Below are 91,885 nucleotides of genomic sequence, written 5' to 3'. Positions count from 1 at the left end.
CGCCCTCCGAACCCTCGCGACCCTCGGCTACGACGTCACCCTCACCCCCAGAACCGCGTGAAAGGTCACCATCCCTTTCCAAGTAGATCCACCGTCCGCAGGCGCGGGGTCTCGATACGTCCCCTGCGGCGGCTGCTCGACCAGCAGAGTGGGCCGACACTTCGGCAACAGCCGGACCAGCAGGCGAGGGCGTTCCCTGCGGGGGCGCTCTTCCATGCTGATCGAGTAGCCCGCTGCGCGGGCGTATCGAGATCCACCGTCCGCAGGCGCGCACTCTCGAGATCCACCATCCGGGGCCCCGCCGCCCCGCCCCGGTAGCCTGGACGCATGACCGACAGCCAGCACGTCCGCGCCCGTGAGAACACGTCCGGCCGCGACCTGACGTACCCGCCGCTGCCCGAGGCGCTCGTCGTCCCCGTCTACGACAACCACACGCACCTCGAGATCTCCGACGGCCTCGAGCCGCTCGACTACCGCGAGCAGCTCGACCGCGCCTCCACGGTCGGTGTCCGCGGCGTCGTGCAGGTCGGCACCGACGTCGAGACCAGCCGCTGGTCGGCCGAGCGCGCCGCCTCCGAGCCGCGCATGCTCGCCGCCGTCGCGATCCACCCCAACGAGGCGCCGGCGCTCGAGGAGCGCGGCGAGCTCGACGACGCCCTCGCCGTGATCGCCGAGCTGGCCACCCAGCCGCGCGTGCGCGCCGTCGGTGAGACCGGCCTCGACTTCTACCGCACCGGCGAGAGCGGCCGCGCCGCCCAGTTCCGCTCGTTCGAGGAGCACATCCGCATCGCGAAGGAGACCGGCACCGCGCTGCAGATCCACGACCGCGACGCGCACCGCGAGGTGATGGAGACCCTCCGCCGGGTCGGCGCCCCCGAGCGCACCGTCTTCCACTGCTTTTCCGGCGACGCCGAGATGGCGCGGATGTGCGCGGAGGAGGGCTGGTACCTCTCCTTCGCCGGCACCGTCTCGTTCAAGAACGCCGAGTCGCTGCGCGAGGCGCTGGTCGCCACTCCGCGGCACCTGATCCTCGTCGAGACCGACGCGCCGTACCTCACGCCGGAGCCGTTCCGCGGCCGCCCGAACGCGCCCTACCTGATCCCGCACACCCTCCGCTCGATGGCCGCGACGCTGGAGACCGACGTCGGCCACCTCGCCGCCACGATCGCCTCCAACACCGAGCAGGTCTACGGCGAGTGGGGCGGCGAGGTCGGCTCTGAGCCGTCGGAGCCGGTCGGGCAGCTGGCATGACCGGCCGGCACGCGGCGGAGGCGGCGGCCGAGGAGGTCGCGGTCCCGAAGCTGCTCGGACCCGCCGAGATCCGCGATCTCGCCCAGCTGCTCGACGTCACGCCGACGAAGAAGCTCGGCCAGAACTTCGTGCACGACGCCAACACCGTCCGCCGCATCGTCAAGCTCGCCCGCGTGGAGCGCGGCGAGAGCGTCGTCGAGATCGGCCCGGGCCTCGGCTCGCTCACCCTCGGCCTCCTCGAGGCCGGCGCCGGGGTCGTCGCCGTCGAGATCGACGGCCGGCTCGCGGAGCAGCTGCCCCGCACCGTCCAGCTGATGGCGCCCGCCGCCGACCTCACCGTGATCCGCGCGGACGCGATGAAGGTGCTCGAGCTGCCGGGCGAGCCCGTGCGGCTCGTCGCGAACCTCCCGTACAACATCTCGGTGCCGGTGCTGCTGCACTTCCTCGAGCACTTCCCGAGCATCCGCTCCGGCGTGGTGATGGTGCAGTCCGAGGTCGGCCTCCGCCTCGCGGCCGGCCCGGGCTCCAAGATCTACGGCGGCCCGAGCGTCAAGGCGTCCTGGTTCGGCTCGTTCACGACCGGCGGCACCGTGTCCCGGCAGATCTTCTGGCCGGTGCCCAACGTCGACAGCGTCCTCGTCTCGTTCGAGCGCGGCGAGGAGCCGGGCGACGAGACCCTGCGCCGCGCCGTCTTCGCGGTGGTCGACGCGGCGTTCGCGCAGCGGCGGAAGATGCTCCGCCAGTCGCTCGCCGCGCTCTTCGGCGACAGCACGGCCGCGATCGCCGCGCTCGAATCGGCCGGCGTGCCGCAGACGGCCCGCGGCGAGGAGCTCGACGTCGCGGCGTTCACCGCCCTCGGCCGGGCGCTCGACCCGGCGCGGGTGCCGGTGCGCGGCGGCGCGGTGCCGGCCGCCACGGGGGCTGAGGACGACGGCGAGAGCGCCGACGAGGATGCCGACGAGGCCGTCGACGAGAGCGCTCCCGCCGCGGACGAGCGCGGCTCCGCCACCCTGTAGCGTGGTCGCATGGCCCATCGCGCGACGACGTCGAACCGGGTCCACGCGCGAGCGCCAGGCAAGATCAACGTCTACCTGAAGGTCGGCGCCGTCCGCGAGGACGGCTACCACGAGCTCGCGACGGCGTTCCAGTCGCTGTCGCTCTATGAGGACGTCCGCGCGAGCGACGCCCCCGACTTCTCGGTCGAGTTCTCCGGCTCGATCGACACCCGCGGCCTCGCCGTCGACGGGTCGAACCTCGCGATCAAGGCGGCGCGGGCGCTCGCCCGGGCGACCGGCTACCGCGGCGGCGTGCACCTCGAGATCGAGAAGAACGTGCCGATCGCGGGCGGGATGGGCGGCGGCTCGGCCGACGCCGCCGCGACGCTGCTGGCCTGCGACGCGCTCTGGGGCACCGCCTGCACCCGCGAGCAGCTGCTCGGGATCGCCGCCGGGCTCGGCGCGGACGTCCCGTTCTCCTTCACCGGCGGCACCGCCATCGGCGTCGGCCGCGGCGACGAGCTGAGCCCCGCGCTCGCGAAGGGCCGCTTCGAGTGGGTGCTCGTGCTCTCGGAGCAGGGCCTGTCGACCCCCGAGGTCTACCGCGAGCTGGACCGCCACCGCGAGCGGCACCTGCACGACTTCCGGCCGATCTCCGCGACGCCGAGCATCGAGCCCAACGTGCTGCAGGCACTCCGGGCCGGCGACGCCGCGATGCTCGCCGATGCGATGCACAACGACCTCCAGGCGCCCGCCCTGCACCTGCAGCCCGGCCTCGCGCGGATCCTCGAGCGCGGCGAGGAGAGCGGCGCCCTCGGCGGCCTGGTCTCCGGCTCCGGCCCGACGGTCGCCTTCCTCCTGCCCGACGCCGACGCCGCGCTCGACCTGCAGCTCGAGCTGACGTCCGCCCGCCTGCGCGCCGTCCGCGTCTCCGGCCCGGTCCACGGCGCCCGCCTCCTCTCCACCTGAGGCATGCCGTCGGGGCATGCTGGTCGAGTAGCGGCGCAGCGGCCCACCCATGCTGGTCGAGTAGCCGCGGAGCGGCGTATCGAGACCCGCCCTGCTGGACACGGTGGATCTCGAGACGCCCTCTGCGGGGGCTGCTCGATCAGCATGTGCGGGGCACCGGCTTTCACCATGCTGGTCGAGTAGCCGCGGAGCGGCGTATCGAGACCCGCCCTGCTGGACACGGTGGATCTCGAGACGCCCTCTGCGGGGGCTGCTCGATCAGCATGTGCGGGGCACCGGCTTTCACCATGCTGGTCGAGTAGCCGCGCAGCGGCGTATCGAGACCTACCCGCCGTCCGCAGAGAACGCTCGATCTCGTGGCCTAGAGTGCCGCTCATGGCCCCCAGACGAGTAGCACTGTTCGCGATCCTCACCGGGCTCGTCTCGGCCGCCGTCACCCTCGCCACCGCCGAGCTCGTCGCCGTCTTCACGGGCGCCGGCGGCAGCCCTCTCGTCGCGGTCGGCGGCTTCGTGATCGACATCGTCCCGCCCGGCGTCAAGGACACGGTCATCGCCCTGTTCGGCACCGGGGACAAGCTCGTCCTCCTCGTCTCCCTCGGGATCGCGGTCGCCCTGCTCGCGATCGCCGCCGGGCTGCTCGAGTACCGCAAGACGCCGCTCGGCGTCCTGGTCCTCGCCGCCGTCGCGGGCCTCGGAGCCCTTGCGGCCGTCAGCCGGGAGGGCGCCTCCGGCATCGACGCCGCGCCGAGCGTCGTCGGCATGGTCGCCGGCGCGATGGTGCTGCGCGCCGCCTCCGCCCGCCTGCGCGCCTGGGACGAGGAGCCCGCCCAGGGCTCGACCGACCGCCGCTCCTTCCTCCGCCTGGTCGGCATCGCCGGCGCCGCCGCCGTCGTCGCGGGCGTGGGCGCGCGCGTCGTCACCGCCGCCGCCTCTGCCGTGACCGCGGTCCGCGAGGCCGTCGTCCTGCCGACCCCCGCCGCCACCGCCGCGCCGATCCCCGCGACCGGCGTCCTCGACAGCATCGAGGGCATCAGCTCCTACGTCACCTCGAACGACGACTTCTACCGGATCGACACCGCGCTCTCCGTGCCCAGCGTCGACCCGGCGGACTGGTCGCTGAAGATCACCGGCATGGTCGAGGAGGAGATCACCCTCACCTGGGACGAGCTCCTCGCCCTCCCGCTCGAGGAGCACCTCGTCACCCTCTCCTGCGTCTCGAACGAGGTCGGCGGCGACCTGATCGGCACCGCGCTCTGGCTCGGCTACCCGATCCGCGAGCTCCTCGCCCGTGCTCGCCCGACCGTCGGCGCCGACATGGTGCTCTCCCGCAGCATCGACGGCTTCACCGCCTCCAGCCCGCTCGAGGTGCTGACCGACGAGGGTCGCGCCAGCCTCCTCGCCGTCGGCATGAACGGCCAGCCGCTCCCGGTCGAGCACGGCTTCCCGGTGCGGATGGTCGTCCCGGGCCTCTACGGCTACGTCTCGGCGACAAAGTGGGTCACCGAGCTGAAGGTCACCACCTTCGAGGACGACGTCGCCTACTGGTCGACCCGCGGCTGGACCGAGCGCGGCCCGATCAAGGTCGAGTCCCGGATCGACGTCCCCCGCCAGGGCCAGGCCGTTCCGGCCGGCACGGTCGCGGTCGCGGGCGTCGCCTGGGCGCCGCACACCGGCATCTCGAAGGTCGAGGTCCAGATCGACGGCGGTGCCTGGCAGACCGCGCGCCTCGCCGAGGCCGTCACGGCCGACACCTGGATCCAGTGGGTCTACGAGTGGGACGCGATCGCCGGCGACCACGTCGTCCTGGTCCGCGCCACCGACTCGGAGGGCCTGGTGCAGACCCAGGACGAGGCGCCGCCCGCCCCCGACGGTGCGACCGGCTGGCACATGCGCACCGTGACGGTCGCCTGAGCGCACCGCGTCCGCCCGTGGGGATCCGCGGAGGCGGCCCCCGGTAAACTCGGCCCCTATGGCACATCTCCTGGGCGCTGAGTCGCTCCGCCTCGAGTACCCCACGCGGGTCATCTTCGACGACGTCTCCCTCGGCATCGAGGAGGGCGACCGCATCGGCATCGTCGGCCGGAACGGCGACGGCAAGTCCACCCTCCTCCGCCTGCTCGCCCAGCGCATCGAGCCGGACGGCGGCCGGGTCACCCACCGCCGCGGCGTCACGCTCGGCATGCTCGACCAGGCCGACACCGTCGACGAGGAGCTCACCGTCGCCCAGGCCGTCGTCGGCGGCCTCGAGGAGCACGAGTGGGCCGGGGACGCGCGCACCCGCGACGTCATCGCCGGCTTGCTGCGCGACGTCCCCTGGGACGGCGTCGTCGGCGCGCTCTCGGGCGGCCAGCGCCGCCGTGTCGCGCTGGCCAAGCTGCTCGTCGGCGACTGGGACGTCGTCTTCCTCGACGAGCCCACCAACCACCTCGACGTCGAGGGCATCGCCTGGCTCGCCGAGCACCTCAAGCGCCGCTGGGCCGCGACCTCGGGCGGCCTCGCGGTCGTCACCCACGACCGGTGGTTCCTCGACGAGATCTGCACCGCGACCTGGGAGGTGCACGACCGCCTGGTCGAGCCCTTCGAGGGCGGCTACGCGGCCTACATCCTGCAGCGCGTCGAGCGCGACCGGATGGCCTCGACCATGGAGTCGAAGCGGCAGAACCTGATGAAGAAGGAGCTGGCCTGGCTCCGCCGCGGCGCTCCGGCCCGCACCGCCAAGCCCAAGTTCCGCATCGACGCGGCGAACCAGCTGATCGAGAACGAGCCGCCCGTGCGCGACTCCGTCTCGCTGTCGCAGCTGGCCGTCTCGCGGCTCGGCAAGGACGTCGTCGACCTGCTCGACGTCACCGTCCGCTACGGCGAGCGGACCGTGCTCAATCGGATCGAGTGGCGGATCGCTCCCGGCGAGCGCACCGGCGTCCTCGGCGTGAACGGCGCCGGCAAGTCGACGCTCCTGGGTCTCGTGGCCGGCAGTGTGGAGCCGACCAGCGGCAAGGTCAAGCGCGGCACCACGGTCCGCGTCGCGATCCTCGACCAGCAGCTGCGCGAGCTGACCGAGGTGCAGCACCAGCCGGTCCGCGAGATCATCGCCGAGCAGCGCACCAGCTACTCGATCGGCGGCAAGGAGATGACGCCCGGGCAGCTGCTCGAGCGCCTCGGCTTCTCCAGCGCGCAGCTCTCGACGCCGGTGAAGGACCTCTCCGGTGGCCAGCGCCGCCGGCTGCAGCTGCTGCTGATCCTGCTCAGCGAGCCCAACGTGCTGATCCTCGACGAGCCCACCAACGACCTCGACACCGACATGCTCGCCGCGATCGAGGACCTGCTCGACTCCTGGCCGGGCACGCTCCTCGTCGTCTCGCACGACCGCTACCTGCTCGAGCGGGTCACCGACCAGCAGTACGCCGTGATGGACGGCGCGTTCCGCCACCTGCCCGGTGGTGTGGAGCAGTACCTCGACCTGCGCCGCGCGCTGGAGAAGGGCGCGCCCGCGGGCGGCTCGACGGGCGCATCCGCTCCGGCTCCGTCCGGTCTCGGCGGCGCCGAGCGGCGCACCGCCGAGAAGGAGGTGTCGGCGATCGACCGGCGCCTGCACAAGCTCACGCAGCTCTCCGCCGCGGTGCACGAGAAGATGGCCACCCACGACCCGGACGACTACGACGGCATCCTGGGCCTGAACGCGAAGCTGCGCGAGCACCAGGACGAGGCGGCCGGGCTCGAGCTGCGCTGGCTGGAGCTGTCGGAGCTGCTCGAGGGCTGAGCGCGGCGCAGAACATCAGCTGAGAAGGGGGTGCCTCCGCTGTGGGGGGAGGGACCCCCGTCTCAGCTGATGTTCTGCAGCGGAGTCAGCCGAAGTCGAGCGAGAGCTTGCGGAGCAGCTGCGCCAGCCGCTCCTGCTGCGCGTGCGTGAGGGCTCCGAGCAGCTCCTGCTCGGCGTCGACGAGCCGGGTGATCGCCGCGTCCACCCGGGACAGGCCCGACGGCGTCATCTGCACCAGCACGCCGCGGCCGTCGTTCGGATCGTCGAGGCGCTCGACGAGGTCGCGCTCGACCAGCCGGTCGATCCGGTTGGTCATCGTGCCGCTGGTGACCATCGTCGCCTGGAGCAGCTGCTTCGGGCTCATCCGGTAGGGCGCCCCTGCGCGGCGGAGGGCGGAGAGGACGTCGAACTCCCAGGTCTCGAGCTCCGAGCGGCCGAACGCGCTGCCGCGCGCCCGCTCCAGCTGCTTGGCGAGCCGGCGCATCCGGGAGAAGACCTGCAGGGGAGTGAAGTCGAGGTCGGGCCGCTCGCGCACCCAGGCGTCGACGATGCCGTCCACCTCGTCATTCGCGCTCACCCGTCCATTCTGGCGGGTGCGCGCCCCGGGAGTCGCCGGGAGCCGCTCGACGGGGACGCCACGGCGACGGCGGGTGCGGGCGGATGGCAGGATGGACGGCGCGCGAGAGCGCGGTCCGCCATGGTGTAACGGCAGCACGGCAGCCTTTGGAGCTGTCCGGTCCAGGTTCGAATCCTGGTGGCGGAGCTCGAGCACCGAGCACCGGTGCCGGACGGAGGAGCACGCGCACCATGGTCGACAGCACGCTCGCGGTGGTGATCCTGGCCGCTGGTCAGGGCACCCGGATGAAGTCCCGCACCCCCAAGGTCCTGCACCGCCTCGCCGGGCGCCCGCTGCTGGCGCACGTCCTCGACACGGCCGCCTCGCTCGACGCCGGCCACGTCGTCACCGTCGTCCGGCACGAGCGCGAGCGGGTCGCCGCCGCGGTCCTGGACCACACGCCCGCGGCCCTCGTCGTCGATCAGGACGAGGTGCCCGGCACCGGCCGTGCCGTGGAGCTCGGCCTCGCCGCACTGCCGGACGACTTCGACGGGACCGTCGTGGTGCTCAGCGCCGACGTCCCGCTGCTGGACGCCCCAACGCTGCGCCGCCTGGTCGACGAGCACCTCGCGGCGGCGAACGCCCTGACCATGCTCTCCTGCGTGCTCGAGGACCCGACCGGCTTCGGCCGGATCGTGCGCGGCGTCGACGGCGGCTTCGCCTCGATCGTGGAGCAGAAGGACGCGAGCGACGCCGAGCTCGCGCTCACCGAGACCAATGCCGGCGTCTACGCCTTCGAGGCCGCCGCCCTGCGCGCGGTGATCGGCGCCATCGGCACCGACAACGCGCAGCAGGAGAAGTACCTCACCGACGCCGCCGCCGCGCTGAAGGCCGCCGGCCGCGCCATCGAGGCCGTCCCCGTGCAGGACCGCTGGCTCGTCGCCGGCATCAACGACCGCGCCCAGCTCGCCGACGCCGCGCTCGAGCTGAACGCCCGCATCGTCCGCCGCTGGCAGCTCGAGGGCGTCACGATCCAGGACCCGGCCACCACCTGGATCGACGTCGACGCGGTCCTCTCACCCGACGTCGAGATCCTCCCCGGCACGCAGATCAAGGGGCCGACGGTCATCGCCTCCGGAGCGATCATCGGGCCGGACACGACGCTCGACTCCTGCGAGGTCGGCGAGGACGCGGTGATCAAGCGCTCGGACGCGACACTCGCGGTGATCGGCGCGCAGGCGCAGGTCGGCCCGTTCTCGTTCCTGCGCCCCGGCACCGTGCTCGGCGAGCGCGGCAAGATCGGCACCTACGTCGAGACCAAGAACGCGACGATCGGCGCCGGCTCGAAGGTGCCGCACCTCTCCTACGTCGGCGACGCGACGATCGGCGAGGAGTCGAACATCGGCGCCGGCTCGATCTTCGCCAACTACGACGGGGTGAACAAGGCGTCCTCCGTCGTGGGGTCGCACGTGCGCGCCGGGTCGCACAACGTCTTCGTCGCCCCCGTTAGAATCGGTGACGGAGCGTACACGGGCGCCGGCACGGTCATCCGCAAGGACATCCCCGCCGGAGCCCTCGGCATCACCGTCGCTCCGCAGCGCAACATGGCCGGATGGGTGCAGACCCATCGTCCGGGAACCGCGTCGGCCACCGCCGCCGAGGCCGCCCAGGCGTCGGAGCCCGAGGGCACCGACCGCGCGACCGGAGGAAGCGGAGCACAGTGACGGGCATCACCGCCAGCAACAAGAAGAGCCTGGTCCTGGTCTCGGGGAGGGCGCATCCGGCACTGGCGGAAGCGGTCGCCGACGAGCTGGGCACCGAGCTGGTCACCACCGAGGGGCGCACCTTCGCGAACGGCGAGCTCTACGTCCGCTACGGCGAGTCGGTCCGCGGCGGGGACGTCTTCGTCCTGCAGTCGCACACCTCGCCGATCAACGAGTGGCTCATGGAGCAGCTGATCATGGTCGACGCGCTCAAGCGCGCCTCGGCCAAGCGGATCACCGTGGTCGCGCCGTTCTACCCCTACGCGCGTCAGGACAAGAAGGGCCGCGGCCGCGAGCCGATCTCGGCCCGCCTGGTCGCCGACCTGTTCAAGGCCGCCGGCGCCGACCGCATCATGTCGGTCGACCTGCACGCCGCGCAGATCCAGGGCTTCTTCGACGGCCCCGTCGACCACCTCTTCGCGATGCCGGTGCTGCTCGAGCACTTCCGCGAGAAGCTCGACCCCTCGACCCTCACCGTCGTCTCGCCGGACATGGGCCGCGTCCGCGTCGCCGACATCTGGAGCGACAAGCTCGGCGTGCCGCTCGCGATCATCCACAAGCGCCGCGACCCCAAGGTCGCGAACCAGGTCTCGGTGCACGAGATCGTCGGAGAGGTCAGCGGCCGCGTCTGCCTCCTCGTCGACGACCTGATCGACACCGGCCGCACCATCGCCAAGGCCGCCGAGGCGCTCAAGGCCGCCGGCGCCATCGGCGTCGTCGTCGCCGCGACCCACGCCGTCTTCTCCGACCCGGCCCGCGAGCTGCTCAGCTCCGAGTTCATCGACTCGGTCGTCGTCACCGACACCCTGCCGCTGCCCGAGGAGAAGAAGTGGGACCGCCTGACGATCCTGCCGATCGCCCCGCTGCTCGCCCGCGCGATCCACGAGGTCTTCGACGACGGCTCCGTCACCTCCATGTTCGACGGCGACGCGTAGGCCGCGACCGGAGACGTCCGCGCTCCGCGCGCCACATGCTGGTCGAGTAGCCGCGGAGCGGCGTATCGAGACCCGCCGTCGCCCGCGGGGTGGTCTGCTGACCCGCGTCTGACGGTGGTGGATCTCGACACGCCCGCTGCGCGGGCTGCTCGATCAGCAGGGGCGTGCGCGGTCGGCGGCCTTCGGCTCGCTCGGGGGAGCGTCCGACGCCCTAGCATGAGTGAATGCGCATGCATGGTGATCAGACCCGGACGGGGGGTCTGCTGCGCGCCTCCGAGCTGTCGCGGGTGTCGATCGCCGTGGCCGCGCTCTTCCTGGTCTGGTCGCCCGCCGCGCACGAGGCCGGCTGGTGGCTGCTGCTCGGTCTCGGGCTCGCGGCGGCGATGGCCGTCGTCGGTGCAGTCGCCGACTCCGGCCGCGAGGTGCACGACGGACCGACGGGGGAGTGGCTCGGGCTCGCCGGCCGCGCCCTTGCGGCGTCCGCCCTCGCACTGACCGCCGCCGACTCGATCGTCGGCGCGAGCGCGCGCCCGGTCGCCGTGCTCCTGATCGTCGGCACCACCCTCTTCGTGCTCCGCGGCGGTGCCGTCCCGCCCGGACTCGCGCGCCTGCTCCTGGGGCTCGTGCTGCTCCTCCTGCTGGCGTCCGCCGTGATCGTCGCCCTCGCGGACCCGGTCGCGACCCCGTCGGAGACGGTGATCGGCGGTGCGGAGGGAGCCGGAACGGCGGCCGCCCTGCTGCTCGTCCTCTTCGCTCCCGCCTCGCCCGGCGAGACGCCGACGCTCGGCCGCTCGCTGCTCGGGATCGGCGTCACGACCCTCGTGGCGGCCGTGATCGGCGTCGGGCTGCTGATGCTCGTCGGTCCGCAGGAGCTCGCCGATGTCCCGGCCTCGCTCTCCGCGGTCGCCGCCGGGACCCCCGCCGCCGCCCTGGTCGGCATCGCCGCCGTGCTCGCCGCCCTCCTCGCGCTCGTCGCCCTGACCCGGCGCGACGCCTCGGCGCTCGTCCGGCTCGCGGACACGGGCGAGATCCCCGGGCCGTTCGCCCACCGCAACCGCCGCACGGGCGTGCCCGCGGCCGGTCAGCTCGCCGTCTGCCTGGTGTCGGTGCTCGCGGTGGTCGTCCTCGACGCCGACGCCCTGCTCGCGTTCGCGGTCGCGGCCTCGCTGATCGCGCTGATCCTGCGCCGGCTGGATCGCGGAGTCGCCGGCGCGCGCTGGCCCGCGATCGTCTCCGCGGCGGGCGCGCTCGTCCTCCTGCTCGCGCTGCCCTCGGCGACGGCCGCCGCGGTCGCCGTCCTGCTCGCGCTGCTGCTCATCGTCCGCGCCTTCCGGCGCTAGCGGCCCCTAGGCGAGCGCGGCGGTCTCGACCGGCCGGCTCGGCAGCTGCAGCGCGAGCGGATCCGCCCGCACCCGCCCGAGTCCCGAGCGGACCGCGCCGAGCGCCACCGCCTGATCGCCGAGCGTCGACGGCAGGATCTGCGGCGCCGGAGCGTGCACCTCGCCCACCAGGCGCTCGGAGACCGCCGCGAGCAGCGGGCCGGCCGAGGCGGCCAGCGCCCCACCGACGACGATCAGCGAGACGTCGAGCAGGTTGGCGACGGTCGCGGTGATGGCGGTGAGGCGGTCGATCAGCCGCGCGACGACGGCAGCGGCCAGCGGATCGCCCGCGTCGGCCGCGGCGAGCACCTCGGCGGCCCCGGGATGCGCCACTCCGTCGAGGAGCGACGCCGGCCGGCCTGCCACGGCCAGCGCCTCGCGGGCCCAGGTCCGCGCGAGGGCCGCGATGCCCTCCGCCGAGCCGACGCCCTCGACCAGGTCGAGATAGCGCATCTCGCCGGTGAGCCCCCGGGCGCCGCGCAGCAGCGAGCCGCCGAGCACGATCCCGCCGCCGAGCCGCTCGCCGGAGAGCAGCGCCAGGTAGTCGTCGCAGCCGATCGCCGCGCCGCGCCAGCCCTCGGCCAGCGCGGCGAGGTTCGCGTCGTTGTCGACCACCGGCGACCAGCCGCGGCCGGAGTAGTGGTCCACGAGCCCGGGGTTCATCGCGCCCCAGAAGCCGTTGTCGCCCGCGGGGGAGTGGCCGAGCGCGTCGACGGGGGCCGGGACGCCGAGGGTCAGCGCGAGGACCTCGTCGTCGGTCACGCCGGCGAGGAGGAGGGCGCGGTCGAGGACCCGGTCGATGTCGGCGACGCGGCGCTCGTGCGGGAGGTCCTCGACCCGCTCGTGATCGACGGGCTCGACGTGCCGCACGAGGGTCTCGCCGAGCAGGTCGGCGACGAAGACGCCGACGCTGTGCTGTCCGGCGTCGACGCCCACGATGACGCCCGCGCGGCGGCGGAGTGCGTACCGGCGCGCAGGCCGCCCCTTGACGTAGTCGCCGGCCGCGCGCTGGTTCTCCAGCTCCTCCAGCCAGCCGAGCTCGATCAGGTCGTCGCAGACGGCGATCACGGTGGAGCGGGTGAGGCCGGTGCGCTCGATCAGAGCGGAGGCGGTCACCGCCTCGCCGGTCCAGGCGCGCTCGAGCACGTCGAGCGCGCTGCGCCGGCGCTGGAACGAGCCGGTGCTCAGGGAGAGCCTGCTCTCGGACATCGCGTCCCCCTTCCCCTTGACGTCGGCCGGATCGGCTGCAACAGTACATCGCGTACTAGATTTATTACCTAGATTTAGTCACCGAAGCAACTTATCCGCAACCCGGGAGACGACGACGTGCCCCTCACCACCACCGCCCTCAGCCGGCGCACCCTGCTCACCGCGGCGGGTGCCGGCGCCGCCGCGCTCGGCCTCGCCGCCTGCGCCTCCCCCTCCGGTTCGGGCGGGGTCACCGAGATCACCTTCTTCCAGTCCAAGCCCGAGGTGATCGGCTACTTCGACGAGGTCATCGACCGCTTCCACGCCGCGCAGTCGCGGGTGCGGGTCGTGCACGACTTCTCCTCGAACCTCTCGGCGGGCTTCGTGCGCACCAATCCGCCGGACCTCGGCTGCCTGAACTACAACTTCGAGGTCGCGCGGTTCGTCGAGCGGGGCGCCCTGAGCGACCTGTCCGACATGGCCGAGGCGAAGCGGATCAACCCCGACCTGCAGCCGCTGATCGAGCAGACCGCGTCCTACCCGGGCCGCACCAGCGTGCTGCCCTACTCGCTGATGATGTCGGCGGTGCTCTACAACCGCGAGATCTTCGCCGCGCAGAACCTCGAGGTGCCGACCACCTGGACCGAGTTCCTCGCGGTCTGCGACGCGCTGACCGCGGCGGGCATCACCCCGATCTACGGCACCTACAAGGACCCGTGGACGGTCGCGCAGGGGCTGTTCGACTACTCCGTCGGCGGGACCGTCGACCTCGAGGCCTTCTTCTCGCAGCTGAAGGAGCAGGGCGCCGACGTCGGCCCCTCCTCGCCGGTCTCGTTCGAGAAGGACTTCGCCGCTCCCGTCGACCAGATGGTGCAGCTCGCCGGCTACGCGCAGCCGAACGCGGCCAGCCGTGCCTACGGCGACGGCAACCTGGCCTTCTCGAACGGCGAGGCGGCGATGTACTTCCAGGGCCCGTGGGCGCTGAGCGAGATCGCGAAGACCGCCCCGGACCTCTCGATCGGCGCCTTCCCGCTGCCGATGACGGACGATCCGGACGAGCGCCGCGTGCGGGTGAACGTCGACCTCGCGCTCTGGATCCCGGAGGCCTCGACCAAGAAGGCGGCGGCGCGCGAGTTCCTCTCCTTCCTGATGCAGCCGGAGATCATCGACGCCTACAACGCCGACAACAACGCCTTCGGCGTCACCACCGACGCCCCCGCCGTCACCCAGCCCACCCTCGTCGAGCTGCAGGAGTTCTACGACCGGGCGGCGTTCAGCCTCGGCGCCTCGCAGCTCGTGCCGCAGAACATCCCGCTGCAGAACTACGTCCAGGGCGTCGCCCTCGGCTCCGACCCCGCCGCGACGCTCCGCACGATCGACGCCGACTGGGCGCGCATCGCGTTCCGCTCCTAGACCTCCCCGACCACCTCTCAGAGACGAGACACCATGGCCCTCTCCGCCCCCGCCCGCCCGGAGGAGCGCACCATTGCGACTCCCCGCGCGGCCGTCGCCCCGCGCCGGAAGCCGCGCACCGACCGCACCTTCCTGCTCTACCTGCTCCCCGCGCTCGTGCTCTTCACGCTCGCGATCACCCTGCCCGCCCTGATGGGGATCTTCTTCAGCTTCACCGACTCGATCGGCTTCGGCGAGTGGAGCTTCATCGGGCTGACGAACTACGTCGCGCTGTTCTCCGACCCGGCGATCCTCGCCTCCTACGGCTTCACCGTGGGGCTCGCGCTGGTCACGGTGCTCGCGGTGAACGTGATCGCGTTCCTCCTGGCGATCGCGCTCACCTCGCAGATCCGCGGCAAGGTCGCGCTGCGGGCCGTGTTCGTGCTGCCGATGGTCGTCTCGGGCATCATCATCGCGTTCGTCTTCAACTTCCTCTTCTCCAACTCGCTGCCCGCCTTCGCGCAGTCGGTCGGAGCGACGCCGCTGGCCAGCAGCATCTTGGCGGATCCGAATCTGGCCTGGCTCGCGATCGTGATCGTGACGGCCTGGCAGGCCGTGCCTTCCGCGCTGCTGATCTACATCGCCGGCGTGCTCTCGATCCCCGGCGACGTCTACGAGGCCGCGTCGCTCGACGGCGCCTCCAGCTGGGGGCAGCTGCGCTCGATCACGCTGCCGCTCGTCGCGGGCTACGTCCTGATCAACCTCGTGATCGGCTTCAAGAACTTCCTCAACTCCTACGACATCATCGTCGGCCTGACGGACGGCGGCCCCGGGACCTCGACCCGCAGCGTCGCGATGACGATCTTCTCCGGCTTCACCAGCGGCGACTACGCCTACCAGATGGCCAACGCCACGATCTTCTTCCTCATCGCGCTCGTGATCGCGCTCGTACAGCTGCGCGTCTCGCGCGGAAAGGCGGCCTTCTGATGACCAGCCAGGTCCCCCTCGCCCCGTCCCTCCCCGGCACCCGCGCCGCCGTCGACGCCGACGCCCGTCGCGGGGGGAAGCGGCGGCGCTCGAGCCTCCTGCTCACCCTCGTCCTCGTGGTCTGCGCCCTCTCGGTGATCGGCCCGCTGTGGGTGACGCTGACGATGGCCTTCAAGACCGGCGCCCAGGCGGTGGACGGCAACGCCTTCTCGATCCCGCTGCCGTTCTCGGTCGACGGCTTCGTCCAGGCCTGGAACCTCACCGACTTCCCCCGCGGCTTCGCCGTCTCGGTCTTCGTCTCGGCGATCACGGTCGGCGGCACCATCGTCCTCTCAGCCCTCGCCGCGTTCGCGATCTCGCGCAACTGGAGCAAGCGCTTCTACCGCTGGTCGTTCTTCTACCTGCTCGCGGCGATGTTCCTGCCGTTCCCGGTGCTCGCGCTGTCGCAGGTCTCGCTCACCGGACTCGTCGGGCTCGACAACCCGCTCGGCGTCGCGATCCTGCACGTGATGTTCCAGCTGAGCTTCAGCGTGATGCTCTTCACCGCGTTCCTCCGCTCGCTGCCCGAGGAGCTCGAGGAGAGCGCCCGGCTCGACGGCGCGACCACCAACCAGGTCTTCTGGCGGCTCGTCTTCCCGCTGCTCGCCCCGATGAGCGCGACGGTCGGCATCTTCGCCTTCCTCGCCTCCTGGAACGACTTCATGATGCCGTCGCTGATCACCTCGGACCCGTCGCTGCAGACGCTCCCGGTGCTGCAGAAGATCTTCCAGACCCAGTTCAGCAACGACTACAACGTCGCTTTCGCCTCCTATCTGATGGCGATGGCCCCGGCGATCATCGTCTACCTGTTCACCCAGCGCTGGGTCATGTCCGGAGTCACTCAAGGCGCGATCAAGTAGGGCTCGCGGGCCTCGGGGCGGCCGTCTGCGGCGTTGTCGTCGGTCGCCGTAGCTCCGCTACGCCTCCCTCCTCCGCCTTGCAGCCGACCACCCCGAGACCCGCGGGCTCGACTCCGGGAGGCGAGGGTGCCGTGCTGCGCACGAGCCGGCCCCGAACATGCTGGTCGAGTAGCGCCGCAGGGGCGTATCGAGACCCGCCGTCACCGAGCGCTCGGCCGCGGCCGACGACGAACCACCAGACCAGACCACAGACCACGACGAACGGAAGGACACCCGTGACGGACACGGTACTCAGCAGGAGCGGCACGACCGAGGACGCCCAGTGGTGGCGGCAGGCGGCCGTCTACCAGATATACCCGCGGAGCTTCGCGGACGCGAACGGTGACGGGATCGGCGACCTCGCCGGCATCCTCGAGCGGATCCCGTACCTGCGGGAGCTCGGGATCGACGCGGTCTGGCTCAGCCCGTTCTACCCGTCCGCGCTGGCCGACGGCGGCTACGACGTGGCCGACTACCGGGACGTCGACCCGCGGATCGGCACGCTCGCCGAGTTCGACGAGATGACGGCCCGCCTGCACGAGAGCGGCATCCGCGTCATCGTCGACATCGTGCCCAACCACTCCTCCGACCTGCACCCGTGGTTCCAGGAGGCGCTCGCCGCCCCGAAGGGCTCGCCCGCCCGGGAACGCTACGTCTTCCGCGACGGCCGCGGCGAGGACGGCGCCCTGCCGCCGAGCGACTGGGAGTCCGTCTTCGGCGGCCCCGCCTGGGAGCCGGTCGGCGACGGCCAGTGGTACCTGCACCTCTTCGCGAAGGAGCAGCCCGACTGGAACTGGGCGAACCGCGAGATCCGCGACGACTTCCTCGAGACCCTCCGCTTCTGGTCCGACCGCGGCGTCGACGGCTTCCGGATCGACGTGGCGCACTCGCTGGTCAAGGACCTCACCGAGCCGCTCCCCGCCGCGGCGGAGATCGACGGCCAGCGGATCGACGGCAGCCACCCGTTCTGGGACCGCGACGAGGTGCACGAGGTCTACGCCGAGTGGCGCGCCCTCTTCGACTCCTACGATCCGCCGCGCACCGCCGTCGCGGAGGCCTGGGTCGACGCCTCCCGCCGCGCCCGCTACGCGAGCCCCGAGGGGCTCGGCCAGGCCTTCAACTTCGACCTGCTCGAGGCCGACCTCGACGCGGAGGAGTTCCGCCGGCTGATCACCTTCAACCTCGAACTGGCCGCGGAGTCGGGTTCGTCGACGACCTGGGTGCTCTCCAACCACGACGTCGTCCGGCACGCGACCCGCTACGGGCTCCCGCAGAAGGGCGCGGCCGAGACCGCCCCCGCGAAGCAGTGGCTGCTCAGCGGGGGAGCGGAGCCGGTGCTCGACCGCGCCCTGGGCCTCCGCCGGGCCCGCGCCGCGACCCTCCTGCTGCTGGCCCTGCCCGGCTCGGCCTACCTGTACCAGGGCGAGGAGCTCGGCCTGCACGAGGTGGCCGGCATCCCGGACGCCGACCGCCAGGACCCGACGTTCTTCCGCAGCGGCGGCACCGACGTCGGCCGCGACGGCTGCCGAGTCCCGCTGCCCTGGGAGGCGACCGGCGACTCCTTCGGCTTCGGCCCCGGTGGCGCGCACCTGCCCCAGCCCGCCTGCTTCGCCGACTCCTCCGTCGAAGCGGAGGAGCTCGCCGAGGACTCGACGCTCGCGCTCTACCGCAGCGCCCTCGCGCTCCGGCACGAGCTGCAGACCGACGAGAGCCTGGAGTGGCGGGACGCGCAGCCCGGCGTGCTGCACTTCGCGCGCCCGAACGGCTGGCACTCGGTGACCAACCTCGGCGAGGAGCCGGTCGAGCCCCCCGAGGGCGAGGTGCTGCTCGCGAGCGCGCCGCTCGAGGGGCGCCTGCTGCCGCCGGCGACGACGGTCTGGCTGCGCTGACCCGGCGACCCGTCGCTCCGCACGACGAAGGCGCCCCCGCCCGCGGGATCCGAGGATCCGACGGGCGGGGGCGCCTTCTGCGTGTGCACCCGTGGGTGCGTCCGCGGGTCAGTGCGTGGACGGGTCCTGCTCGACCTCGGAGCGGTCGCCCGACCACAGCGTGTGGAAGGTGCCCTCCTTGTCGACGCGCTGGTAGGTGTGCGCGCCGAAGAAGTCGCGCTGGCCCTGCACGAGGGCGGCGGGCAGGCGCTCGGAGGCGAGCGAGTCGTAGTACGACAGCGCGGCGCCGAAGCCGGGGATCGGCACGCCCGAGAGCGCGGCGGTGGAGACGATGCGGCGCCAGGCGGCCTCGCCGTTGGCGACGGCCTCGGCGAAGTACGGGTCCTCGAGCAGCGTCGTGATCTCCGCGTTCTCGGCGTAGGCGTCGACGATGCGGTTGAGGAACTGGGCGCGGATGATGCAGCCCGCGCGCCAGATCTTCGCGACGGCGCCCTTGTCGATCTCCCAGCCGTACTTCTCGGCGCCGGCGATGATCGCGTCGAAGCCCTGCGAGTAGGCGACGACCTTGGAGGCGTAGAGGGCGGCGCGGACGTCGTCCTCGAAGCCGTCGTAGAGGGCGACGGGCGTGGGGCGCGAGGTGACGCGCTTCTGCACGGCGGCGCGCTGCGCGGGCTTGGAGGAGACGGCGCGGGCGAAGACGGCCTCGGCGATGCCGCCGACGGGCACGCCCAGGTCGAGCGCGTTCTGCACGGTCCAGACTCCGGTGCCCTTGGAGCCGGCCTGATCGAGCACGATGTCGAGGAACGGCTTGCCGGTGTCGGCGTCGACCTGGCGGAGCACCTCCGCGGTGATCTCGATGAGGTACGACTCGAGGTCGCCCTTGTTCCAGGCGTCGAACACGTCGGCGATGGCGGCGGGCTCGTGGCCGCCGACGGTGCGGAGCAGGTCGTACGCCTCGGCGATGAGCTGCATGTCGGCGTACTCGATGCCGTTGTGGATCATCTTGACGAAGTGGCCGGCGCCGTCGGTGCCGATGTGGGTGACGCAGGGCTCGCCCTCGGCGACCGCGGCGATCGAGGCGAGGATCGGGCCGAGCGTCTTGTACGACTCGACCGAGCCGCCGGGCATGATCGACGGGCCCTTGAGCGCGCCCTCCTCGCCGCCGGAGATGCCGGTGCCGACGAAGTGGATGCCGGTCTCGCGGACGGCCTTCTCGCGGCGGATGGTGTCGGTGAACAGCGCGTTGCCGCCGTCGACGATGATGTCGCCGGGCTCGAACGCGGCGGTCAGCTGCTCGATCACGGCGTCGGTGCCGCGGCCGGCCTGGACCATGATGATCGCGGTGCGCGGGGTCTTCAGCGAGGCGGCGAAGGCCTCGATGGTCTCCGAGGCGACGAAGCCGGCCTCGGGGTGCTCGGTGATCAGCGTCTCGGTGCGCCCGTACGAGCGGTTGTAGACGGCGACGGTGTTGCCCTCGCGGCTGGCGAGGTTGCGGGCCAGGTTCGAGCCCATCACCGCCAGACCGACGACTCCGATGTTGGCTGTGGCGGTGGGCTGGTCAGACACGGTTCTCCTCGACGTACACGTTCAGGGTTGACGGATTCAGGCTAGCGCCGGGGTCGGGCGCGCAGCCGGGAGCGGCCGTGCACGGAGGTCCTCCCTCCGACGCACGGCCGTTCAGACCTCAGGCGCCGTGGCCCTCGGGGACGACCTCGGCGGGGATCGGCGGGCCGGGCGGGGTGCCGTCGCCGAACGGGCGGCCGCCGAGCTCCTCGCGGTGCGAGGGGACGAGCCAGCCGGACAGGTCCGGGCCCTTCGGCACGACGCCGGTCGGGTTGATGTCGTGCTGCACCTCGTAGTAGTGCGACTTGATGTGCGTGAAGTCGATCGTGTCGCCGAACCCCGGGGTCGCGAACAGGTCGCGGGCGTAGCCCCAGAGGGCCGGCATCGCCGAGAGCAGGTTCCGGTTGGCCTTGAAGTGGCTGTAGTAGACGGCGTCGAAGCGGGCGAGCGTCGTGAAGAGACGGACATCGGCCTCGGTGATCGTGTCGCCGACGAGGTAGCGCTGCGTGCTGAGCCGCTCCTCCAGCCAGTCGAGTCGCGCCCAGAGTGCGTCGTACGCCCGCTCGTACGACTTCTGCGAGCCCGCGAAGCCGCACTTGTAGACGCCGTTGTTGACGTCCTGGAAGACCAGCTCCGCGACCTCGTCGATCTCGTCGCGGTGCTCCTCCGGGTACAGATCGGGCGCGCCCTCGCGGTGGAACTCCGTCCACTCCCGCGAGAAGTCCAGCGTCATCACCGGGTAGTCGTTGGTGACGACCTGGCCGGTGGGGATGTCGACGATCGCTGGCACCGTGATACCGCGCGGGTAGTCGGGGAAGCGGGCGAGGAACGCGTCCTGCAGGCGCGGGATGCCGAGCACCGGGTCGACGCCGCCCGGGTCGAGATCGAAGGTCCAGCTGCGCTTGTCGTGCGTCGGTCCACAGATGCCCATCGACAGCGCGTCCTCGAGGCCGAGCAGGCGGCGGACGATCACGGCGCGGTTCGCCCACGGGCAGGCGCGCGAGACGACGAGCCGGTAGCGGCCCGCCTCGACCGGGTAGCCGTCGCGGCCGTCCGCGGTGATGCGGGTCGGGATGTAGTTGGTGTCGCGGTGGAAGCCGTTCTTCTCGACGTAGGAGCCGAAGTCGTCAGAAGTCATGCCCGCACGCTAGCCAGCCCGGCTGGGGGCGCGGTAGGGGCGCCCGCGGGTGGCGGCTCGGCCGCGCGGCCGGTAGGGTGGGCAGCTGAACTTCGGCGAGGGATGCCCCGTGCATCCGTGATCGACGCGGTGGAACCAGGTGGAGCTCCGGAAGGAGCGCCGCGGACCTTTCCTCACGCAGACACGCGTTCGAGTCGAAACCCCGTCCGCGGCCCCAGGCCGGGACCCGAGCAGGCGGCGCACGGCGCCGTCCAGGAGAACACCATGGCAGAACTCACCAACAAGGTCGTCGCCGAGGTCCGCACCTCGTTCGGCAAGGGAGCGGCCCGCAAGATCCGCGCCCAGAACAAGATCCCCGCGGTCCTCTACGGCCACGGCACCGAGCCCGTGCACGTCACGCTGCCCGGCCACCAGATCCTCCTGCTGACCCGCAAGGCGAACGCGATCCTCGAGCTCGACATCGAGGGCGTCGCCCAGACGTCGCTGGTCAAGGACATCCAGCGCGACCCGGTCCGCCAGATCATCGAGCACATCGACCTCGCGGTCATCCGTCTCGGCGAGAAGGTCTCGGTCGACATCCCCGTGCACGTCGAGGGCGAGGCCGCTCCCGGCACGCTCGTCTCCACCGAGGCGAACACGCTCTCGCTCGAGGTCGACGCCACGAAGATCCCGCAGAACGTCGTCGTCTCGGTCGAGGGACTCGAGGCCGGCACGCAGATCACCGCCGCCGACGTCACCCTCCCCGAGGGCGCGACGCTGCTCACCGACCCCGAGGCGCTCATCGTGAACGTCACCGAGGAGGTCGAGCAGGACCTGGGCGAGGAGGGCGAGCCCACCACGCCGGCCGAGCCCACCCAGCCCGCCGAGTAGTCGGAGCACCACCCGCACGAAGGGGCCCGCCGCGATCGCGAGCGGGCCCGTTCCGCGTCCGGGGGCTGCGCCCCGCGGAAGACGTCGCTGCTGAGCGCATCGAGAAGAGGGAACGAGATGGGCGAGACCTGGCTGGTCGTCGGACTGGGCAACCCGGGCGCGCAGTACGCGCGCAACCGGCACAACGTGGGGCAGATGGTGCTCGACGAGCTCGCGACCCGGATCGGCGGCTCGTTCCGCCGGCACAACCGCGCGAACGCCGTGGTCGCCGAGGGCTTCCTCCGCCCCGGCGGGCCGAAGCTGATCCTCGGCAAGCCGAACAGCTTCATGAACCTCTCCGGCGGCCCGACCGCGCAGCTGCTCGACTTCTACTCCCTCGCGCCCGAGCGCCTGATCGTCGTGCACGACGAGCTCGACATCCCCTTCGACACCCTGCGCCTCAAGAACGGCGGCGGCCACGGCGGCCACAACGGCATCCGCGACATCCTCGCCGCGACCGACGGCGCCGACTTCCTCCGCGTGCGCGTCGGCATCGGCCGCCCGCCCGGCCGCCAGCCCGCCGCCGACTTCGTCCTCAAGGACTTCGCGGGCCCCGAGCGCGAGAACCTGCCGATCCTGATCGCCGACGCCGCCGACGCCGTCGAGCTGATCGCCGACGCCGGCCTCCAGGCCGCCCAGCTGAAGGTCCACACGACCCCGTAGCGCGCCCTGCGCGGATCCCGATACGGGCCGCTGCGCGGCTCATGCCGGTCGAGCAGCCCAGCAGGAGCGTATCGAGACCCACCGTCCTCAGCACCGCGGATCTCGATACGCGCGCTCCGCGCCCTGCTCGATCAGCATGCTGTCGCGGATCATGCTGGTCGAGTAGCCCCGCAGGGGCGTATCGAGACCCATCATCCTCAGCGCGGTGGATCCGCCCGCGCTACCGTGGGCCGACCGACGCGAAGGAGCAGCCGTGAGCGAGTCGTTCTTCCGAGAGGTCGAGCCGCGTGCCTCCGACGAGGACGACCTCCTGCCGCCGTTCGAGCTGCCTGCCTGGACCGGCCCGCCGTGGCACCGCATCCCCGGGACGGTGCTGCTGGAGCACGAGCTCGGCCGCTCCGCGACGACGGTGATCTCGCTCGATCTCGCCCGCTGCTACGACGAGGGCGTGCTGCTGCGCCTGAGCGTCCGGATCGCCGACCCCGGCCGCCGCGCCCGCCAGCGCGTCTTCGAGTACCTCGAGCGCGCACACGGCCGCGGCCGGCTCGACGAGCGCTTCGCCCCCGACGGCCTGCGCTGGGGCGTGTCCTTCCCCGACGGCCGCACCGTGACCACGCAGGACGAGTCCCCGTTGGCCTCCACGGCCGACGTCTTCGAGGCGCTGGTCGACGGCCCCGTCCTCGAGGGCGACGGCCGCCCCGACGTGAATCGCGACACCTGGTCCCGCGACTTCTGGCTCTGGCCCCTCCCACCCCTCCCCACCCTCCGCCTCGCCGTCGAGTGGCCCGCCCGCGCCGTCCCCGAGACAGTCACCACCCTCCCCGCGTCCCCCTTCCACACCGCCGCCCACCGCACCCGCCCCCTCTTCCCCTCCGCCTGACCACCCCGCCGACCCGTCACGAACGGCTGCTCCAGCTCCCCTCGCTGGACCACCGACGACCGATCGATTCCGCCCCTCTCCCGAACGCCGAGTCGATCCGTCAGAAACGGTCGCCTCAACCCCTCCCGGACAACCACTCCCGACGGATCGAGCACGACGAGCACCCGGCAAGCCAGCCGACCCCGCCGAAGGCGAAATTCGAAATCGCGTGCCAAGCGATTTCGAAGAGCCGTACGCAGGACGCTCTGCGGAACGCACCCCGCGCCCGAGCCGACCGCGCCGCGCCGGGCAGGGACCGGCGCGGACCGACGTCCGACACCGGCCTCGGCCGGTGTCGGAGGTCGGCAGTAAACTCCTCCGGTGCCTCTCAACCGGATCATCTCGGCGCTCTCGCGCGCCTCCACGTTCGACGACGCTCTCGCGTTCGCGATCCGCGACGCCGATTTCTCCGTGGCCGACGGCCTCCGCGTCCCCCTGCTGGCGGGCCTCCTGGAGCGCCGCGCCGAGGCCGACCGTCCGCAGGCCGCGCTCGTCGTCACCGCGACCGGCCGCGACTCCGAGAACATCCGCGCGTCGCTCAGCTGCGTGCTGCCGGACGCCGAGGTCGTCGAGTTCCCGGCCTGGGAGACGCTGCCGCACGAGCGCCTCAGCCCGAGCGCCGAGATCGTCGGCCGCCGCCTCGACGCTCTGCGCCGGATGAAGACCTGGACCGGCGAGAAGCCGCTCGTCGTCGTCGCCTCGGTGCGCGCCGCGCTGCAGCCGGTCGCCGACAACCTCGCCGACATCGCGCCGATCCGCCTGGTCAAGGGCGGCCGCGGCTACGACCTCGGCCGGATCTCGTCCGAGCTGGTCGACCTCGCCTACTCCCGCGTCGACATGGTCACCCGGCGCGGCGAGTTCGCGGTCCGCGGCGGCATCCTCGACGTCTTCCCGGCCGTGGCCGAGCACCCGAGCCGCATCGACTTCTTCGGCGACGAGGTCGACTCCATCCGCGGCTTCTCCGTCGCCGACCAGCGCTCGCTGCCGGGGGAGGCCGACTCCGTCGTGCTGCCGCCGAGCCGCGAGCTGCTGCTCGTGCCGGCCGTCCGCCAGCGCGCCCGCGAGATGCTGCACGAGTTCCCGAGCCTCTCCGCGATGCTCGCGAAGATCGCCGAGGGCATCCCGGTGGAGGGCATGGAGTCGCTCGCGCCCGCGCTGCTGGAGCGCCTCGTCCCGATCTCGCACTACCTCCCGGCCGGCGCCGCCGTGGCCGTCCTCGCCCCGGAGCGGGTCGCCACCCGCGCGATCAGCCTCGCCGAGACGAATCGCGAGTTCCTCCAGGCCGCGTGGAGCGCCGCGACCGCCGGCGCCGAGGCCCCGATCGACCTGGCCTCCGGCGAGTTCATCTCGCTCGGCGCCCTCCGCGACGCCGTGAAGTTCAGCGCCCCCGGCGCCGAGACCCCCGACCACCCGTGGTGGACGATGAGCACCTTCCGCCAGGGTCCCGCCGCCGGCGAGGCCGAGGTGCTGCCGGAGGACCTCGGGATCGACGAGATCCTCGCCGTCCGCGTCGACGGCGAGCCCGTGCCCGGCTTCGGCGGCGCGGTCGAGGGCGCGCTCGCGCACGTGCGCGCCCGCCTGGCGGACGGCTGGAGCGTGGTGCTGACCGCCCCCGGCACCGGCACCGTCGAGCGCACCGACCAGGTGCTCGCCGAGCACGAGGTCGCCGCCCGCATCGTCCCCGATCTGCCCGCCGAGCTCGAGCCCGGCCTCACCTACGTGCTGCAGGCCAACGTCGACCACGGCTTCGAGGTCGACGGCGCCAAGGTCGCCCTGCTCACCGACACGGAGTTCTACGGCCGCACCGTCGGCTACGACTCGCGCGCCGTGAAGAAGCTCGCCTCGCGACGGAAGAACGTCGTCGATCCGCTGCAGCTCAGCCCCGGCGACTTCGTCGTGCACGCCACCCACGGCATCGGCCGCTTCGTCGAGCTCTCGCAGCGCGAGGTCTCCAGCGGCGGGCGCAACGCCGTGAAGACCCGGCGCGAGTACCTCGTCCTCGAGTACGCGCCCAGCAAGCGCGGCTTCCCGGGCGACAAGCTGCTGGTCCCGACCGACCAGCTCGACCTCCTCTCCCGCTACGTCGGCGGCGAGGCCCCCGCGCTGAGCAAGATGGGCGGCAGCGACTGGGCGCAGGCGAAGAGCAAGGCGCGCCGCGCGGTCCGCGACATCGCGGTCGAGCTGGTGAAGCTCTACTCCGCGCGGATGGCCTCGCGCGGGCACTCGTTCCCGCCGGACACCCCGTGGCAGCGCGAGCTGGAGGAGGCGTTCCCGTTCGCGGAGACGCCCGACCAGCTGACCGTGATCGACGAGGTCAAGGCAGACATGGAGCGGCCGATCCCGATGGACCGCCTGCTCTCCGGTGACGTGGGCTTCGGCAAGACCGAGGTCGCCGTGCGGGCCGCGTTCAAGGCCATCCAGGACGGCAAGCAGGTCGCGATGCTCGTGCCGACCACGCTGCTCGTGCGCCAGCACCTCGAGACCTTCCAGGAGCGCTTCGCCGGCTTCCCTGTGCACCTGCGCGCCCTCAGCCGCTTCCAGAGCGCGAAGGAGTCGAAGGAGACGATCGAGGGCCTCGCCGACGGCACCGTCGACATGGTCATCGCGACCCACCGCCTCCTCAGCGACAACATCGTCTTCAAGGACCTCGGCCTCCTCGTGATCGACGAGGAGCAGCGCTTCGGCGTCGAGCACAAGGAGAAGCTGAAGGCGCTGAAGAAGAACGTCGACATCCTCTCGATGAGTGCGACGCCCATCCCGCGCACGCTCGAGATGGCGGTCACCGGCATCCGCGAGATGTCGACGCTGGCGACGCCGCCGGAGGAGCGCCACCCGATCCTCACCTTCGTCGGCCCGTACTCGGAGAAGCAGGTCTCGGCCGCGATCCGGCGCGAGCTGCTGCGCGAGGGCCAGGTGTTCTTCGTGCACAACCGCGTCTCGACGATCAACCGCGTCGCCGCGCAGCTCGCCGAGCTGGTGCCGGAGGCGCGCATCGCCGTCGCGCACGGCAAGCTCAGCGAGTCGCAGCTCGAGCGGATCATCGTCGACTTCTGGGAGCGCAAGTTCGACGTGCTCGTCTCGACGACCATCGTCGAGACCGGCCTGGACATCCCGAACGCGAACACACTGATCGTCGACCGCGCGGACAAGTACGGCCTCTCGCAGCTGCACCAGCTGCGCGGTCGCGTCGGCCGTGGCCGCGAGCGCGCCTACGCCTACCTCCTCTACGACGAGATGAAGCCGCTGTCGGAGACCGCGCACGACCGCCTGCAGACGCTCGCCGCGAACTCCGACCTCGGCGGCGGCATGCAGATCGCGCTGAAGGACCTCGAGATCCGCGGCGCGGGCAACCTGCTCGGCGGCGAGCAGTCGGGCCACATCCAGGGCGTCGGCTTCGACCTCTACCTGCGGATGATCGGCGAGGCCGTCGACGGATTCCGCGGCGAGGTGGCGGAGGGGCAGACCGAGCTGCGGCTCGAGCTGCCGGTCGACGCGCGGATCCCGGAGGAGTACGTCGACAGCGAGCGCCTGCGCCTGGAGGCGTACCAGAAGCTGTCCGCGGCGACCTCGCCGACCGCGAAGGAGGGCAGCGTCGACCTCGTGGTCGAGGAGCTGACCGACCGCTACGGCGAGCTGCCCGAGGCGGTGGAGAACCTCGTCCTGGTCTCGCGGCTGCGGATGCGCGCCCAGCGCGCCGGCCTCAGCGACGTGGTCGCGATGGGCTCGAACGTCCGCGTCGCGCCCGCGCACCTCGCCGACTCGATCCAGGTGCGCTTGCGCCGGATGTACCCGACCGCGAAGTACCTGCAGCAGGCGAACGCCGTGGTCGTGCCGATGCCGGTGCACGACGGCGTCCCGCTCGGCGACCGCGCGCTGATCGACTGGGTCGCGAACCTGCTCGACGCGCTCTTCCCCGAGCCCGCCGCCGTCGCGAGCTGACCACCGGCACCCTCTCGATCGGGCGGCGCCACCGTTCCGGACGCCGCCCGACGACTCCGACCCCGACGACACCGACCCCCGACGACACCGACCCCGAACGAAGGACGATCATGACCGCCTCCGACGAGCACTCCGTCCCGCCGCGCATCCCCGGCCCCGACGAGCCGAGCATCCCCGAGCTCGAGGAGGACGAGACGATCGCCCCCCGCCCCGAGGAGGAGGCCGCCGACCTCGACCGCGCGACCCCCGACCTCGCCCCGCACCCCGAGGGCTAGCCCTCCCCGCGAGATGCCACTTGTGCACGCCTTTGACGGCGTGTCGCGTGCACAAGTGGCATCTCGCGGCAGGGGTCAGGACGCGAAGTGGGCGCGGACCTCGGCCTGCCAGCGGGTGCGGTCCTCGTCGGAGATGAAGGCGGCGTCGAAGGAGTTGAGCGCGAGGCGCTCCAGCTGGGCGTCGTCCATCCCGAGCTCCTCGACCAGAGCGCGGTAGTTCGCGTCGACGTAACCGCCGAAGTAGGGTGGGTCGTCGCTCGAGACGGTGACGATCAGGCCCGCGTCCAGCATCGCCGGCAGCGGGTGGTCCTTCATCGTGTCGACGGCGCGCAGCGCCACGTTCGAGAGCGGGCAGACCGTGATCGGCACGCCCTGCACGCGGAGCATCGCCACGACGGCGGGGTCCTCCATCGCGCGGATGCCGTGGTCGATCCGCTCCACCTTCAGCAGCTCGAGGGTCTCGGCGACCGTCTCCGGACCGCCCTCCTCGCCCGCGTGCGCCACAAGGTGCAGGCCCTCCGCCGCGGCCCGCGCATAGACGTCGATGAAGAGCTCCGGCCCGAAGCCGACCTCGTTCGAGTCGAGCCCGACCCCGATGATGTGCTCGCGGTAGGGGAGGATCGCGGTCAGCATCTCGTCCGCCGCGTCGGCGCCGAGGTCGCGCAGGAAGCACATGATCAGGTCGGTCGAGATGCCGTGCGTCTCCTCGCTCCGCCCGAGCGCACGGGTGAGCCCGGCCATCACGACGTCGAGCGGCACCCCGTTGCCCAGGTGCGTCTGCGGATCGAAGAAGATCTCCGCGCGGCGGACGTTGGCGAGCTTCGCGCGGTCGAGGTACCCGGTGGCCAGCTCGAAGAAGTCGCGCTCCGTCTTCAGGACCGTGAGGTTCGAGTAGTGCAGCTCCAGGAAGGACGCGAGGTCCTCGAAGGCGTAGCGCGCGCGCAGGGCGTCGAGATCCTCGGTCGGCAGCGCGATGCCGTTGCGGCGCGCCATCTCGACGATGTGCTCGGGCTCGATCGTGCCCTCGATGTGGATGTGCAGCTCGGCGCTCGGCGGCGCTCCGCGATCGAGGGCGGTGCCGGTGGCGGGAGGCGTGAGGGTCACGGTGGCGTTCCTGTTCCGGGCCGCGGTCGCGCCCCGCGGTCACCGTAGTCGGCGCGTGTTACGCGCCGATGACCGGCGGATGTGCGGCCCGCGACGACGCCCGCCCGACCGGCCGAGACCGCGCACCACCGCCGTCGCTCGCGCACCCGCTGAGAGGATGAGGTCATGCCGTTGCTCGCTCCCCGCCGCCGTCCCGCATCCGAGCCGGGCCCCGCGCCGATGGTCCGCCTGCGCGACGCGGCCGTGCGCGCGGGGGAGACGGAGCTGCTCGCGCCGCTCTCGCTCGAGGTCGAGCCCGGGGAGATCGTGGCGGTCACCGGTCCGAACGGCAGCGGCAAGACGACACTGCTGCGCTTGATCGCCGGGCTCACTCCGCCGACCGCCGGCACCGTCGAGGTCGCCGGGCGCGCCGTGGCGGAGCGCGACCGCGAGCACCGCCGCCGCGTGGCCGCCCTCGTCGGCACGCCGCCCTTCGAGCGCGACCTCACCCTCGAGGAGCATCTCGCGATGGTCGCCCTCTCCTGGGGAGCGACTCTCGCCGACTCTCGCAGGACCGCCCTCGCCGGTCTGCACGACCTCGGACTCGGTGCCCTCGCGCGCCGCTTCCCGCACGAGCTCTCCTCCGGGCAGACCCAGCTCCTCTCCCTCGCGCTCGTGCTCGCCCGGCCCGGCGAGGTGCTGCTGCTCGACGAGCCGGAGCAGCGGCTCGACGTCGATCGCGTGCCGCTCGTCATCGAGGTCCTCCGCGAGGCAGCCTGCGGGCGGGCGGTGCTGATCGCGACCCACAGCCCACTTCTGACGAGTGCGCTGGCCACCCGTGTCCTCGAGCTGGGCAGCCGATGAGGGCAGGCCGCGTCGGCGTCAGGCGCCTCCTGGTCGACGGCCCGAACGAGCGGGTTCGCGCCGTCCGCGCTCTGCACCGCTCCCGCGCCGCGGCCGAGCAGCGCGGTGGCGCCTACGCCGGCTACCTCGCGGCGATGACCCTCCTGGTCGTCGTCCTGCCTGCGCTTCGGGCCGTCGTCCTGCTCGCCGCGGAGCCCGATCCCGCCCTCGCCGCCCTCGACCCGATGACCGTCATCGGCCTCACCGCCGGGCTGCTCCTGCCCGCCGCCGTGCTGCTCGGCCGCGTGCGCGGTCCTGCGGTCGGCGCGCCGCACACCACCGCCGTGCTGCTCGCGACCGATGTGCCCCGCAGTCTCGTGCTGCGCCGGCCCGTCGCGGTCGCGGGGACGGCCACCGTGCTCGCGAGCTCCGCGGCCGCCCTGCTCAGCGCCTTCGCAGTGGGCGGTGCATCGCTCGTCGCCGTCAGTGCCGGAACCGCCTTCGGAGTCCTCCTCGCCGTCGCCTGGCTCGCCGGGCAGTGCCTCCCCGGGCGAGGACCGGTCCTGCTCACGGGAGTACTGGTCGCCGCAGCAGCGTTCCCGGCCGGTCCGGGTGCCCTCCTCGGCCGCGCGCTGACGACGGCCGACCCGTCGGCCCTGTCCGGCACCGCCGTGCTGACCGCTCTGGCCGCACTCGCGCTCTCCGTCGTCCCGCGCCTGCTCGACACGGTCCGCGGCGGCGTCGTGGTCGCGCAGTCGCAGCAGTGGCGGTCGGCCCGGAGCAGGGGAGCGATCGGCGAGGTCGCCGACGCCCTCGAGGGCTACCGCGCCCGGCCCGGCCGCTTCCGCCGTGTCGACGCCGTCCGCGTCGCCCCGTTCGCCCTCGCCGTGCCGCTCCGCGACGTGATCGGCGCGCTGCGCACGCCCGGCCGCTCCGTCGCCGGAGTGGCCGCGCTGGCCGCCGCGGGGCTGGCCCTCGCCGTCGCGGTCGTCGCGCCGCCCTCGCTCCTCGCTCTCCCTGCCGCGCTGGCCGGCGTCCTCGCCTACTGCGGCGCCGGGGTCTGGAGCGACGGCCTGCGCCACGCCGCAGCGACCGCGGGCCAGCCGACGCTGCTCGCGCCTGCGCCGTTCGAGCTGCTGCTGCTGCACGGGATCCTGCCGTTGATGCTCGCCGTGGGGATCGTCGTTGCGGCCTGCGCTCTCGCCGCCGGGCCCGCGTGGCCCGCCGTCGCCGTGGCGGTGGTCGCGGTGGCGGCCCGGGCGATGGACGCGGCCCGCGGCCCGCTCCCGCCCTCGCTGCTCGGGCCGATCCCGCTGCCGATCGGGGACGGGGCAGGCGCCGCGGTACTGCTGTGGAACCTCGCCGGCGTGCTGGTGACGGGCGTCGCTGCGGTGGGAGTCGCGTCGGCCCCGGGTCTGCTCGCGGCGGTCCCGGTCGTCGCGGCCGGCTGCCTCCTGATCGCCCGCCGGCGTCTCGCTCGCGCCTGAACCTTCCGGCCTCCGCCCGCGCGCGCGGATGCGAGGATGGCCGGGTGACCGCGCATCCCCGGCTCGACGAGCTCATCCGCACCGTCCACGTCCTCCGCGCCCCGGGCGGCTGCCCCTGGGACGCCGAGCAGACCCACGAGTCGCTCGTGCGCTACCTGATCGAGGAGTCGCACGAGCTGGTCGACGCGATCGAGGCCGGCGACCGGGCCGACCTGATCGAGGAGCTCGGCGACGTGCTCTACCAGGTTCTGTTCCACTCCGACCTCGCCGCCGACGGACCGGAGCCGTTCACCATCGAGGACGTCGCGGCGCACATGAACGCCAAGATGATCGGCCGTCACCCGCACGTCTTCGGCGACGCGACCGCGGAGACCGCCGACGACGTCATCGCCGTCTGGGACGAGCTGAAGAAGACCGAGAAGCCGCACCGCACCAGCGTCCTCGACGGGATCCCGCAGGGCATGCCCGCGTTGGCGCTGGCGGACAAGGTGATCGGCAAGGCGACGACGCTCGGCATCGTCGACGCGGGGGAGGGGCCGCTGCCGATCGAGTCGGAGGAGGACCTCGGCCCGCTGCTGCTCGCGATCGTCGCCTCGGCGCGGGCGCAGGGGCTCGACGCGGAGCGGGCGCTGCGCACGGCGACCCGCGACCTGCAGGACGAGATCCGCGCGGTGGAGCTGGAGCGCCGGGAGGGGTAGCTGTCGCCTCGAGTGCTGATGGCGGGGATCTCGATACGCCCGCTCCGCGGGCTACTCGATCAACAGGGGTGGCGGGCTCTGCACAGTGCGGCGAGATTCATGCTGGTCGAGCAGCCGCGGAGCGGCGTATCGAGACCCCACGTCTCCAGAACGGTGGATCTCGATACGCCCGCTGCGCGGGCTGCGCGATCAGCAGGAAGGCCGTCGGTCAGGCCACGCGGCGCCCGCGGGGCAGGCGGGCCGCCGGCGTCGCCGTGCGGCGGATCGCGCCGAGCAGCAGGCCGACCGCCAGCACCAGCTGCAGCGTCAGACCGACGAACCAGGACGGGACGGTGGAGTCGAAGACCTCCTCCGGAGTGCTCGGCCGCGTCGAGCCGGTGTAGCCGGAGCAGGAGAGCTCGACGACCGGCTCCGGCGCGATCTGCGCCTGCCGAACCAGCAGCGAGAGCCCGGTGAACAGGTCCTCCGGCGAGCCGTACTCGTCGAGCTGCGGCGGGACGGCATCGGCCAGCACCACGAACGGGTTCAGCGCGAGCAGCCCCCAGTAGTAGTCGGCCCGCGCCACCTGCGTCTCGTAGTCCGGTCCGCAGATCCCCTCCTCGTCGTCGACGAAGACGGTCTGCTGCTCCGTGGTCGTGACCGCCGTCAGCAGCCCGAACGCGATCAGCGACCCGACGCTCATCGCCGCGACCACCAGGTAGGTGGTGACGACCGACATCAGCGGCCGGTCGAGGATCCCGCTGAGACCCACTCCGATCGCCGCGACGACGCCCAGCTGCACCGCGAGCACGAGCACCGAGACCGACGCGGAGGCGAGCGACACCCCGCCGACCCCGACGGCGACGAGCAGGAACGGCACGGTGCTCGCGAGGAACGCCAGCGCCACCAGCCAGGCCGAGACGAACTTGCCGAGCACGAGCTGCGCCGTGGTCACGAGGGTGACCTGCGTCGTCGCGAGGGTCCCCGCGTCGCGGTCGCCGTTCACGGCCGTGCCGGAGAGCGCGGGCGTCACCAGGCTGCCCAGCAGCAGCACGAAGTAGACGAGGGTCGAGTAGAGGAAGCCGCCCACGACGGCGCCGCTGCCCGAGAAGACGCCGGTCGCGACGACCAGCAGTCCGGTGACCGCGCCGACCAGCAGGAAGAACAGCCCGAGCAGGACGAAGGACGAGGTCCCGCGCACCCGCTGCGCGAGCTCGAGGCGGAGCACGATGCCGACGCCCTGCAGGAACGGCAGCGGCCGGGCGGTGGTCTCGGTGCTCATCGGGCGTCCTCCTCGTTCTCGGTGCCCGGTTCCGCGGGCCGGCCAGGCCCCGCGGCACTCCCCGGCTCCCCGGCCGAGCGGGTCAGATCCGAGAAGGTGTGCTCCAGCTCGCCCACCGCGGGCGCGAAGCGGCTGACCGCGACCCCGGCCGACACCAGCCGCGAGAGCAGCTCGGCCGCCGCCGCGTCGTTGACGACCGGCACGAGCGCCGCCTCGCGCTCCACTCGGACCGGCACGCCCGTCAGCCGCTCGACGACCTCGGCGAGCTCCGCCCCCCGCGGCCGCACCGCGTCGATCCGCCAGGCGCGCAGCGCCCGCGACGCGCGCGCGACCGCCTCCTGCGAGGCCGTCACCCCGCCGTCGAGGTAGACCGCCGCGGTCGCCATCTCGTCGAGCTCGGAGAGCACGTGACTCGAGACCAGCACCGTGCGCCCCTCGCCGGCGAGCCGCAGCACCAGGTCGCGCAGCGCGATCCGCGCCCCGGGATCGAGCCCGGAGGCCGGCTCGTCGAGCACCAGCACCGACGGGTCGTGCACGAGCGCCCGGGCGAGGCTGAGCCGCTGCTTCTGGCCGCGCGAGAGCACCCGGGTCGGCCGGTCGCCGAACTCGACGAGATCCACGAGCCCGAGCAGCTCGTCCGCCCGGGCCTCGGCGTCCGGGCGCGGCAGCCCGTACAGCTGCCCGGTCGTCCGGAGGGTCTCCCGGCAGGTCAGGCTCGCCCAGGAGCCGAGGACGTCGGGCATCCAGCCGAGCGCGGCCCGCACGGCGGCGGGCTCCTCGACCGGGTCGTGCCCGGCGACGCGGAGCAGCCCGGCGTCGGGGCGCAGCAGCGTCGCGAGCAGCAGCATCAGCGTCGTCTTGCCCGCGCCGTTGGGCCCGATCAGCGCGGTGACCTCACCGGGCCGGGCCTCGAAGCTGGCGTCGCGCACGGCGTGCACCGGCCCGAACGCCCGCGACACCCCCTCCGCGACGATGCCGGCATCAGCGTGCGTGTCCATCGAGTCCCCCTCGTCGGTCCGCGGCGATCCCCCTGACCGCGCGAGCGCCGCGAGCCTAGCCGACACCCCCGACCGGCCGGACGCCCGCGGCGCGGAGGGCCGGAGAACACCGGTCGACGGTCTGGGAGAATCGCCGCATGGCTTCTGCGATCACCCCGCCCCGCGGCATGCGCGACTTCCTCCCGGCCGACAAGGCGAAGCGCGAGCACGCGCTCGGAGTGATCCGCCGGGTCTACGCGGCGCACGGCTTCGACGAGATCGAGACCCCGGTGGTCGAGGACTTCGAGCGCCTGCACTCCGGCCTCGGCGGCGACAACGAGAAGCTCGCCTTCAGCGTGCTGCGCCGCGGGCTCTCGCACGACGACCTCGCGGCGGCGGCCGCGACGGACGACGCCTCGGGGCTCGCCGACCTCGGCCTCCGCTTCGACCTCACCGTCCCGCTCGCCCGCTTCTACGCCAGCCACCGCGCCGAACTGCCGACCGTCTTCCGCTCCGTGCAGATCGCACCGGTCTGGCGCGCGGAGCGCCCGCAGAAGGGCCGCTACCGCCAGTTCGTCCAGTGCGACATCGACATCATCGGCGAGCCGGGGCAGCTCGCCGAGGTCGAGCTGATCACCGCGACGGCCGCCGCCCTCGACACCCTGGGCCTCCGCGACTGCACCATCCGGATCAACGACCGCCGGATCCTCACCGGCATCCTCGAGCACTGCGGCTTCGCCCCCGAGCGCTTCGGCCCCGCGCTGATCTCGATCGACAAGCTCGACAAGATCGGGGCGAGCGGAGTCGTCGCCGAGCTCGAGGCCGACGGTCCGGACGCCGCGGCCGTGCTCGGCGGCTACCTCGCCGGCATCGAGGCGGCCGTCGCCGCCGGGGGAGTGGCGCTCGAGCAGTCCGCGATCCTCGGAGTGCTGCCCGAGGGCATCGACCCGGAGGCGGTGCTCGCGCTCGAGACGCTCGCCCGGTCGCTGCGGTCGCTGCCGACCGGCGTCTCGCTCCGCTTCGACCCCACGCTCGTGCGCGGGATGGGCTACTACACCGGCACCATCTTCGAGATCGCGCACCCCTCCTCCGGCTCGTCCGTCGGCGGCGGCGGCCGTTACGACGGCATGATCGGGCGCTTCCTCGGCCAGGACGTGCCGGCCTGCGGCTTCTCGATCGGCTTCGAGCGGATCGTCGAGCTGATCGACGTGCCGCTGGACGAGCGGCCGGACGCGGTCGTCCTCGTGCACGAGCGGGACGCGGCTCCGGAGGTGCTGCTCGCGCTCAAGCAGGAGCTGATCGCCGCCGGCTCCCGCGTGCGCCTGGAGCGCCGCGCCAAGAACCTCACGCCGCTGCTCGACCGGGCCGCCGCCGCCGGATTCACGCGCTTCGCACTCGTGCCCCGCGACGCCGCAGCGGCTGCGGATCTCGCCTTCAAGCCGCTCGGCTGAGCTGAGAGCGGCCTCAGCCGATCCGCCGGGAGGGACGGGCGGAGCGGTCGGATCGTTGTCGGATCCGTGAGACCCTTAATACCCGCGAAATCTGCGGACACACCGGAGAAATCTCCCGAGGATAGCGTCGAGGCACCCCGATCGGCGCGGCTTGGCGCGCCCCGTGGGGCACCCGTCGCCACCCGCGCACCACAGCAGCTTCCACCGCCTTACCCGAGGAGTCCCCCTTGCCCCTGTCGCCCTTCCGCACCTCGCAGACCTTCGACCGCCGCAGCGTCCTGCGCATGGCCGGCGTCGCCGGTCTCGCCCTCGGCGGCGTCTCCGTCCTCGCCTCCTGCGCCTCCGACTCCTCCGGCGCCTCGGCCGAGGACGGCGGCGACCTCGGCACCCTGAAGGTCCAGCTCTCCTGGATCAAGAACGAGGAGTTCGCGGGCGAGTTCTTCGCCGACTCCAAGGGCTACTACACCGAGGCCGGCCTCTCCGGCGTCACGCTGACCGCGGGCCCCTCGACCGGCACCGCCGAGCTGCTGTCCGGCTCTGCCGACGTGGCGCTCAGCGACGCCGTCTCGGTCGGCACCGTCGTCGCCAACGAGAAGGCGCCGCTCAAGATCATCGGCGCGACCTACCAGAAGAACCCGTTCACGGTCCTCTCGATCGCGACCGCCGGCAACATCGCCACCCCCGCCGACCTCGCCGGCAAGAAGATCGGCGTCCAGGCGTCGAACACCTCGCTCTTCCAGGCGCTGCTGAAGGCGAACGGCCTCGCCGAGTCCGACGTCACCGTCGTCCCGGTCGAGTACGACCCCTCGGTCCTGATCAACGGCACCGTCGACGGCTTCATCGCCTACCTGACCAACGAGGCGATCACCGTCGCCGCCGAGGGCTACGAGGTCGTCAACCTGCCCTTCGCCGACAACGGCCTCCCGTTCGTCGCCGAGACCTTCACCGTCACCGACCAGGCCATCTCCGAGAAGCGCGAGGCGCTCAAGGCGTTCCTCGTCGCCGAGATCAAGGGCTGGACCGACGCGGTCAACGACCCGGAGGCCGGCGCGATGCTCGCCCTCGAGACCTACGGCAAGGACCTCGGCCTCGACGAGGAGTCCTCCAAGAAGGGCTCCACCATCCAGTCCGAGGAGCTCGTCGTCTCGGACGAGACCGTCGCGAACGGCCTCTTCACGATCTCGGACAGCCTCCAGGAGGAGACGCTCGCGTCGCTCTCGGGCGCCGGCATCGAGGTCGACGCCGCCGACCTCTTCGACATGAGCCTCCTCGCCGAGGTCTACGAGGAGAACCCCGACCTCGTCAAGTACGCCGCCTGACACCGGCTCTCGAACCAGCGCCACCACACATGCAGCACCACGGAGGGCACCACTCGTGACCGACACGACCGACGCCGGCACTCTGCGCGAGCAGGGTGCCGGCGGCACCGGCATCCAGATCCACGGCCTGTCGAAGACGTTCCGGATGGGCTCTCGCAGCGTCGCCGCGCTGCAGGACACCGATCTGCACACCGACCAGGGCAGCTTCCTCGCGCTCCTCGGCCCCTCGGGCTGCGGCAAGTCCACCATCCTGCGGATCCTCGCGGGGCTGGAGGAGCCCACCTCGGGCTCCATCCGGGTGGACGGCCGCACGCCCAAGGAGCTGCGCCGCGACAACAAGCTCGGCATCGCCTTCCAGGACCACGCGCTCCTGCCCTGGCGCAGCGTGATGTCGAACATCCGCCTCCCGTTCGAGATCGCGGGCAAGTCGGTGGACCAGTCCTACATCGACGAGCTGATCGACCTGGTGGGCCTGCGCGGCTTCGAGAAGGCCAAGCCGGCGCAGCTCTCCGGCGGCATGCGCCAGCGCGTCTCGATCGCCCGCTGCCTCATCCTCAAGCCCGAGGTGCTGCTGCTGGACGAGCCGTTCGGCGCGCTCGACGACATGACGCGGCAGAAGCTCAACCTCGAGCTGCTGCGGATCTGGACCGAGAAGCCGGCCACGACCCTCCTCGTCACCCACGGCATCTCGGAGGCGATCTTCCTCTCGGACCAGGTCGCCGTGATGAGCCCGCGGCCCGGCCGGGTCAAGGAGATCATCGAGATCGACCTGCCCCGCCCGCGCACGCCGGAGATGCAGCGCACCCCCGAGTTCCACGCCTACGTCGACCAGGCGTCCGAGCTGCTGTTCGGCGACGGCGGCGCGGCCGCCGACGACCACTGAGGCGCCCCGTGGCCACCCTGCTCCCCGCTCCCGTCCCGCCGACCGAGCGCCGCTCGCGCTCCCTCCCGCCCTGGGCCTCCGGGCTGATCGGCATCGTCGGCATCATCGCCGTCTGGTGGCTGATCGCCCTGGTCACCGCCCCCACCGGCGGCACGACCTACGCCCCGGTCCCCACGCCGATCCAGGTCGCGCAGACGATCGCCGAGGACGGGCCCGCGTTCTACTGGGCCAACTTCTCGGTGACGATCGGCGAGGCCGCGGTCGGCTACTTCTGGGGCAACCTCATCGCCCTGGTGCTCTCCGCGCTCGTCCTGATCGTGCCGTGGCTGGAGGGGATCGTCTCCCAGCTCGCGGTCGTCACCTACTGCGTGCCGATCGTCGCGATCGGGACGCTCGTGCTCCTCATCCTCGGCGGCTCCGACGCGCCGGGGCGGCCGAGCGACACCGCGATCTTCCTCGCCGGGCTCTCGGTCTTCTTCACCACCGTCGTCGGCAGCCTGCTCGGCCTCAAGGCGGCCGACAAGGCCTCCCTCGACGTCGTGACCGTCTACGGGGGCACGAAGTTCACCCAGCTCCGGAAGGTCCGCGCCATCGCGGCGCTGCCGAACATCCTCTCCGCGCTGCAGATCGCCGTTCCCGCGGCGTTCCTGGGCGCGATCCTGGGGGAGTACTTCGGCAAGATCGAGACCGGGGTCGGGCCGATCCTGGTCGCGGCGCAGGTCTCGCTGAACTCGCCGCGCGTCTGGGCGCTCTTCCTCCTCTGCGCCGCCGTCGCGCTGATCGGCTACGGCCTCGTCGGCCTGATCGGGCGCCTCGTCGCCCCGTGGTCCTCCGGAAAGCGAGCATGACATGACCTCCACGATCCCCGACCGCACCGAGCAGTCGAGCCCGACGCAGATCATCGCGGTCGACGAGCTCCGCCGTCAGCTGCGCAGCGCCGCCCTCGGCGCCACGCTGAAGAGCCTGCGCAAGAGCCTCCTGATCGCGCTGTCGACCGTCGCGATCGTCCTCGCGATCTGGATCGGCGTGATCCTCTTCAGCGGCGTCTCGCCGTACGTGATCAAGGGGCCGTGGGACGTCTGGGCGCACCTGGTCACCGACGAGTCGGCGGCCGAGAACCGCGCCGAGCTCGGCGGGCTCTTCGCCGTCACCATGGTCGACTCGTTCATCGGCTTCGCGGCCGGCCTGATCGTCGCGATCCTGGTCGCGATCCTCTTCCGGCTGTCCAAGGGCGTCGAGCACGCACTGATGCCGTTCGCGCTGCTGCTGCGCTCGGTCCCGCTGATCGCGATGACGCCGCTGATCATCCTGGTCTTCGGCCAGGGGACGGTCGCCTCGGTCGCCGTGGTCGGCGGCATCGTCGTGCTCTTCCCGGCGCTGGTCACGATCGCGTTCGGCCTCAACAACGCCTCACCGCAGATGCTCGACGTCGTCTCGGTCTACGGCGGCTCCACGCTCACGGCGATCCGCAAGGTCGCCATCCCCGGCGCGCTGCCGTCCCTCTTCGCGGCGATCCGCGTCTCCGTCCCCGGAGCGATCACCGGCGCGCTGCTGGCCGAGTGGCTCTCCACCGGCGACGGCATCGGCGGCGGCATCGCGGGCTGGACCGCGCAAGCCCGCTTCGACGACATCTGGTCGGCCGTCGTCCTCGTGACCGGCGTCTCGCTGATCCTCTACATGGTCGTCCAGGTCATCGAGACATTCGTCCTGTCCCGGATGTCCCTCTCCCTCTCCTGACGCACGACTGCTCCCCGCCGCGAGATGCCACTTGTGCACGCCCGACACGGCGTGTCGCGTGCACAAGTGGCATCTCGCGGGACGGGGGAGGATGGGGTCAGACGGTGACGATCGCGTCGATGCGGCGCGGGGACAGGAGGTCGCGGCCGCCGAGGCCGTCGAGCTCCATCACCACGGCGATGCCCTCGAGGGACCAGCCGGCGCGCTCGATCAGGCGGCAGCTCGCGTCGAGGGTGCCGCCGGTGGCGAGCACGTCGTCGACGAGCAGCAGGCGCGCGCCCTTCGGCACCGCGTCCTCGTGCACCTCGAGCTGCGTGCTGCCGTACTCGAGCGTGGCCTGCTCGCTCAGCACGGTCCGCGGCAGCTTGCCGGGCTTCCGGATCGTCACGACCCCGAGGCCCGCGGAGTAGGCGGCGGCCGCGGCGAGGAGGAAGCCGCGCGCCTCGACCCCGGCGATCGCGTCGATCCGGCCGCGATACGGCTCGATCAGCGCGTCGGCGACCGCGCGCAGCGCCTCGCCGTCGCCGAAGACCGGCGTGAGGTCGCGGAAGAGGATGCCGGGCTTCGGGAAGTCGGGGACGACCTCGGTGAGGCGCTCGACGAGGTCGGCGGCGGTGCTGGTCACGGGGTCCTCCGGTGGGGCGGGAGCGGATCGGCGGCCGTGCGGCGCGGCTGCCGTCAGGGCCCTGGGAGTCTACCGACGCCCCGCGGACGCCTCCCGTTCCGAGGCGGTCAGTAGACTCCTTCCCGACCGCTCCCGCCCTCCGGGAGCCCACCCGTCAAGAGGAGATAGTTGTGGCCCTTATCGAGGCAGTCGTCGCACGAGAAATTCTGGACTCCCGTGGCAACCCCACGGTCGAGGTCGAGGTCCTGCTCGAGGACGGCGCGTCCTCGCGAGCGGCCGTCCCCTCCGGTGCCTCCACCGGCGCCTTCGAGGCCTACGAGCTGCGCGACGGCGACGCCGAGCGCTACCTCGGCAAGGGCGTGCAGAAGGCCGTCGACGCCGTCATCGACGAGATCGGCCCGGCCATCGAGGGCTTCGACGCCACCGACCAGCGCCTCGTCGACGCCGAGCTGATCGAGCTCGACGGCACCGAGAACAAGTCGCGCCTGGGCGCGAACGCGATCCTCGGCGTCAGCCTCGCGGTCGCCAAGGCCGCCGCGCAGTCGGCCGACCTCGACCTCTTCCGCTACCTCGGCGGCCCGAACGCGCACACCCTGCCCGTCCCGCTGATGAACATCATCAACGGCGGCGCGCACGCCGACACCGGCGTCGACATCCAGGAGTTCATGGCCGTCCCGCTGGGCGCCGAGTCCTTCTCCGAGGGCCTGCGCTGGGGCGTCGAGATCTACCACGCGCTCAAGGCGCAGCTGAAGAAGGCCGGCTTCGCCACGGGCCTGGGCGACGAGGGCGGCTTCGCCCCCGACCTGCCCACCAACCGCGAGGCGCTCGACTTCATCCTCAAGGCCGTCGAGGCCGCCGGCTTCACCCCCGGCAAGGACATCGGCCTCGCGCTCGACGTCGCCTCCTCCGAGTTCTACGAGGACGGCAAGTACACCTTCGAGGGCAAGAAGCTCTCGGCCGAGGAGCTCTCCGCCTACTACGCCGACCTCGTCGCCAACTACCCGCTGGTCTCCATCGAGGACCCGCTGGACGAGGACGACTGGGCCGGCTGGACCCACCTCACCGCCGAGATCGGCGACAAGGTGCAGCTCGTCGGCGACGACCTCTACGTCACCAATCCGGTGCGCCTGGCCCGCGGCATCGCCGAGAAGGCCGGCAATTCGATCCTGGTCAAGGTGAACCAGATCGGCACGCTCACCGAGACGCTCGACGCGGTGGCCCTCGCCCAGCGCAGCGGCATGACCGCGATCCTCTCGCACCGCTCCGGCGAGACCGAGGACACCACCATCGCCGACCTCGCGGTCGCGGTGGACGGCGGCCAGATCAAGACCGGCGCCCCCGCGCGATCGGACCGCGTCGCGAAGTACAACCAGCTGCTGCGCATCGAGGAGATCCTGGGAGGCGCCGCGACGTACGCGGGTCGCTCCGCCTTCCCGCGCTTCACCGCGTAGTCTCTCCCCGCCGGAGCGGCCCCGGAGCCCAGCACCTCGGTGCTGGCACCGGGGCCGCTCCCGTTCCGCCCTCATCCGTTCCACCGCTCGAGGAGGCACCCGCCCATGGCTCGACCGCCCCGCCGGCCCTCCGCTCCCGGGAGCGCGCCCCGCCGCCCGGCCGCTGCCGAGACTCCGGACTCGCCCGCCTCGAAGCCCGCCGCGTCGAAGCCCGCCGCCGCGACGCCGAGCGCCTCGAAGCCGAGCGCCTCGAAGCCGTCCGCCTCGAAGAAGCCGGCGTCCAAGCCCGCCGGCTCGACGTCCGCCGCGTCGAAGCGCCCCGGCGCGAAGCCCGGCTCCTCGGCCCCGAAGTCCTCGCGCACCCCCCGCGCGAAGCAGCCTCCCGTCACGCCGTCCTCCGCCTGGGTCGCCGGCGTCCGCGGCTCCGGATTCACGCTGCTCGTGATGGGCATCATGATCCTGGCCGTCGTCGTCCTGGCGCCCAGCGTGAAGAACTTCGTCGAGCAGCGCGCCGAGATCGCCGAGCTGCAGCGCTCCGTCGACGCGGCGAAGACCCAGTCGCAGAACCTCGACGAGCAGCGCGTGCGCTGGTCCGACCCCGCCTTCATCCGCGCCCAGGCCCGCGAGCGCCTGTACTTCGTGATGCCGGGCGAGGTCAGCTACCTCGTCCTCGACGACATCGCCGTCGCGCAGCAGGCCGCGCAGCCGGCGTCGAACTCGGTGCAGAAGACCCCGAGCGACTGGGCGGGCTCGCTGCTCTCCTCGATCGCGGTCTCCGGCCTCGGCGACCCGACGACGGCGGAGCTCACCCCCACTCCCTGACCCCGGCCCCTCGCCCGGCCGCCGCCTACACTGGAGAGTTCCCTCCGGTCCCCGCGCCCCCTGGAGTCCTCCGTGACCACGCCCCCGTTCGACCCGCCCACCGAGCACGACATCGCCGTCGTCTCCGCCCAGCTGGGCCGCCCCGCCCGCGACGTGGTCGGCATCAGCGCGCGCTGCGTCTGCGGCAACCCGACGGTGGTCTCCACCAGCCCCCGGCTGAGCGACGGGACGCCGTTCCCCACCTTCTACTACCTCACCCACCCCGCCGCGACCGCCGCGATCTCGCAGCTCGAGGCGACGCAGGTCATGGTCGAGTACAACGCACTCCTGGCCGAGGACGAGGCGCTCCGCGACGCGCACGCGGCGGCCCACCGCGCCTTCCTCGCCGACCGCGAGAGCATCGCCGTCGTGCCCGAGATCGCGGGCATCTCCTCCGGCGGCATGCCGACCCGCGTGAAGTGCCTGCACGCCCTCGCGGGCCACGCGCTCGCCGCGGGCCCCGGAGTGAACCCGATCGGCGACCTCGCGCTGGCCCGCGCCGACTGGTCGCCCGAGCGCTGCGAGTGCCGGCCGCTCGAGGTCTGACCGACTCCGCGGACCGGCGGGTCGACGCGATTCGACGCGCGGTTCGCTAGGCTGATTCCCAGTCGGGGTCAGTGCTGCCACCCGCATCGAGAGCGGGCACTTCGCGAGTAGCAGGGTGTTCGCATTGTCCATCCCTCTGGAGTGTTCACCGTGCCCAAAATCCTGATCGTCGGAGGCGGCTACGCCGGCTTCTACACCGCGTGGAAGCTGGAGAAGTACCTCCGCGCCAACGAGGCCGAGGTCACGATCGTCGACCCGCTGCCCTACATGGCGTACCTGCCCTTCCTCCCCGAGGTCGCCGCCGGCTCCATCGAGCCGCGCCACGCGATCGTCTCGCTGCGCCGCCACCTCAAGAAGACCGCGATCCTCGCCGCGAAGGTCACCAAGATCGACCACGCGTCCAAGACCGCGACGATCACCCCCACGGTCGGCGAGCCCTACGAGTTCGTCTACGACCAGATCGTCGTCACCGCGGGCTCCGTCTCGCGCACCTTCCCGATCCCGGGCGTCGCCGACAACGCGATCGGCCTCAAGACGATCGAGGAGGCGACCGCGATCCGCGACCGCATCCTCACCAACTTCGACAAGGCCGCGACCCTGCCGGCCGGCCCCGAGCGCTCGCGCCTGCTGACGGTCACGGTCGTCGGCGGCGGCTTCGCCGGCATCGAGGTCTTCGCCGAGCTGCGCTCCTTCGCGAGCGCGCTGCTCAAGCGCTACCCCGAGATCGACTTCGAGGAGACGAAGTTCCACCTCGTCGAGGCGATGGGGCGGATCATGCCCGAGGTCGCGCTCGAGACGAGCCACTGGGTCCTGAAGAACCTCGACCAGCGCGGCGCCACCGTGCACCTCGACACGCAGCTGAAGTCCGCCGAGGGCGGCGTCATCGAGCTGTCGACGGGCGAGACCTTCGAGTCCGACCTGATCATCTGGACCGCCGGTGTCATGGCGAACCCGTCGATCAAGAACTCCGACCTCCCGATCGAGGAGCGCGGCCGTCTGCGCGTGCGCGCCGACCTCCGCGTCGGCCACGACGACGTCATCGTCGAGGGCGCCTGGGGCGCCGGCGACGTGTCGGCCGTCCCCGACCTCACCGGCGGCGGCGTCGGCGGCTTCTGCGTGCCGAACGCCCAGCACGCCGTCCGCCAGGGCAAGCTCATGGCGACCAACATCATCGCGGTCCTCCGCGGCGAGGCGCCCAAGGACTACTTCCACAAGAACGCGGGAGCGGTCGCCGGTCTCGGCATCGGCATCGGCGTCTTCCAGTCCGGCAAGATCGCGATCAAGGGCTTCCCGGCCTGGGTCATGCACCGCGGCTACCACGGTCTCGCCATGCCCTCGTGGGAGCGCAAGTTCCGCGTGGTCTGGGGCTGGTGGAACAACCTCTGGCTCGGCCGCGACATCGCGTCGATCGAGGCCCGCGAGTACCCGCGCGGCTCCTTCGAGACCTACGCGTCGCGCCCCCGTCCGGCCGCTCCGGCCGCCGAGTCGGCTCCGGCCGGCACCCCCGGCCCGGCCGGCGCGCCGGTGACCGTGGGCGGCGAGCCCGCCAAGGCCTGACAGCACCCTCGGGCGGCGTGTGAGTGATCACGCCGCCCGGTGGTCGCCCCCATAGCCCAATCGGCAGAGGCAGACGACTTAAAATCGTCTCAGTCTGGGTTCGAGTCCCAGTGGGGGCACTCTCTCCGCGGCTGTTACGCCGCGCGTGCGTGCGCGGCCTTCTCGAGCGCCGCAGCCGGCAGCGCCCCTTCGAGGCTCGCTTCGTCGAGCAGGGCCGCCTCGAGGGCGGCGGTGATCTCGCCGGGGGCGCACTCGGCGCAGAGGACGACGAGCTCCTCAGAGCTCAGACCCTCGGGGTCCTCGCCGCCGGAGCGGTCCAGGACGACGGCATCGGTTCCGCAGCTTCCGCATTCGATCATGCGGGTACCGTACGTCCGACCTCCGACATCGCCGCGATGCGCGGACGGTGAGTCGCGCGGGAGTGCGAGAGTTCCGATCCGGGCCATCCGGCCGTGTCCGTTCCTGTCAATCGCTACGCCGGCGCCCGCCCTCGCATAGAGTCGTCGCCGGGCGGTCCTCGCCCGGACGGAGCGCTCGCGCCGCCGTCCCGGGGGCGGGCGTCCCGGTGGCGCCTCGTGGCGTCTCCTTCTTCTCGTGCCCTCGGGCACTGTCATGCATCACCCGGCGACGGGTGGTCGGGAGGCCTCCATGGGGAAGCTGCTCTACGGAGCCTCGGGTGTCGAGATCGAGTTCGACGACCGCACGCTCACGCACGTCCAGATCGTCATCGCCAACAAGCTGCGCCGCCGCGAGAGCTTCTTCTTCTCCTGGCGCGACGACCCGGCGGTCGGCGACGGCCGCTCCAGCATCTGGCTCGACCCGTCGGTCCCGCTCTACTTCAAGTACTTCGGCGGCCGGGTGCCGTCGATCAACCGCACCTGGATCGACCTGCTGACGGTCTCCGCGAACTCCTCCGGCGGGCTGCAGCTCGTGCAGGAGCCGGACGCCGCTCCCACCCCGCCGCCGAAGGGTGAGCAGGGCGCGTGAAGCGCGACGTCTCCGCCCGGCTGACCCTCGACGTCGCGCGACCCGCGACGCTCGTCTTCTCGATCGCGGTCGCGGAGGCCTACGGCGCTCCGGAGCGGCTGTCCCTCGAGCTGGACGGGCGCGAGGTCGCCGCCCGCGAGGTGCTCGACCAGCACGGCACCCGCCTGCACGTCCTCGAGGCGGGCGTCGGACGCCTCGTCGTCGACTACACCGCGAGCGTCGACGGCGTGCTGGAGCCGCTGCCCGGCGAGGAGGTCGACCGCCTGCGCTACCTGCGGCCGAGCCGCTACGCCGAGTCGGACATCCTGTGGGCGACCGCGCGTGCCGAGTTCGCGGGCCTCGAGGGCGCCGCCCTGCTCGCCTCGGTCAGCTCCTGGGTCGGCACCCGGCTCGCCTACGTGACCGGCTCGAGCCTCCCCACCGACGGTGCGGAGCGGACGCTGCTCGCCCGCCGCGGGGTCTGCCGCGACTTCGCCCACCTCGTGGTGGCGCTGCTGCGCGCGCTCGACGTGCCGGCCCGGCTGGTCGCGGTCTACGCGCCGGGGCTCGCGCCGATGGACTTCCACGCGGTCGCCGAGGCCTGGATCGAGGGCTCCTGGCGGGTGGTCGACGCGACCACGCTGGCGCCGCGCTCGAGCCTGGTGCGGATCGCCACCGGCCGCGACGCGGCGGACACGGCGTTCCTCAGCGTCTACGACGGCATCGCGACGCTGACCGACATGACCGTCGGCGCCGTGGTCGACGTGCTGCCGGACGACGACGTGCGCGAGCTCGCCGCGATCGGCTGAGCCCGCACCCGGGCCACCGGGCTCGATACCGCCCCGGCGCTACTCGCCGACGTCGACGAAGCGCCGCCAGGCCCAGATCGACGTGCAGACGGCCGTGAAGGCGATCACGGCGAAGAGCGCCGGCCCGCCGCCGCCGTCGGTCGCCCAGGCGGCGATCGTCGGCGTGAGGAGCAGGAAGAGGACGGTGCTCGCCAGCAGCGTCAGCCCGAGCCAGAGCACGGGCGACCAGCGCAGGATGCTCTGCCCGGCCGGCCGGCCGACCGGGAAGAGCAGCACGACGCTCGAGCCGACCGAGAGCAGCGTCGTCGCGCTGAGGATCTCGGTGGTGAGGACGGCGGCGAAGGAGCCGTCGGCGGGGACGGCCGCGGAGGCTCCCCAGGCGACGGCGGCGAGGCCGAGCAGGGAGACGATCCGCACGGTCGCGAGCTTGGCGCGCGCCACGGCCGAGGCGCCCTCGGGCAGGACGAGCCCGATCACCACTCCGAAGAGGAAGGCCGGGTCGAGGCCCGCGAACCGCGAGAGCAGTGCGGCGCCGGCCACCAGCAGCAGCGCGCGGGGCGAGGCGACGATGCGGATGCCCGGCAGGCCGAGCCGGCGCCCGACCAGGGCGGGGACCCCTGCGGCGACGGCGTTCACCACGGCGACCGCGACGATCACCGCGATCAGCAGACGGAGGTACGCGGGCTGCCCGTCGATCCGGCCGGAGAGCAGCACGAGGCCGGCTGCGCAGCCGATCATGCCGACCACCATCGTCCGCGCGGAGACGGGCGCGGGGTCCGGCCTGTCGTCGTACTCCACGCTCGCGCGGTTGCGGCCGGTCAGGCGCCAGGTGCGCGGCTCGCGCGGCACCCGGCCGGCGACGGCCAGGCGGGCGGGGACGACGAGCAGGGCGAGGGAGGCGACCGCCAGCGCGAGCGAGCGCATCCAGTCGGCCATCGTGCCGATCGGAGCGCCGGAGGAGAGCGCCGTGGTCATCCCGGTGGCCGCGCTCCAGCCACCGGGCGCGGAGCCGCCGTCGGCGGGAGCGGGAGCGGGAGCGGTGGGGGGCGGGTCGCTCGGAGCGGCTCCCGGCGCCGGTGCAGCGGTGGCGCCGTCGGACGAGGCCGCCTCGGGCGCGGGCGCCGTCTGGCCCGGGCGCGCCGGGGAGGGCGTCGCGGTGCTTCCCGGCGTCGTCGGCCGAGCGGTGGGCGAGCCGGGCGCGGTGGTGGGCGTGCCGCCGCCGGGGGTCGCCGTGCTCGTGCCGGGAGCTGTCGCGGACGGAGTGGCGGAGGGCGTCGTGGTCGCCGCCGAGAAGGTGGCGTCGATCCACGGGCTGCGCGAGCTGTAGTTGCCGGCAGCGTCGCCGGCGATCGCCGACACGCGGTGCGCTCCGGCCGTCACCGTGCCGCCGGTGCAGCTCCAGGCGCCGCCGGTGATCGGCGCGTCGCAGGTGTTGACGAGGTCGACGTAGACGTAGACCCGCGTGCCCTCGGTGGCGGTGCCCGAGTAGACGGCGCCGGTGAGCGGCAGCGCGGCGCCCGGGCCGGGGGAGGCGAGGACCGGCGCGACCGGAGCCGCGGTGTCCACGACGAGCGAGACCGCCGCGCTGGCGGGCGAGACGGTGCTCCCGGCGAAGGAGGCGGACTGGGTCGCGGTCACCCGGTAGCTGCCGGGGGCGGGGGTGGGCGCGAGCTGGCAGAACCAGCGGCCCGCGCCGTCGGCGGTGGCGAGGCAGGAGGCGCCGCCGTCGGAGGTGACGGCGACGCTCGCTCCCGGGTAGGCGGTGCCGCTCACCGATCCGGCCGACGTCGCCGAGCCGTCGACCGACTCGATGACGGGAGCGCTGAGCACGGCGACCTCGGTGCGGGCCGAGGTGGTGCCGCCGGCGGCGAGGAGCTCGACGGCGGTCAGGCGGATCCGGCCGTCGTCGAGGTCGAGCAGGCAGCTCCAGGTGTCGTCGGCCTCGACGGTGGTGATGCAGAGCGGCTCGCTGCTGCCGGTGAGGCCGATCTGGATCTGATCGCCGGCCGTGCCGGTGCCGGTCGCGGTGACCGCGCCGCTCGGCAGCACGGTGCCGGAGGCCGGGGAGGTGATCGTGAGGGGCGCGGCGGCCAGCGCGCTCGGCGCGGTCAGGCCGGCTGCGGCGCCCAGCGCGACGAGCAGCACGAGCAGGAGGGCGGCCGGACGGCGGCGCGACGAACGGGGGGAGCGGCGGAGGCGACCCGTCGGCACGGCCGACGGACCCCTCGTCGCGGAACCCCCCGGAACAGACGCGGCGACACTCGGAATCACGGTGCGTCCATTGCACGGGGGCGCACGGGTGGTGTCAAGCGCGGCGCGCCCCCGTTGCCGGATGTACACCGAAGGGCGGATCGGCCTCCTCCGCCCGGGGGAGCGGCTGGTCGGAGCGGGAGAGCGCTTCCGCGACAATATACCCATCGACGAGTCGGAGGAAAGATGAGCGAGGACGCAGCACGCGGACGCGATCGGCAGCAGGTGCGCGCCGAGACCGCGCGCTTCGACGACCCGCGGGAGCTCGGGCGGCTGCTGCCTCCGGGACTGCGGATCGGACTCACGCAGAGCGCCTTCCAGACGGAGGGCTCGCTCGAGGCCGGCGGTCGCGGCCGCTCCGTCTGGGACGACTTCGCCCTGCGGCGCGGCACGATCGCCGAGGAGGCGACGCCCGAGTTCGCCACCGACTTCGTCCTGCGCTGGCGCGAGGACCTCGCCCTGCTCGTCGACCTCGGCGTCGACGAGCTGCGGCTCTCGATCTCCTGGACCCGGCTGCAGCCGGACGGCCGCGGACCGATCGACCGCGGCGGCCTCGGCTTCTACGACCGCCTCCTCGACGAGCTCGCCGGAGCCGGGCTGCGGATCGCGCTCACCCTGCAGCACCGCGACACCCCCTCCGCGCTCAGCGGGGGCTGGATGAACCGCGACACGGCCTTCCGCTTCGGCGACGTCGCCTTCGAGATCGGCTCGCGGCTCGGCGACCGGGTGGCGGACTGGATCACGCTGGATCAGCCGTCGACCGTGTTCCTCGAGGGCTACGCGCTGAAGAACCAGGCGCCGGGCACCGGGCGGCTGTTCAGCGCGCTGCCCGCGCTGCACCACCAGCTGCTCGGGCACGCGGTCGCGGTCGAGGCGCTCCGCTCCGCCGATCTCGCCGGGCGCATCGGGCTCGTCGACGCGCAGGCCGTGGTCGAGCCGGCGAGCGAGTCGGAGCGGGACGGCGCGTGGGCGGCGCTCGCCGACGTCCTGCAGAACCGGCTCGTCGCCGACGCCGTGCTCACCGGCGTCTATCCGTCGGGGCCGGAGGAGCTGCCGCCGTTCCTCGCGCCGCTCGCGGGGGTCGATCCGGTGGATCTCGCCCGCATCAGTGCCCCGCTCGACTTCTACGGGGTCGCGCCGCTGGCCCCGCAGCGGATCGCCGCCGGACGCGACCCGGCGCTGCCGACCGGGCCGGGTGCTCCGCCCGCTCTGCCGTTCCACGCCCGCCCGTGGCCGGAGCTCGACCGGACCGGTGACGGCTCGCCGTTCGCGCCGTGGGCGCCGGTGGCGGTGCTGCGGAGCCTCGTCGAGCGCTACGGCGACGCGCTGCCGCCGCTGGTGCTGACGGAGCTCGGCGCGAGCTATCCGGATCTGCCGGACCGGCAGGGCGCGATCGTCGACACGGAGCGGATCCGCTGGATCGGCGCGCACCTCGGGGCGCTCGCCGAGGCCGTGCACGAGGGCCTGCCGCTGGAGGCCGTTCAGCTGTGGACGCTGGTGGACGCCTTCGAGTGGCAGCACGGCTACACCCGGCCGCACGGGCTGGTGGCGCTGGACTCCCGCAGCCGCGATCGCGTGCCGAAGGCCTCGTTCGACTGGCTGCGGCGCGTGCTCGACGAGCGCTCCTGACGGCGACTGGCCGCGGGTCTCGATACGCCCCTCCGGGGCTACTCGACCAGCATGGGCCGCATGCTGATCGAGTAGCCCGCGGAGCGGGCGTATCGAGATCCACCACCGTCCGAAGCTGAGTCTGCAGACCCGCCCTGCTGGGGACGGTGGGTCTCGATACGCCCCTGCGGGGCTACTCGACCAGCATGAGTCGGGGCTGCTCGACCAGCATGGGCCGAGGCCGCTCGAGCAGAAGGGGGGGGCCGGTCCGGCGTGGGAGACTGCCGCGATGCGCAGCCTTCTCGCCCTCGCCTCGATCCTGCACGCCGAGCCCGCCGTGGTGCTCGCCGCGCTCGCCGACGTGCTCGCCGCCGACGACGGGCCGGCGTTCGCGCGCTCGGCGGACGGGCTCGAGCGGCGGCTGCCGGTCGTCGGCCTCGAGCAGTGGCGGGTGCTGGCGGACGAGGAGGGCTCGCGGGTCGAGTGCGAGCTGGTCGCGTCGGGAGCCTCGTCCGCACTTGCGGGGGTGCTGGCCCGACGCCGGATCCGGGACGCGCCGGAGCGCTTCCGCACCGTGGTCACCGCCGTCGCGGACGTCGTCGAGCCCCGAGCCTGAGTGCCCCCCGCACGGGGAATGCACGACCCCCGCGCGCTGTTGTCCTCGATAGCGGGGTGGGGCCCGAGTGCCTCGCCCATCGGATCGCTCGGAGGAGCTCGAGGCAGATGGCAGGAACAGGAATGAGCAAGGGACGGGGAGTGCGCGGCGCCGACGAGGAGATCGTCTACCGCCGTCACGCGAACGGACGCGGCATGGTCGCTCCGGGATCGCGCGTCTCCGCGTCGGCGTACGTCGAGACCGGCGCCTACGTCGAACCCGGCGCCACCGTCGGGGAGCGGGCGTGGATCGGCGCCGGCAGCTGGGTCGACCGCGACGCGATGATCGGGCACAGCGCCTTCATCGGCGCGAACGTCCACGTCGGCCCGGAGGCCATCATCGGCCCCGGTGCCCGCATCGGCAGCTACTCGCGGATCGGCGGCTCGGCCGTCGTCGCGACCGGCGCGCGGGTCGACCGCGACACGGTCATCACCCCGGGCAGCCGGTTCGGCACCGACGACGGCGTCCGCGAGATCGGCCGCCGCGCCGCGTAGGCCCGCACGACCCCACGACCCTGTTCCGCCCGACCTCGACGCTCCCAGAGCGGCACCGAGGCGGCGGAATAGGGTCGTTCCATGTTCGAACTCCATCACCTCAGCGCCCAGGAGCAGTGGGACTGGCTGCAGCGCGGCGAGATCACCCCGCTCGAGCTGACCGAGCACTACCTCGCCCGGATCGAGCGCTGGAACGGGGAGCTCGGCGCCTTCACCACCGTGACCGCGGACGCGGCGCGGGCCCGGGCGGCCGCGATCGACTCCGTGCCGCGCACCGCGCTGCTCTGGGGGCTGCCGAGCGGCGACAAGGACCTCTGGCGCCGGGCCGGTGTCCGGACCACCTTCGGCTCGCGGCTGCGCGAGTCCTTCGTCCCCGACGCCTCCGACGAGATCGTCCAGGTGCTCGACGCGGCGGGGGCGATCAGCCTCGGCAAGACGGCTGCGCCCGAGTTCGGCATGCCCTCCTACACCGAGAACCTCGTCGGACCGCCGACGGTCACGCCCTGGGACACCTCGCGCGGCGCGGGCGGGTCCAGCGGCGGCGCGGCGAGCGCGGTCGCGGCGGGTCTGCTCCCGTTCGCGCCGGGCTCCGACGGCGGCGGCTCGATCCGCATCCCCGCCGCCGCCTGCGGTCTGGTCGGTCTCAAGCCCTCCCGCGGCCGGGTGCCGGCGCTGTCCGGAGTGGGGGGAGTGGGCGGCCTCGTCGTCGCCGGTCCGCTGACGCGCTCGGTGGCGGACGCCGGGATGCTGCTGGAGGGGATGCTCGAGCGTCGCCGCGGCGTCGTCCCGCAGCGCACGGCGCTGACCGCGCCGGGGGACGGCGACGGCTCCTTCCTCGGTGCCGCCGTGCGCGGGGAGGGCCGGTTCCAGATCGGCGTGCTGACGGCCTCGCCGTGGGACGAGGAGTACGACATCGGGCTCGCTCCGGAGGCGCGCGCCGCTCTGGACGAGGGGATCGCCGCCCTGTCGGCGCTCGGCCACGGCCTGGACGACGCGGTGCTGCCGCCGTCCGCCGCCTACCCCGACGCGTTCCGGCTGCTCTGGCAGAGCGGGGCGTCGACGCTCCCCGTCGCAGGCGACGAGCTCGAACTGCTGGAGCCGCTCACGCAGTGGCTGGTGCGGGAGGGACGGAAGCGCTCGGCCCGCGAGATCGTGGAGGCGGCGGGGGTGCTGTCGGCCTATGAGCGCGCGGTGATCGCCGCCTTCTCGCCGTTCGACGCGGTCCTGACCCCGTCGATGACGATGACGCCGCGGCCGGTCGGCTGGTACGACGCCGAGGATCCGGAGCGCAACTTCGAGCAGCAGGTGCGCTACACGCCGTACACCTCGTTCGTGAACGTGAGCGGCCTGCCGGCGATCGCGCTGCCGCTGAGTGTCACGGCGGACGGCCTGCCGATGGGGATTCAGCTGATCGGGCGACCCGGCGGCGAGGCGGTGCTGCTGTCGATCGGCGCGCAGCTGGAGCGCCGGGCGCGCTGGCAGCGGCGGCACCCGCCGCAGTGGTGAGGCCCGGGGAGCCGGGCGCGGCCGACACCCGGCGAACGGGCAGCTCCGCACCCTTGGCCGGTCAGGTTAGGCATGCCTATACTTACTTCCGATGTGCATGTTCGAGGGACGAGGCGGCTCGGAGCCGGTCGACGTCAAGCAGTTCCTGATCGCGGGTGACGAGACCGTCGTGCCCTGGATCCAGAGCATGCTCGACGCGCTCCCCGCGAACGCCCGAGGCCAGGTCTTCGTCGAGGTCGACGACGCCCGCGGCCTGCCGCCGCTCTCGGCGCCCGGCCGCGTCTGCGTCACCTGGCTCGGCCGCTCGCAGCGCTCCGGCGCTCCCGGCACCGGTCTCGCCTGTGCGCGCGGCGTCGCGCTCGACCGCGCGGTGCGCGCCTGGATGGGCGAGATGTCCGTCGTCGACGGCGACTACCCGTGGGCGGACGACCGGCACGACTTCTGCGCCTGGATCGGCGGAGAGGGCGCCCTCGTCGCGGAGCTCGCCGCCGATGTCGACGCCCGCCTGCAGGTCTCCGCGGAGCACGCCGCTCGCTGAGAGCCACTCAGGATTAGGTAAGGCTTACCTTCTCTGCGAGACTGGACAGGTGCCTCCGCTGACCGAAGCCCCCGCCCGCCCGGCCTACCGGCCGTATCTCGCGACCGTCGCCCGCGCGACCCGGATCGCGCCGCACTTCATCCGGATCACGCTGACCGGTGACGATCTCGGCTCGGTCGGCTGCACCGGCCCGGACCAGCGGATCAAGCTGGTCGTGCCGACGCCGACCTCGAGCGCGCACGACTTCATGGCCTCGGTGGCGGACGAGAACGGGCCGGACGGCCTCGCTCCCGACTGGTACACCCGCTGGCGCGAGCTGCCGGACGCGCTGCGGAACCCGCTGCGCACCTACACGATCCGTGCGACCCGGCCCGAGCAGGCCGAGGTCGACGTCGACTTCGTCGCACACGGCGACACCGGCCCCGCCTCCGCGTGGGTCGAGTCGGCCCGCGTCGGCGCGCAGGTCGTCATCATCGCGCCCGACACCCGCTCGGAGCTGGCCGGCGGCGGCGTCGAGTGGCACCCGGGTGCGGCGACGACGCTCCTGATGGCGGGCGACGAGACCGCGGTCCCCGCGATCAGCGCGATCCTCGAGAGCCTCCCCGCCTCGGCGACGGGGGCCGCCTTTCTCGAGGTGCCGAGCGCGGCGGACGTCCTGCCGCTCCAGCACCCCGCCGGAGTCCGCGTGCACTGGCTCGTGCGCACCGGGACGACGCCGGGAGCGCAGCTCGGCGACTCCGTCCGCGGCTGGGCGACCCGATTCCTCACGGCGCATCACCGCGGGGTCGAGGTGTCCGACGTCGACGTCGACAGCGAGATCCTCTGGGAGGTGCCCGCGGAGCGCACCGACCCCGGCCTCTACGCCTGGATCGCCGGCGAGGCGGGCGCGATCAAGCTCATCCGCCGCTGCCTCGTCACCGAGCTCGGCGTCGACCGGACGCGCGTCGCCTTCATGGGCTACTGGCGGACGGGACGCTCCGAGGCCAACTAGCGCCGCGCCGAGTCCCCTCCGCCCTCAGAGTGCGGCGGGGACGCCGACCAGGCGGCTGGAGAGTGTCCAGAGGTCGCGGCCGAGCTGACGGTCGCGGGCCTGCGCCGCCACGGAGCCGCCGGCGCGGAGTCCGTCGAAGTAGCTGCCGCTCGCCGCGCCGACGTCGGGCTCGGACGCCAGCGTGATCAGCGGGACGGCGCCCGCCTCGGCGGAGATGCCCGGCGAGCCGCTCAGCGACAGCAGCGACATCAGCCGCGAGTCCGCGCCGAAGCCGGTCGCGACGACGCCCGGGTGGAACGAGTAGGCGTCGACGGCGGTCGGCAGCAGGCGCTCGGCCAGCTCGCGGACGAAGAGGATCGTGGCGAGCTTCGAGGTGCCGTAGGCGCGCCAGCCGCCCAGCCACGGCCCGCGCCGGCGGTCGAGGTCGTCGAGCGAGAGCCTCCCGATCCGATTGGCGGCGCTCGCGGTGGAGACCACGCGGGCACCGGGGCGCTCGCGCCCGGTCTCGATCAGGCGGGGGAGCAGGAGCCGCGTCAGCAGGAACGGGGCCAGGTGGTTGCTCTGAATCGTCCGCTCGTGGCCGTCGACCGTCTCGCCGCGGTGCGAGACGAGCCCGCCCGCGTTGTTCGCGAGCACGTCGATGCCGTCGTAGCGGGTGAGCAGCGCCGCGGCGAGGTCGCGGACGTCGTCGAGACGGTCGAAGTCGGCGACGAAGGGATCGCCGCCGATCTCCGCCGCGACCGCGCGGGTCCGCTCCGGGTTCCTGCCGACGACGGCCACCCGGGCGCCGGCCGAGGCCAGCGCGCCGGCGGCGACCCGTCCGATGCCGGAGCTCGCCCCGGTGAGGACGACGACGCGCCCCGTCTGATCAGCGACCACGGACGTAGCCGCCCTTCTCGAGGCCGGCCTCGATCTCGAAGCGGTTCCGCAGCGGGTCGCGGCCGGCGACGAAGTACATCAGCGGGAACCACATGCCGAAGGTGCGCCACTGCTCCTTGTGCACGGCCTCGTGCTCGAGCACGCGGTCGGAGACGTTGCTGTCCGTCAGGTAGCTCGTGCCGACGCAGGAGCCGCCGCGGCCGAAGGCCCAGGAGGGCAGGCCGGTGAAGACGACGAGCCCGTTGCGGCGCTCGATCGGGCCCGTGCTCCAGAGCGCGCCCCAGGCCAGCCCGACCGCGCAGGCGAAGAGGTAGCCGGGTCGGGTGATCGCCGGGTCGAGGGCGACGACCGCGACCGCGCGCCGCAGAGCGCTCACGCGCTGTCGCGCCCGTAGGTCTCGAGCAGGCGCAGCCAGACCTCGCTGATCGTCGGGTAGGAGGGGACCGCGTGCCAGAGGCGGGACAGCGGGACCTCGCCGACGACGGCGATCGTCGCGGAGTGCACGAGCTCGCCGACCTCCTTGCCGACGAAGGTGACGCCGAGCAGGACCTCGCGGTCCTCGTCGACGACCATCCGGGCGATGCCCTTGTAGCCGACGGCGGCGAGCGAGGCGCCGGCGACCGAGCCGATCTCGTAGTCGACGACCCGGGTGCGGTAGCCCGCCTTCTCGGCCGCGGCGGCGGTGAGGCCGACGGAGGCGACCTCGGGGTCGGTGAAGACGACCTGCGGCACGGCCTCGTGGTCGGCGGTGGCGACGTGGGCGCCCCAGGGCGCGTCCTTCACCTCGCCGCCGGTGCTGCGCGCGACGATGACGTCGCCGGCGGCGCGGGCCTGGTACTTGCCCTGGTGGGTGAGCAGCGCGCGGTGGTTGACGTCGCCGACTCCGTAGAGCCAGGGCGTGCCGGAGCCGACCGGGGAGCCGTCCTCGCCGAGCACGAGCATCGTGTCGTCGACCTTCAGAGAGTCGCCCGGCTCGAGGCCGACGACCTCGAGGCCGATGTCGCGGGTCTGCGGGGCGCGGCCGGTGGCGGCGAGGATCTCGTCGGCCTCGACGACGTCGCCGCCCTCGAGGGTCACTGCGACGGTGCCGTCGGCGCGGCGCTCGACGGACGCGGGGGAGCCGCCGATCCGCACGTCGACGCCGAGCTCGCGGAGGGCGTCGCCGACCAGCTCGCCGGCGAACGGCTCGAACGGGGCGAGCAGCCCGCTCCGGGCGAGCAGCGTGACGGTGGCGCCCATGCCGGCGTAGGCCGTCGCCATCTCGCAGGCGACGACGCCGCCGCCGATGACGACGAGGCGGTCGGGGACGATCTCGGCGCTGGTCGCCTCGCGGCTGGTCCACGGCGAGGCGGCGCGCAGCCCCGGGATGTCGGGGACGACGGCGCTGGTGCCGGTCGCGACGGCGACGGCGCTCCGGGCGTGCAGGACGCGGACGGAGCCGTCGGGGGCGGTGACGCTCACCTCGCGCACACCGCTGAGGCGGCCGTGGCCGCGGACGAGCTCGATGCCGGCGCCCTCGAGCCACTGGACCTGGCCGTGGTCGTCGAAGCCACTGGTGACGGAGTCGCGGTGCGCCAGGAGCGCGGCGATGTCGACACCGCCGGTCACGGCCTGCGCCGCTCCCGGGAGGTCGCGGGCGGCCCGGAGCGCCATCGGCGCGCGCAGCAGCGCCTTGGACGGCATGCAGGCCCAGTAGGAGCACTCGCCGCCGACCAGCTCGCTCTCGACGACGGCGGCGGTCAACCCGCCCTGCACGGCGCGGTCGGCGATGTTCTCGCCGACCGGCCCCGCGCCGATGACGATCAGATCGAAGGTGTCGGTCGCTGCGGTCTCGGACGCGGCGTCGGTGCTCGGCGTGGTCATGGTCTCTCCGGATCGTTCTCGGGGGCGGATCGCCCGTTCTGTCCTGGACTCCGGCGCCGTGCGGCCCGGAGGACGTTCTCAGTGCGCGGGCACGATCTCGGCGCGCCAGCCGTCGTAGCGGCCGCCCTCACGCTCGACGACCTCGATCACCTGGCGGAGGAAGGCGGTCGTCGCCTCCTCGTCCACCGCGGCGTGGTGGCTCGCGACCAGCACGAGGCGCAGCCGCAGGCGCGAGATCGCGATCTCGAAGCCGGAGGCGACGAGCGCCCGCCCGGCCCGGCGCGCCCTCGAGCGTCGGGAGAAGACGGCGAAGTGGTCGACCTCGCGCAGCTCCCAGACCTGGTCGCCGTAGCGCAGGCGGACCTCGAGCTGCTGGGCCGCGCGCTCGCGCTGGGTATCGAGGACGGACCGCAGCCGGGCCGCGGGATCGGCGGTGCCGGTGGTGGTCGGGACGGACGTGGTCACGGGTGCCTGCTCGCTCATCGGCCGGTGAACTCCGCTCGGGTGCGGGAGAGGAAGGCCTCCATGCCGATCCGCGCGTCGTCCGACGCGGCGAGGCGTGCCAGCTCGGCGGGCAGCGCAGCGGCGGCCTCGGCGTCGGAGGAGGCGACGGCGAGGCGGGCGCTCGCGAGCGCCGCCTGCACGGCGAGCGGAGCCTGCGCGGCGATCCGCTCGGCGATCGCTCGGGCCGCCTCGGCGACGGCGCCGTCGGGCACCACTTCCTGGACCAGGCCGATCCGGTGCGCCTCGCGGGCGTCGAACTCGTCACCGGTGAGGATCCAGCGCATCGCGTCGCCCCAGCCGGCCGCGCGCGGGAAGCGCAGCGTGGCACCGCCGAAGGGGAGTATGCCGCGCGCGACCTCGATCTGGCCGAAGCGGGTCGACTCCTCGGCGAGGACGACGTCGCTCGCGAGCGCCAGCTCGATGCCGAGGGTGAGGCAGGTGCCCTGCAGGCCGATCACGACGGGCTTGGCCACCGGGCGGGTGCGGATCGCCCACGGGTCGAGGCCGCCCTCCGGCACGAAGTCCAGACCGTCGCCGCCGAGCCGCGGGCCGATGTCGGCCAGGTCGAGGCCGGCCGTGAAGTGGGCGCCCTCGGCGAGGACGACGCCCGCGCGCAGCTCCGGATCGCGGTCCAGCTCACCGTAGGCGGCGGCCAGCTCGCGCAGCAGCCGGAAGTCGGCCGCGTTCCGCTTCTCGGGCCGGTCGAGGACGATCTCGAGCACGTGCTCGCGCCGTTCGGTGCGCACACGTCGCCGGTCGTCGCTCATCGGTCCTCCGCTCGGGTCGCGTCCGTCCATCTTGCCCGGTGCCGCCGACACCGGGTCGCGGCGGGGCGCCGATTCGGAGTCGCCGCTCAGGCCGACGAGGGCCCGGGCCGCGGAGTGCTCAGACGCCGCGGGTCGTCGCGCCGACCAGGCGGAGGATCGTCGGCAGGTCGTCGACCGCGGCGGTCGGCGAGGAGGGCGCGAAGGAGGTGAGGCCCGCGCCCGCGAGCGGGAACCGGGCCCGCAGCGCGGCGAGGCACTCGACCAGCCGCGAGACGGGGACGCCGAACGGCACGGGGTCGAAGAGACCGGCGACCTCGGCCGGGTCGAGGACGTCGAGGTCGATGTGCACGTAGACCGAGCCGGCACCGGTCGCCTCGACGGCGGCGACGAGCGCCTCCGGATCGAGCGCGTCGACGCCGAGGTGGGTGGCGCCGCGCTCGAGCAGTCCCTCGAGCTCGCCCGGGTCCGGGGCGCGGACGCCGGCGAGCACGACGTGCTCGTCCGCGATCCGGTCCGCGGCGGACGCGCTGAGCAGTCCGACGCCGCGGCCGAGGACGGCCGAGAGCACCATGCCGCAGAACGCGCCGCTCGGCGAGGTCTCCGGCGTGTTCGCATCGGGGTGCGCGTCGAGCCAGACCAGAGCGACCGGCTCGGAGGAGGAGCGGACCGCGTGCCCGATCGCCGCGAACTCCACGCCGCAGTCGCCGCCGATCGTCACGATCGGCCCGGGACGGCCGGCCAGCGCCTCGCGGACCCGCTCGGCGGTCACGGCGACGGACGCGTAGCGGCGGACTCCGGTGTCCTGCGCGTCGCCCGCTTCCGGCGGGACGTCGACGACGACCGTGGCGGAGGAGGGCAGATCGCCGCGGATCGCCTCGGCTCCGTCGACGAGGCGCATGGCCCGCGTCGAGGCGGACCCCTGCCACTGGGGGACGACGAGGAAGGAGGCCATGGCTCTCACTATGGCACGCAGCTCGCGGGGGCCGAGGCTCCGCCCGATCAGGCTGCGGGGAGCTCGCCGGGCACGCCCGCGAGCGGATCCGCGGACGGCGCCTCGGGACCGTCGAGGTCGAGCAGCGCCTCGTCCAGCGCGGAGCGGGCGCGGTCGTCGGCCGCCCTCGCCTGCTCGAGCGCTGCGGCGGGATCGGCCGCCGCGAGGTGCAGGGCGGCGTCCAGCTGGGCGCGGGTCTCCTCGGCGAGGATGCGCGGCGCGGCGGTGATCCGCTCGCCGTGCACGGCCGCCAGCAGGGCGACCGCGTCGGCCCCGAGCAGGGCGACCGTGCGCGCGCCCTCGACCAGGAGCAGCTGCCGCTCGGCCTGCGCCCGCGGCTCGCGGTAGCCCGCCACCACGGCGTCCAGCGCGGCGTCGGCCTCCAGCAGCAGGGCGAGCACGGCGGAGGGGTCGTGGCGGACGTCCGAGGAGCGCGCGTCGTCGGCGCTGAGCAGCAGGCCGGTCGCGGCGGCGCAGGCGGTCGCGACGTCGGCGGCGGAGGCGAGCTGCGCGGTGGTCCGGACGCCGGTCAGCGTGGCCGCGCGGTCGAGGTCGTCCCGCACCGAGCGCTCCACCGCGCTCAGCTGGGTCTCGGCGCGCTCCAGCAGCGCCGTCTGCGCCTCGACGGCGTCGAGCAGCGCAGCCGCGGCGGCGTCGTCGCGCTCTCCGGCCGCCTCGATCGCCTCGCGGAGGGGGCGCACCTGGCGCTCGGAGGTGGTGCCCGCGAGGACGGAGACATCGGCCCGGGAGCGGTGCAACCGCTCGGGGAGGGACGGGGGCGGCGAGGTCACCCCGTAATCGTACGGGGCCTGTGTTACCGACCGTGTCGTCGCGGCTCGACCCGCCGCGCGAGCCCGCCCAGGATGGAGGCATGCCAGGAACGCTCGCCATCGTCGAAGTCGCCTCGGCGCGCCCCGGACGCGACGAGTACCACGCCTACGTGCAGATGCTCAACGGCCGCATCCTGGGCCTCGCCCGCGAGCTCGGCTGGGAGGCGGAGCGCTTCGCCGCGGAGGACCTCGGCACCGCGCGGCTGCTCGAGCGGACCCTCGGCGCCGACGCGATCGTGCTGGCCGGCGGCGAGGACATCGCCCCCGAGCGCTACGGCGTCGCGCTCGGCTACACCGGCGAGGGCCCGCACGCGGAGCAGGCCGACGCCGCCCAGATCGCGCTGGTCCGCCGGGCGCTGACCCGCCGCACCCCGCTGCTCGGCATCTGCCGCGGACTCCAGATCGTCAACGTCGCCCTCGGCGGCACGCTCGTCCCGGACCTCGGCCCGGAGGCCGGGCACCTCAACGCCGACGCACCGGTGCACGAGCGCATGCACCGGCACGACGTGGTGCTCGCCGCGGACTCGACCCTCGGCGGCCTCTTCGGCGCGGAGGCGCTCGCCGTGCAGAGCGCCCACCACCAGGCGGTCGACGCCCTCGCCCCGGGCCTCCGGGTCGTCGCCCGAGCGGAGGACGGCGTCGTCGAGGCGCTCGAGCACCGCGAAGCGCCGATCGTCGGCGTGCAGTGGCACCCGGAGGACCCGGCGGCGCCGGCCGGGCAGCTCGCCGTCCTGCTCGAGGGGCTCGCCCGCGCCGTCGCCCGGCAGAACCCGGTCGAGGCCGTCGCCGCCTGAGCGACGCCGGACCCGACCCGGAGCCGTCCGGGTAGGGCCTCAGCCGGCGAGCCGCGCCATCCACGCCTCGATGTCGTCGGCGGAGCGGGGGATGCCGGCCGAGAGGTTCTCGGCGCCGTCGGCGGTCACGAGGACGTCGTCCTCGATCCGGACGCCGATGCCGCGCAGCTCCTCGGGGACGGTGAGGTCGTCGGGCTGGAAGTAGAGGCCCGGCTCGATCGTGAAGACCATGCCGGCCTCGACGATCCCGTCCAGGTACATCTCGCGGCGGGCCTTCGCGCAGTCGTGCACGTCGAGGCCCAGGTGGTGGCTGGTGCCGTGCACCATGTAGCGGCGGTGCTGCTGGTTGTCGGCCTCGAGCGCCTCCTCGGCGCTCACCGGCAGCAGTCCCCACTCCGCGGTGCGCCGGGCGATCACGGCCATGGCGGCGGCGTGCACCTCGCGGAAGCGGATGCCGGGCCGGACGATCGCGAACGCGGCGTCGGCCGCCTCCCGCACCGTCTCGTGCACGCGGCGCTGCGCCTCGGTGTAGCGGCCGTCGACGGGGAAGGTCCGGGTGATGTCGGCGGTGTAGTAGCTCTCCTGCTCCACGCCGGCGTCGAGGAGCACCAGGTCGCCGGGGCGCACCGGCCCGTCGTTGCGGGTCCAGTGCAGGATGCAGGCGTGCGCGCCGGCGGCGGCGATGGTGTCGTAGCCGACCGCGTTGCCGTCGGCGCGGGCGCGGCCGTTGAAGACGCCCTCGATCAGGCGCTCGCCGCGCTCGTGCCGGACGATGCGGGGCAGGTCGGCGAGGACGTCCTCGAAGCCGCGGGCGGTGGCGTCGACCGCGGCGCGCAGCTCGGCGATCTCGTACTCGTCCTTGACCAGGCGCAGCTCGGAGAGGTCGCGCTCGAGGGCGTCGCCCCGGGTCTCCGCGCCGGGCGACTGCGCGTTCACGCGCGCGGTGACCATGGGGTCCGCCTCGCGGAGGACCGCGACCGGCGCCTCGCCGGCGTCCAGGACGGCGTCGAGCTCCGCGATGCCCCGGGTCTCGAGTCCGAGGTCGGCCGCGACCTGCGCGAGGGAGGGCCGCGGGCCGATCCAGAACTCGCCGATCTCGGAGTTGGCGTAGAACTCGTCGGAGTCGCGTCCGGCGCGCTCGCGGAAGTAGAGCGTCGCGGTGTGGCCCTCGCCCGCGGGCTCGAGCACCAGGACGGCGCCGGGCTCCGAGTCCGAGCCCCAGCCGGTCAGCCAGGTGAAGGCGGAGTGTGCGCGGAAGGGGTAGTCGGTGTCGTTGGCGCGCTGCTTCAGCCGCCCGGCCGGCACGATCAGCCGGACGCCGGTGTGCAGGGCCGAGAGGCGCTCGCGGCGGCGCGCGGCGAAGGCGGCCTGCTCGCGCGGCTCGGGGAGAGCGTCCTCGCGCTCGGCCCAGCCGGACGCGATGAAGTCGCGGAACCGGTCGGAGCCGGGGGTCGTGGAGCGGTTCGTGGTCGCGCGCGGTGCGGGGGCGGCGGCGACGGTCTCCGGTGCGGCGGTGGTGGTCTGCTCGTCCGTGTTCGTCATCCCGCCATTCTCCTCCCTGCGCCTGACACGGCGACCGGGGGCAGGGTCAGGCGGCCGGGGCAGCGGTCAGGACGACTCCTTGACCATCCCGCGGACCGAGAGCTGCGCGATCACCGGGCGGTGGTCGCTGCCGGCGTCGTCCTGGTCGTTGAGCACGTCGAAGCCGGAGACGTCCCAGCGACCGGAGAACAGCACGTGGTCGATCGGGGCGGCGAGGGCCGGCGGGAGGCTCGTCGGCCAGCTGCCGACCGCCGCGGCGTTCGCGAGCCGGCCGGCGTCCGCGCAGCCGCCGAGGTCGGAGTCGCCGGGGAGAGCCGACCAGTGGTCGAGCGTGGAGTTGAGGTCGCCCAGGACGACGAGGTCCTCCTCGGCGGTGCAGAGGTCGGCGAGCCTGGCCAGGTCGCTGCGCCACTCGGTCACCTGTGCGGGCAGGGGAGCGGTGGTGTGCACGGCGGCGATCACCGGGCGGTCCGGGGTGTCGGGGCGCGCCACCAGAGACGCGCTGGTCGCGGTCGGCGTGCTCGCGGCGTCGACCGAGTAGCCGCCGAGGGTGGGCGAGAGGAGGAGGGCCGTGCCGTCGCTCGGACCGGAGCCCGCGACGAGGTGGAGGGTCATCGGCCGGCCGGCGGCGGCGAGCACGTCGACGACCTGCTGGGCGCGCTCCGGGGACACCTCGAGCAGCGCGACCGCGTCGGCGGCGTTCGCGTTCGCGAGCGCGGCGACCGTCTCGGCGGGGACGCCGTCGTGCAGGAGGTTCCAGCTCAGGACGCGCAGATCGCCGAGGCGGTGCGCGCGGGGCGGGGCGGAGTCGTCGCCGCGGACCGCCTGCAGGCCGCCGAGCACGAGCGCGAGGGCGACGCCGAGGGCGCCGAGGACGAGGGCGAGCCGGCGCACGGGCTCGACGAGCACCGCGACGACGACGAGGACGACGGCTCCGGCGACCGCGGCCAGGGCGGTGGCGGCGCGGAACGAGACCAGCTGCGCGAAGGGCGTCTGACCGGCGAGGCCGAAGAAGCCGGGTGCCGCGACCACCAGCAGCACGAGCGCCACTGCGAGCGCCACCGCGAACTTGACCAGTCGTGTCCCCATCCCGGCCCAGGCTAGGGCATCGGTCCCGGGGAGTCCGCAGGACGCGCGTCTACGATGGCCGGATGCATGTCCCCGGAGGCGGGTACGACCTCCACACCCACTCGCTCGTCTCCGACGGCACCGAGCCGCCCGAGGTGCTCGTCCGCGCGGCCGCCTCGGCAGGTCTCGACGGCGTCGCGCTGACCGACCACGACACCACCCGCGGCTGGGCGGCGGCGATCACGGCGGCCGAGGAGGCGGGCATCGATCTGCTCCCCGGGATGGAGCTCTCCTCGAGGGTCGGCTGGGCGAGCGTGCACGTGCTCGCGTACCTCCCCGATCCGGAGGACCCCGGCCTCGTGGCCGAGACCTCGCGGATCCGCTCGGAGCGCTCGCACCGCGCGCAGGCCATCGTCGCGGCGATCGCGGCCGACTACGACCTCACCTGGGACGACGTGCTGGCGCAGACCAGCCCCGGCACCACGATCGGGCGCCCGCACATCGCCGACGCCCTGGTCGCCCGCGGGCTCGCGACCGACCGCTCGGCGGCGTTCGCGGGGATCCTCGACTGGCGCGGGGGCTACTTCCAGCCGCACTACGCCCCGGATCCGGTCGAGGCGGTGCGGCTCGTGCGGGCCGCGGGCGGCGTGCCCGTGATCGCGCACCCCGCCACGAGCACCCGCGGCATCGCGATCGAGTCGATGCTGCCGGAGCTGGTCGACGCGGGGCTCTTCGGCCTCGAGGTCGAGCACCGGGAGAACACCGCCGCGGGCAAGCGGCGACTGCGCGAGCTGGCCTCGCGGTACTCCCTCGTCACCACAGGGTCGAGCGACTACCACGGCACCGGCAAGCCGAACCGGCTCGGCGAGAACACGACGGAGCGCGCGACCGTCGACGCGATCCGCGGGGCGGCGCGGGCGGGCTGAGCCGAGGCGTCGGCGCGGCGGGACGGGTCTCGATACGCCGCTGTGCGGCTACTCGACCAGCCTTCTCCTGCCGTTCGATCAGCCCGCGGAGCAGTCCTGCATCGACCGAGGAGCCCGCGGGGCGGACCTGCATGCCGACCGAGGAGCCCGCGGAGCGGTCCTGCATGCCGGCCGAGGAGCCCGCGGGGCGGACTTGCATGCTGATCGAGTAGCCCGCGGAGCGGGCGTATCGAGATCCACCGCTGTCAGAAGCTCGCGCTGCTGAAGGCCGCGTCTCGACGCGCTCCTGCGAGCTACTCGACCAGCATGCTTCTCCTGCCGATCGAGTAGCCCGCGGAGCGGGCGTATCGAGATCCGCGGCCGCTGAGACCTACGCCGAGCCGTCCGGGCGGGGGCTGCGGCGGCGCTGGCGGGTGCGGCGGCGGGGCTCGCTGTTGCCGTCGTGGTGCTCCTTGCTCTCGCTCGAGGGGGCCTGGCCGGTCTGCACCGGCTCGCCCTCGGTGGCGGCGGGAGCGGTCTCGGCGGCGTCACCGCGGCTGCGGCGGCGCGGCTCGCGGCCGCCCTCGCGAGGCTCGCGCTGACGGGGAGCGCGCTCGGGGCGGGCGTCCGCCTTCGCCTCGGCGGGGATCGGGGTCGGCTTCAGCCGGCCCTTCGTCCCGACGGGGATCGCCAGGTCCTCGTAGAGGTGCGGCGACGAGGAGTAGGTCTCGACCGGGTCGGGCTGGCCGAACTCGAGCGCGCGGTTGATGAGGGCCCACTTGTGCAGGTCCTCCCAGTCGACGAAGGTGACGGCGATGCCGGTCTTGCCGGCGCGGCCGGTGCGGCCGACGCGGTGCAGGTAGGTCTGGTCGTCGTCCGGGATCGTGTGGTTGATCACGTGGGTGACGTCGTTGACGTCGATGCCGCGGGCGGCGACGTCGGTCGCGATCAGGATGTCCTTCTTGCCGGCCTTGAACGCGGCCATCGCGCGCTCGCGCTGCTCCTGGTTGAGGTCGCCGTGCACGGCGGCGGCGTTGAAGCCCCGGTCGTTGAGCTCCTCGACGATGCGGGCGGCCGCGCGCTTGGTGCGGGTGAAGATGACGGTCTTGCCGCGGCCCTCGGCCTGCAGGATGCGGGCGATGACCTCGTCCTTGTCGAGCGAGTGCGCCCGGTAGACGATGTGCTTGATGTTCGCCTGCGTGATGCCCTCGTCGGGGTCCGTCGCGCGGATGTGGATCGGCTTGTTCATGAAGCGGCGGGCGAGGGCGACGATCGCGCCGGGCATCGTCGCCGAGAAGAGCATGGTGTGGCGGGTGGCCGGGGTCTGCGCGAAGAGCTTCTCGATGTCGGAGAGGAAGCCGAGGTCGAGCATCTTGTCGGCCTCGTCGAGGACCATCGTCTGCACGCTCGCGAGCGAGAGCAGGCGCTGACCGGCGAGGTCGAGCAGGCGGCCCGGTGTGCCGACGACGATCTGCGCGCCGGCCTTGAGCTGCTCGATCTGACCCTCGTAGGCCTTGCCGCCGTAGATCGAGACGATCTTGGTCGGCCGGTTCGAGGCGGCGAGCTCGATGTCCTCGGTGACCTGCACGGCCAGCTCACGGGTCGGCACCACGATCAGCGCCTTGACGCCGGGCTCGGGGTCGTTGCCGAGGGCCTGGATGAGGGGGAGGCCGAAGCCGAAGGTCTTGCCGGTGCCGGTCTTGGCCTGCCCGATGATGTCCTGCTTCTGCAGGGCCAGCGGGATGGTCTGCTCCTGGATGGGGAACGGCTCGAGGATGCCCTTGGCGGCGAGTGCGGCGACGATGTCGTCGTCGATGTTGAGGTCGGAGAAAGTCACGGAGTGAAGCGCCTGTCGTGTCGAACGGTCCACGCCCCTGTACGACTCGGGCGCAGGGTCACCGATCCAGCGCCGGTGACATCCCGGCGAGTCTACCGCCACGGGGGTCCTCGGGCCCGGAACCGCGGGCGGCGCGCGCTCTACACTGATCGGATGGCAGCCTGGTTCCGACGTCGACGTCCGCTCGGCGAAGCCCCCCGACTGACCCCGCGCGGAGAGTCGACGAGCAAGCGCGACCGCGTCGATCTGGCCGACCTGAGCCCCCAGCTGCTGCCCTACCTCGGTCAGGTGGCCTACTTGCAGCTCGCCGTCTTCGAGGCGCTGGCCCGCGGGGTGGCGGGCACGGACGACCTCGCCGACAAGGAGGCGATCTCGGCCGCCGCCGGCACCGCGCTGGCGAAGCACCACGCGGTCGTGGCCGAGCTGCGCCGGCGCGACGTCGAGCCGAGCGAGGCGATGGCGCCGTTCCGGCCGGCCATCGACACCTTCGAGCACCTCACCCGCGGCGCCGACCTGCACGAGACGCTGCTGTCGGCCTACATCACCGCCGGGCTGCTCGACGACTTCTTCATCCGGCTCACCGGCGGGCTGCCGAACGACGTCGGCCCGCGGATGGCGCAGACGCTCGGTGCCGACACCGGCGTCGACGGCCTGGTCGCGATCCTCCGCCGCGAGATCGCCGCGGACGAGCGCCTCGGCTCCCGGCTCGCGGTCTGGGGGCGCCGGCTGGTGGGCGACACGCTGCTCGTCGCGCGCTCGGCGCTGATGGGCTCGGGCAACCCCGACTCCGACGAGTCCCGGATCGAGCCGGTCTTCACCGAGCTCATCGCCTCGCACACCCGCCGGATGGACGCGCTCGGCCTGACGGCCTGAGGCCCCGGCGCGGCTGTCGAACGGGGTCCGTCGCCTCCGGCTCGCGTAATCACCTCCGGCTCGCGGGATTCGCCCGTTCCCGCGTGCCCGAGGGAGATCCGCGTGCCGGAGCTCGGCCTGTGCCGCGCCTCATGCTGGTCGAGTAGCCCCGGAGGGGCGTATCGAGACCCACGTCCTCCGGAGAGTGGGTTCTGCAGACCCGACTCCCTGCGGTGGTGGATCTCGATACGCCCGCTGCGCGGGCTACTCGATCAGCATGGAGGCGACCGCCGCTGGCCGGTCGATCAGTACGGAGGACGTGCGCCGCCGCTGCGTCAGTCGTCGATGAAGCCGGGGACGTGGGCCAGGGTGGCGACGGTGCGGGCGCGGCCCCACTCGACGTGGGCGTGGGCGACGGAGACGGCGAGCGGGGCGTCGCCGGAGGCGATCGCCTCCGCGAGCCGCACGTGCTCGTCGTGCCGGACGCCCGGCTCGGCCTGGATGTTGGCGATGTTGAGACGGTTGCTGCGCTCGTCGAGCGGCTGCATCGTGGTGATCAGGAGCCGGTTGCCCGCGATCGCCTCGATCGCGCCGTGGATGCGGCCGCTCTCGGAGTGGAAGCGCGCGAGGTCGCCGGCGGCGAGGGCGGCGCTCGCGTCGGCGACCACTGCGGTCAGGGCCGAGGCGTCGGCGCCGCGGGCCACCGCCTCCGCGGCCTTGCGGGCCACGAGCGGCTCCAGCGCCGAGCGGATGTCGTAGAGCTCCTCGACGTCGCGCCGCCGGACGATCGAGACGACGGCGGTGCTGCGCGGGCGCACCGTGACCAGGCCGGCCAGCTCGAGCCAGGGCAGCGCCTCGCGGATCGGGACGCGCGAGACGGCGAGCTCGGTGGCGAGATCGCGCTCGCGGATCGGCTCGCCCGCCGGCAGCCGGCCGTCGAGGATGCGCGCGCGCAGCTCCTCGTACACCCGCTGCGACATCGTCTGCGCGGGACTCTTCGTCGGCATCGGCGCTCCTGTCGGTCTACCCGTTCTCCGTCCTCGAAGGGTAGCGGGCGGGGCAGGAGAGACCCGTCGGCCCTTGTAACGCCGTCTTCATCTTCCGAAACACCCTGGCGCCGGATCGGATCTACCGTGATCGACGTGCCTCGGTATACCGAGCGCCTCCCTCGCCACTCCGCCGGAAGGACCCGCCCCATGAGCACCGTCACCAATCCGCCCCCCGCCACGACGATGGGCGACCGCATCGAGGCCGCCTACTCGCGCATCGGAGTCACGAGCGCCCACCTGGGCATCGTCGCGATGATCCTCTTCGGCGTCTTCTTCGACGCGATCGAGCAGAACACGGTCGGCGTCGCCGGCCCGATCCTCGCCGCCGACTGGGGACTCGCCGGCGCGCAGATCGGCCTGCTCAACACGGCGACCTTCACGGCGGTCGCGCTCGGCCGGGTCCTCGCCGGAGTGGTGATGGACCGGATCGGGCGGCGCACCCTCCTCGGCGCGAACCTGATGATCTTCGCCGTCGGCTCGCTGCTCTGCGCCTTCGCGCCCAGCTACGAGATCCTGGTCGCCGCGCGCTTCCTGGTCGGCCTCGGCCTCGGCGGCGAGATCGCGACGGCGGTCATCATGCTGGCCGAGTTCTTCTCCGCCAAGCACCGCGGCACCGCCGTCGGCCTGATCAACGTCGCCGCGGCCGGACTCGGCAACATGCTCGCCCCGCTCTTCGGCGTCATCGTCTTCTCGGTCTTCACCGGCGACGACCGCTGGCGCTGGCTCTTCGGGATCCTGGTGATCCCCGCCCTCGCGGTCGTGGTCTACCGGCGCGCGCTGCCCGAGACTCCCCGCTACCTGGCGGCCCGGGGCCGCGTCGCCGAGGCGAACACCGTGATCAACCGGCTCGCTCAGGGCCGGCTGCACCGCCCCGTGACCGACGAGGTGGACTACCTGGGCGGTGTCGCCGACCGACCCGTCACCGCCGTGAGCACCCCGCGCTGGACCGAGCTCTTCGGCCGCCGCCACCGCCGCACCACGATCGCCCTGGGCGTCGCGGTCTGCATGTCCTACGCCGCGCAGATCTCGATGCTCACCCTGATCCCGCTGATCCTCACCTCCCGCGGCTTCGACATCACCAGTGCGCTCTGGTATACCCTCGTGATGCAGTCGGGCTCCCTCGTCGGAGCGCTGGTCGCGGCGCTCGCCGCCCGCCGGCTGCCGCGCAAGCTCACGCTCACGGTCGCGGCCCTGCTCGGGATCGGCGCCGGTCTCGGCTTCGGCTTCCTCGGCACCACCGTCGCGCTGGTGCTCGTCTTCGGCTTCCTCTTCAACTTCTCGGTGATCGTGCTCAACACCACCATCTGGCTGTTCGCTCCGGAGCAGTACCCCACGCGCATCCGCGGCCTCGGCACCTCGGTGATCCTCGCCCTCGGCTCGCTCTCCGGCGGACTGTTCCCGCTCCTCGCCGGCGCCGTGCTCGACGCCTCGGGGGTCGGCGGGATGTTCGCCCTCCTCGCCGGGCTGTTCGCGATCTGCGCGATCGCCGTGCAGTTCCCGCGCGAGACCGTCGGCCGCCCGATGGCGGAGGACTGAGCGTGCAGCGCACGGTCGTCGTCGTGAATCCGAACACCTCGGTCGCGACCACCCGGCTCCTCGTCGCAGTCGCCCGCGACGCGGTGCGCGGGGAGGACGTCCGGGTCGTGGGGGAGACGGTGGCGCAGGGGCCCTCGATCATCACGACGCCCGCCGCTCTCTCCGCCGCGGCGGCGCACGTGGTGACCGCAGCTCGACGCGCGGTGCTGCTGCACGCGCCCGACGCGATCGTGGTCGCCGCGTTCGGCGATCCGGGTGCCGCCGAGGCGGCGGAGGCCACGGGGCTGCCGGTCGTGGGCATCGGAGCCGCGGCCGTGCGCGCCGCGAGCGCGGGCGGCCGGCGGTTCGCGATCGCGACGACGACCGGCCGGCTCGAGCCGGTGCTCCGGGCGCTCGTCGCGGACGCGGGGAGCCTCGGCGCCTATGCGGGCTGCTTCCTCACGGCGTCGCCGGCGGAGGAGCTCGAGGACCCGGACCGGCTGCACGGCGAGCTGCACGCCGCGGTGCTGCGGGCGCAGGCGGCCGGGGCGGAGGCGGTGATCATCGGCGGCGGGCCGCTCAGCGCGGCGGCCGAGCGGCTGGCCGCGGAGTTCGCCGGGGTGCTGCCGATCGTGGAGCCGATCCGCGCGGCGGTGGCGGAGGCGCTGGCCGCGACGACCCCGGTCGGGGCCCTGCCCGCCTGAGGCGGCGGACCCGGGGACGACGAAGGCGCGGGAGTCCAGGACTCCCGCGCCTTCGCGTGGTGGTGGGCGGCGCTCAGGGAGCGACGCGGTCCGGGGCGACCCGGCCGGCGAGCATCGCCTCGAGGGCGGCGTCGTCGCGGCGGGTGCGCGCCCGGCCGAGCGCGACGTCGGCCGTGAGGACCGCGACGGCCGCGAGACCGAGCGCGAGGATCCAGATCAGTCCGCCGTCCCAGGGCAGACCGGCCCAGGTCAGCGCGACCCAGACGACGGCGGCGACGACGCCGCCGAGCGCGGGGATCAGCACCGACCCGTGCAGGTGCCGGTGCGGCAGCCCGTAGCGGGCGGCGAGGCCCAGGAGGATCCCGCCGAGCGTGACGAAGAGGAGCTCCACGACGTGACCGTGCGGGAGGGGCTAGGCGACGAAGCCGACGCGGCGCGACTCCTCGGAGCCGACCTCGACGAAGGCGATGGTCTCGGTGGGGACGATGTAGATCTTGCCCTTCTCGTCGCGCAGGCGGAGGACCTTGGCGCCCGCCTCGAGCGCGGTGGTCACCGTCTTCTCGACCTCGGCCACGGACAGCGAGGACTCGAAGTTGAGCTCGCGCGGGGTGTTGACGATTCCGATACGGATTTCCACCAGCAGTGCCTTTCGGGAGGGGACGTGGCTGTCAGGATACGGGACCGCGCGGCGCGGCCGACGCCGGTTTCGCGCTGAGCGGACCCGGCTCGCGAGGGGCCGCCCGAGGGCGCGCGGCAGTGTCGGCGGTCTTCGTTAGCGTGGTCGCGTGAGCGCTCCTCGAACCCCGGCACCCGCCTCCGACGAGGCTCCCACTCGCGACGGCTCGGCCGGCGAGGGGCTCGTCCTCGACGCGTCGCAGCGCGCCGTCCTCGCCCTGCCGGACGGCCGCAGCGCCGCGGTGCTCGGCGCCCCCGGCTCGGGGAAGACGAGCACGATCGTCGAGCTCGTCGCCGAGCGCGTGCTCGAGCGCGGCTACGAGCCGGAGTCGATCGCCGTGCTCGCCGCCAGCCGCACGGCCGCGACGGCACTGCGCGACGTGCTCGCCCTGCGGCTCGGCGTCCCGACGCGGGGGCCGCTGGCGCGGACCGCCACTTCGCTGGCCTTCGAGGCCGTGACCGCCGCCGCCAAGGAGCTCGGGATCGACCGGCCGACCCTCCTCACCGGCGGCGAGCAGGACGTCATCCTCTCCGAGCTGCTCGAGGGGCACCTCGAGGAGGGCACCGGGCCGCGCTGGCCCGACGAGTTCAGCCCCGAGGTGCTGCGGCTGCGCACCTTCCGCACCGAGCTGCGCGAGTTCGGGATGCGGGCCACCGAGCACGGCCTCGACGCGGACGCGATCCGCCGGCTCGCCGTGGACGCGGACCGCGGCGAGTGGTCGGCCGCCGCCGCCGTGCTCGAGGAGTTCCGCGACGTCGTCGACTGGATGTCGCCGCAGGCGGGGACGAAGCTCGACGCCGCCGAGTTCGCGGCCTTCGCGGCCGAGACGATCCGCGACGGCGGCGGGGGCGAGCGGATCCGGGCGCTCCGCCTCGTCCTCGTCGACGACATGCAGGAGGCGAGCGAGTCGACGGTCGTGCTGCTGCGAGCCCTCGCCGCGCGCGGCGTCACCGTGCTCGCGTTCGGCGACCCGGACGTCGCGACGAGCGCCTACCGCGGCGCCGCCTCCGACACCCTGGGCCGCTTCGGCCCGGCGATCGGCGTGCGCGACGCCGAGACGCTGGTCCTCGGCCGGGTGCACCGGCACGGGGCGGCCTTGCGCGCCCTCGTCTCCGCGGCGACCCAGCGGATCGGGACCGCGGCGGCCGGGCGCCAGCGCGCGGCCGGGGCTCCCGCCGACGAGGAGGGGGCGCCCGCGCCGCTGCTGGTGCTGCACGCTCCGACGGCGGCGCGCGAGGCGGCGACGGTGGCGCGACTGCTGCGCGAGCGGCGGCTCCGCGACGACGTGCCGTGGCGCCGGATGGCCGTCGTCGTCCGCTCCGGCGCAGCTGTGCAGCCGCTGCTGAAGGCGCTCGCCGTCGCCGAGGTGCCCACACGCTCCGTGCTGGCCGGCCGTGCCCTGCGCGACGACCACGCCGCCCGGGCGCTGCTCGTGCTGATCGGCGTCGCAGTGGGCGAGCGTCCGCTGGACGCGGAGCTGGCGGCCGAGCTGCTGCTGGGCCCGTTCGGCGGGGTCGACCGGCTCGGCCTGCGACGGCTGCGGCTCGCTCTGCGGGCGGAGGAGCTCGCGGGCGGGGGCATCCGCGCGAGCGATCCGCTGCTGGTGGAGGCTCTGGAGGCACCGGGACGGTTCGCCACGATCGACTCCGGCCCGGCGCGCCAGGCCGAGCGCCTCGCCGTCACGATCGACCGGGTCCGCCGACTGCACGCCGAGCAGGGCTCGATCGAGGAGCTGCTCTGGTCGGCCTGGGAGTCGAGCCGCGTCGCGTCCTCCTGGCGCGAGCTGGCGCTCGGCACCGGTCTCACCGCGGCCGAGGCGAACCGCAACCTCGACGGCGTCGTCGCGCTCTTCAGCGCGGCGCGGCGCTTCGTCGAGCGGGCGCCCGGTCACTCGGCGATCGGCTTCGTCACCGAGATCCTCGAGGCGGAGGTGCCGGAGGACACGCTCGCGCCGCGCTCGGTCGAGGACGCGGTGCTGATCGGCACGCCCTCCTCCGTCGTCGGCCTCGAGTTCGACGTGGTCGTGGTCGCGCGGCTGCAGGACGGCGTCTGGCCGAACCTGCGCCAGCGCGGCTCGCTGCTCGACCCCGACGGGCTGATCCGGCACGCGCGCGGCGAGGGCGACCTGCCGCTCGACAGCCGGAAGGCCACCCTCGACGACGAGCTGCGGATGTTCGCGCTCGCCGCCTCCCGGGCCCGGCGCCAGGTCGTGCTCAGCGCCGTCGCGGGCGAGGACGAGACCCCGTCCCTCTTCTTCCGGCTCACGCCGCCCGGCGCGCCCCGGCTCGACGCGGCCTCGGCCGTGCCGCTGACCCTGCGCGGGGCGGTCGCGGGGCTCCGCCGGACCGCGACGACGCCGAACTCGGCCGAGGCGCCCGGTGCGATCCGCGGGCTGCGCGCACTCACGCTGGCCGAGGTGCCGGGGGCCGACCCGGCCTCCTGGTACGGCGTCCTCGAGTCGTCCACCACCGAGCCGCTCTTCGACCTCGACGACCCGGAGCGGCCCGTCTCGGTCTCGCCCAGCCGGCTCGAGGCGTTCGAGCGCTCGCCGCTCGACTGGTTCGTCGACGCCGTGTCGGGCTCGACCACGAGCACCGCGATGGGAGTCGGCACGCTCGTGCACTGGGTGCTCGAGAACGCGTCGAGCACGGAGCCGGAGGCGCTCTGGGCCGAGCTGGAGTCGCGCTGGCCCGAGCTGGTCTTCGAGTCGCCCTGGCTCGGCGAGCGGCAGCTGCGGGTGACCCGGCGCCTGGTCGAGGGCCTCGCCGCCTACCTCGCCGACTTCGAGCGCGGCGGCGGGGCGGTGCTCGGCCGCGAGCAGCAGTTCGAGATCGACGTGCCGCCCGCCCGGATCCGCGGCTCGATCGACCGGGTCGAGCGCGCGCCGGACGGCTCGGTCGTCATCGTCGACCTGAAGACCGGCCGGAGCACTCCGCGCCAGGCCGACATCGCCGAGCACGCGCAGCTCGGCAGCTACCAGCTCGCCGTCGCGAGCGGCGCGATCGAGGCGGCCGGCGCGGACGAGGGCGGCGGCGCGAAGCTGCTCTTCGTCGCGAAGGGCGTCCGCGGGTCGCTCTACCGCGAGGTGGTCCAGCCCCGCTTCGGCGAGGAGGAGCTCGAGGCGCTGCGCGAGCGGGTCCGCGCCGCCGCGCGGGGGATGGCCTCGGCCGGCTTCTCGGGGCTGCTCGACGCTGTCCCCTTCTCCCCGGGCGACGCGCTGCGGTACCGGATCCATGCGGTGCCGGAGGTCTCGGGGGACGGCCGGCTGGCGCTCGACGAGGTCGAGACGGACGAGGAGGAGACCGCGGCTCCCGAGGACTCGTCCCTGGACGCCGCCGACCCGGATCCCGCCGCCGACCCCGCTCCCGACTCCGCCGCGACCCCCGAGGAGGGACCCCGCCCGTGATCGACGCCCTGACCATCGCCGAGGCCCTCGACCTCCGCCCGCCCACCGTCGAGCAGCGCGCCGTCATCGAGGCGCCGCTCGCCCCGGCCCTCGTCGTCGCGGGCGCCGGCAGCGGCAAGACCGAGACGATGGCGAACCGCGTGCTCTGGCTGCTCGCCAACGGGCTCGCCGCTCCCTCCGAGGTCCTCGGCCTCACCTTCACCCGCAAGGCCGCCGCCGAGCTCGGCGAGCGGATCGGCCGCCGGATCGACCAGCTGGGGGCCGCGGGCCTGCTGCCGCTGCGCGAGGGCCAGACCGAGCCCGACCCGTTCGACGCCGCCACCGTCTCGACCTACAACGCCTTCGCGAACACGATCTTCCGCGACAACGCCGCGCTGATCGGGCGCGAGGGCGACGCGACCGTGCTCTCGGAGGCCTCCGCCTGGCACCTGGCGCGCGGGGTCGTCGCCGACACCGCCGACCCGCGCATCCTCGAGGTCGAGGCGAGCATCGACCGCCTGACCGACCTCACCGTCGCGCTCGCGCACGACCTCGCGGACAACCTCGCCGACCCGGCCGAGGTCGCGGGCTTCGCGGAGGACTTCCTCCGCCTCGGCGAGCTGCCCCGCGGCTCCAGCGGCTCCGGTCTCTACCGCGAGCTCGAGAAGGCGCTGCAGGCCGTCGGCGCGCTGCCGGTGCTGACGGCGCTCGCCGAGCGGTTCCAGGAGGCGAAGGCCGAGCGCGGCTTCGTCGAGTTCTCGGACCAGGTGGCGCTGGCGCTGCGGATCATCGAGCGCGTGCCGCGCGTCGTCGACGAGCACCGCGCCCGCTACCGGGTCGTGCTGCTCGACGAGTACCAGGACACCTCCGTGCTGCAGACCCGCCTGCTCGCCCGGCTCTTCGCCGAGCAGGGCGTGATGGCCGTGGGCGATCCGCACCAGTCGATCTACGGCTGGCGCGGCGCGAGCGCGGAGGGCCTCGGCCGCTTCGCCCTCGACTTCGGCTCCGCGGCCCGGTTCTCGCTGTCGACCAGCTGGCGGAACGGCCACGGCGTGCTGGCGGCGGCGAACGCCGTCGTCGCGCCGCTGACCGCGGGCAGCGCCGTCCCGGTCGACCGCCTCGCCGCCGGGCCGGGCGCCTCCGACCACGCCGTCGAGCTCACCTTCCCCGAGACGATCGAGGACGAGGCCGACGACGTCGCGCGCTGGTTCGCCGGCCGCCTCGCCGAGAACGCCGAGCGCGGGGAGGCGCCGCCGTCGGCCGCCGCGCTCTTCCGCGTCCGCGCGCACATGGACCGCTTCGCCGCCGCGCTCTCCCGGCACGGCGTCCGGTACCACATCCTCGGCATCGGCGGCCTGCTGCGGCAGCCCGAGATCGCCGACCTCGTCGCCGCGCTGACCGTGGTGGAGGACCCGGCGGCGGGCAGCGAGCTGGTCCGCCTCCTGGCCGGCGCGCGCTGGCGCCTCGGCGTCCGCGACCTGCGCGCGCTCCGCGATCTCGCCTCCTGGCTCGCCTCGCGCGACCACGCGCACCGGCTGCTGCCCGAGGAGGTGCGCGAGCGGATGCGCGCCTCCGTCACCGAGGGCGAGGGCGGCTCGATCATCGAGGCCCTCGACTTCATCGCCTCGCGACGCCCCGGCGAGGACGGCCGGCTCGACCACTCCGCGCTGTCCTCGTTCAGCGACGAGGGCCTGCGCCGCCTGCACGACGCCGGCACGCTCTTCGCGCGCCTCCGAGCCCGGGCGGGCCTCGACCTCCTCGACTTCGTCACGCTGGTCGAGCAGGAGCTCGGCCTCGACATCGAGGTGGAGGCCAACGAGTCGCGCAGCGACGGCCGCGCCAACCTCGAGGCGTTCCGCGAGGCGGTGTCCGGCTACCTGCAGACCGACGATCGCGGCGCGGGCACCGGCTCGTCGCTCCGCGGCTTCCTCCGCTGGCTCGTGCTGGCGGACAAGCGCGACGGCCTCGCGCCTCGGCCCGAGGACCCGGAGCCCGGCACCGTCCAGCTGCTGACGATCCACGGCTCGAAGGGCCTGGAGTGGGACCTGGTCGCCGTGCCGCGGATGGTCGACGGCGAGCTGCCCGGCACTCCGGTCGAGGGCTTCCGCGGCTGGGTGCGCCTCGGTGCGATGCCGTACGCCTTCCGCGGCGACGCCGCCGAGCTGCCGGACCTCGCCTGGCGCGGCTGCACGACGCAGAAGGAGGTCGTCGACGCGATCGCCGACTTCGGCGACACCCTGCGCGAGCGCAACGAGTCCGAGGAGCGCCGGCTCGCCTACGTCGCGGTCACCCGGGCCCGGCACCACCTGCTGCTGAGCGGGTCCTGGTGGGCCGGGCAGGCGAAGCCGCGCGGACCCGGCGTCTTCCTCCGCGATCTCGCCGAGGCGAGGACCCTCCCGGAGCTGCCGGTCGAGCCGTCGAACCTCGAGAACCCGCTCGAGCAGGCGCCGCGCACCTTCCACTGGCCGCACGACCCGCTCGGCGCCCGCGGCGACCGGGTGCGCGCGGCGGCCGAGCGCGTGCGCGTCGCCGAGCCGGCGCTGCTCGGCGCCCGCGGAGCGGACATCCGCCTGCTGCTCGCCGAGCGCGCCGTGCGCCTCGCGGGCGGCGAGCGCGTCGGCCTGCCGACCCGCATCCCGGCCTCGCGGTTCAAGGACATCGTCAGCACGCCCGCCGAGGTCGTCGCACAGCTGCGCCGGCCGATGCCCGAGCGGCCGTACCGGCAGACCCGGCTCGGCACGACGTTCCACTCCTGGGTGGAGAACCGCTTCGGCATCCAGGGCGAGGCGGAGTTGGTCGACACCTTCCCGGACGAGCTCGACGACGGCGGAGCGACCGCGGCCGGAGCGGAGGGCGAGCAGCTCGCCCGTCTGATCGAGACGTTCGAGCGCTCGGAGTGGGCCGACCGCCGCCCCGAGGCGGTCGAGATCGAGATCCACCTCCAGCTGGCCGGGCACGTCGTCGTCTGCAAGCTCGATGCGGTCTACCGGACGGAGGACGGCTTCCAGATCGTGGACTGGAAGACCGGACGCGCCCCGAAGGACGCGGCCGACCTCGAGCTCAAGCAGTTCCAGCTCGCGCTGTACCGCCTCGCCTACTCGCGCTGGAAGGGCGTGCCGCTGGAGAGCGTCGACGCGGTGTTCTACTTCGTCGCCGACGACCTCGTGCTGCGGCCCGAGCGCTTCTACTCGGAGCGCGAGCTCTCGGAGTCGCTCTCCTCGGCGACGGGGGCGAGCCCGCGGCCGTGAGCGGAGGAGCCGGTCCGCGCGCCGGGCGTGCGGTTCAGCAGCTCCTCGACCTCGGAGACCTCGAGCACCGGTCCGGTGTCGGTGGACAGCGGCGCGGACAGATCGCCGAGGACGCTGTCGACCAGGAGGTCGAGCATCCCGACCGCGTCGTCGACGATCGCCGAGTCCTCGGTCTCGGTGCCGTGCAGCAGCCAGCGGGCCAGCTCGAGCTCGGCGTAGAGCTGAGCGCGCTGGCGGAGGGTGCGGTCGACCGCGCCGGCGCGCATCCGCGAGTACGCGGCGAACGCCGTGCCGGCCCCCGGGGCGCTGAGCAGCCAGTGCAGATCGCGGGCCGGGTCGCCCACCCGCAGCGCCGCCCAGCCGAGCACGGCGCTGACGGAGTCGCCGGAGCGGAGGAAGGAGTCGGAGGTCATCGAGCCGTTCACGACCGTCGGGTCGAACTGCCAGAGCGCCTCGTCGGAGGAGGCCGACTCCCAGCGCGCGACGAGCGCGGCGGGCACGTGGCCGGTGTCGGCGGCGCGCTCGATGACGGCGACCGTCTCGTTGACGCTGTCGCGGGCCGAGGCGACGGGCAGCCCCGCCTCCTGCACGAAGGACGCCGGCAGCGAGTGGATCGCGCCGATCGCCCGCCCGACCGAGTCCGCGAGACCGCTGGAGGCCTCGACGTCGTCGATCAGCACGCGGTCGCCCTCGAGGTACTCGTAGACGACGCCGCGGGTGCCGTCGTACGGCGTCTGCCCGATGCTCTCCTGCAGATCGAACGGCAGGCGGCTGCGGATGCCGGCGGTGAGCGCGCGCAGGGCGACGAGGTCGCCGAGCTGCTCCTGCTCGGCCAGCGGCGAGGTCGGCACGCGCACCACCAGGCGGGCGCCGTCGCGCGTGGTCAGCAGGGCGGAGTCGAAGTCCCCGTGCGTCGAGTGCGTGAATTCGCGCGCGGTCCGGACGTCGAGGCCCTCGACGGCCGAAGTGGCCAGCGCGGCTAGAGTGAGATGGGATCTGGCCATGCTCACCAGGGTAGGTCGCCGGGCGCCCGACCGGCCGGTCGCCACGCGCTGACCAGCCGATGCCGTCGAGGAGCCGCGCTCCTCCCGGCCGCCGCCCGGCCCGCCACCTCCTCGGCCCCGCACCGGCCGTCCCCCCGGCACCGCTTCGAAATGAGCCCGCATGACCCCGTCGTTCTCCGACCGCCTCCCGCTCGCCCGCCAGGCGGTCGACCGGGACTACCTCGCCCGCGCGCGCGCCGACCTCTTCGACGAGCTCGACGCCGACCCGGCGACCCGGGTCGTCCTCCTGCGCGGCGACCGCGCCCTGGTCGACGGCGAGCGCCTCGCCCTGCGTCCCGCCGCCGACGTGCCGGCGGGCGCCCTCCGCCTCTACCTCGGCCGCACCACCGTCGACGCCGAGGGCGAGCCCGCGGGCACTCCCGTCGTCGCCGCCGTGCTCACGGACGAGCAGGCGAGCGCCCTCGAGCCCGACGACGCCGCCTGGGGCGCCCTGCGCACCCTCGCCGAGCACCTCAGCGACCGCGATGCCGGCCTCTTCACCGAGGCGCTCGCGATGGTCAACTGGCACGCCTCGCACGGCTTCTCGCCGCGCAACGGCGAGGCCACCGTGATCGAGCAGGGCGGCTGGGTCCGCCGCTCGCCCGCCGACGGCAGCCAGGTCTTCCCGCGCACCGACCCGGCGATCATCGTCTGCGTCCTCGACGCCGACGACCGCCTGCTGCTCGGCTCGAACGCGATGTGGGGCACCGGCCGCTTCTCGCTGCTGGCCGGCTTCGTCGAGCCGGGGGAGTCGCTCGAGGCGGCGGTCGTCCGCGAGATCTTCGAGGAGTCCGGGATGCGCGTCGTCGACCCGCAGTACCTCGGCTCGCAGCCCTGGCCGTTCCCCGCCTCGCTGATGATCGGCTTCACCGCCCGCCTCGCCGAGGACCAGGCCCCCGCCGACCTGCTCCCGGACGGCGAGGAGATCGTCGCCCTGCGCTGGTTCACCCGCCAGCAGCTGCACGACTCGCTCGAGTCGGTGCTGCTGCCCGGCCGCTCGTCGATCGCCCGCGCGATGATCGAGGACTGGTACGGGGGAGCGCTCGAGAACGGCCCCATCGTCGCGTGACCCTGCTCGACGGACTCGACGAGGGGCAGCGCGAGGCGGCGGAGGCGCTGCTCGGCCCGGTCTGCGTCCTGGCCGGCGCGGGCACCGGCAAGACGCGGACCATCACCCACCGGATCGCGCACGGCGTCGCGACCGGCGTCTACACGCCGGCCCGCGTGATGGCGCTGACCTTCACCAGCCGCTCGGCCGCCGAGCTGCGCTCCCGGCTCCGAGTCCTGGGGGCGGGCGGCGTCATGGCCCGGACGTTCCACGCCGCCGCGCTCTCGCAGCTCGGCTTCTTCTGGCCGCAGCTCGTCGGCGGCACGATGCCGCAGCTGCTCGACGGCAAGGCGCGGCTGCTCGGCCACGCGGCGGAGCGGCTCCGGCTGAAGCTGGACACCGCGACCCTGCGCGACCTCTCCGCCGAGATCGAGTGGCGGAAGGTGTCCGCGCTCTCGCTCGAGCAGTACGCGGTGGCCGCGCGGACCCGTGCGCTGCCCGGACGGCTCACCCTCGAGCAGACCGTCGCGATGGTCGACGAGTACGAGGGGCTGAAGGACCAGCGCCGGCAGATCGACTTCGAGGACGTCCTCCTGGTCACCGCGGGGATGCTCGAGTCCGAGCCGGCGATGGCGATGCAGGTCCGGGAGCAGTACCGCTTCTTCGTCGTCGACGAGTACCAGGACGTCAACCCGCTCCAGCAGCGGCTGCTCGAGCTCTGGCTCGGTGACCGCAGCGACCTCTGCGTCGTCGGCGACGCGAGCCAGACCATCTACTCCTTCGCCGGCGCCCGCGCCGACTACCTGCTCGACTTCGGCTCGCGCTGGCCGGCCGCGACGGTCGTCCGCCTCGAGGAGAACTACCGCTCGGCGCCGCCGATCGTGCAGACCGCGAACCGGCTGATGCGCGGCCGGCCCGGCGCCCTCGTGCTGCACTCCGTCGCGAGCGCCCCCGCCGCCGCCGAGAGCCCGGAGCCGGCGATCGACGCCTACCCCGACGACGTCGCGGAGGCCAGGGGAGTGGCGGCCCGCGTCGCCGCCGACATCGAGGCGGGCGTGCGCCCCTCCGCCATCGCGATCCTCTTCCGCACCAACTCGCAGTCCGCGATCCTCGAGCGCGCGCTGCACGAGCGCGGCGTCGCGGCGCACCTGCGCGGCGGCAAGCGCTTCTTCGACCTGCCGGAGGTGAAGCAGGCGGTGATGCAGCTGCGCGCGGCCTCGGTCTCCATCTCGGGCGAGCCGCTGTTCAAGTCGGTCAGCGACGTCCTCCGCTCGCTCGGCTGGAGCGCCGAGCCGCCGTCGGCACCGGGTGCCGTGCGCGAGCGCTGGGAGTCGCTGGACACGCTCGCCCGGCTGGTCGACGAGGCGCCCGCCGGCTGGAGCTTCAAGCAGTTCACCGACGACCTCCTCGCGCGCCAGCAGGTGCACCACGAGCCGGACCGCGCGGCCGTCACCCTGGCCACCTTCCACTCCGCCAAGGGCCTCGAGTGGGAGTCGGTGCACCTGATGGGCCTGACCGAGGGCCTGCTGCCGATCTCCTACGCGAGCGGCCTCGAGGCGATCGACGAGGAGCGCCGGCTGCTCTACGTCGGCATCACCCGCGCGCGTCAGCGGCTGCGGCTCTCCTGGTCGCAGTCCACCGTGGGCCGGGTCACGCGGCGGGAGCCGTCGCGCTTCCTCGCAGAGATCGGCACGCGCACCCGCGGTGCGGCTCCAGCCGCCGCTCGCTGAACGAGCCGGAGGCGTCGGAGTAGGTGCGCTCGACACTGCGCAGCCCGGTCCAGGCGGCGTGCAGCCGCCGGAGCGCCGCGTCGGCCGCCGCGACCGCGATCGCGGCACTGGAGAGGGCGGTGCGCGTCGAGGCGGTGGTGCCGAGGACCTGGATCACCAGCCGCGGCCACTCCGGGTCGAGGTCGATCCGGTCGCGGTAGGCGCAGTGCAGGCAGGGCCCGCCGCCCGGCTCGACGAGGGGGCCGATGCGGACCGCCTCGTCGCCGAAGACCACGGCCAGGTGGGGCACGTCGCTCGAGAGCCAGTGCGCGGCGCGCGCCGGAGCGACGGCGTAGTCGGCGACGAGCACCGCGAGAGCGGGCACCGCGTCCTCGCCGACCAGCTCGCAGCCCTCGCCGCGGAGCAGGCTGCGCAGGGCGTCGGCCGCCGAGCCGACGCCCTCGACGACCACCCGCGGCGGCGCGGGCGGATCCGGGTCGATGCTCCGCAGCAGCACCGGGCGCAGCGTGGCGAGCAGCTCGTCGACGCGCGCGTCCGAGGCGCCGGCGCGGGTCGCGATCAGCCGCGCCGTGCCCGCGCTGGTGCCCAGCCGCAGGGCGTGCACCAGCAGCTCCTCGGCGTAGCCGACGCCCTCCAGCACGACCCGCGGGTGGTCGAGTCCGACCTGCATCGCGGTCGCGGAGCGCCAGACCAGGGGGAAGCGGGGATCGAGCCGGAGGACCATCGGGAGATCATGGCCGAGAGCGGCCGGGCGGCGCGGGAGTTGTCCACAGGTCGTGGACCCCTCCCGCGCAGGGGTCAGACCGGTCGGTCGCCGGTGGGAGCGGTGCCGTCGTCGTCCGGACGGCCGCCGTCGGTGCCGGCCTCGGGCTGCTCGCCCTCCGGCGCCGCGGGCGTCGTCCCGTTCAGCAGCTCCTCGAGTGCGCGGTCCATCTCGTCGGGCTCCGGGGTCTCGCCGCGGGCCTCGGCGCTCAGGCGCGCGACGAGGGCTGTCGGGTCGTCGAGGTCGTCCGAGCCGGGCAGCACGTCGGGGTGCGACCAGAGCGCGTCGCGCGCCTCGGGACCGACCGCGTCGGTGACGGCCTGCCACATCGCGGCGGCCTCGCGGAGGCGGCGCGGCCGCAGCTCCAGGCCGACGAGGGTGGCGAAAGCCGACTCGGCGGGCCCGCCGGACGCGCGACGGCGGCGGACGGTCTCGGCGATCGCGCCGGCGCTGGGCAGGCGGGTGGTCGCCGCGGCGGTGACCACGTCCACCCAGCCCTCGATCAGGGCGAGCATCGTCTCGAGGCGGCCGTGCGCGGCGAGCTGCTCCTCGGTCTTCGGCGGGATCAGCGCGCCGGAGGTCATCGCGTCGCGCAGCTCCTCGGGGTTGGACGGATCGAAGTTCTCGGCCAGCTCCTCGAGGCGGGTGGTGTCGATCGTGATGCCCCGGGCGAAGTCGGTGATCTGCGAGATCAGGGCGAGCCGGACCCACTTGCCGTGCCGGAAGAGCCGCGCGTGGGCGAGCTCGCGCACCGCGAGGTAGATCTGCACCTGGTCGATCGGGATGTCGAGGCCCTCGCCGAACGCGGCGACGTTCTGCGGCAGGATCGCCGCGTCGTTCTCCTCGAGCAGCGGGATGCCGATGTCGCCGCCGGAGACGACCTCGGCGGCCAGCTGGCCGACCACCTGGCCGAGCTGGAGGGCGAAGAGGGTGCCGCCGATGCCGCGCATCATGTCCTCGGCGCCGGCGATCATCGCCTTCATCTCCTCCGGGGCCTGGTCGCGCATGACGCCGGTGAGCGCGTCGGAGATGCTGAGGGCGACCGGCTCGGCGAGCTGCGTCCAGACCGGCATGGTGAGCGTGATCCACTCGAGCCGGCTGATGGTGCGCGGCGGACGGCTCAGCTCGGAGACGTAGGCCACCTCGTCGAGCCAGAGCGCCGCGACGCCGAAGGCGCCGTCGAGCGGGGCGCGGACGGCGTCGGTCACCGGGACCGACTCGGCGCGCGCCAGCTGCTTCGCCTGCTCGAGCGCGAGCGACCAGTTGATCCCGCCGCCCGACTGCTGCATCGCGCTCTGCAGCTGCGAGAGCAGGTTCTGCAGAGCAACCGGGTCGTTCGGCAGACCGGCGGCGCCGGCGAGCTGGCTCGGGTCGATCGGGCCGTTCCCCGAGAGGAACTGCCGGAGCATGTCGCGGAACTCGTCCTCCGAGCCGCCGCCCGGTCGGTCCGCGTTGTCGCCTTCGGCCATTCGGGGAGCCCTCTCTCATCGCACGGAGCCGGCCTCTGCACACCCGGTTCGGGCGACGGATCGTGACACGACTCCCAGTCGTGCAAGCTACGTTAGCCCGAGCGTCCGGAGCCACGACGTGAAGTCGACCGCCCGGCCCCGACCCGCTTCCGCCCGCCGCGAACACGCCGGCGCCGCCGCCCCGCACGTCCCCAGAGAGGCCCCCGTTTGCTGTTCTCCGTCGACCCGCGCCCCTCCTCCCCGCGCGGCCGGCGCGCCTGGGTCGGGCCCGCGGTCCTCTTCTCCGGCGTCGCGCTCGTCGTCGGGCTCGGCGTCACCCCCGCCCCCTACGTGATCGAGCAGCCGGGCCCGGTCTTCGACACCCTCGGCACGAGCGGCGAGGACGTTCCGCTGATCTCCATCCCGGACGAGACGACCTATCCCACCGAGGGCACGCTCGACATGCTGACGGTCTCGGTGGTCGGCAACCCGCAGAGCCTGCCGACCTGGATCGAGGTCGCGAGCGCCTGGTTCGACCGCACCAAGGCCGTCGTACCCGTCGCGCAGATCTTCCCGCCGTCCTCGACGGTCGAGGAGCGGGACCAGGCGAACCAGGCCGAGATGACCGACTCGCAGCAGGAGGCGATCGCCGCGGCGCTCACGGAGCTCGGCTATCCGATCAACCAGCGTGTCTCGGTCGTGCAGATCCCGGACGACTCGCCCGCCGCCGGCGCGCTCGAGACCGGCGACGAGATCGTCGCCGTCGCGGGGGAGCCGGTCGCCGATGTGACCGCGCTCCGCGCCGCCGTCCAGGCCTCGGGCACCCAGCAGCCGGTCACCCTCACCGTCGAGCGCGGCGGGGCCGAGCAGGACGTGCAGGTCACCCCGGTCGACAACGACGGAGCGGCCGTGATCGGCATCGTCGCCGGTGCGGCCTTCGACTTCCCGTTCGAGGTCGACATCCAGCTGGACGACGTCGGCGGGCCGAGCGCCGGGATGATGTTCGCGCTCGGGATCATCGACAAGCTCACCGAGGGCGCGCTGAACGGCGGCGCCTCCGTCGCCGGGACCGGCACCATCGACGCCGCGGGCGAGGTCGGCGCGATCGGCGGCATCCGCCAGAAGATGTTCGGCGCGGTCGATGCGGGGGCGCAGTACTTCCTCGCGCCCGCCGACAACTGCAACGAGGTCGTCGGCCACGTGCCCGACGGCCTCCAGGTCTTCAGCGTCGCCACCCTCGACGACTCCCTCGCCGCCCTGAAGGGCGTCGCCGCGGGCGACACCGACGCCCTTCCGACCTGCGACGGCGCGACCCCCATCAACTGACGGGTCGGGTCTCGATACGCCCCTGCGGGGCTCCTCGACCAGCATGTGCGGCCACCGAGTCGCCGAACGACCGCGGCATGCTGATCGAGTAGCCCGCGCAGCGGGCGTATCGAGATCCACGGGTGCCAGGAGCAGCGGCCACCGCCCGCCCTGTCCGCTCAGGGCGGAGCGGCCGGGCCGCTCCCTGAGGGCGACGCTCAGGTCCCCTCGCTGGTCGTCGCCTACCATGGGGAGCCTCCCGTCACATCTCCACATCAAGAGGCTTATCCGTGAGTTCTGCAGCAACCGAAGCCCCGCCGCGCAAGAGACGGAGCGTTCTCGCCGTCACGGTCGTGGTGGTCGCCGTGCTGGTGGTGGCGTTCTTCGTCTTCGCCGGTCTCTACACCGACATCCTCTGGTACGACCAGCTCGGGTTCCTCTCGGTGCTCACGACGCAGTGGTTCGCCGCGGGCGGGCTCTTCGTCATCGGCTTCGTCGCGATGGCCGTCCCCGTGTTCGTGAGCCTGACGCTCGCCTACCGGCTGCGCCCGGTCTACGCGAAGCTCAACTCGCAGATCGACCGCTACCAGCAGGTCGTCGAGCCGCTCCGGCGCCTGGCCACCTTCGGCATCCCGGCCGTGCTCGGCCTCTTCGCCGGCGTCTCCTCCTCCACCCGGTGGCAGACGAGCCTGACCTTCTGGAACCGCACGCCCTCGGGCGACGTCGATCCGCTGTTCGGCCTCGACACGTCGTTCTACCTCTTCGAGCTGCCCTTCTACCAGAGCATCGTCGGCTTCGCCTCGGCCGTGCTCATCATCTCGGCGCTCGCCACCCTCGCCACCGGCTACCTCTACGGCGCGATCCGGATCAACGGCCGCGAGATCCGCATCTCGAAGTCCTCGCGCATCCAGCTCGCGATCATCGCGGCGCTCTACCTGCTCGTGCAGGCGGTCAGCCTCTGGCTCGACCAGTACGCGACCCTCAGCCGCCAGGGCACCCGGATCACCGGCGCGACCTACGCCTCCGTGAACGCCACGATCCCCGGCCTGCAGATCCTCGCCGCCATCTCCGCGCTGATCGCCGTCCTCTTCATCATCACGGCCTTCATCGGCCGCTGGCGCCTGCCCGTCATCGGCACCGCGCTCCTCATCGTCGCGAGCCTGCTCGTCGGCTCGCTCTACCCGTGGGTCGTCCAGAAGTTCCAGGTGGAGCCGAACGAGCGCACGCTCGAGTCGACGTACATCCAGGACAACATCGACATGACGCGGCAGGCCTACGGTGTCTCCGACGTCGAGGTCATCCCGTACGACGCGACCACCGACGCCGAGCCGGGCGCGCTCCGCTCCGACGCGGAGACCACGGCGAACATCCGCATCCTCGACCCCGCCGTCGTGACCGACGCGTTCTCGCAGCTGCAGCAGTTCCGCCAGTACTACTCCTTCGGCGACCAGCAGAACGCGCTCGACGTCGACCGCTACTCGATCGACGGGTCGACGCAGGACGCCGTCGTCGGCGTCCGCGAGCTGAACCTCAACGGCCTCGGCACCAACCAGACCTGGTACAACCAGACCCTCGTCTACACCCACGGCTACGGCCTGGTCGCCGCATACGGCAACCAGCGCTCGTCCGACGGCGAGCCCGTCTTCATCGAGTCCGGCGTCCCGACGACCGGTGACCTCGGCGACTACGAGCCGCGGATCTACTTCGGCGAGAACTCGCCCGGCTACTCGATCGTCGGCGGCGACGGCGACCGCAACATCGAGCTCGACTACCCCTCGGGCACCGAGGGCGAGCAGCAGACCTACACGACCTTCGATGGCAACGGCGGCCCCTCGCTCGACAACGTCTTCAAGAAGCTCGTCTACGCGATCAAGTTCCAGTCCGAGCAGATCTTCCTCTCGGACGGCGTCAACGACCAGTCGCAGATCCTCTACGACCGCGACCCGGTGCAGCGCGTCCAGAAGGTCGCCCCGTACCTGACGCTCGACTCGGACGCCTACCCGACCGTCGTCGACGGCCGCGTCGTCTGGGTGGTCGACGGCTACACCACCTCCGCGGACTACCCGTATTCGGAGGTGCAGAGCCTCTCGCAGGCGATCGCCGACACCAACACGCAGCAGCAGTTCCCGACCGACGACGTCAACTACATCCGCAACTCGGTCAAGGCGACGGTCGACGCCTACGACGGCAGCGTGACGCTCTACGCCTGGGACACCGAGGACCCGATCCTGCAGACCTGGCAGAAGATCTTCCCGAGCACCGTCGAGCCGATCAGCGAGATGTCGGCCGGCCTGCTCAGCCACGTCCGCTACCCGGAGGACCTCTTCAAGGTGCAGCGCGCCGTGCTCGGCACCTACCACGTGACCGACGCCGGCTCGTTCTACTCGCGCGAGGCCGCCTGGTCCACGCCGAACGACCCGACCTCGGGTGGAGCGAGCACGGCCGCCGTCGGCGGCGGGGACACGCTGCAGCCGCCGTACTACCTGACGCTCCAGACGCCCGACGTCGAGACGCCGTCGTACTCCCTGTACTCCACGTACATCCCGGCGAGCACACCCGGCAGCGCGGCGAGCCGCAACGTGCTCACCGGCTACCTCGTCGCCGACTCGGACGCGGGCTCGACGGAGGGCGCGGTGGCCGACGGCTACGGCACGCTCCGGCTGCTCGAGCTGCCGAGCGACGACACGGTGCCTGGCCCCGGTCAGGTGCAGAACGCGTTCAACACCGACCCGACCGTCGCGAACCAGCTGGCACTTCTCCAGCGCGGCGACACGACGGTGACCCGGGGCAACCTGCTCACCCTGCCCGTCGGCGGCGGTCTGCTCTACGTGCAGCCGATCTACGTCAGCTCGAACGGCGACACGAGCTTCCCGCTCCTGCAGAAGGTGCTCGTCGCCTTCGGTGACGACATCGCCTTCGAGGACACCCTCGACGCCGCCCTCGACAGCCTCTTCGGCGGCGACTCGGGAGCGGACGCCGGTGACACCGGCACGGTGGTCACTCCGACCCCGACGCCGACCGACACGGCGGATCCGGGCACGGGCGACACCGGGACCGGCGACGCGGGCACCGGCGGGACGGCTCCGACGGGCGACCAGACCGAGCTCCAGGCCGCTCTGAGCGACGCGAGCACGGCTCTCGCCGCCCGCGAGACCGCCCTCAAGGCCGGCGACCTGACCGCCTTCGCGGCGGCGGACGAGCAGCTCACCGAGGCGCTCCAGCGGGCGCTGGCGGCCGAGGGGCAGCAGTAGGCCGATGGTCCAGGTCGATCGTGGCGAGCACCTGCGCGCAGGGGAGTGGCTCGATCCGAACCGGGAGTACTGGGAGGGGCGTGCCGGTGACGGCGCGCCCCTCCGGGCGCTCGGGGCGGCGGTGCCGGCCGGGGCGCGGGTCCTGCACCTGCAGTGCGGCGCCGGGAGCGACGCGCTCCTGCTCGCCGAGCGGGGCGAGGACGTCATCGGCGTCGACTTCTCGATGCCGGCGATCCGGCGGGCCCGCGAGGCGGCGCGCGAGCGCGGTCTCGCCGAGCGGACCCGCTTCGTCTGCGCCAACCTCTACGAGCTGCGGCACATGCTGCCCGAGCCCGACGCCTTCGACGCGGTCGTGACGACCCTGGACGCGGTCGCCTGGCTCCCCGATCTCGAGGAGTGGGCGCGGATCGTCGAGTGGTTCGTCGCACCGGGTGGGACCGCGGTGATCGGCGCGCAGGCGCGGCCGCGCGTCGACGACCCGGCGGTGCGCACCTGGGAGCGCTCGGCGGACCAGGTCGCGGAGGCTCTCCGGGTGACCGGTCTCGAGGTCGCCGCGAGCGCCCTCGACGGTGTCGCGTGGACGGCGACGAAGCCCGTCTGAGCCGCCGAACACGGCACTGCCCGCTCCGGATGCCCGCTCGATTTGCATCGGTCCTGATCCCCGTGTAATGTCTCTTCTTGTGCCGCGGGGTGGAGCAGTTCGGTAGCTCGCTGGGCTCATAACCCAGAGGTCGTAGGTTCAAATCCTGCCCCCGCAACAAGAAGACGGAAGCCGGTCGCGAAAGCGGCCGGCTTTCGTCGTTAACGGCGGCGTCCCACGGCGCTACGAGGCCGCGTCGATGACGCTCAGCACGTTGCCCGACGGGTCTCGGAACCAGGCGATCGTCGGCCCCCGCCCGCGCATGACGCCGTTCTCGTCGGTCGGCATCTCGCCGTCCGAGTAGATCTTGGTGACGACGCCGGACTCGTTGAGCGCCGCGACCGCCGCGTCGACGTCCTCGACGGCGAAGTTGAGGATCGTGAACTCGGCCGGCACATGGCTCGGCTTCGGGTAGGCGATGGCGCTCCCGCCGCCGGGCAGGGCGATGTCGAGGATCCCCATCGCGTTGACCGACACCTCCAGCCCGAGGACGTCGCCGTAGAACGCCCTCGCCGCCTCGACGTCCTGCACGCTGAACCCGCTGAAGGCCCGCTCGCTCCGGATCATGACCGCACTCCCGTCCGCGCAGCGTCGTCGCCGCGTCCTGCGCGCGACGCTACTCCGCAGGCAGGTGGATCACGAGGAGCACGCTGCACTGCGAGTGGGACTGCGACTGAGGCTGCGGCTGCGGCTGCGACTGCGACTGCATGCTGGTCGAGTAGCCCCGCAGGGGCGTATCGAGACCCGCCGTCCGCAGCAGGCGGGTCTGCAGACTCTCGTTCTGACGCCGGTGGATCTCGATACGCCCGCTCCGCGGGCTACTCGATCAGCATGAGATGCCTGCTCCGCGGATGCTGCATGGAGGACCCGTTTTGCGGGCTGCTCTTCGTAGAGGACCCGCATCGCGGGCTGCTCGAGATGAAGGGCCCGCATCGCGGGCCGCTCTGCCCGGGAGTACGCCGCGGCGCGGCCCGGCATGCTGGTCGAGCAGTCCCGCAGGGGCGTATCGAGACCCACCGTCCCCAGCAGGGCGGGTCTGCAGACTCTCGTTCTGACGCCGGTGGATCTCGATACGCCCGCTGCGCGGCCTACTCGATCAGCATGGCTTCTCCCTGCGCACTGGGTGATCCTTCCCAGGAGGCCCCATCGCCGCCGGACCTCCGGCCCGGCCCCGAGTCGCTCGGTGTGTCGGGCCGGGGCGCACGCTATCCTCGTCCGGGATGCGAAGGGTGCTGGTGTGAGCGACGAACAGGTGGACGAGACCGCAGGAGCGACCCGGGACGGGTCCCCGAGCGAGGGGATCCACCTCACCCGCCGGAGCCGGCGGGACGCCGAATCCGCCGCACAGGCTCAGCGTCCGACTCCCCGCACACGCCCGGTGCCCGTCGCTCCCGTCGCGGTGCGCACGCCCGTCCTCGCGACGGTGGCGCCCGTCCGCCGCCGCCGTGGCCGAGTCCTCCGCACCACGGTCAGCACGGTCGCGGCCGCCGCGATCGCCGGCATGGTCGCCGTGATGGCCCTGCCCGCCTACTCCTTCGACACCGCCCCCGACTCGCAGGCCGCGATCGAGGCCGCCGCCCGCATCCAGGCGCTCGGCAACCAGAAGCTCACCGTCGCCTCGACCGCCGTGCAGGAGCAGGTCATCCGCGACTCCTTCACCGCCCCCACGCAGGCGCAGCTCGACGAGGCCGCAGCTCAGGCGCGCGCCCTCGCCGCCGCCGCCGAGAAGGCCGCCGCCGACGCCGCTGCGGCCGCCGCCGCCGCAGCCGCCGAGGAGGCCTCCGGCACGTCCACGGGCGCTGCCGCGACGGGCCGCTCGGCCGGTACCAGCAGCTCCGTCACTCCCCGCGAGGAGGGCGACGACTACCCCTGGCGCGACGCGCTGACCGACGACCAGGGCGGCGGGCTCTCGCCGCTGCGCTACTACTACCGCGAGTGCGTCGACTTCGTCGCCTGGCGCCTGAACCGCGACCAGGGCTCCACCGGCGCCCCGTTCAAGTGGACCTGGGGCAACCTGACCCCGGGCGGAGGCAGCGCCTACGCCTGGGCCGGCCAGTGGGCCTCGCACGGCTGGGAGACCAGCACCACGCCCGTGCCCGGCGCCGTCGCCTGGTTCAACGGCAACCACGTCGCCTACGTGCAGTCCGTGAACGGCGACGGCACCGTCTCGCTCGAGGAGTACAACTGGGGCAACGACCACGCGTACCACGCGCGGACGATCCCGGCCTCGAGCGTCCCGCTCTTCCTCTACCCGCCGAGCTGATGGCGGCGCAGCGCAGAGCCTCCACGCGCAAGGCCGCTCGGCCCGCGAGCGCGGCGGCCGTCGGCTTCGCCGTCGCGCAGTTCGCTCCGACCGACGACCGCGCGGCGAACCTCGCGGTGATCCGCCGCCTCGCCGGCGTCGCCGCTCAGCGCGGCGCCAGCGTCGTGGTCCTGCCCGAGTACAGCTCGTTCTTCGTCGACCCGCTCGGCCCCGAGCTCGTCGCCGCGGGCGAGGCGCTCGACGGCCCGTTCGTCCAGGGACTCGGCGAGATCGCGCGCGAGCTCGGCGTCCACCTGGTGGCGGGCATGGTGGAGTCCGTCGGCGACGGCGAGCGGATCGCCAACACCCTCGTCGCGGTCGAGCCCGGGGGAGCGGTCGTCGCCACCTACCGCAAGCTGCACCTCTACGACGCCTTCGGCCAGACCGAGTCCGACTGGGTCGCGCCCGGCGAGATCGGCGTGCCGCAGACCTTCGAGGTGGGCGGCCTCGTCGTCGGCCTGCAGACCTGCTACGACCTGCGCTTCCCGGAGGTGACCCGCTGGCTCGTCGACGCGGGCGCCGACGTGGTCGCCGCCCCGGCCGAGTGGGTCCGCGGCCCGCTCAAGGAGGCGCACTGGCGCACCCTGGTCACCGCCCGCGCGCTGGAGAACACGATCTACCTCGTCGCCGCCGACCAGACCCCGCCGATCGGCGTCGGGACGAGCATGATCGTCGACCCCATGGGCGTCGAGATCGCCACGCTCGGCGAGGTCGAGGACGTCGCGGTCGCCTGGCTCTCGCAGGAGCGCATCGCCGCGGCCCGGGAGAAGAACCCCGCGCTCGCGCTGCGGCGCTTCGAGGTCCGCCCCGTCCGGGCCGGCCGCCGGTCAGCCGCGGCGCGCGAGTCCCGCTAGCTGTAGTTCCTCGGGACGTTGTGAACGGGTGACGTAGAAGAAGACCTCCGGGACGATGTGGGTTACCACACACGCATCGTCACCGGAGGTC

At 73.4% G+C, this 91,885-nt stretch carries 78 protein-coding genes and 3 tRNA genes; 54 read left to right on the top strand and 27 right to left on the bottom strand.

Going from position 1 to position 91,885, the window contains the following annotated elements:
- Positions 1–327: 327 nt before the first annotated feature.
- From EDF45_RS20760 to EDF45_RS20740, 5 genes are all read left to right on the top strand, one after another.
- Complete coding sequence (locus tag EDF45_RS20760; RefSeq protein WP_123705150.1) at positions 328–1,251, top strand: TatD family hydrolase; 924 nt, start codon at positions 328–330, stop codon at positions 1,249–1,251.
- Positions 1,248–2,267 (top strand): 16S rRNA (adenine(1518)-N(6)/adenine(1519)-N(6))-dimethyltransferase RsmA, encoded by a 1,020-nt coding sequence (gene rsmA / locus EDF45_RS20755; protein ID WP_123737736.1) that lies wholly within the window; start codon positions 1,248–1,250, stop codon positions 2,265–2,267. Before EDF45_RS20760 ends, rsmA begins: the two co-directional genes overlap by 4 nt.
- A 9-nt stretch (positions 2,268–2,276) precedes the next feature.
- Positions 2,277–3,215, top strand: a complete 939-nt coding sequence (locus EDF45_RS20750; protein WP_123705149.1) for a 4-(cytidine 5'-diphospho)-2-C-methyl-D-erythritol kinase — start codon at positions 2,277–2,279, stop codon at positions 3,213–3,215.
- A 375-nt stretch (positions 3,216–3,590) separates the two neighbouring features.
- Complete coding sequence (locus EDF45_RS20745) at positions 3,591–5,126, top strand: molybdopterin-dependent oxidoreductase (protein ID WP_123737735.1); 1,536 nt, start codon at positions 3,591–3,593, stop codon at positions 5,124–5,126.
- A gap of 58 nt (positions 5,127–5,184) precedes the next feature.
- Positions 5,185–6,972 carry an ABC-F family ATP-binding cassette domain-containing protein gene (locus tag EDF45_RS20740; RefSeq protein WP_123737734.1) on the top strand — a complete coding sequence of 596 codons (1,788 nt, stop codon included), beginning with the start codon at positions 5,185–5,187 and terminating at the stop codon, positions 6,970–6,972.
- Between the two features lie 85 nt (positions 6,973–7,057).
- Here the strand turns inward: EDF45_RS20740 and EDF45_RS20735 are convergent, their stop codons facing one another.
- Positions 7,058–7,549: a MarR family winged helix-turn-helix transcriptional regulator gene (locus EDF45_RS20735; RefSeq protein WP_123447633.1), complete on the bottom strand. Its 492-nt coding sequence runs from the start codon at positions 7,547–7,549 to the stop codon at positions 7,058–7,060.
- A 114-nt stretch (positions 7,550–7,663) separates the two neighbouring features.
- Here EDF45_RS20735 and EDF45_RS20730 point away from each other — a divergent pair.
- The 4 genes from EDF45_RS20730 to EDF45_RS20715 all read left to right on the top strand — a co-directional run bounded on the left by EDF45_RS20730 (position 7,664) and on the right by EDF45_RS20715 (position 11,566).
- A tRNA-Gln gene (locus EDF45_RS20730) sits at positions 7,664–7,735 on the top strand.
- 44 nt (positions 7,736–7,779) lie between these two features.
- Positions 7,780–9,252 (top strand): bifunctional UDP-N-acetylglucosamine diphosphorylase/glucosamine-1-phosphate N-acetyltransferase GlmU, encoded by a 1,473-nt coding sequence (gene glmU / locus EDF45_RS20725; RefSeq protein WP_123737733.1) that lies wholly within the window; start codon positions 7,780–7,782, stop codon positions 9,250–9,252.
- Positions 9,249–10,226 (top strand): ribose-phosphate diphosphokinase, encoded by a 978-nt coding sequence (locus tag EDF45_RS20720; RefSeq protein WP_123447631.1) that lies wholly within the window; start codon positions 9,249–9,251, stop codon positions 10,224–10,226. Before glmU ends, EDF45_RS20720 begins: the two co-directional genes overlap by 4 nt.
- A gap of 230 nt (positions 10,227–10,456) precedes the next feature.
- Positions 10,457–11,566 carry a hypothetical protein gene (locus tag EDF45_RS20715; RefSeq protein ID WP_148070857.1) on the top strand — a complete coding sequence of 370 codons (1,110 nt, stop codon included), beginning with the start codon at positions 10,457–10,459 and terminating at the stop codon, positions 11,564–11,566.
- A 6-nt stretch (positions 11,567–11,572) separates the two neighbouring features.
- Here EDF45_RS20715 and EDF45_RS20710 read toward each other — a convergent pair whose 3' ends face one another.
- Positions 11,573–12,814 (bottom strand): ROK family protein, encoded by a 1,242-nt coding sequence (locus EDF45_RS20710; protein WP_123737731.1) that lies wholly within the window; start codon positions 12,812–12,814, stop codon positions 11,573–11,575.
- 117 nt (positions 12,815–12,931) lie between these two features.
- On the opposite strand from EDF45_RS20710, the gene EDF45_RS20705 reads away from it, so the two are divergent.
- From EDF45_RS20705 to EDF45_RS20690, 4 genes are all read left to right on the top strand, one after another.
- Positions 12,932–14,206: an ABC transporter substrate-binding protein gene (locus tag EDF45_RS20705; RefSeq protein ID WP_123737730.1), complete on the top strand. Its 1,275-nt coding sequence runs from the start codon at positions 12,932–12,934 to the stop codon at positions 14,204–14,206.
- A 33-nt stretch (positions 14,207–14,239) separates the two neighbouring features.
- Positions 14,240–15,172, top strand: coding sequence for a carbohydrate ABC transporter permease (locus tag EDF45_RS20700; RefSeq protein ID WP_123737729.1), 933 nt, complete (start codon positions 14,240–14,242; stop codon positions 15,170–15,172).
- On the top strand, positions 15,172–16,071 hold the full coding sequence (locus EDF45_RS20695) for a carbohydrate ABC transporter permease (RefSeq protein ID WP_123705141.1): 900 nt from the start codon (positions 15,172–15,174) through the stop codon (positions 16,069–16,071). The genes EDF45_RS20700 and EDF45_RS20695 overlap by 1 nt, the downstream gene beginning before the upstream one ends.
- Positions 16,072–16,346: 275 nt before the next feature.
- The gene (locus tag EDF45_RS20690; RefSeq protein WP_123737728.1) at positions 16,347–17,999 is read left to right on the top strand and encodes a glycoside hydrolase family 13 protein; all 1,653 of its coding nucleotides are present in this window, start codon (positions 16,347–16,349) and stop codon (positions 17,997–17,999) included.
- A 108-nt stretch (positions 18,000–18,107) separates the two neighbouring features.
- Here the strand turns inward: EDF45_RS20690 and gndA are convergent, their stop codons facing one another.
- Both gndA and EDF45_RS20680 read right to left on the bottom strand, forming a co-directional pair.
- A complete protein-coding gene (gene gndA, locus EDF45_RS20685; protein WP_123737727.1) occupies positions 18,108–19,565 on the bottom strand; it encodes an NADP-dependent phosphogluconate dehydrogenase in 1,458 nt (485 codons plus the stop codon).
- A gap of 118 nt (positions 19,566–19,683) precedes the next feature.
- On the bottom strand, positions 19,684–20,700 hold the full coding sequence (locus EDF45_RS20680) for a glutathione S-transferase family protein (protein ID WP_123737726.1): 1,017 nt from the start codon (positions 20,698–20,700) through the stop codon (positions 19,684–19,686).
- Positions 20,701–20,964: 264 nt separating this feature from the next.
- Here EDF45_RS20680 and EDF45_RS20675 point away from each other — a divergent pair, with 264 nt between their 5' ends.
- From EDF45_RS20675 to EDF45_RS21510, 5 genes are all read left to right on the top strand, one after another.
- Positions 20,965–21,570, top strand: coding sequence for a 50S ribosomal protein L25/general stress protein Ctc (locus EDF45_RS20675; protein WP_123737725.1), 606 nt, complete (start codon positions 20,965–20,967; stop codon positions 21,568–21,570).
- A gap of 117 nt (positions 21,571–21,687) precedes the next feature.
- Complete coding sequence (gene pth / locus EDF45_RS20670) at positions 21,688–22,272, top strand: aminoacyl-tRNA hydrolase (RefSeq protein ID WP_123737724.1); 585 nt, start codon at positions 21,688–21,690, stop codon at positions 22,270–22,272.
- A 253-nt stretch (positions 22,273–22,525) separates the two neighbouring features.
- Positions 22,526–23,152, top strand: coding sequence for a hypothetical protein (locus tag EDF45_RS20665; RefSeq protein ID WP_123737723.1), 627 nt, complete (start codon positions 22,526–22,528; stop codon positions 23,150–23,152).
- A gap of 360 nt (positions 23,153–23,512) precedes the next feature.
- On the top strand, positions 23,513–27,130 hold the full coding sequence (gene mfd / locus EDF45_RS20660; protein WP_123741056.1) for a transcription-repair coupling factor: 3,618 nt from the start codon (positions 23,513–23,515) through the stop codon (positions 27,128–27,130).
- A 110-nt stretch (positions 27,131–27,240) separates the two neighbouring features.
- Complete coding sequence (locus EDF45_RS21510) at positions 27,241–27,405, top strand: hypothetical protein (protein ID WP_159422277.1); 165 nt, start codon at positions 27,241–27,243, stop codon at positions 27,403–27,405.
- Between the two features lie 75 nt (positions 27,406–27,480).
- On the opposite strand, the gene EDF45_RS20655 is transcribed toward EDF45_RS21510, so the two are convergent.
- Positions 27,481–28,509, bottom strand: coding sequence for an adenosine deaminase (locus EDF45_RS20655; protein WP_123737721.1), 1,029 nt, complete (start codon positions 28,507–28,509; stop codon positions 27,481–27,483).
- A gap of 165 nt (positions 28,510–28,674) precedes the next feature.
- Here EDF45_RS20655 and EDF45_RS20650 point away from each other — a divergent pair, with 165 nt between their 5' ends.
- Genes EDF45_RS20650 through EDF45_RS20640 form a run of 3 tightly spaced genes read left to right on the top strand, consistent with a single transcriptional unit; the run spans position 28,675 to position 31,516 of the window.
- On the top strand, positions 28,675–29,352 hold the full coding sequence (locus EDF45_RS20650) for an ABC transporter ATP-binding protein (RefSeq protein ID WP_260312344.1): 678 nt from the start codon (positions 28,675–28,677) through the stop codon (positions 29,350–29,352).
- Positions 29,349–30,818, top strand: a complete 1,470-nt coding sequence (locus EDF45_RS20645; protein ID WP_123737719.1) for a hypothetical protein — start codon at positions 29,349–29,351, stop codon at positions 30,816–30,818. The genes EDF45_RS20650 and EDF45_RS20645 overlap by 4 nt, the downstream gene beginning before the upstream one ends.
- A gap of 44 nt (positions 30,819–30,862) precedes the next feature.
- The gene (locus EDF45_RS20640) at positions 30,863–31,516 is read left to right on the top strand and encodes a MazG family protein (protein ID WP_123733558.1); all 654 of its coding nucleotides are present in this window, start codon (positions 30,863–30,865) and stop codon (positions 31,514–31,516) included.
- A gap of 208 nt (positions 31,517–31,724) precedes the next feature.
- On the opposite strand, the gene EDF45_RS20635 is transcribed toward EDF45_RS20640, so the two are convergent.
- Together EDF45_RS20635 and EDF45_RS20630 are read right to left on the bottom strand one after the other, a co-directional pair.
- Positions 31,725–32,777 (bottom strand): ABC transporter permease, encoded by a 1,053-nt coding sequence (locus EDF45_RS20635; RefSeq protein WP_123737718.1) that lies wholly within the window; start codon positions 32,775–32,777, stop codon positions 31,725–31,727.
- The gene (locus EDF45_RS20630; protein WP_123737717.1) at positions 32,774–33,775 is read right to left on the bottom strand and encodes an ABC transporter ATP-binding protein; all 1,002 of its coding nucleotides are present in this window, start codon (positions 33,773–33,775) and stop codon (positions 32,774–32,776) included. The genes EDF45_RS20635 and EDF45_RS20630 overlap by 4 nt, the downstream gene beginning before the upstream one ends.
- Before the next feature lie 137 nt (positions 33,776–33,912).
- Between EDF45_RS20630 and hisS the strand changes: the two genes are divergently transcribed.
- The 5 genes from hisS to EDF45_RS20605 all read left to right on the top strand — a co-directional run bounded on the left by hisS (position 33,913) and on the right by EDF45_RS20605 (position 39,144).
- Entirely contained in the window at positions 33,913–35,205 is a 1,293-nt protein-coding gene (hisS, locus tag EDF45_RS20625; protein WP_123737716.1) for a histidine--tRNA ligase, read from the top strand.
- Between the two features lie 227 nt (positions 35,206–35,432).
- A complete protein-coding gene (locus tag EDF45_RS20620; RefSeq protein WP_243598509.1) occupies positions 35,433–36,524 on the top strand; it encodes an ABC transporter substrate-binding protein in 1,092 nt (363 codons plus the stop codon).
- 145 nt (positions 36,525–36,669) lie between these two features.
- Complete coding sequence (locus EDF45_RS20615) at positions 36,670–37,407, top strand: ABC transporter ATP-binding protein (protein ID WP_123737741.1); 738 nt, start codon at positions 36,670–36,672, stop codon at positions 37,405–37,407.
- A gap of 8 nt (positions 37,408–37,415) precedes the next feature.
- Positions 37,416–38,255, top strand: a complete 840-nt coding sequence (locus EDF45_RS20610; RefSeq protein ID WP_243582213.1) for an ABC transporter permease — start codon at positions 37,416–37,418, stop codon at positions 38,253–38,255.
- Position 38,256: 1 nt separating this feature from the next.
- A complete protein-coding gene (locus EDF45_RS20605) occupies positions 38,257–39,144 on the top strand; it encodes an ABC transporter permease (RefSeq protein ID WP_208110631.1) in 888 nt (295 codons plus the stop codon).
- 97 nt (positions 39,145–39,241) lie between these two features.
- Here EDF45_RS20605 and EDF45_RS20600 read toward each other — a convergent pair whose 3' ends face one another.
- The gene (locus EDF45_RS20600; protein WP_123734087.1) at positions 39,242–39,769 is read right to left on the bottom strand and encodes an adenine phosphoribosyltransferase; all 528 of its coding nucleotides are present in this window, start codon (positions 39,767–39,769) and stop codon (positions 39,242–39,244) included.
- 170 nt (positions 39,770–39,939) lie between these two features.
- On the opposite strand from EDF45_RS20600, the gene eno reads away from it, so the two are divergent.
- The 5 genes from eno to EDF45_RS20570 all read left to right on the top strand — a co-directional run bounded on the left by eno (position 39,940) and on the right by EDF45_RS20570 (position 44,303).
- The gene (eno, locus tag EDF45_RS20595) at positions 39,940–41,220 is read left to right on the top strand and encodes a phosphopyruvate hydratase (protein ID WP_123737715.1); all 1,281 of its coding nucleotides are present in this window, start codon (positions 39,940–39,942) and stop codon (positions 41,218–41,220) included.
- 105 nt (positions 41,221–41,325) lie between these two features.
- Positions 41,326–42,042: a septum formation initiator family protein gene (locus EDF45_RS21505; RefSeq protein ID WP_185020300.1), complete on the top strand. Its 717-nt coding sequence runs from the start codon at positions 41,326–41,328 to the stop codon at positions 42,040–42,042.
- A gap of 72 nt (positions 42,043–42,114) precedes the next feature.
- On the top strand, positions 42,115–42,627 hold the full coding sequence (locus EDF45_RS20580) for a DUF501 domain-containing protein (protein ID WP_123734084.1): 513 nt from the start codon (positions 42,115–42,117) through the stop codon (positions 42,625–42,627).
- Positions 42,628–42,777: 150 nt separating this feature from the next.
- A complete protein-coding gene (locus tag EDF45_RS20575; RefSeq protein WP_123705592.1) occupies positions 42,778–44,184 on the top strand; it encodes an NAD(P)/FAD-dependent oxidoreductase in 1,407 nt (468 codons plus the stop codon).
- Positions 44,185–44,229: 45 nt separating this feature from the next.
- Positions 44,230–44,303 (top strand) — tRNA-Leu (locus EDF45_RS20570).
- A 15-nt stretch (positions 44,304–44,318) separates the two neighbouring features.
- Here the strand turns inward: EDF45_RS20570 and EDF45_RS20565 are convergent.
- On the bottom strand, positions 44,319–44,543 hold the full coding sequence (locus tag EDF45_RS20565) for a hypothetical protein (RefSeq protein WP_123737713.1): 225 nt from the start codon (positions 44,541–44,543) through the stop codon (positions 44,319–44,321).
- 289 nt (positions 44,544–44,832) lie between these two features.
- Between EDF45_RS20565 and EDF45_RS20560 the strand changes: the two genes are divergently transcribed.
- Positions 44,833–45,171, top strand: a complete 339-nt coding sequence (locus tag EDF45_RS20560) for an ATP-dependent DNA ligase (protein WP_068211888.1) — start codon at positions 44,833–44,835, stop codon at positions 45,169–45,171.
- Positions 45,168–45,959, top strand: a complete 792-nt coding sequence (locus EDF45_RS20555; protein WP_123447608.1) for a transglutaminase family protein — start codon at positions 45,168–45,170, stop codon at positions 45,957–45,959. Before EDF45_RS20560 ends, EDF45_RS20555 begins: the two co-directional genes overlap by 4 nt.
- Positions 45,960–45,998: 39 nt before the next feature.
- Here EDF45_RS20555 and EDF45_RS20550 read toward each other — a convergent pair whose 3' ends face one another.
- On the bottom strand, positions 45,999–48,170 hold the full coding sequence (locus EDF45_RS20550; protein ID WP_123737712.1) for a hypothetical protein: 2,172 nt from the start codon (positions 48,168–48,170) through the stop codon (positions 45,999–46,001).
- A gap of 225 nt (positions 48,171–48,395) precedes the next feature.
- Here EDF45_RS20550 and EDF45_RS20545 point away from each other — a divergent pair, with 225 nt between their 5' ends.
- The 6 genes from EDF45_RS20545 to EDF45_RS20520 all read left to right on the top strand — a co-directional run bounded on the left by EDF45_RS20545 (position 48,396) and on the right by EDF45_RS20520 (position 54,001).
- Complete coding sequence (locus EDF45_RS20545; RefSeq protein ID WP_123737711.1) at positions 48,396–49,838, top strand: glycoside hydrolase family 1 protein; 1,443 nt, start codon at positions 48,396–48,398, stop codon at positions 49,836–49,838.
- 268 nt (positions 49,839–50,106) lie between these two features.
- Positions 50,107–50,433 carry a hypothetical protein gene (locus EDF45_RS20540; RefSeq protein WP_123737710.1) on the top strand — a complete coding sequence of 109 codons (327 nt, stop codon included), beginning with the start codon at positions 50,107–50,109 and terminating at the stop codon, positions 50,431–50,433.
- Between the two features lie 122 nt (positions 50,434–50,555).
- Entirely contained in the window at positions 50,556–50,966 is a 411-nt protein-coding gene (locus tag EDF45_RS20535; protein WP_133963110.1) for a transferase, read from the top strand.
- A gap of 81 nt (positions 50,967–51,047) precedes the next feature.
- On the top strand, positions 51,048–52,472 hold the full coding sequence (locus EDF45_RS20530) for an amidase (RefSeq protein WP_123737709.1): 1,425 nt from the start codon (positions 51,048–51,050) through the stop codon (positions 52,470–52,472).
- Between the two features lie 97 nt (positions 52,473–52,569).
- Positions 52,570–53,010 (top strand): SIP domain-containing protein, encoded by a 441-nt coding sequence (locus EDF45_RS20525; protein WP_185020299.1) that lies wholly within the window; start codon positions 52,570–52,572, stop codon positions 53,008–53,010.
- A 49-nt stretch (positions 53,011–53,059) separates the two neighbouring features.
- Positions 53,060–54,001: a siderophore-interacting protein gene (locus tag EDF45_RS20520; protein WP_260312342.1), complete on the top strand. Its 942-nt coding sequence runs from the start codon at positions 53,060–53,062 to the stop codon at positions 53,999–54,001.
- A 24-nt stretch (positions 54,002–54,025) separates the two neighbouring features.
- Here the strand turns inward: EDF45_RS20520 and EDF45_RS20515 are convergent, their stop codons facing one another.
- The 7 genes from EDF45_RS20515 to EDF45_RS21870 form a co-directional block, all read right to left on the bottom strand.
- Positions 54,026–54,880, bottom strand: a complete 855-nt coding sequence (locus tag EDF45_RS20515; protein ID WP_123737706.1) for an SDR family NAD(P)-dependent oxidoreductase — start codon at positions 54,878–54,880, stop codon at positions 54,026–54,028.
- Positions 54,870–55,256, bottom strand: coding sequence for a Fe-S oxidoreductase (locus tag EDF45_RS20510; protein WP_123705115.1), 387 nt, complete (start codon positions 55,254–55,256; stop codon positions 54,870–54,872). The genes EDF45_RS20515 and EDF45_RS20510 overlap by 11 nt, the downstream gene beginning before the upstream one ends.
- A complete protein-coding gene (locus EDF45_RS20505) occupies positions 55,253–56,743 on the bottom strand; it encodes an NAD(P)/FAD-dependent oxidoreductase (RefSeq protein WP_123737705.1) in 1,491 nt (496 codons plus the stop codon). Before EDF45_RS20505 ends, EDF45_RS20510 begins: the two co-directional genes overlap by 4 nt.
- 78 nt (positions 56,744–56,821) lie before the next feature.
- Positions 56,822–57,208, bottom strand: coding sequence for a ribonuclease E inhibitor RraB (locus EDF45_RS20500; protein ID WP_185020298.1), 387 nt, complete (start codon positions 57,206–57,208; stop codon positions 56,822–56,824).
- A 14-nt stretch (positions 57,209–57,222) separates the two neighbouring features.
- The gene (locus EDF45_RS20495) at positions 57,223–58,014 is read right to left on the bottom strand and encodes a crotonase/enoyl-CoA hydratase family protein (RefSeq protein WP_123737703.1); all 792 of its coding nucleotides are present in this window, start codon (positions 58,012–58,014) and stop codon (positions 57,223–57,225) included.
- A gap of 118 nt (positions 58,015–58,132) precedes the next feature.
- The gene (locus tag EDF45_RS21875; protein WP_260312345.1) at positions 58,133–59,014 is read right to left on the bottom strand and encodes an arginase family protein; all 882 of its coding nucleotides are present in this window, start codon (positions 59,012–59,014) and stop codon (positions 58,133–58,135) included.
- On the bottom strand, positions 59,014–59,796 hold the full coding sequence (locus EDF45_RS21870) for a hypothetical protein (RefSeq protein WP_123737701.1): 783 nt from the start codon (positions 59,794–59,796) through the stop codon (positions 59,014–59,016). Before EDF45_RS21870 ends, EDF45_RS21875 begins: the two co-directional genes overlap by 1 nt.
- Positions 59,797–59,876: 80 nt before the next feature.
- Between EDF45_RS21870 and EDF45_RS20480 the strand changes: the two genes are divergently transcribed.
- On the top strand, positions 59,877–60,629 hold the full coding sequence (locus tag EDF45_RS20480) for a gamma-glutamyl-gamma-aminobutyrate hydrolase family protein (protein WP_123737700.1): 753 nt from the start codon (positions 59,877–59,879) through the stop codon (positions 60,627–60,629).
- 39 nt (positions 60,630–60,668) lie between these two features.
- On the opposite strand, the gene EDF45_RS20475 is transcribed toward EDF45_RS20480, so the two are convergent.
- Both EDF45_RS20475 and EDF45_RS20470 read right to left on the bottom strand, forming a co-directional pair.
- A complete protein-coding gene (locus EDF45_RS20475) occupies positions 60,669–62,171 on the bottom strand; it encodes an aminopeptidase P family protein (RefSeq protein ID WP_123737699.1) in 1,503 nt (500 codons plus the stop codon).
- Between the two features lie 66 nt (positions 62,172–62,237).
- The gene (locus EDF45_RS20470; protein WP_123737698.1) at positions 62,238–63,260 is read right to left on the bottom strand and encodes an endonuclease/exonuclease/phosphatase family protein; all 1,023 of its coding nucleotides are present in this window, start codon (positions 63,258–63,260) and stop codon (positions 62,238–62,240) included.
- Between the two features lie 62 nt (positions 63,261–63,322).
- On the opposite strand from EDF45_RS20470, the gene EDF45_RS20465 reads away from it, so the two are divergent.
- Complete coding sequence (locus EDF45_RS20465; protein WP_123737697.1) at positions 63,323–64,165, top strand: PHP domain-containing protein; 843 nt, start codon at positions 63,323–63,325, stop codon at positions 64,163–64,165.
- 370 nt (positions 64,166–64,535) lie between these two features.
- Here the strand turns inward: EDF45_RS20465 and EDF45_RS20460 are convergent, their stop codons facing one another.
- Positions 64,536–65,981 (bottom strand): DEAD/DEAH box helicase, encoded by a 1,446-nt coding sequence (locus EDF45_RS20460; RefSeq protein ID WP_123737696.1) that lies wholly within the window; start codon positions 65,979–65,981, stop codon positions 64,536–64,538.
- A gap of 153 nt (positions 65,982–66,134) precedes the next feature.
- Between EDF45_RS20460 and EDF45_RS20455 the strand changes: the two genes are divergently transcribed.
- Positions 66,135–66,854, top strand: a complete 720-nt coding sequence (locus EDF45_RS20455) for a ferritin-like fold-containing protein (RefSeq protein ID WP_123447589.1) — start codon at positions 66,135–66,137, stop codon at positions 66,852–66,854.
- 314 nt (positions 66,855–67,168) lie between these two features.
- Here the strand turns inward: EDF45_RS20455 and EDF45_RS20450 are convergent, their stop codons facing one another.
- Complete coding sequence (locus EDF45_RS20450; protein WP_123737695.1) at positions 67,169–67,840, bottom strand: GntR family transcriptional regulator; 672 nt, start codon at positions 67,838–67,840, stop codon at positions 67,169–67,171.
- A 189-nt stretch (positions 67,841–68,029) separates the two neighbouring features.
- Here EDF45_RS20450 and EDF45_RS20445 point away from each other — a divergent pair, with 189 nt between their 5' ends.
- On the top strand, positions 68,030–69,418 hold the full coding sequence (locus tag EDF45_RS20445; RefSeq protein WP_260312341.1) for an MFS transporter: 1,389 nt from the start codon (positions 68,030–68,032) through the stop codon (positions 69,416–69,418).
- Between the two features lie 2 nt (positions 69,419–69,420).
- The gene (locus EDF45_RS20440; RefSeq protein WP_221181172.1) at positions 69,421–70,101 is read left to right on the top strand and encodes an aspartate/glutamate racemase family protein; all 681 of its coding nucleotides are present in this window, start codon (positions 69,421–69,423) and stop codon (positions 70,099–70,101) included.
- Positions 70,102–70,174: 73 nt separating this feature from the next.
- Here EDF45_RS20440 and EDF45_RS20435 read toward each other — a convergent pair whose 3' ends face one another.
- Both EDF45_RS20435 and EDF45_RS20430 read right to left on the bottom strand, forming a co-directional pair.
- On the bottom strand, positions 70,175–70,492 hold the full coding sequence (locus tag EDF45_RS20435) for a hypothetical protein (RefSeq protein WP_123737694.1): 318 nt from the start codon (positions 70,490–70,492) through the stop codon (positions 70,175–70,177).
- A 21-nt stretch (positions 70,493–70,513) separates the two neighbouring features.
- Entirely contained in the window at positions 70,514–70,738 is a 225-nt protein-coding gene (locus EDF45_RS20430; protein ID WP_123447586.1) for a DUF3107 domain-containing protein, read from the bottom strand.
- Positions 70,739–70,886: 148 nt separating this feature from the next.
- On the opposite strand from EDF45_RS20430, the gene EDF45_RS20425 reads away from it, so the two are divergent.
- Positions 70,887–74,183 carry an ATP-dependent DNA helicase gene (locus tag EDF45_RS20425; protein ID WP_123737693.1) on the top strand — a complete coding sequence of 1,099 codons (3,297 nt, stop codon included), beginning with the start codon at positions 70,887–70,889 and terminating at the stop codon, positions 74,181–74,183.
- Positions 74,180–77,410 carry a UvrD-helicase domain-containing protein gene (locus EDF45_RS20420; protein ID WP_123737692.1) on the top strand — a complete coding sequence of 1,077 codons (3,231 nt, stop codon included), beginning with the start codon at positions 74,180–74,182 and terminating at the stop codon, positions 77,408–77,410. Before EDF45_RS20425 ends, EDF45_RS20420 begins: the two co-directional genes overlap by 4 nt.
- Here EDF45_RS20420 and EDF45_RS20415 read toward each other — a convergent pair.
- Positions 77,347–78,414 (bottom strand): phosphotransferase, encoded by a 1,068-nt coding sequence (locus tag EDF45_RS20415; protein WP_123737691.1) that lies wholly within the window; start codon positions 78,412–78,414, stop codon positions 77,347–77,349. The two genes, EDF45_RS20420 and EDF45_RS20415, sit on opposite strands and share 64 nt — an antisense overlap.
- 160 nt (positions 78,415–78,574) lie before the next feature.
- Here EDF45_RS20415 and nudC point away from each other — a divergent pair, with 160 nt between their 5' ends.
- Together nudC and EDF45_RS20405 are read left to right on the top strand one after the other, a co-directional pair.
- The gene (gene nudC / locus EDF45_RS20410; protein WP_123737690.1) at positions 78,575–79,522 is read left to right on the top strand and encodes an NAD(+) diphosphatase; all 948 of its coding nucleotides are present in this window, start codon (positions 78,575–78,577) and stop codon (positions 79,520–79,522) included.
- Entirely contained in the window at positions 79,519–81,231 is a 1,713-nt protein-coding gene (locus EDF45_RS20405; RefSeq protein ID WP_123705100.1) for an ATP-dependent helicase, read from the top strand. Before nudC ends, EDF45_RS20405 begins: the two co-directional genes overlap by 4 nt.
- Here EDF45_RS20405 and EDF45_RS20400 read toward each other — a convergent pair.
- Positions 81,152–81,955, bottom strand: coding sequence for a hypothetical protein (locus EDF45_RS20400; protein ID WP_123737689.1), 804 nt, complete (start codon positions 81,953–81,955; stop codon positions 81,152–81,154). The two genes, EDF45_RS20405 and EDF45_RS20400, sit on opposite strands and share 80 nt — an antisense overlap.
- Before the next feature lie 74 nt (positions 81,956–82,029).
- Positions 82,030–83,463, bottom strand: a complete 1,434-nt coding sequence (locus tag EDF45_RS20395; protein ID WP_123737688.1) for a zinc-dependent metalloprotease — start codon at positions 83,461–83,463, stop codon at positions 82,030–82,032.
- A 207-nt stretch (positions 83,464–83,670) separates the two neighbouring features.
- On the opposite strand from EDF45_RS20395, the gene EDF45_RS20390 reads away from it, so the two are divergent.
- From EDF45_RS20390 to EDF45_RS20375, 4 genes are all read left to right on the top strand, one after another.
- Complete coding sequence (locus tag EDF45_RS20390) at positions 83,671–84,768, top strand: PDZ domain-containing protein (protein ID WP_123737687.1); 1,098 nt, start codon at positions 83,671–83,673, stop codon at positions 84,766–84,768.
- Between the two features lie 269 nt (positions 84,769–85,037).
- The gene (locus tag EDF45_RS20385) at positions 85,038–87,998 is read left to right on the top strand and encodes a UPF0182 family protein (protein ID WP_243598541.1); all 2,961 of its coding nucleotides are present in this window, start codon (positions 85,038–85,040) and stop codon (positions 87,996–87,998) included.
- Positions 87,999–88,002: 4 nt separating this feature from the next.
- Positions 88,003–88,599, top strand: coding sequence for a bifunctional 2-polyprenyl-6-hydroxyphenol methylase/3-demethylubiquinol 3-O-methyltransferase UbiG (locus EDF45_RS20380; RefSeq protein ID WP_123737686.1), 597 nt, complete (start codon positions 88,003–88,005; stop codon positions 88,597–88,599).
- Between the two features lie 83 nt (positions 88,600–88,682).
- Positions 88,683–88,756, top strand: a tRNA-Met gene (locus EDF45_RS20375).
- A gap of 65 nt (positions 88,757–88,821) precedes the next feature.
- On the opposite strand, the gene EDF45_RS20370 is transcribed toward EDF45_RS20375, so the two are convergent.
- On the bottom strand, positions 88,822–89,205 hold the full coding sequence (locus EDF45_RS20370) for a VOC family protein (protein ID WP_123737685.1): 384 nt from the start codon (positions 89,203–89,205) through the stop codon (positions 88,822–88,824).
- A gap of 670 nt (positions 89,206–89,875) precedes the next feature.
- Between EDF45_RS20370 and EDF45_RS20365 the strand changes: the two genes are divergently transcribed.
- Together EDF45_RS20365 and EDF45_RS20360 are read left to right on the top strand one after the other, a co-directional pair.
- On the top strand, positions 89,876–90,901 hold the full coding sequence (locus EDF45_RS20365) for a CHAP domain-containing protein (RefSeq protein ID WP_148060353.1): 1,026 nt from the start codon (positions 89,876–89,878) through the stop codon (positions 90,899–90,901).
- Complete coding sequence (locus EDF45_RS20360) at positions 90,901–91,794, top strand: carbon-nitrogen hydrolase family protein (protein ID WP_123737683.1); 894 nt, start codon at positions 90,901–90,903, stop codon at positions 91,792–91,794. The genes EDF45_RS20365 and EDF45_RS20360 overlap by 1 nt, the downstream gene beginning before the upstream one ends.
- Positions 91,795–91,885 lie beyond the last annotated feature (91 nt).

Source organism: Rathayibacter sp. PhB186 (assembly GCF_003751825.1).
GTDB classification, from domain to species: Bacteria; Actinomycetota; Actinomycetes; order Actinomycetales; family Microbacteriaceae; genus Rathayibacter; species Rathayibacter festucae.
Note: the sequence above shows the minus strand (reverse complement) of the source record. Positions and strands in the feature narration are given on the sequence as shown.

Bases quoted from the DNA above. Each gene is read 5' to 3' on its own strand.
- EDF45_RS20760 (WP_123705150.1), top strand. From the start codon at position 328: ATGACCGACAGCCAGCACGTCCGCGCCCGTGAGAACACGTCCGGCCGC.
- EDF45_RS20475 (WP_123737699.1), bottom strand. From the start codon at position 62,171: ATGACGAACACGGACGAGCAGACCACCACCGCCGCACCGGAGACCGTC.
- EDF45_RS20750 (WP_123705149.1), top strand. From the start codon at position 2,277: ATGGCCCATCGCGCGACGACGTCGAACCGGGTCCACGCGCGAGCGCCA.
- EDF45_RS20370 (WP_123737685.1), bottom strand. From the start codon at position 89,205: ATGATCCGGAGCGAGCGGGCCTTCAGCGGGTTCAGCGTGCAGGACGTC.
- hisS (WP_123737716.1), top strand. From the start codon at position 33,913: ATGGCTTCTGCGATCACCCCGCCCCGCGGCATGCGCGACTTCCTCCCG.
- EDF45_RS21510 (WP_159422277.1), top strand. From the start codon at position 27,241: ATGACCGCCTCCGACGAGCACTCCGTCCCGCCGCGCATCCCCGGCCCC.
- EDF45_RS20605 (WP_208110631.1), top strand. From the start codon at position 38,257: ATGACCTCCACGATCCCCGACCGCACCGAGCAGTCGAGCCCGACGCAG.
- EDF45_RS20470 (WP_123737698.1), bottom strand. From the start codon at position 63,260: ATGGGGACACGACTGGTCAAGTTCGCGGTGGCGCTCGCAGTGGCGCTC.
- EDF45_RS20745 (WP_123737735.1), top strand. From the start codon at position 3,591: ATGGCCCCCAGACGAGTAGCACTGTTCGCGATCCTCACCGGGCTCGTC.
- EDF45_RS20465 (WP_123737697.1), top strand. From the start codon at position 63,323: ATGCATGTCCCCGGAGGCGGGTACGACCTCCACACCCACTCGCTCGTC.
- EDF45_RS20505 (WP_123737705.1), bottom strand. From the start codon at position 56,743: ATGACCACGCCGAGCACCGACGCCGCGTCCGAGACCGCAGCGACCGAC.
- EDF45_RS20740 (WP_123737734.1), top strand. From the start codon at position 5,185: ATGGCACATCTCCTGGGCGCTGAGTCGCTCCGCCTCGAGTACCCCACG.
- EDF45_RS20380 (WP_123737686.1), top strand. From the start codon at position 88,003: ATGGTCCAGGTCGATCGTGGCGAGCACCTGCGCGCAGGGGAGTGGCTC.
- EDF45_RS20400 (WP_123737689.1), bottom strand. From the start codon at position 81,955: ATGGTCCTCCGGCTCGATCCCCGCTTCCCCCTGGTCTGGCGCTCCGCG.
- EDF45_RS20695 (WP_123705141.1), top strand. From the start codon at position 15,172: ATGACCAGCCAGGTCCCCCTCGCCCCGTCCCTCCCCGGCACCCGCGCC.
- EDF45_RS20450 (WP_123737695.1), bottom strand. From the start codon at position 67,840: ATGCCGACGAAGAGTCCCGCGCAGACGATGTCGCAGCGGGTGTACGAG.
- EDF45_RS20650 (WP_260312344.1), top strand. From the start codon at position 28,675: ATGCCGTTGCTCGCTCCCCGCCGCCGTCCCGCATCCGAGCCGGGCCCC.
- EDF45_RS20615 (WP_123737741.1), top strand. From the start codon at position 36,670: ATGGGCTCTCGCAGCGTCGCCGCGCTGCAGGACACCGATCTGCACACC.
- rsmA (WP_123737736.1), top strand. From the start codon at position 1,248: ATGACCGGCCGGCACGCGGCGGAGGCGGCGGCCGAGGAGGTCGCGGTC.
- EDF45_RS20710 (WP_123737731.1), bottom strand. From the start codon at position 12,814: ATGTCCGAGAGCAGGCTCTCCCTGAGCACCGGCTCGTTCCAGCGCCGG.
- EDF45_RS20495 (WP_123737703.1), bottom strand. From the start codon at position 58,014: ATGAGCGACGACCGGCGACGTGTGCGCACCGAACGGCGCGAGCACGTG.
- pth (WP_123737724.1), top strand. From the start codon at position 21,688: ATGGGCGAGACCTGGCTGGTCGTCGGACTGGGCAACCCGGGCGCGCAG.
- EDF45_RS20560 (WP_068211888.1), top strand. From the start codon at position 44,833: ATGGGGAAGCTGCTCTACGGAGCCTCGGGTGTCGAGATCGAGTTCGAC.
- EDF45_RS20415 (WP_123737691.1), bottom strand. From the start codon at position 78,414: ATGGCCAGATCCCATCTCACTCTAGCCGCGCTGGCCACTTCGGCCGTC.
- EDF45_RS20635 (WP_123737718.1), bottom strand. From the start codon at position 32,777: ATGAGCACCGAGACCACCGCCCGGCCGCTGCCGTTCCTGCAGGGCGTC.
- EDF45_RS20480 (WP_123737700.1), top strand. From the start codon at position 59,877: ATGCCAGGAACGCTCGCCATCGTCGAAGTCGCCTCGGCGCGCCCCGGA.
- EDF45_RS20680 (WP_123737726.1), bottom strand. From the start codon at position 20,700: ATGACTTCTGACGACTTCGGCTCCTACGTCGAGAAGAACGGCTTCCAC.
- EDF45_RS20540 (WP_123737710.1), top strand. From the start codon at position 50,107: ATGCGCAGCCTTCTCGCCCTCGCCTCGATCCTGCACGCCGAGCCCGCC.
- EDF45_RS20715 (WP_148070857.1), top strand. From the start codon at position 10,457: ATGCATGGTGATCAGACCCGGACGGGGGGTCTGCTGCGCGCCTCCGAG.
- EDF45_RS20700 (WP_123737729.1), top strand. From the start codon at position 14,240: ATGGCCCTCTCCGCCCCCGCCCGCCCGGAGGAGCGCACCATTGCGACT.
- nudC (WP_123737690.1), top strand. From the start codon at position 78,575: ATGACCCCGTCGTTCTCCGACCGCCTCCCGCTCGCCCGCCAGGCGGTC.
- EDF45_RS20455 (WP_123447589.1), top strand. From the start codon at position 66,135: ATGGCAGCCTGGTTCCGACGTCGACGTCCGCTCGGCGAAGCCCCCCGA.
- EDF45_RS20630 (WP_123737717.1), bottom strand. From the start codon at position 33,775: ATGGACACGCACGCTGATGCCGGCATCGTCGCGGAGGGGGTGTCGCGG.
- EDF45_RS21505 (WP_185020300.1), top strand. From the start codon at position 41,326: ATGGCTCGACCGCCCCGCCGGCCCTCCGCTCCCGGGAGCGCGCCCCGC.
- EDF45_RS20565 (WP_123737713.1), bottom strand. From the start codon at position 44,543: ATGATCGAATGCGGAAGCTGCGGAACCGATGCCGTCGTCCTGGACCGC.
- EDF45_RS20525 (WP_185020299.1), top strand. From the start codon at position 52,570: ATGTTCGAGGGACGAGGCGGCTCGGAGCCGGTCGACGTCAAGCAGTTC.
- EDF45_RS20535 (WP_133963110.1), top strand. From the start codon at position 50,556: ATGAGCAAGGGACGGGGAGTGCGCGGCGCCGACGAGGAGATCGTCTAC.
- EDF45_RS20545 (WP_123737711.1), top strand. From the start codon at position 48,396: ATGAGCGAGGACGCAGCACGCGGACGCGATCGGCAGCAGGTGCGCGCC.
- glmU (WP_123737733.1), top strand. From the start codon at position 7,780: ATGGTCGACAGCACGCTCGCGGTGGTGATCCTGGCCGCTGGTCAGGGC.
- EDF45_RS20360 (WP_123737683.1), top strand. From the start codon at position 90,901: ATGGCGGCGCAGCGCAGAGCCTCCACGCGCAAGGCCGCTCGGCCCGCG.
- EDF45_RS20645 (WP_123737719.1), top strand. From the start codon at position 29,349: ATGAGGGCAGGCCGCGTCGGCGTCAGGCGCCTCCTGGTCGACGGCCCG.
- EDF45_RS20445 (WP_260312341.1), top strand. From the start codon at position 68,030: ATGAGCACCGTCACCAATCCGCCCCCCGCCACGACGATGGGCGACCGC.
- EDF45_RS20530 (WP_123737709.1), top strand. From the start codon at position 51,048: ATGTTCGAACTCCATCACCTCAGCGCCCAGGAGCAGTGGGACTGGCTG.
- EDF45_RS20675 (WP_123737725.1), top strand. From the start codon at position 20,965: ATGGCAGAACTCACCAACAAGGTCGTCGCCGAGGTCCGCACCTCGTTC.
- EDF45_RS20395 (WP_123737688.1), bottom strand. From the start codon at position 83,463: ATGGCCGAAGGCGACAACGCGGACCGACCGGGCGGCGGCTCGGAGGAC.